The organism is Denitratisoma sp. agr-D3, from assembly GCF_054658675.1.
The window spans coordinates 112,863-223,101 of the sequence record NZ_BAAGIA010000003.1 but is presented as its reverse complement, the minus strand read 5'-3'; the positions used below and the strand labels follow the sequence as shown (position 1 = coordinate 223,101).

Annotated in this window: 108 protein-coding genes and 1 tRNA gene (2 of these 109 only partly in view); 55 read left to right on the top strand and 54 right to left on the bottom strand. The window is 64.3% G+C overall.

The genetic code is table 11. The features are described 5' to 3' along the window. Positions 1–2,440 carry the 5' portion of an EAL domain-containing protein gene (locus ACYQ2U_RS09625; protein WP_459950146.1) on the bottom strand. 890 nt of this gene lie to the left of the window's left edge, so 2,440 of the gene's 3,330 nt are visible here — the first part of the coding sequence; it begins with the start codon at positions 2,438–2,440; the stop codon falls past the left edge of the window. 249 nt (positions 2,441–2,689) lie between these two features. Beyond that, positions 2,690–5,395 (bottom strand): bifunctional acetate--CoA ligase family protein/GNAT family N-acetyltransferase, encoded by a 2,706-nt coding sequence (locus tag ACYQ2U_RS09620; RefSeq protein ID WP_459950145.1) that lies wholly within the window; start codon positions 5,393–5,395, stop codon positions 2,690–2,692. A 173-nt stretch (positions 5,396–5,568) separates the two neighbouring features. On the opposite strand from ACYQ2U_RS09620, the gene ACYQ2U_RS09615 reads away from it, so the two are divergent. The 4 genes from ACYQ2U_RS09615 to ACYQ2U_RS09600 all read left to right on the top strand — a co-directional run bounded on the left by ACYQ2U_RS09615 (position 5,569) and on the right by ACYQ2U_RS09600 (position 8,709). Then, entirely contained in the window at positions 5,569–6,114 is a 546-nt protein-coding gene (locus ACYQ2U_RS09615; protein WP_459950144.1) for a class I SAM-dependent methyltransferase, read from the top strand. Continuing rightward, complete coding sequence (locus ACYQ2U_RS09610) at positions 6,111–7,160, top strand: zinc-dependent alcohol dehydrogenase family protein (protein ID WP_459950143.1); 1,050 nt, start codon at positions 6,111–6,113, stop codon at positions 7,158–7,160. Before ACYQ2U_RS09615 ends, ACYQ2U_RS09610 begins: the two co-directional genes overlap by 4 nt. Positions 7,161–7,232: 72 nt before the next feature. Continuing rightward, entirely contained in the window at positions 7,233–7,805 is a 573-nt protein-coding gene (locus ACYQ2U_RS09605; RefSeq protein ID WP_459950142.1) for a LemA family protein, read from the top strand. Between the two features lie 10 nt (positions 7,806–7,815). After that, positions 7,816–8,709, top strand: coding sequence for a hypothetical protein (locus ACYQ2U_RS09600; protein WP_459950141.1), 894 nt, complete (start codon positions 7,816–7,818; stop codon positions 8,707–8,709). On the opposite strand, the gene ACYQ2U_RS09595 is transcribed toward ACYQ2U_RS09600, so the two are convergent. After that, on the bottom strand, positions 8,693–9,292 hold the full coding sequence (locus tag ACYQ2U_RS09595; protein WP_459950140.1) for an arylesterase: 600 nt from the start codon (positions 9,290–9,292) through the stop codon (positions 8,693–8,695). The two genes, ACYQ2U_RS09600 and ACYQ2U_RS09595, sit on opposite strands and share 17 nt — an antisense overlap. Here ACYQ2U_RS09595 and ACYQ2U_RS09590 point away from each other — a divergent pair. Then, entirely contained in the window at positions 9,291–9,974 is a 684-nt protein-coding gene (locus ACYQ2U_RS09590) for an ABC transporter ATP-binding protein (RefSeq protein WP_459950139.1), read from the top strand. The two genes, ACYQ2U_RS09595 and ACYQ2U_RS09590, sit on opposite strands and share 2 nt — an antisense overlap. A gap of 15 nt (positions 9,975–9,989) precedes the next feature. On the opposite strand, the gene ACYQ2U_RS09585 is transcribed toward ACYQ2U_RS09590, so the two are convergent. From ACYQ2U_RS09585 to hpnC, 4 genes are all read right to left on the bottom strand, one after another. Continuing rightward, positions 9,990–10,415: a glycine zipper 2TM domain-containing protein gene (locus tag ACYQ2U_RS09585; RefSeq protein ID WP_459950138.1), complete on the bottom strand. Its 426-nt coding sequence runs from the start codon at positions 10,413–10,415 to the stop codon at positions 9,990–9,992. Between the two features lie 132 nt (positions 10,416–10,547). Then, positions 10,548–11,867: a hydroxysqualene dehydroxylase HpnE gene (hpnE, locus tag ACYQ2U_RS09580; RefSeq protein ID WP_459950137.1), complete on the bottom strand. Its 1,320-nt coding sequence runs from the start codon at positions 11,865–11,867 to the stop codon at positions 10,548–10,550. After that, positions 11,852–12,706: a presqualene diphosphate synthase HpnD gene (gene hpnD, locus ACYQ2U_RS09575; RefSeq protein ID WP_459950136.1), complete on the bottom strand. Its 855-nt coding sequence runs from the start codon at positions 12,704–12,706 to the stop codon at positions 11,852–11,854. The genes hpnE and hpnD overlap by 16 nt, the downstream gene beginning before the upstream one ends. Next, entirely contained in the window at positions 12,703–13,527 is an 825-nt protein-coding gene (hpnC, locus tag ACYQ2U_RS09570) for a squalene synthase HpnC (protein ID WP_459950135.1), read from the bottom strand. The genes hpnD and hpnC overlap by 4 nt, the downstream gene beginning before the upstream one ends. A 56-nt stretch (positions 13,528–13,583) precedes the next feature. Here hpnC and ACYQ2U_RS09565 point away from each other — a divergent pair. The 10 genes from ACYQ2U_RS09565 (at position 13,584) to ACYQ2U_RS09520 (ending at position 24,459) form a co-directional block, all read left to right on the top strand. Next, positions 13,584–13,668 (top strand) — tRNA-Leu (locus tag ACYQ2U_RS09565). Between the two features lie 188 nt (positions 13,669–13,856). Further along, positions 13,857–16,814 carry a response regulator gene (locus ACYQ2U_RS09560; protein WP_459950134.1) on the top strand — a complete coding sequence of 986 codons (2,958 nt, stop codon included), beginning with the start codon at positions 13,857–13,859 and terminating at the stop codon, positions 16,812–16,814. Positions 16,815–16,818: 4 nt separating this feature from the next. After that, entirely contained in the window at positions 16,819–18,099 is a 1,281-nt protein-coding gene (locus ACYQ2U_RS09555; RefSeq protein WP_459950133.1) for a hypothetical protein, read from the top strand. A gap of 11 nt (positions 18,100–18,110) precedes the next feature. Then, on the top strand, positions 18,111–18,521 hold the full coding sequence (locus ACYQ2U_RS09550) for a hypothetical protein (protein ID WP_459950132.1): 411 nt from the start codon (positions 18,111–18,113) through the stop codon (positions 18,519–18,521). Between the two features lie 165 nt (positions 18,522–18,686). Further along, positions 18,687–19,283, top strand: coding sequence for a cytochrome c oxidase subunit 3 family protein (locus ACYQ2U_RS09545; RefSeq protein ID WP_459950131.1), 597 nt, complete (start codon positions 18,687–18,689; stop codon positions 19,281–19,283). Beyond that, entirely contained in the window at positions 19,280–19,573 is a 294-nt protein-coding gene (locus ACYQ2U_RS09540) for a cytochrome C oxidase subunit IV family protein (RefSeq protein WP_459950130.1), read from the top strand. Before ACYQ2U_RS09545 ends, ACYQ2U_RS09540 begins: the two co-directional genes overlap by 4 nt. Then, positions 19,573–20,373: an AAA family ATPase gene (locus ACYQ2U_RS09535; RefSeq protein ID WP_459950129.1), complete on the top strand. Its 801-nt coding sequence runs from the start codon at positions 19,573–19,575 to the stop codon at positions 20,371–20,373. Before ACYQ2U_RS09540 ends, ACYQ2U_RS09535 begins: the two co-directional genes overlap by 1 nt. 34 nt (positions 20,374–20,407) lie before the next feature. Continuing rightward, the gene (locus ACYQ2U_RS09530) at positions 20,408–21,325 is read left to right on the top strand and encodes a 4Fe-4S binding protein (RefSeq protein WP_459950128.1); all 918 of its coding nucleotides are present in this window, start codon (positions 20,408–20,410) and stop codon (positions 21,323–21,325) included. 1 nt (position 21,326) lies between these two features. Further along, on the top strand, positions 21,327–23,162 hold the full coding sequence (locus ACYQ2U_RS09525) for a VWA domain-containing protein (RefSeq protein ID WP_459950127.1): 1,836 nt from the start codon (positions 21,327–21,329) through the stop codon (positions 23,160–23,162). 205 nt (positions 23,163–23,367) lie between these two features. Further along, positions 23,368–24,459, top strand: a complete 1,092-nt coding sequence (locus tag ACYQ2U_RS09520) for an SDR family oxidoreductase (RefSeq protein WP_459950126.1) — start codon at positions 23,368–23,370, stop codon at positions 24,457–24,459. 70 nt (positions 24,460–24,529) lie between these two features. Here the strand turns inward: ACYQ2U_RS09520 and ACYQ2U_RS09515 are convergent, their stop codons facing one another. The 10 genes from ACYQ2U_RS09515 to ACYQ2U_RS09470 are packed head-to-tail and all read right to left on the bottom strand — an operon-like array spanning position 24,530 to position 33,219. Next, positions 24,530–24,739, bottom strand: coding sequence for a DUF3079 domain-containing protein (locus ACYQ2U_RS09515; protein WP_459950125.1), 210 nt, complete (start codon positions 24,737–24,739; stop codon positions 24,530–24,532). 32 nt (positions 24,740–24,771) lie between these two features. Next, positions 24,772–26,373, bottom strand: coding sequence for a cytochrome D1 domain-containing protein (locus tag ACYQ2U_RS09510; RefSeq protein ID WP_459950124.1), 1,602 nt, complete (start codon positions 26,371–26,373; stop codon positions 24,772–24,774). 17 nt (positions 26,374–26,390) lie between these two features. Continuing rightward, the gene (nirJ, locus tag ACYQ2U_RS09505; protein WP_459950123.1) at positions 26,391–27,530 is read right to left on the bottom strand and encodes a heme d1 biosynthesis radical SAM protein NirJ; all 1,140 of its coding nucleotides are present in this window, start codon (positions 27,528–27,530) and stop codon (positions 26,391–26,393) included. A 36-nt stretch (positions 27,531–27,566) separates the two neighbouring features. Further along, positions 27,567–28,073 (bottom strand): siroheme decarboxylase subunit beta, encoded by a 507-nt coding sequence (ahbB, locus tag ACYQ2U_RS09500; protein WP_459950122.1) that lies wholly within the window; start codon positions 28,071–28,073, stop codon positions 27,567–27,569. Next, positions 28,070–28,537: an Lrp/AsnC family transcriptional regulator gene (locus ACYQ2U_RS09495; RefSeq protein ID WP_459950121.1), complete on the bottom strand. Its 468-nt coding sequence runs from the start codon at positions 28,535–28,537 to the stop codon at positions 28,070–28,072. Before ACYQ2U_RS09495 ends, ahbB (ACYQ2U_RS09500) begins: the two co-directional genes overlap by 4 nt. After that, positions 28,530–29,591 carry a siroheme decarboxylase subunit beta gene (gene ahbB, locus ACYQ2U_RS09490; protein ID WP_459950120.1) on the bottom strand — a complete coding sequence of 354 codons (1,062 nt, stop codon included), beginning with the start codon at positions 29,589–29,591 and terminating at the stop codon, positions 28,530–28,532. Before ahbB (ACYQ2U_RS09490) ends, ACYQ2U_RS09495 begins: the two co-directional genes overlap by 8 nt. A gap of 1 nt (position 29,592) precedes the next feature. Then, positions 29,593–30,792 (bottom strand): cytochrome D1 domain-containing protein, encoded by a 1,200-nt coding sequence (locus ACYQ2U_RS09485; protein WP_459950119.1) that lies wholly within the window; start codon positions 30,790–30,792, stop codon positions 29,593–29,595. A 1-nt stretch (position 30,793) separates the two neighbouring features. After that, complete coding sequence (locus ACYQ2U_RS09480) at positions 30,794–31,117, bottom strand: c-type cytochrome (RefSeq protein ID WP_459950118.1); 324 nt, start codon at positions 31,115–31,117, stop codon at positions 30,794–30,796. Further along, complete coding sequence (locus ACYQ2U_RS09475; RefSeq protein WP_459950117.1) at positions 31,117–31,434, bottom strand: c-type cytochrome; 318 nt, start codon at positions 31,432–31,434, stop codon at positions 31,117–31,119. The genes ACYQ2U_RS09480 and ACYQ2U_RS09475 overlap by 1 nt, the downstream gene beginning before the upstream one ends. Positions 31,435–31,491: 57 nt before the next feature. Next, positions 31,492–33,219: a cytochrome D1 domain-containing protein gene (locus ACYQ2U_RS09470; protein WP_459950116.1), complete on the bottom strand. Its 1,728-nt coding sequence runs from the start codon at positions 33,217–33,219 to the stop codon at positions 31,492–31,494. A gap of 191 nt (positions 33,220–33,410) precedes the next feature. Between ACYQ2U_RS09470 and cobA the strand changes: the two genes are divergently transcribed. The 5 genes from cobA to ACYQ2U_RS09445 all read left to right on the top strand — a co-directional run bounded on the left by cobA (position 33,411) and on the right by ACYQ2U_RS09445 (position 37,564). Next, positions 33,411–34,214: a uroporphyrinogen-III C-methyltransferase gene (cobA, locus tag ACYQ2U_RS09465; protein ID WP_459950115.1), complete on the top strand. Its 804-nt coding sequence runs from the start codon at positions 33,411–33,413 to the stop codon at positions 34,212–34,214. 89 nt (positions 34,215–34,303) lie between these two features. After that, entirely contained in the window at positions 34,304–34,732 is a 429-nt protein-coding gene (locus ACYQ2U_RS09460) for a c-type cytochrome (protein WP_459950114.1), read from the top strand. A gap of 13 nt (positions 34,733–34,745) precedes the next feature. After that, on the top strand, positions 34,746–36,116 hold the full coding sequence (locus ACYQ2U_RS09455; RefSeq protein WP_459950113.1) for a cbb3-type cytochrome c oxidase subunit I: 1,371 nt from the start codon (positions 34,746–34,748) through the stop codon (positions 36,114–36,116). 150 nt (positions 36,117–36,266) lie between these two features. Next, positions 36,267–36,950, top strand: a complete 684-nt coding sequence (locus tag ACYQ2U_RS09450; RefSeq protein WP_459950112.1) for a Crp/Fnr family transcriptional regulator — start codon at positions 36,267–36,269, stop codon at positions 36,948–36,950. A 173-nt stretch (positions 36,951–37,123) separates the two neighbouring features. Continuing rightward, positions 37,124–37,564 (top strand): low molecular weight protein-tyrosine-phosphatase, encoded by a 441-nt coding sequence (locus tag ACYQ2U_RS09445; protein ID WP_459950563.1) that lies wholly within the window; start codon positions 37,124–37,126, stop codon positions 37,562–37,564. Between the two features lie 169 nt (positions 37,565–37,733). Here ACYQ2U_RS09445 and ACYQ2U_RS09440 read toward each other — a convergent pair whose 3' ends face one another. Then, a complete protein-coding gene (locus ACYQ2U_RS09440; protein WP_459950111.1) occupies positions 37,734–40,478 on the bottom strand; it encodes an Rne/Rng family ribonuclease in 2,745 nt (914 codons plus the stop codon). Between the two features lie 447 nt (positions 40,479–40,925). Here ACYQ2U_RS09440 and ACYQ2U_RS09435 point away from each other — a divergent pair, with 447 nt between their 5' ends. Genes ACYQ2U_RS09435 through ACYQ2U_RS09420 form a run of 4 tightly spaced genes read left to right on the top strand, consistent with a single transcriptional unit; the run spans position 40,926 to position 43,840 of the window. Further along, positions 40,926–41,891 carry an RluA family pseudouridine synthase gene (locus ACYQ2U_RS09435; protein WP_459950110.1) on the top strand — a complete coding sequence of 322 codons (966 nt, stop codon included), beginning with the start codon at positions 40,926–40,928 and terminating at the stop codon, positions 41,889–41,891. Next, positions 41,875–42,531, top strand: a complete 657-nt coding sequence (locus ACYQ2U_RS09430) for an HAD-IA family hydrolase (RefSeq protein ID WP_459950109.1) — start codon at positions 41,875–41,877, stop codon at positions 42,529–42,531. The genes ACYQ2U_RS09435 and ACYQ2U_RS09430 overlap by 17 nt, the downstream gene beginning before the upstream one ends. Then, positions 42,510–42,863, top strand: coding sequence for a Rieske (2Fe-2S) protein (locus ACYQ2U_RS09425; protein WP_459950108.1), 354 nt, complete (start codon positions 42,510–42,512; stop codon positions 42,861–42,863). The genes ACYQ2U_RS09430 and ACYQ2U_RS09425 overlap by 22 nt, the downstream gene beginning before the upstream one ends. A gap of 2 nt (positions 42,864–42,865) precedes the next feature. Next, on the top strand, positions 42,866–43,840 hold the full coding sequence (locus ACYQ2U_RS09420; RefSeq protein ID WP_459950562.1) for a S49 family peptidase: 975 nt from the start codon (positions 42,866–42,868) through the stop codon (positions 43,838–43,840). Between the two features lie 4 nt (positions 43,841–43,844). Here ACYQ2U_RS09420 and ACYQ2U_RS09415 read toward each other — a convergent pair whose 3' ends face one another. Together ACYQ2U_RS09415 and ACYQ2U_RS09410 are read right to left on the bottom strand one after the other, a co-directional pair. After that, a complete protein-coding gene (locus ACYQ2U_RS09415) occupies positions 43,845–44,558 on the bottom strand; it encodes an SAM-dependent methyltransferase (RefSeq protein ID WP_459950107.1) in 714 nt (237 codons plus the stop codon). 12 nt (positions 44,559–44,570) lie between these two features. Further along, positions 44,571–45,176: a Maf family protein gene (locus ACYQ2U_RS09410; RefSeq protein ID WP_459950106.1), complete on the bottom strand. Its 606-nt coding sequence runs from the start codon at positions 45,174–45,176 to the stop codon at positions 44,571–44,573. 78 nt (positions 45,177–45,254) lie between these two features. Between ACYQ2U_RS09410 and ACYQ2U_RS09405 the strand changes: the two genes are divergently transcribed. The 9 genes from ACYQ2U_RS09405 to ACYQ2U_RS09365 all read left to right on the top strand — a co-directional run bounded on the left by ACYQ2U_RS09405 (position 45,255) and on the right by ACYQ2U_RS09365 (position 51,867). Continuing rightward, on the top strand, positions 45,255–45,764 hold the full coding sequence (locus tag ACYQ2U_RS09405) for a YceD family protein (protein WP_459950105.1): 510 nt from the start codon (positions 45,255–45,257) through the stop codon (positions 45,762–45,764). A gap of 16 nt (positions 45,765–45,780) precedes the next feature. Then, positions 45,781–45,960 (top strand): 50S ribosomal protein L32, encoded by a 180-nt coding sequence (gene rpmF, locus ACYQ2U_RS09400; RefSeq protein ID WP_459950104.1) that lies wholly within the window; start codon positions 45,781–45,783, stop codon positions 45,958–45,960. A gap of 69 nt (positions 45,961–46,029) precedes the next feature. Next, on the top strand, positions 46,030–47,061 hold the full coding sequence (gene plsX / locus ACYQ2U_RS09395; RefSeq protein ID WP_459950103.1) for a phosphate acyltransferase PlsX: 1,032 nt from the start codon (positions 46,030–46,032) through the stop codon (positions 47,059–47,061). After that, a complete protein-coding gene (locus tag ACYQ2U_RS09390; RefSeq protein ID WP_459950102.1) occupies positions 47,058–48,026 on the top strand; it encodes a beta-ketoacyl-ACP synthase III in 969 nt (322 codons plus the stop codon). Before plsX ends, ACYQ2U_RS09390 begins: the two co-directional genes overlap by 4 nt. A gap of 22 nt (positions 48,027–48,048) precedes the next feature. Next, positions 48,049–48,981 carry an ACP S-malonyltransferase gene (gene fabD / locus ACYQ2U_RS09385; RefSeq protein ID WP_459950101.1) on the top strand — a complete coding sequence of 311 codons (933 nt, stop codon included), beginning with the start codon at positions 48,049–48,051 and terminating at the stop codon, positions 48,979–48,981. 9 nt (positions 48,982–48,990) lie between these two features. Then, positions 48,991–49,740, top strand: a complete 750-nt coding sequence (gene fabG / locus ACYQ2U_RS09380) for a 3-oxoacyl-ACP reductase FabG (RefSeq protein ID WP_459950100.1) — start codon at positions 48,991–48,993, stop codon at positions 49,738–49,740. Between the two features lie 95 nt (positions 49,741–49,835). After that, the gene (acpP, locus tag ACYQ2U_RS09375; protein WP_459950099.1) at positions 49,836–50,072 is read left to right on the top strand and encodes an acyl carrier protein; all 237 of its coding nucleotides are present in this window, start codon (positions 49,836–49,838) and stop codon (positions 50,070–50,072) included. Between the two features lie 92 nt (positions 50,073–50,164). Continuing rightward, positions 50,165–51,397 (top strand): beta-ketoacyl-ACP synthase II, encoded by a 1,233-nt coding sequence (gene fabF / locus ACYQ2U_RS09370; RefSeq protein WP_459950098.1) that lies wholly within the window; start codon positions 50,165–50,167, stop codon positions 51,395–51,397. Positions 51,398–51,411: 14 nt separating this feature from the next. After that, positions 51,412–51,867: a protein YgfX gene (locus ACYQ2U_RS09365; RefSeq protein ID WP_459950097.1), complete on the top strand. Its 456-nt coding sequence runs from the start codon at positions 51,412–51,414 to the stop codon at positions 51,865–51,867. A 10-nt stretch (positions 51,868–51,877) separates the two neighbouring features. On the opposite strand, the gene nadB is transcribed toward ACYQ2U_RS09365, so the two are convergent. Beyond that, complete coding sequence (gene nadB / locus ACYQ2U_RS09360) at positions 51,878–53,464, bottom strand: L-aspartate oxidase (RefSeq protein WP_459950096.1); 1,587 nt, start codon at positions 53,462–53,464, stop codon at positions 51,878–51,880. Between the two features lie 228 nt (positions 53,465–53,692). On the opposite strand from nadB, the gene rpoE reads away from it, so the two are divergent. Genes rpoE through ylqF form a run of 9 tightly spaced genes read left to right on the top strand, consistent with a single transcriptional unit; the run spans position 53,693 to position 60,092 of the window. Continuing rightward, positions 53,693–54,292, top strand: coding sequence for an RNA polymerase sigma factor RpoE (gene rpoE, locus ACYQ2U_RS09355; RefSeq protein ID WP_459950095.1), 600 nt, complete (start codon positions 53,693–53,695; stop codon positions 54,290–54,292). Positions 54,293–54,344: 52 nt separating this feature from the next. Next, positions 54,345–54,869, top strand: a complete 525-nt coding sequence (locus ACYQ2U_RS09350; protein ID WP_459950094.1) for a sigma-E factor negative regulatory protein — start codon at positions 54,345–54,347, stop codon at positions 54,867–54,869. Continuing rightward, positions 54,866–55,912, top strand: a complete 1,047-nt coding sequence (locus tag ACYQ2U_RS09345) for a MucB/RseB C-terminal domain-containing protein (RefSeq protein WP_459950093.1) — start codon at positions 54,866–54,868, stop codon at positions 55,910–55,912. The genes ACYQ2U_RS09350 and ACYQ2U_RS09345 overlap by 4 nt, the downstream gene beginning before the upstream one ends. Next, positions 55,912–56,340 (top strand): SoxR reducing system RseC family protein, encoded by a 429-nt coding sequence (locus ACYQ2U_RS09340; RefSeq protein ID WP_459950092.1) that lies wholly within the window; start codon positions 55,912–55,914, stop codon positions 56,338–56,340. Before ACYQ2U_RS09345 ends, ACYQ2U_RS09340 begins: the two co-directional genes overlap by 1 nt. 31 nt (positions 56,341–56,371) lie before the next feature. Then, positions 56,372–57,793, top strand: coding sequence for a DegQ family serine endoprotease (locus tag ACYQ2U_RS09335; protein WP_459950091.1), 1,422 nt, complete (start codon positions 56,372–56,374; stop codon positions 57,791–57,793). Between the two features lie 24 nt (positions 57,794–57,817). Beyond that, positions 57,818–58,072, top strand: a complete 255-nt coding sequence (locus tag ACYQ2U_RS09330; RefSeq protein WP_459950090.1) for a glutaredoxin family protein — start codon at positions 57,818–57,820, stop codon at positions 58,070–58,072. A gap of 28 nt (positions 58,073–58,100) precedes the next feature. Further along, the gene (locus tag ACYQ2U_RS09325; protein ID WP_459950089.1) at positions 58,101–58,949 is read left to right on the top strand and encodes a class I SAM-dependent methyltransferase; all 849 of its coding nucleotides are present in this window, start codon (positions 58,101–58,103) and stop codon (positions 58,947–58,949) included. Continuing rightward, positions 58,936–59,172: an RNA-binding S4 domain-containing protein gene (locus tag ACYQ2U_RS09320; protein WP_459950088.1), complete on the top strand. Its 237-nt coding sequence runs from the start codon at positions 58,936–58,938 to the stop codon at positions 59,170–59,172. Before ACYQ2U_RS09325 ends, ACYQ2U_RS09320 begins: the two co-directional genes overlap by 14 nt. Then, a complete protein-coding gene (gene ylqF / locus ACYQ2U_RS09315) occupies positions 59,172–60,092 on the top strand; it encodes a ribosome biogenesis GTPase YlqF (protein WP_459950087.1) in 921 nt (306 codons plus the stop codon). The genes ACYQ2U_RS09320 and ylqF overlap by 1 nt, the downstream gene beginning before the upstream one ends. A gap of 3 nt (positions 60,093–60,095) precedes the next feature. Here ylqF and ACYQ2U_RS09310 read toward each other — a convergent pair whose 3' ends face one another. Then, positions 60,096–60,242: a hypothetical protein gene (locus ACYQ2U_RS09310; RefSeq protein WP_459950086.1), complete on the bottom strand. Its 147-nt coding sequence runs from the start codon at positions 60,240–60,242 to the stop codon at positions 60,096–60,098. 53 nt (positions 60,243–60,295) lie between these two features. Continuing rightward, complete coding sequence (locus ACYQ2U_RS09305; protein WP_459950085.1) at positions 60,296–60,781, bottom strand: ribonuclease HI family protein; 486 nt, start codon at positions 60,779–60,781, stop codon at positions 60,296–60,298. 43 nt (positions 60,782–60,824) lie between these two features. Here ACYQ2U_RS09305 and greB point away from each other — a divergent pair, with 43 nt between their 5' ends. Beyond that, positions 60,825–61,373 carry a transcription elongation factor GreB gene (gene greB / locus ACYQ2U_RS09300; protein ID WP_459950084.1) on the top strand — a complete coding sequence of 183 codons (549 nt, stop codon included), beginning with the start codon at positions 60,825–60,827 and terminating at the stop codon, positions 61,371–61,373. 46 nt (positions 61,374–61,419) lie between these two features. On the opposite strand, the gene ACYQ2U_RS09295 is transcribed toward greB, so the two are convergent. Together ACYQ2U_RS09295 and ACYQ2U_RS09290 are read right to left on the bottom strand one after the other, a co-directional pair. Further along, entirely contained in the window at positions 61,420–61,857 is a 438-nt protein-coding gene (locus ACYQ2U_RS09295) for a DUF2846 domain-containing protein (protein WP_459950083.1), read from the bottom strand. A gap of 119 nt (positions 61,858–61,976) precedes the next feature. Next, on the bottom strand, positions 61,977–62,216 hold the full coding sequence (locus ACYQ2U_RS09290) for a hypothetical protein (protein ID WP_459950082.1): 240 nt from the start codon (positions 62,214–62,216) through the stop codon (positions 61,977–61,979). 107 nt (positions 62,217–62,323) lie between these two features. On the opposite strand from ACYQ2U_RS09290, the gene htpG reads away from it, so the two are divergent. Together htpG and ACYQ2U_RS09280 are read left to right on the top strand one after the other, a co-directional pair. Continuing rightward, a complete protein-coding gene (htpG, locus tag ACYQ2U_RS09285; RefSeq protein ID WP_459950081.1) occupies positions 62,324–64,243 on the top strand; it encodes a molecular chaperone HtpG in 1,920 nt (639 codons plus the stop codon). Positions 64,244–64,253: 10 nt separating this feature from the next. Continuing rightward, entirely contained in the window at positions 64,254–64,754 is a 501-nt protein-coding gene (locus ACYQ2U_RS09280) for a DNA-deoxyinosine glycosylase (RefSeq protein WP_459950080.1), read from the top strand. A 7-nt stretch (positions 64,755–64,761) separates the two neighbouring features. Here the strand turns inward: ACYQ2U_RS09280 and ACYQ2U_RS09275 are convergent, their stop codons facing one another. Beyond that, positions 64,762–65,142: a hypothetical protein gene (locus ACYQ2U_RS09275; RefSeq protein WP_459950079.1), complete on the bottom strand. Its 381-nt coding sequence runs from the start codon at positions 65,140–65,142 to the stop codon at positions 64,762–64,764. A 153-nt stretch (positions 65,143–65,295) separates the two neighbouring features. On the opposite strand from ACYQ2U_RS09275, the gene ACYQ2U_RS09270 reads away from it, so the two are divergent. Both ACYQ2U_RS09270 and ACYQ2U_RS09265 read left to right on the top strand, forming a co-directional pair. After that, positions 65,296–67,083 carry a GspE/PulE family protein gene (locus ACYQ2U_RS09270; RefSeq protein WP_459950078.1) on the top strand — a complete coding sequence of 596 codons (1,788 nt, stop codon included), beginning with the start codon at positions 65,296–65,298 and terminating at the stop codon, positions 67,081–67,083. Positions 67,084–67,264: 181 nt separating this feature from the next. Then, complete coding sequence (locus tag ACYQ2U_RS09265; protein ID WP_459950077.1) at positions 67,265–70,978, top strand: PAS domain S-box protein; 3,714 nt, start codon at positions 67,265–67,267, stop codon at positions 70,976–70,978. A 13-nt stretch (positions 70,979–70,991) separates the two neighbouring features. Here the strand turns inward: ACYQ2U_RS09265 and ACYQ2U_RS09260 are convergent, their stop codons facing one another. Together ACYQ2U_RS09260 and mutS are read right to left on the bottom strand one after the other, a co-directional pair. Then, a complete protein-coding gene (locus tag ACYQ2U_RS09260) occupies positions 70,992–71,930 on the bottom strand; it encodes a hypothetical protein (RefSeq protein WP_459950076.1) in 939 nt (312 codons plus the stop codon). Between the two features lie 8 nt (positions 71,931–71,938). Then, positions 71,939–74,524, bottom strand: a complete 2,586-nt coding sequence (gene mutS / locus ACYQ2U_RS09255; RefSeq protein ID WP_459950075.1) for a DNA mismatch repair protein MutS — start codon at positions 74,522–74,524, stop codon at positions 71,939–71,941. Positions 74,525–74,737: 213 nt separating this feature from the next. On the opposite strand from mutS, the gene ACYQ2U_RS09250 reads away from it, so the two are divergent. Both ACYQ2U_RS09250 and ACYQ2U_RS09245 read left to right on the top strand, forming a co-directional pair. After that, complete coding sequence (locus ACYQ2U_RS09250; protein ID WP_459950074.1) at positions 74,738–75,562, top strand: PstS family phosphate ABC transporter substrate-binding protein; 825 nt, start codon at positions 74,738–74,740, stop codon at positions 75,560–75,562. Beyond that, positions 75,559–78,507 (top strand): hybrid sensor histidine kinase/response regulator, encoded by a 2,949-nt coding sequence (locus ACYQ2U_RS09245; protein ID WP_459950073.1) that lies wholly within the window; start codon positions 75,559–75,561, stop codon positions 78,505–78,507. Before ACYQ2U_RS09250 ends, ACYQ2U_RS09245 begins: the two co-directional genes overlap by 4 nt. 163 nt (positions 78,508–78,670) lie before the next feature. Here ACYQ2U_RS09245 and ACYQ2U_RS09240 read toward each other — a convergent pair whose 3' ends face one another. From ACYQ2U_RS09240 to ACYQ2U_RS09215, 6 genes are all read right to left on the bottom strand, one after another. Further along, a complete protein-coding gene (locus tag ACYQ2U_RS09240; RefSeq protein ID WP_459950072.1) occupies positions 78,671–80,125 on the bottom strand; it encodes an efflux transporter outer membrane subunit in 1,455 nt (484 codons plus the stop codon). A 4-nt stretch (positions 80,126–80,129) separates the two neighbouring features. Further along, the gene (locus tag ACYQ2U_RS09235; protein ID WP_459950071.1) at positions 80,130–83,330 is read right to left on the bottom strand and encodes an efflux RND transporter permease subunit; all 3,201 of its coding nucleotides are present in this window, start codon (positions 83,328–83,330) and stop codon (positions 80,130–80,132) included. Positions 83,331–83,373: 43 nt separating this feature from the next. Beyond that, positions 83,374–84,534 (bottom strand): efflux RND transporter periplasmic adaptor subunit, encoded by a 1,161-nt coding sequence (locus ACYQ2U_RS09230; protein ID WP_459950070.1) that lies wholly within the window; start codon positions 84,532–84,534, stop codon positions 83,374–83,376. Between the two features lie 152 nt (positions 84,535–84,686). After that, complete coding sequence (locus tag ACYQ2U_RS09225) at positions 84,687–85,535, bottom strand: alpha/beta hydrolase (protein WP_459950069.1); 849 nt, start codon at positions 85,533–85,535, stop codon at positions 84,687–84,689. Positions 85,536–85,871: 336 nt separating this feature from the next. Then, positions 85,872–87,044, bottom strand: coding sequence for a metallophosphoesterase (locus ACYQ2U_RS09220; protein WP_459950068.1), 1,173 nt, complete (start codon positions 87,042–87,044; stop codon positions 85,872–85,874). A gap of 282 nt (positions 87,045–87,326) precedes the next feature. Beyond that, complete coding sequence (locus tag ACYQ2U_RS09215) at positions 87,327–87,734, bottom strand: RidA family protein (protein WP_459950067.1); 408 nt, start codon at positions 87,732–87,734, stop codon at positions 87,327–87,329. 148 nt (positions 87,735–87,882) lie between these two features. Here ACYQ2U_RS09215 and ACYQ2U_RS09210 point away from each other — a divergent pair, with 148 nt between their 5' ends. Then, entirely contained in the window at positions 87,883–88,899 is a 1,017-nt protein-coding gene (locus ACYQ2U_RS09210) for a LysR family transcriptional regulator (protein WP_459950066.1), read from the top strand. Positions 88,900–89,040: 141 nt separating this feature from the next. Then, positions 89,041–89,640, top strand: coding sequence for an MltR family transcriptional regulator (locus ACYQ2U_RS09205; protein ID WP_459950065.1), 600 nt, complete (start codon positions 89,041–89,043; stop codon positions 89,638–89,640). A gap of 123 nt (positions 89,641–89,763) precedes the next feature. Here the strand turns inward: ACYQ2U_RS09205 and ACYQ2U_RS09200 are convergent, their stop codons facing one another. The 5 genes from ACYQ2U_RS09200 to ACYQ2U_RS09180 form a co-directional block, all read right to left on the bottom strand. Then, positions 89,764–90,432, bottom strand: coding sequence for an alpha/beta hydrolase (locus ACYQ2U_RS09200; RefSeq protein ID WP_459950064.1), 669 nt, complete (start codon positions 90,430–90,432; stop codon positions 89,764–89,766). Positions 90,433–90,525: 93 nt separating this feature from the next. Then, positions 90,526–91,113, bottom strand: coding sequence for a YceI family protein (locus ACYQ2U_RS09195; protein WP_459950063.1), 588 nt, complete (start codon positions 91,111–91,113; stop codon positions 90,526–90,528). Positions 91,114–91,194: 81 nt separating this feature from the next. Next, positions 91,195–91,764, bottom strand: a complete 570-nt coding sequence (locus tag ACYQ2U_RS09190; RefSeq protein ID WP_459950062.1) for a YceI family protein — start codon at positions 91,762–91,764, stop codon at positions 91,195–91,197. Positions 91,765–91,784: 20 nt separating this feature from the next. Further along, positions 91,785–92,333 (bottom strand): cytochrome b, encoded by a 549-nt coding sequence (locus ACYQ2U_RS09185; protein WP_459950061.1) that lies wholly within the window; start codon positions 92,331–92,333, stop codon positions 91,785–91,787. 36 nt (positions 92,334–92,369) lie between these two features. Continuing rightward, positions 92,370–93,176, bottom strand: a complete 807-nt coding sequence (locus ACYQ2U_RS09180) for a DODA-type extradiol aromatic ring-opening family dioxygenase (RefSeq protein ID WP_459950060.1) — start codon at positions 93,174–93,176, stop codon at positions 92,370–92,372. 118 nt (positions 93,177–93,294) lie between these two features. On the opposite strand from ACYQ2U_RS09180, the gene ACYQ2U_RS09175 reads away from it, so the two are divergent. Beyond that, a complete protein-coding gene (locus ACYQ2U_RS09175) occupies positions 93,295–94,209 on the top strand; it encodes a LysR family transcriptional regulator (RefSeq protein WP_459950059.1) in 915 nt (304 codons plus the stop codon). 23 nt (positions 94,210–94,232) lie between these two features. Here the strand turns inward: ACYQ2U_RS09175 and ACYQ2U_RS09170 are convergent, their stop codons facing one another. Further along, entirely contained in the window at positions 94,233–95,039 is an 807-nt protein-coding gene (locus ACYQ2U_RS09170; protein WP_459950058.1) for an inositol monophosphatase family protein, read from the bottom strand. Positions 95,040–95,133: 94 nt separating this feature from the next. Between ACYQ2U_RS09170 and ACYQ2U_RS09165 the strand changes: the two genes are divergently transcribed. Beyond that, a complete protein-coding gene (locus ACYQ2U_RS09165; RefSeq protein WP_459950057.1) occupies positions 95,134–95,901 on the top strand; it encodes an RNA methyltransferase in 768 nt (255 codons plus the stop codon). Positions 95,902–96,002: 101 nt separating this feature from the next. On the opposite strand, the gene panD is transcribed toward ACYQ2U_RS09165, so the two are convergent. The 6 genes from panD to pcnB form a co-directional block, all read right to left on the bottom strand. Further along, entirely contained in the window at positions 96,003–96,386 is a 384-nt protein-coding gene (gene panD, locus ACYQ2U_RS09160) for an aspartate 1-decarboxylase (RefSeq protein WP_459950056.1), read from the bottom strand. Between the two features lie 121 nt (positions 96,387–96,507). Continuing rightward, positions 96,508–97,335, bottom strand: a complete 828-nt coding sequence (gene panC / locus ACYQ2U_RS09155) for a pantoate--beta-alanine ligase (RefSeq protein WP_459950055.1) — start codon at positions 97,333–97,335, stop codon at positions 96,508–96,510. Between the two features lie 38 nt (positions 97,336–97,373). Next, positions 97,374–98,180, bottom strand: a complete 807-nt coding sequence (gene panB, locus ACYQ2U_RS09150) for a 3-methyl-2-oxobutanoate hydroxymethyltransferase (protein ID WP_459950561.1) — start codon at positions 98,178–98,180, stop codon at positions 97,374–97,376. Positions 98,181–98,217: 37 nt separating this feature from the next. Continuing rightward, a complete protein-coding gene (locus ACYQ2U_RS09145; protein WP_459950054.1) occupies positions 98,218–98,574 on the bottom strand; it encodes a DMT family protein in 357 nt (118 codons plus the stop codon). A 5-nt stretch (positions 98,575–98,579) separates the two neighbouring features. Then, positions 98,580–99,062, bottom strand: a complete 483-nt coding sequence (gene folK / locus ACYQ2U_RS09140; protein ID WP_459950053.1) for a 2-amino-4-hydroxy-6-hydroxymethyldihydropteridine diphosphokinase — start codon at positions 99,060–99,062, stop codon at positions 98,580–98,582. Continuing rightward, positions 99,059–100,396, bottom strand: a complete 1,338-nt coding sequence (pcnB, locus tag ACYQ2U_RS09135) for a polynucleotide adenylyltransferase PcnB (protein ID WP_459950052.1) — start codon at positions 100,394–100,396, stop codon at positions 99,059–99,061. The genes folK and pcnB overlap by 4 nt, the downstream gene beginning before the upstream one ends. A 357-nt stretch (positions 100,397–100,753) precedes the next feature. Here pcnB and ACYQ2U_RS09130 point away from each other — a divergent pair, with 357 nt between their 5' ends. Beyond that, positions 100,754–101,038 carry a hypothetical protein gene (locus ACYQ2U_RS09130; protein WP_459950051.1) on the top strand — a complete coding sequence of 95 codons (285 nt, stop codon included), beginning with the start codon at positions 100,754–100,756 and terminating at the stop codon, positions 101,036–101,038. Between the two features lie 50 nt (positions 101,039–101,088). Here the strand turns inward: ACYQ2U_RS09130 and ACYQ2U_RS09125 are convergent, their stop codons facing one another. The 4 genes from ACYQ2U_RS09125 to ACYQ2U_RS09110 form a co-directional block, all read right to left on the bottom strand. Then, positions 101,089–101,733 (bottom strand): hypothetical protein, encoded by a 645-nt coding sequence (locus tag ACYQ2U_RS09125; RefSeq protein WP_459950050.1) that lies wholly within the window; start codon positions 101,731–101,733, stop codon positions 101,089–101,091. Positions 101,734–102,119: 386 nt separating this feature from the next. Continuing rightward, on the bottom strand, positions 102,120–102,782 hold the full coding sequence (locus ACYQ2U_RS09120; protein ID WP_459950049.1) for a histidinol-phosphatase: 663 nt from the start codon (positions 102,780–102,782) through the stop codon (positions 102,120–102,122). 63 nt (positions 102,783–102,845) lie between these two features. Then, positions 102,846–103,547 carry a DnaA regulatory inactivator Hda gene (gene hda, locus ACYQ2U_RS09115; RefSeq protein WP_459950048.1) on the bottom strand — a complete coding sequence of 234 codons (702 nt, stop codon included), beginning with the start codon at positions 103,545–103,547 and terminating at the stop codon, positions 102,846–102,848. After that, complete coding sequence (locus tag ACYQ2U_RS09110; RefSeq protein WP_459950047.1) at positions 103,547–104,635, bottom strand: AI-2E family transporter; 1,089 nt, start codon at positions 104,633–104,635, stop codon at positions 103,547–103,549. The genes hda and ACYQ2U_RS09110 overlap by 1 nt, the downstream gene beginning before the upstream one ends. 101 nt (positions 104,636–104,736) lie before the next feature. Here ACYQ2U_RS09110 and purM point away from each other — a divergent pair, with 101 nt between their 5' ends. After that, a complete protein-coding gene (purM, locus tag ACYQ2U_RS09105; protein ID WP_459950046.1) occupies positions 104,737–105,780 on the top strand; it encodes a phosphoribosylformylglycinamidine cyclo-ligase in 1,044 nt (347 codons plus the stop codon). A gap of 69 nt (positions 105,781–105,849) precedes the next feature. Here the strand turns inward: purM and ACYQ2U_RS09100 are convergent, their stop codons facing one another. From ACYQ2U_RS09100 to ACYQ2U_RS09085, 4 genes are all read right to left on the bottom strand, one after another. Beyond that, on the bottom strand, positions 105,850–106,629 hold the full coding sequence (locus ACYQ2U_RS09100) for a hypothetical protein (protein WP_459950045.1): 780 nt from the start codon (positions 106,627–106,629) through the stop codon (positions 105,850–105,852). A gap of 100 nt (positions 106,630–106,729) precedes the next feature. Beyond that, positions 106,730–107,167 (bottom strand): cupin domain-containing protein, encoded by a 438-nt coding sequence (locus ACYQ2U_RS09095; RefSeq protein ID WP_459950044.1) that lies wholly within the window; start codon positions 107,165–107,167, stop codon positions 106,730–106,732. A 25-nt stretch (positions 107,168–107,192) separates the two neighbouring features. Continuing rightward, positions 107,193–107,948, bottom strand: a complete 756-nt coding sequence (locus tag ACYQ2U_RS09090) for a DUF1353 domain-containing protein (RefSeq protein WP_459950043.1) — start codon at positions 107,946–107,948, stop codon at positions 107,193–107,195. Between the two features lie 67 nt (positions 107,949–108,015). Next, on the bottom strand, positions 108,016–110,239 hold the 3' portion of the coding sequence (locus ACYQ2U_RS09085) for a DUF748 domain-containing protein (protein WP_459950042.1). 731 nt of this gene lie beyond the right edge of the window; 2,224 of the gene's 2,955 nt are visible here — the last part of the coding sequence; the start codon falls outside the window, past its right edge; its stop codon occupies positions 108,016–108,018.

Below are 110,239 nucleotides of genomic sequence, written 5' to 3'. Positions count from 1 at the left end.
ACATGGCCACGTCGGCCTGGAGCAGCAGGGTGTCGATGTTCTGCCCGTCCTGGGGATAGAGGGCGATGCCGATGCTGAAGGTGAGGGTCAGTTCATGCTCGTCCACCTTCACCGGTTCGGCCAGCACGTTCAGCATCTTGCGGGCCACGGCGCCGGCGTCCTCGGCGTTCTCCACCCGCTCCAGCAGCACCACGAACTCGTCGCCGCCGAGACGGGCGAGCAGGTCTTCGTCCCGCAGGCAGGTGCTCAGACGCTGGCTGACGGTGGCCAGCAGGCGGTCACCGATGGGGTGGCCGAGGGAATCGTTGATGTGCTTGAAACGGTCCAGATCGAGGAACAGCACCGCCAGTTTTTCGCCATGGCGCTGGGCGGCGGAAAGAGCGGTGCGGGCCCGGCTCAACCAGTGGCTGCGGTTGGGCAGGCCGGTCAGGATGTCGTAGTGGCCCAGGTAGTGGGCGTTGGCTTCCGCCGTGCGCAGGGCGGTGACGTCCTGTAGCGTGCCGCGCAGGCGCAGTAGCTTGTCGTCCTGCCAGAGGCTTTCGATCTGGAGGTGCAGCACCTCGATGCCGGCCGCCGGGAACTTGGGCTTGGCGTCCAGGATGCGGTTGTCGGGACTCTTCAGGGCGGCGACGATGGCGTCGTTGACCGCTTCCTGGTCGGCCTCCAGGAACAGATTGGGGAAGTCGCGCAGGGCCAGCTTGGGCAGGGCGCCGCCGAGCAGTTGGTGCATTTCGTCCGAACAACGCAGCAGGGCCTCGCCCGGCGCCCATTCCCAGCTGCCGAGGCGGGCGATGTGCTGGGCGTCCTTGAGGGCGTTTTGCTGTTCTTCCAGTTTTTGCGTGGCCCGGGTCAGTTGCAGGGTGCGTTCTTCCACTAGCCGGCTGATGCGTCGGCTGCTGCCGCTGGACACCAGGAGGAAGGCGCCGAGCAGGCCGATGGAGGCGAGGCCGACGGTAATGGTGGCTTCCACCGCGAGACTGCGCTGTTGGGCCGCGTAGTCCGCGGTGCCGCGCTGGCGGATTTCCCATTGGCGCCCGGCAAAGTTGATCAGGGTGGTCTTGTGCAGGGGCACGTTGAGCCAGCCGTCCTGGTCGCAGCCGCGGGGGCCGTAGAGCTGGCGCTTGTCCGCGGCGCCGTTGCGGTCCACCAGGCACAGTTCCAGGCCTGGCAAGGGCTTGTCGCCGAGGGTGGTGGCGATGATCTGTTCGGGGCGGAACACGCCGGAGAGGATGCCGCGCAGGGGATGCAGCCCCTCGTCGTTGGTTTTTTCCCGGTCGCTGTAGAGGGCCTGGTAGATCGCCACGGCCAATTCCCCCTGGCGCCCCTGGACCAGGAGGAAGGGTTCGCTGGCCTCCGGCTGGCCGGATTGCCAGGTCCGACGCACGGTGGTGGCGGTGCTGGGCAGGGCCAGGATGTTGAGGCCGAGGGCACGCCAGTTGGTGTCCAGGGGTTCGAGCAGGGTCAGCGGCAGGTAGTACGGGGCATCCGCCGCCGGACTCAGGTTGCCTTTGCGGTCCCGGTCCTGGATCAGGAAGTCGGGGTGTTCCTGGCGCCGCACGCTTTGTTCGAAGGCGTTGCGTTGCTTGTGGGACACCAGGGGCGACCAGCCGAAGTTCTGGGTGCCCGGATAGCGGTTGAGCCAGGCGCTGGTATAGCCGCGGAAGCTGGTGCCGCTGGGGTCGGGACCGATGTCCAGCCAGCGCTCGATGGCCAGCATCATGTCCAGCTGGGCTTCGAGCCGCGTCTTGACCAGGCCGGCCTTGTGGTCCGCTTCCCGCAGGAAGTGGGCCTCGATGCGGCTTTGATCCCAGCTCGACATGAGCAGGTAGACCACCGTGGTGAGGGCGCAGGCCACCAGCAGGGGCAGGGCCACGGTGCGCCGGCGGGGATGCCAGTCCTCCGCCGGACGGCCGAAAAACACCAGGAACAGGGGCACGGCGACGAGGATGCCCAGGGTGTCCCCGATCCACCAGTTCCAGCCGTTGTAGAGGGCATCCTTGAGCGGGACGATGCCGAGCAGGGTCAGGGTCGGGGCGGCGATGCCGGCGGAAATCAGGCAGCCGACGGGGGCGACGACGAAAAGGAAGCGGACGATGCTTTCCTGGCGATCCAGGGGGGTGGGCAGGCCGATCAGGCGCTCGCTCAACCAGCGGCCCGCCAGGGCTTGCAAGGTGGCGCCAATGGGAATCACCAGGACGCTGAGCCAGGCCGCGCCGGTGAGGTGGGCGTTCAGCCCGGCGCCCAGTTGCATCAGCAGGGAGCCGACGAACACCGCCGGCCAGTAGCCGCGACCGAAGGTCATCAGGGCGGCCAGGGCGATGCCGGCGGGCAGGAAGATGGGGGCCGTGTAGCCCGGTGGCACCGCCAGCAGCAGGGAGGCCCAGCCGACCACGGCATAGGCCAGGGCGATTGCGCTCAGGCGGGAAAGGGTGGGCGTCATGGCCTAGCGTGCTCCCGGGCGTCGACCAGCGGTGGCGGCGGGGCGGTCCGCGGCGATGGTCCAATGACGGGGGGCGTGGCTGACGGCGAGCGGCATGGGAACCCGGCGGGGAAGGATAACGGGCTTAGGGTAATGGTCCCCGCCGTCGCCGGTTTTGACGAAGAGGCGGGAAATGCCGCCTTTATTGTTTTTCCCCTCGGCCCCGGGCATTCGGTGCAGACCTCCCTATCCGGGGCCGAGGGGGATGCGTCAGGCGGCCGGCGTTTCGTTCAGGGTCAGCACGCCGTGGCGCAGCCCCGGGTCGTCCGGGTGGGGCTGGAGCTTGAAGCCGAGGTCGGCGACAAAGCGCAACATGCGGGCGTTCTCGGTCAGGAAGTCGCCGGTCATGTAGCGGAAGCCTTGCTGCCGTGCGGTGTCGATGATGCGTAGCATCAGCTTCTTGGCCAGGCCCGTGCCCTGCCAGCCGTCGGCCACGACGATGGCGAATTCGCAGGATTCCCCGTCCGGGTTGCTGGCGTAGCGCACCACGCCCACTTCCTGTTGCTCCCCTTCCACCTCGCTGAGGGCGATCAGGGCCATTTCCCGGTCGTAGTCGATCTGGGTCAGTCGCACCAACTGCACCGGCGAGAGCTCGCGGATGGTGTTCATGAAGCGGAAATAACGGGATTCCTGGGACAGGTGCTGGACGAAGTACTGGGACAGGTGGGCATCCTCCGGCTGGATCGGGCGGATATGCACCTGGCGGCCATCCTTGGCGACGAAATCCTCCTGGAGATAGGACGGATAGGGGTGGATCGCCATGTGGTCGTAAGGACCGGCGCGGCGCGGCAGGGGGGCGATGGTGATGCGGGCGTCCACCGCCACCGCGCCCTGGTCGTCCACGATCAGGGGGTTGATGTCCAGTTCCTGGATCCAGGGCAGTTCGCAGACCATTTCCGAAATGCGCAGCAGGATGCTTTCCAGGGCGGCTTCGTTCACCGGCGGCAGGTTGCGGAACTCGTTGAGGCGACGGCGCAGCTTTTCCGAGCGCAGCATGTCGGTGACCAGGAAGCTGTTGAGGGGCGGCAGGGCCACCACCCGTTCGCTGCGCTGTTCGATCACCGAGCCGCCCAGGGCGAGGGTGATGGCCGGGCCGAAGATGGGGTCGTGGATGATGCCCACCCGCAACTCGCGGCCCCGGGGCTTTTGCACCATGGGCTCGATGCTGACGCCCTGGATCAGGACGTTGGGGCTGTGGTCCTTGACCTCTTCCAGGATCTGTTCGTAGGCCAGGCGCACGGCGCTGAGGGAGTGCAGGTTGAGGCGCACGCCGCCGACGTCGGTCTTGTTCTCGATTTCCGGCGAGACCACCTTCATGGCCACCGGCAAGCCCAATTCCTCGGCGAGGAGCATGGCCTCGGTGGAGGAGCGGGCGATCACCGCCTGGGCGATGGGAATGTGGAAGGCCGCCAGCAGGGCCTTGGATTCCATTTCGTTAAGGTGGGTGCGGCCCTCCATCAGGGCGGTTTCGATCACCAGCCGGGCGCTGGGCCATTGCGGTTCCACATGGTCGGCCGTGGTGGCGCCGGGCACTTGCATCAGCAGCTGCTGGTTGCGGTAGTAGCTGGAAATGTTGGAGAACATGTCCACCGCCGGCTCCGGGGTGTTGAAGGTGGGAATGCCGGCGTTCTGGAACAGGTGGCGCGCTTCCCGCACCTGCTCTTCGCCCATCCAACAGGCCAGCAGTGGTTTTTTCGACTGGCGGGCCACGTCGGCCACGACCCGCGCCGCCTGGGTTGGGTCGGACATGGCCTGGGGCGTGAGGATGACCATCGCGCCGTCCACGCCCGGGTCGGCCAGGCAGGCCTCCACGGCGGCCTTGTAACGGCTGGGGCCGGCGTCGCCAATGATGTCCACCGGGTTATCGTGGGACCAGTTGAAGGGCAGTTCGGCGTCCAGCTTGGCCAGGGTGGCGTCGGACAGCTCCGCCAGGCCGACGCCGATGTCGTCGGCCCGGTCCGCTGCCATGGCGCCGGGGCCGCCGCCGTTGGTGATGATGGCGAGGCGGTTGCCGTGGGGATGGAAGTGCAGGAACAGGGCCGTGGCCGTGGCGTACATCTGGGCTACGGTGTGCAGCCGCACCACGCCGGACCGGCGCAGGGCGGCGTCGAATACGTCGTCGAAACCGGCGATGGCGCCGGTATGGGAAAAGGCCGCCTTGCCGCCGGCGGGGTTCTTGCCCACCTTGATCAGGAACACCGGCTTGACCCGGGCGGCAGCCCGCAGGGCGCTCATGAAGCGACGGGATTTGCGGATACCCTCGATGTACAAAAAGATGTGCTCGGTGCGGTGGTCCGACACCAGGAAGTCCAGGGCCTCGCCGAAGTCCACGTCGCTTTCGGTGCCGAGGGAAATGACCGTGGAAAAGCCCACGTGGTTGGGCAGCGCCCAGTCGAGGATGGCGGTGCACAGGGCGCCGGACTGGGACACCAGGCCGATGCTGCCGGGGATGGCGTTGCCCTTGGCGAAGGTCAGGTTGAGGCCGCTGAAGGGACGCATCACCCCCAGGCAATTGGGGCCCAGCAGGCGCACCTTGTAGCGGCGGGCGATCTCCAGGGTGCGGCGTTCCAGGTCGGCACCCACCGGGCCGATTTCGGCGAAGCCGGCACTGATCACCACCACCGCCTTGACCCCGGCCTTGCCGCAGCTTTCCACGATGTCCGGCACATGAACCGCACGGGTGCAGATGGCGGCCACGTCCACTTTCTGCGGCACCTTGTCGATGGTGGCGAAACAGGGCTGGCCGAACAGGGTCTTGTGGCGCGGATTGACGCAGAACACCTTGCCCTTGAAGTCGCCGTCCAGCATGTTGCGGGCGAGGGTGGCGCCAATGGAGTCGGCTTTTTCGGAAGCGCCGATGATGGCGACGGAACGGGGCTCGAAAAGGGCAGTGAGGTAGTGCTGTTCGCTATGCATGGTGGTTCTACCTTATTGTTGTGGCCGGTCACGAAATCCGTCCGCATTATCTCTTCCCTCGGCCCGGCGCGGTTGAGGGATATCAAGCCGGATTTCCGTTCAAGGACGGATTAAGCCCCATAATCCTGGCAGGTTTTGCCACCGTTCCCGTTACAGCGTGATTTACGGATGCCATGTCGATGAATTCCCCCTTCGCCCTTTCCCCTTCCCCCTGGATCGTGCGCTTCGCGCCGCTGATTCCCGCCGGTGGCCGGGTCCTCGACCTGGCCTGCGGCCGCGGCCGTCATGCTCGCTATCTGGCCGGTCGCGGCCACCAGGTGGAGGCGGTGGACTGGGACGAGGAAGCCCTGGCCTCCCTGGCCGGTATTGCCGGCATCACCCCGCGCCAGGTGGATCTGGAAGGGGGCGGTTGGCCCTACCTGAGCCAGGTTTTCGACGCCGTGGTGGTGACCAACTACCTGTACCGACCTTTGTTGCCCCAGTTGCAGGCCCTGTTGGGCGAAAACGGCGTGTTGCTCTATGAGACTTTCATGGTGGGCAACGAGCAGCTGGGCAAGCCGGAGAATCCGGCGTTTTTGTTGCGCCGGGGCGAGTTGCTGGAGGCCTTCAAGGGCCGTCTCAACGTCGTGGCCTTCGAGCAGGGGCGGGTGGAGCAGCCGAAGCCGGCCGTGATCCAGCGGCTGTGCGCCATGCGCGGCGGCCAGGGGCGGCTCGATTGAACGGGGCCGCCGTCCATCCGGGTGGGGTGGCGCCGGATGCCACTATGGCCGCCATGGTGCTGCGCCAGATCGGTCAGCCCCTGGTCGCCGAGCGTCTGCCCGTGCCCCAGGCCGCGCCCGGCACGCTGCTGATCCGGGTGGAGGCCTGCGGCATCTGTCGCACCGACCTGCACCTGGTGGACGGCGAATTGCCCGATCCCCGCCTGCCCATCGTGCCCGGCCATGAAATCGTCGGCCGCGTCAGCGCCCTCGGCGCCGGGGTGACGGGTTTCGTCATCGGCCAACGGGTGGGTGTGCCCTGGCTGGGCTGGACCTGCGGCCAATGTGCGTTCTGCCGGTCGGGCCGGGAAAACCTGTGCGATGCCGCCCGTTTTACCGGCTATCAACTGCACGGCGGCTACGCCGAATACACGGTGGCCGACGCCCGTTACTGTTTTCCCTTGCCCGAGGGGCCGTCGGCGGCGAGCCTGGCCCCTTTGCTCTGCGCCGGCCTGATCGGCTACCGGGCCCTGCGCCTGGCCGAGGAAAGCGCAGGAACAACGCTGCCCCTGGGCTTGTACGGCTTCGGCGCGGCCGCCCACATCGTCGCCCAGGTGTTGAAGCAGCGGGGGCGCCCTTTCTATGCCTTCACCCGTCCCGGCGACGTCGACAGCCAGGCCTTCGCCCGCCAGTTGGGCGCGGCCTGGGCCGGGGGCACCGACGCAACCCCGCCGGGGCAACTGGCGGCGGCGTTGATCTTTGCCCCCGCCGGCAACCTGGTGCCCCATGCCCTGGGCTTGCTGGAAAAGGGCGGCTGCGTGGTTTGCGCCGGCATCCACATGAGCGACATTCCTTCCTTTCCCTACGCCCAGTTGTGGGGTGAGCGCATGATCCGTTCCGTGGCCAACCTGACCCGCCGCGACGGAGAGGAATTCCTCGCCCTGGCGGCGACCTTTCCGTTGCACACCGAGGTCACGCCCTTTCCCCTGATCGAGGCCAACACCGCCCTGGCACGCTTGCGCAGCGGCGCCCTGCAAGGGGCCGCGGTGCTGACAATGGCTGGTTGAGGGGGAACTAAGCCACAGGCGTTGCGGGCGTTTTCGGGTAATGTCCCGGCCTTGTCCTTGAAGGGAGTCGCCATGAATCCGGCTGCGCTGATTTTTCCCGCCCTGCTGCTGTTGCTGCTGATCTACGGGTTGTTCACCTACAACCGCCTGGTGGCCTTGAAGCATGGCGTGGCCAAGGCCTGGGCCAATATCGACGTGCTGCTCAAGCAGCGCCACGACGAGCTGCCCAAGCTGGTGGAGGTGTGCAAGCAATACAAGCAGTTCGAGCAGGCCACCCTGCAACAAGTGATCGAGGCCCGCAACCGGGTGCAAAGCGCCCGGGAGAGCCAGGATGTGGCAGCCCTGGGCCGGGCGGAAGGCGCCCTGCGCGGCGGTCTGGACCGGATTTTCGCGGTGGCCGAGGCCTATCCGGAACTGCGCGCCAACGAGAGCTTCATGCAGTTGCAGGGGCGCATCAGCCAGTTGGAGGACGCCATCGCCGACCGCCGCGAGTTCTACAACGAGGCGGTGAACATCAACAACGTGCGGGTGGAGCAATTCCCCGATGCCCTGGTGGCCGGCTTGTTCCGTTTCGGCAGTCATCCCCTGCTGGAGTTTTCCGCCGCGGAAAAGGCCGACGTGGACGTGAAGTCGCTGTTCGGCTGAGCGTCTCCCCATGCTCGCCCGCCTGCGCCGGGGCTACGGCCAGTGGATCATGTCCGGCGGTCAGTTGCTGTTGGTGATGCTGGGTGTCCAGCTCGACACGCCCCAGGGCTGGCGTGCCTGCGCCCTGTTGATCGCTGCCCTGAGCCTGTTGGCCTGGGTCTCCCTGCTGCGCCGGTTGCGGGCGGTGGCCGATACGCCCACCGCGCGGATCGCCTCTGCCGCCCAGGGCTACGCCGAATTGCGCGGCCGCGGCGTGGCCCTGGCCGGCACGCCGCTGTTCTCGCCGCTACGCAGCCAGCCTTGTCTCTGGTATCGCTACGAGGTGGAGCGGCGCCAGGACGACAAGTGGGTGAACGAATCCGGCGGCGAGTCCGACGCTTCCTTCCTGGTGGACGACGGCAGCGGGCTCTGTCTGGTGGACCCCGCCGGCGCGGAAATCCTCACTGCCCAGGCCGACCGTTGGCAGGAGGGCGACCACCGCTATCGCCAGTGGCTGATTCTGCCCGGCGAGACGGTCACGGTGCTGGGCGAGTTCCGCACCTGGAGCGGCGCTACCCTGGACCTGGACGCGGCGGAGGACGTCAAGCACCTGCTGGCGGAATGGAAGAACGACATGCCGGCCCTGTTGCGCCGCTACGACCTGGACGGCGACGGTGAGTTGGGCCTGGACGAGTGGGAACTGGTCCGCGCCCAGGCCCGGCGCGAGGTGGAACGCAACCATCGCGAGCTACGCGCCACTCCCGATAGTCACGGCATGGCGGCCCCGGCCGACGGCCGTCTCTACCTGATCTCGACCCTGGCCGAGTCCCAGCTCCTGGGGCGCTATCGGCGCTGGGCGCTGTTCCAGTTGCTGATGTTCGGCGCTGCCCTTTATGCCCTGATCCGCATCAAAGCAGGGGCTTGAGCACCGGCCAGAGGTGGTCCAGCAGGCGCGGCTGGGCAGCCGCCACCGGGTGCATGCCGTCCGCCTGGAAGGACTCGGGCTCCCGCGCCACGGGTTCCAGCAGGAAAGGCAGCAGGGCGGTTTTCTCCTTTTTTGCCAGGGTCGGGAACGTTGCCTCGAAACGGCTGACATAATCGGGTCCGTAATTGGGCGGCAGGCGCATGCCCACCAGCAGCACCTTGGCGCCGGCGGCGCGGCCCATGCGGGCCATGGCCGTCAGGTTGTCCGCCATGGCGTCGAGGGACAAGCCGCGCAGGCCGTCGTTGGCGCCCAGTTCCAGGATCAACACGGCGGGGCGATGCTGTTTCAGCGCCGCCGCCAGTCGGGCCCGGCCACCGGCGGTGGTTTCGCCGCTGATGCTGGCGTTCACCACGGTATAGGGCCGTCCCTCCCGTTGCAGGCGCTGGTCGAGCAGTACCGGCCAGCTTTGTTCGCGGGGAATGCCGTAGCCGGCCGACAGGCTGTCGCCGAAAACCAGCAGGGTGGCGGCCTGGGACAGGCCGGACAGCAACAACAATGCAAGCAAGGACAGGGTTTTGAACATGGATCGCAAGCGAGAAGTGGAAACGGTGTTGGCCGTGACGGACCTGGGCAAGGACGTGCCCAGCGGCGAGGGCCGGCTCACGATTCTGCACGACATTTCCTTCAGCGTGGCTCCCGGCGAGTCGGTGGCCATCGTCGGTGCCTCGGGCTCGGGCAAATCCACCCTGCTCGGGCTGATGGCCGGCCTGGACGTGCCGAGCCGGGGCGAGGTGCGGCTGGACGGCGCGGCCTTCTCCGCCCTGGACGAGGATGCCCGGGCCGCCGTGCGCGGCCAGGTGCTGGGTTTCGTTTTCCAGTCCTTCCAACTGCTACCGGCTTTGACCGCCCTGGAGAACGTCATGTTGCCCCTGGAATTGGCGGGCCGCTCCCAGGCCAGGGAGGCCGCCGTGGCGCTACTGGAACGGGTGGGGCTGGGTCATCGGTTGCACCACTATCCCAAGCATTTGTCCGGCGGCGAGCAGCAGCGGGTGGCCCTGGCCCGGGCCTTCGCGCCCAAGCCCCGGCTGCTGCTGGCCGACGAACCCACCGGCAATCTCGACGCCGCGACGGGCGCCGACATCATCGATCTGATGTTCCGCATGAACGCGGAAGAGGGCACCACCCTGGTCCTGGTCACCCACGACGAGGCCCTGGCCGGGCGCTGCCGCCGGTCGATACGCCTGGCGGCGGGCCGGCTGGTCTAGCCGGCCCCGGCGGGATCAGCGATAGCCGCTCAGGTCGCCGCCGACGACGCTGCCCAGGGCGGCGCCGATGGCGGTGGCGGCAATGCGGCCGTTGCCCTGGCCGATGTTGCTGCCGATGACGCCGCCGGCGATGGCACCCATGGCTTGGCCGATGAAGCGGTTGCCGTCAGAACGGGGCGGCGGGGCGTAATAGCCGGTCGGTTGCGGATAGGGTTGGGCGTAATACACCGGCCGTTCCCGGTATTCGATCCGTTCCCGGACCAGGACGGGCGGAGCGGAGTAAACCACCACCGGCGGGTTGTAATAAGTCTCGTAGCGCACCACTTCCCGGTGATGATGACGGACGTAGGGACGATAACCGTCGTCCCATTCGGGGTGGGCGAGGGCGCTGCCGCTGAAGGCGGCGGCAGCGAGCAAGAGGGGTATCCAGATCTTTTTCATGGTTGTCTCCTTTGGCAGGCCTGGCGAGGTGATGGCCTGGAGCGAATAACGTCCGGACCCCCGCTGGAGAAGACGTGGGCTGTGTAAAAAATTGTGAGGTACCGACGTGGTCGGCCCTCTGGTCCGGCGGGCTTACTGGCCCAGGATCAGTCGTGCGGCGGCAATGCCGCTGCGGACCGCCCCTTCCAGGGTGGCCGGATAGTCGCTGGCGACGTGGTCGCCGGCGAGGAACAGGCCGGGCAGGGGCGTGACGGCGCCGAGGCGGGGCAGCTTGGGCACACAGGCAAAGGTGGCGCGTTTTTCGGTGATGGCCTGTTGCCACAGGGGCGGTGGCAGGCCCGGCAGCAGGCGGGCGGTTTCGGCGTGGATCGCGGCGGCCAACTGTGCCGGTGTCAGGGCATCCTGGGGGCCGCTGGCGCTGATGACGGCGGCCAGGAGACCGGGGGGGCCGAGCAGTTGCCCCCGGTCGAACAGCCATTGGCACAGGCCGTCCCCTTCGGCGAAGCCGCCGATCATGGGCTGGGGCAGGGCAACGTGGGCCGGATACTGGGAATAGACCGTGGCGATGGGCTCGTAGCGCAGGCCGCCAAGGCCCTTCAGCAGCTCGTCCAGGGCCGGGGTCTGCTGTTGCAATGGCGCCAGCAAGACGGACAGGTGGTGGGGGGCGGTGGCGAGGATGATCTGGCGGTAATCCACGGCAATGTCGTCCAGTCGCCAGCCAGTGCCGTTGCGGCTCAGGCGGGCGACACGGTGGCCGCGCAGCACCCGTCCGCCCCGGGCTTCGATGTGGCGGGCGGCCGGCTCGGGGAATAGCGTCGAGAGGTCGGTCCGGGGTAGCAGCAGCTGTGAGGCGGCTTTGTCGGCGCCCAGGGTGTCCCGCAGCACATGGGCGAACACCTGCGCGGACGCCGCGCTGGCCGGCGTGTTGAGGGTGGCGAGACAGAGGGGCTCCCACAGGTAGCGGCGCAGCTTGGCCGGTTGCCGCGCCTGGTCCAGCAGGGTGGTGACGGTGGTGTCCTCGGCCAGGCGGAAGCCCTGGGCCTTCAAGGTCTGCATGAAGCGGATCGCCGCCCATTTCTCCCGCCAGTTCAAGCCCTTGGCGCCGAGCAGGGCGGCGGCCAGATGGAGAGGGGCGGGCCAGTCGGGGGCGTGGATGCGCAGGGCGCCCGGGTATTCGAGATGGAGGTCGAGGCGCCGTAGGCAATGCTCGGGGTCGGCGCCGACCAGGGCCATGAGGCGCAGGGTTTCCCGATAGGCGCCCACCAGGATGTGTTGGCCGTTGTCGAGGTCGGCGGTTTTGACGTCCGCCCGCCGGGCCCGGCCGCCCAGGGTTCGGGAGGCTTCGTAGAGATGGACGGGGACGCCGGCCGCCGCCAGTTCGACACCGGCGGCAAAACCGGCATAGCCGCCGCCAACGATGGCGACGGGGGCTGCGTTCAGTGTTTGAGCCACGTCCTGGTGGCGATCCACAGCTTGCGCACCGGCGTCAGGGACAGGCGTTGGTCGAGCACCCGGTAGCCGTCGCGGACGATTTCATCCAACGTGGTGCGATAGATGGCGGCCATGATCAGGCCCGCCTTCTGGCTTTTCCGGTCGCCGGCGGGGAGTTGGGCCAGGGCCTTGTCGTAATACTCCTGGGCGCGCTGGACCTGAAAGGCCATCAGGGCGCGGAAGTTGTCGCTATAGCGGGCTTCCATCAGGTCGGCGGCGGGAACGTTGAACTGCTGCAACTCCGCCACCGGCAGGTAGATGCGGCCGCGGCGGGCGTCCTCGCCCACGTCGCGGATGATGTTGGTGAGCTGGAAGGCGAGGCCCAGGTCATGGGCGTACTTGAGGGTCTGGCGGTCCTGGTAGCCGAAAATCTCGGCCGCCAGCAGGCCCACCACGCTGGCCACCCGGTAGCAATAGAGGTGCAACTCCTTGAAGGTGGCGTAGCGGGCGACGTCCAGGTCCATTTCCATGCCGTCGATGATTTCCATCAACAGCTCCTGGTCGATGGCAAAGCGCTGAATGGCGGTGCCCAGGGCCTGGGTGACGGGGTGGCTGGCTTTGCCCGCAAACAGCCCGGCGATCTCGGTGCGCCACCAGGCCAGCTTGGCCCGGGCCAGGGTGGGGTCGCTGCATTCGTCCACCACGTCATCCACTTCCCGGCAAAAGGCGTAGAGGGCCATGATGGCCTGGCGCCGTTCCGGCGGCAGGAACAAAAAGCTGTAGTAAAAGCTGGAGCCGCTGGCTGCCGCCTTTTGCTGGCAGTAATCGTCGGCGGTACCGGCCTGGGTATTGTCGGTCATGGGGCGGTGAACAGGGCGTTGAACAGGATCAGCGGCCAGTCGAGGGCCTGGAGGGTGGGGCGGCGACGGAAGACGTCGTACTCCACCTTCTCGATTTTATCGAGAATGCGCAGGCCGCCGGCGACGATGGCGCGGATTTCCAGTCCAATCCGGCCCGGCAGCCGCCGCCCCAAGGGGGCGCCGCTGAGCATGAGGGCCCGGGCCCGGTCCACCTGGAATTTCATCAGGGCGCGAAAGCGCTCGTCGCAACGGCCCGCGCGCAGTTGGGCGATGTCCACGCCGAAGCGGGCCAGTTCGTCCTGGGGCAAGTAAATGCGGCCATCCCGGTTTTTGTCCAGGTCGATGGCCAGGTCCTGCCAGTGATTGATCAATTGCAGGGCGGTGCACACGGCGTCCGATTGGGCGAGATTGTCTTCCGTCGCCGCGTCGAACAGGTGCAACATCAGCCGGCCTACGGGGTTGGCGGAGCGGCGGCAGTAGTTCAGTAGTTCTACGTAGTCGGCGTAGCGGTCTTTGTCCACGTCCTGGATGAAGGCGTCGAGCAGGTCGCGGAAAAGTTGCAGCGGCAGCCCATATCGCCGGATCACCGGTGCCAGGCGTTGGAAGATGGGGTTGTCGCTGGGCACGTCCCGCTCGATGCGGTCCAGCTCCTCCTGGTAGCCGCGCAGCAGGGCAATCCGTTGCTCGGCCGGCAGCGCGCCTTCGTCGGAAAAGTCGTCCGCCGTGCGGGCAAAGCCGTAGATGGCCGCCACGGGCTCGCGCAGGGCCGCAGGCAGCAGGATCGAGGCGACGGGGAAGTTTTCGTAGTGTTCGACACTCATGGGGCGCGAAGGATAACCGTTGCCCGGTGGGAGCGGTTAAAATCCGCGCCTCACCTGCCCAGGTGGCGAAATTGGTAGACGCACCAGATTTAGGTTCTGGCGCAGCAATGCGTGGGGGTTCGAGTCCCTTCCTGGGCACCAAAGGGTTTTTGGGTTTTTCCCTGCGGTTTTTCCCTCTTGGGTCTTCCCGCCCAGGGAGTTCCCAACAGTCGCAACCGCCCGATGGCGACGGGCTTTGCCCTGCCTCGCCGGGTTTGTTATCCTGCCCCGGTTATCACGATCGTTAGATTTGCTGGCGTTGCCTTGGGCGCGACCGGCTGCGCGTCCCCATGAAACTAAGAACGGCATCAGCGACCCTTTCCATCGTCTTTCTATTGGTGTTGAGCGCCAATGCCCTGGTCATGATGCGGGTCAAGGGGGCCTACGATAGCGTGGTGGCGGCCCATGAGCACCGCCGCCAGGCCACCACCCTGACCGATGCCTTGCGCCAGGAGACCGAACAGTTGGCACGCCTGGTGCGCGCCTATACCGTCACCGGCGAACCGCGCTACCTGCTCTATTACTACGACATCTTGGCCATCCGCAACGGTGAGAAGCCGGTGCCGGCCAATTTCAACCCAGCCACCTATTGGGATGCGGCGATTGCCGGGCGGATCCAGCACGCGTTGCCCAGCGACGGGCCGCGCCATTCCTTGATGGAGCAGATGCGGGCATTGGGCTTCCATCAGCAGGAGTTGGTCGGCTTGAGTCGGGTCCTCGCTGCAACGGCGGCCATGAACAAGGTGGAGCAGGTGGCTTTCGCGGCCACCCAAGGGCTCTACGACCCGGTCCGGAAGGAGTTCGTCTCCGACGGCAAGCCCCACCTCGACTTTGCCAGCAAGCTCGTCCACGGCAACGAGTACAACCTGCTCAAGGCGGATCTGTCCGCCGCGGTCGAGAACTTGTCCACCATGGTGGACCAGCGCACCAGCGATGACGTTTCCCAGGCCACGGAACAGTTGCAGCGGCTGATCATCGAGTCCCTGGCCTTCATGGGCGGGACCCTGCTGCTGGTGCTGATCACCTACCAGGTGACCCATCACCAGGTCCTCAAGCCCATCCGCCGCCTCAGCGTGGCGGCCGATCATTTGGCGGTCGGTCAATACGACACCCGGGCCGACGTTCGCACCGGGGTCGAGGAACTGCTCGTCCTTGGCCGGACGCTGGACAGCATGGCCCAGTCCATCGAGGACGACATCCGGGCCCGGGCCACCGTGCAGAAGGAACTGGAAGCGGCCTGGCAGCAGGCGGAGAACGCCACCCGGGCCAAGTCCATGTTCCTGGCCAACATGAGCCATGAAATCCGCACGCCCATGAATGCCATCATCGGCATGGCCTATCTGGCCCTGAAGACCGAACTGACGCCGCGCCAGCAGGACTATGTGACCAACATCCACAACGCGGCCAAGTCCCTGCTGGGCATCATCAACGACATCCTCGACTTTTCCAAGGTCGAGGCGGGCAAGCTGGAACTGGAAAAGATCCGTTTCCGCGTTGAGGACGTGGTCGCCAACTCCCTTTCCCTGCTGCGGCAACGGGCCCAGGAAAAGGAGATCGAGCTGCTGCTGGACATTCCCGATCCCTTGTTGCTGGGGGATACCGGCGCCCTGCTGGGGGATCCCCTGCGCCTGGGCCAGGTGCTCAACAACCTGCTGTCGAACTCGGTCAAATTCACCCATCACGGCTATGTGCGCCTGGCGGTGGCCTTCGAGCAGCACGACGACGACAACGTGACCTTGCTGTTCACCGTGCAGGACACGGGGATCGGCATGAACGCCGGACAGATCGACTCCCTGTTCCAGGAGTTCACCCAGGCCGATGGTTCCACCACCCGTCAATACGGCGGTACCGGCCTCGGTTTGAGCATCTCCAAGCGACTCATCGACTTGATGGGAGGGCGCATCTGGGTGGAAAGCGAAGTCGACGTGGGGTCGCGCTTCATGTTTACTGCCCACTTCCCCATCGCCAAGCCCCTGCCTCCCGTCGCCGTGTTGCCTGGGGCGGACAGCCTGCGGGTGCTGGTGGTGGACGACCAGGCTGAGGCCCGCCAAGTACTGGCCGGCATGCTGAGCGCCCTGGGCGTGGGCACCCGGATCGGGACCGGGATCGAGGTGGCCGCCAGCGCCCTTGAGGCTCTGGTGATGGTGGATCGTGCCGTCGGCGACGGTCGTCCCTACGATTTGCTTCTCTTGGACTGGGTTATGCCGGACATGGATGGCGGCACCCTGCTCAAGGTGATCATGGGGCGCGGCAGCAGTCAGACCCAATTGGTGGTGGTCTCTGCTTACGATTCCGAGGTGATGCACGAGATCGCCAAGCGCTTTGGGGTCAATCACTTCCTGGCCAAGCCGGTGTTGCCCGATGCCTTGCGCCATCTGGTCAGTACCTTGACCGGCCATCCCATGGTCGAGGTCCCGGCCGATATCCAAACCTCGGCGGACAGCAATCTCCAGGGCATGCGGGTGCTGTTGGTGGAGGACAACCAGATCAACCAGCAGTTGGCGGTGGAGTTGATGAAAAACCGGGGCATTACCGTGGATGTGGTCAATCACGGTCAGGAGGCCCTGGACCGTCTGGCCGCGATGCCCGTCGATTACTACCACGTGGTTTTGATGGATCTGCAAATGCCGGTGATGGACGGCTACGAGGCCACCCGCCACCTGCGTTCGGATCCTCGTTATTACTCCCTGCCCATCGTCGCCATGACCGCCCATGCCATGGCCGACGAACGCGCCCGCTGTCTGGCCATTGGCATGAACGGCCACATCAGCAAGCCCATCGAGCCCGATTACCTGTATGCCACCCTGTCCCGCTTTTTCCGTGAGCCGGGGGGCAGCGTGGTCGACGGAGAGGCCGTCACCGTTGCCGAAACGACGGTCGGCACCCTGCCGGTGATCGATGGCCTGGATACCGCCGAGGGCCTGCGTCGCGCGGCCGGGATGCCGGATCTGTATTTGCAGGTGTTGTCCTATTTCGCCCAGGACTATGCCGGTTTCGGCGAGCGCATCTCCACCATGTTGGCCCAGGAGCGATGGACCGACTTGCAGCGGGACGTGCATACCCTGAAAGGCTTGGCGGGCACCATCGGCGCCCCCCGTCTCCAGGCCGAGGCGGTGGCCTTGGAGGCCGCCTGCGTCAAGCAGGACACCGCGGCGGTCACCGCCGCCCTACCGCAATTGCTCGGGCAGCTGCTGCCCTTGATCGAGGCCCTGCGGCAGCAGGAATTGCCCGAGGTGAAATTTACCTAAGACAATGAAGAAGAAAAGCTACCTCCCCTTGCTGCCGGCCCTGGCGGCGCTGACGCTGACGTCCCCCGTCCTGGCGGCGGACTTCTCCCTGTCGGGTTACGGCACCGTCGGCTACGCCCGCTCCAATCAGTCTTACTCCTACCAGCGGTTCATTGATGACAAGGGCACTTTCGACCGCGACAGTCTTTTTGCCGTGCAGGGGGATGTCCGCTTCGACCCCCGCTGGAGCGCGACCCTCCAGGTGAAGATGGCGCCCGCGCCCGCCAACGACAACCGCTGGCAGGCCACGACCACCTGGGCTTTCGTTTCCTGGCGGCCTGACAACGACTGGTTGCTGCGCTTCGGCAAGCTGCGGATTCCCGGCTATCTCAACGCGGAAAACATGGAGGTGGGGGCTACCTTCGATTTCGCGCGGGTACCCGCCGAGATTTCCTCCGTGTTGAAAACGGTGGACTTCACCGGTGCCTCCTTCAATCGGACCTGGGGAACGGATGATGGCGAGTGGAACCTGGACGGCTATTGGGGCAAGGCCACCACCGAGTGGCGCAATTATTACCGTGACAGCTTTCCCGGAGTGTCCTCCACGGGCCCGTTTGCCCGGGAAGTCGATGTGGTGGCCAAGGGCCTGGCCCTGACGTTCCGCGCCAATGACAACACCTACATCGCCAGTTTCCACGATGCCGAGGCGAAGCGTACCGATGGTCTGCCCTGGCCAATGGCACCAGTCAGGGTCAATCCCGGCGGCAATTACTATTACTCGGCCCAGGCCAGTGCCGGTGCCGCCACGACGGACATCGTGGGGATCCAGGTGGCCTATCTCGGCGCGGATATCGCCCTCGGCAACGATTTCCGGCTGATGGGCGAATACGCCCGGCGCAAGACCCACGGCGCGCAAAGCGGCATGAACAGCACGGGCAGCTACATTTCCCTGCTCAAGCGCGTGGAACGGTGGACGCCCTATGTCTACTACGCCAAATTGCGCTCCGACGATGACATGCTGGCCCTTTACCAGGACATCAACGGAAGGACCGTGCCGGCGGCGGTTCCCCAGTCGGCGCGTATCAATGCCAGCCAGCGCGCATTGGCGGACAGTTTTTCCGCCTTCGACCAATACACCTTCGCCCTGGGAACCTCCTACGTCCTTACCCCCACCAGCAAGGTCAAGGCGGAGTGGGCGCGTACCCATGTCGGCGTCGCGTCCAGCCTGGTCGATGCCCCCGCGGGCGGGAATGTCAGTCATCAGAGCATCGATGTGCTGTCTTTGTCCTACAGCTTCGTGTTCTAGGGAGCGTGATCATGGACAAAGTCATGTACAAGCTGCTCCCTTTCCTGTTCTTGCTGACGGCTGGCCTTGCTCGGGCCGAGGTGGTGGTGATCGGCAATCCCGCCTTGCCCAAGCTGGATCCGGCCACGATCCAGAAGGTGTTTACGGGACGACTCGTCGAAGTCGGCGATGTCGCCATCACGCCGGTCAACGCGGCGCCGGGCGGATTGCGCCGCCATTTCCTGGCGGCCTACCTGAACCAGGATGAGGAGCAATACCGCGCCTATTGGACGGTACGGCGCTTCATCGGCAAGGGCGCCCCGCCCCGAGACCTGGCAAGTCCGGGGGACATCATCGAGTACGTGCAATTGACCCCGGGTGCCGTGGGGTATATCGACTCCGCGGATCTGAAGCCGGGCCTGAACGTCCTGAGCCGCCGCTGATCCCTCTGGCGGCGGGGCGGCCTCGCAAGGAGGCCGCTTCCCGTCGCAGCCTTTCTTGTCCTGACGGCCGGGCCGATACGCGGTGCCCGCGTCTGTCCGGCATCCTTGGCATTTTCCTTTCCCAAATCAAGGAGCGGCCTGCCGGCTCAAGGCACCATGGCGGCCATGAACGCTGTCGCCGATACCCTTGCCGTGCCCGCCGACCATTCCCGTCATCCGCCGGGAGATTTGGCCATGTGGGTGTTCATCCTGGCCGAGTTGTCCGCTTTCGGTCTGTTGTTCATCCTCTACGGTGTCGCCCGCATGAAGCACCGGGAATTGTTCGATGCCATGCAACTCACCCTGGATCGCGGCGCCGGTGCCCTCAATACGGCCCTGTTGATCACCGCCAGTTGGTGCGTGGCCCGGGCAGTGGCCGCAATCAAGGCCGGCGGGCAGGCTGCCAGCGCGCGCTGGCTGGCGGCCGGCATCCTGGCGGGTGGTGGCTTCCTGGTGGTGAAGGTGGGGGAGTACGCCACCAAGTTCGCCGCCGGGGTCGGGCTGGGGACCAATCTGTTCTACATGTTCTATCTGTCCCTCACTTTTTTCCATTTCATGCACGTCATCCTCGGCCTGGTCATTCTGGTCTTCGTCTGGCACAAGACGCGGCAGGGGGGCTATGACGCCGCCGACCACCGGGGCATGGAAACCGGCGCCAGTTACTGGCACATGGTGGATCTGGTGTGGATCGTGCTGTTCCCCCTGGTGTATGTGATGCGATGAAAACCGACGGCAACACGGGCGCAACGAAAACGGCAGGTCCCCGTGCCCTGGATGGGATCTATCTGCTGCTCTTGCTGGGGACGGGATTGACCTGGTGGCTTGGCGAGGAGGGGCGGGCCGGGAGCGGTTTCGTCGCGGTGCTGCTGCTGATCGCCGCCGCCAAGGGGGGCTGGGTCATCGAGATCTTCATGGCCCTGCGCGGCGTCAAGGCCCTGTGGCAGGTGGCGGTGCTGGGTTGGCTGGCGATGGTGCTACTGGTGAACCTGGCCTGTTATTGGAAAGGAAGTTGATGGACGCGAAAACCGTTATCGCGGCGGCCCCCTATTACGAGGCTGCCGGCGACGAAGTGGCCCTGGTCGAGCATGCCTGGCGCAACCGCCTGCCGGTGTTGATCAAGGGCCCCACCGGCGTGGGCAAGACCCGTTTCGTCGCCCACATGGCGGCCCGGCTGGGCCTGCCCTTGTTCACCGTGGCTTGCCACGACGATCTGACCGCCGCCGACCTAGTGGGGCGCCATTTGATCCAGGACGGCCAGACCGTCTGGAGCGATGGCCCCCTGACCCGGGCCGTGCGCCAGGGGGGCATCTGCTACCTGGACGAGGTGGTGGAGGCGCGCAAGGACACCACGGTGGTGATCCATCCCCTGGCGGACCACCGCCGCAGCCTGCCCATCGACCGTACCGGCGAGGTGCTGACGGCGCCGGACAGCTTCATGCTGGTGGTGTCCTACAACCCCGGCTACCAGAACTTCCTCAAGGGCATGAAGCCCTCCACCCGCCAGCGTTTCGTCTCCCTGCGCTTCGATTTCCCCGCTGCGGAGCGGGAAGAGGCCATCCTCATCGGCGAAACCGGCTGCGATCCGCTCCTGGCGCGGCGCCTGGTGGCGCTGGGCAACAGCATCCGCGCCCTCAAGCATGTGGACCTGGAGGAAGTGGCCAGCACCCGCTTGCTGGTCTATGCCGCCATCCTCATCCGCGACGGCCTGGACCCGGTGGCCGCCTGTCGCGCCGCCCTGGCGGAAAGTCTCAGCGACGACGAAGAGGTCACCGCCGGGCTGATGGAGATCATCCTTGCCAGCTTCGGCCGTTGACGATCGGCGGCAGGTCCAGCGGCGGATCTGGCAGGTGGGATTTTTCCTGCTCTTCGCCCTGGCGCCGGTGCTCGACGTTTTTCGTTTCGACCTGTCGGCAGGTCATGCCTGGCTGATGGGCATGCCCTGGCGCCTGGGCATCGACGACTTTCTTGCCGGGCGCATCGGTCCATTGGAAGCGGGGCTCAATATCTTGCTGCGGCTCTTCCTGCCGCTGCTGGCCGGAGCGGGAGCCTTTCTCTATTGCGCCTGGCGCTGGGGGCGGCTCTACTGCGGCTGGTTGTGTCCCCACTTCTCGGCGGTGGAAACCATCAACCGGCTGATGCGCCGCGCCTCGGGACGGCAAAGTTTGTGGGACCGGCAGCCGATCCCGCCGCGTAATCCCGACGGCTCGCCCCAGCCTGCCCATGCCGCCTGGTGGCTGCCCACGGTGGCGTTCGCCTTGCTGTTCGCCGTACTCTGGGCCGTGGTGCTGCTGACCTATCTGCTGCCGCCCGCCGAGGTCTATGGTCGCTTGTGGCACTTGAATCCGACGCGCAACCAGAGGCTGTTTCTTGCCGCCGCCAGTACGGTGCTGACCTTGGAATTCCTCTTCGCCCGCCACCTGTTCTGCCGCTTCGGCTGCGCCGTGGGCTTGTTCCAGAGCCTGGCCTGGATGAGTAATCGTGACGCCCTGGTGGTGGGCTTCGAACGGGAACGGGCCGCCGATTGCGCAGCTTGCTATGACGCCGGCGGTCCCGGCCATGCCGCCTGCGAGGGGGTGTGCCCCATGCGCTTGCGGCCGCGCACGCCCAAGCACAAGATGTTCGCCTGTACCCAATGCACCCAATGCATCGAGGCCTGTGCCACGGTGCAGCAGGGACGGGGCCAGGTTCAATTGCTACGCTGGGTGGACAAGGATGCCGCCCGGCGCAACGAGGCGCAGGTCAGCCTGACCGGAAACCGGGACTGACATGGAAGAATGGGTCGGCGGTCTCTGGGACCGCTTCATTACCAAGGCCGCCAGTCAGGAGCACGAGGCGGCGGCAGTCTATTTGAAGGACATGGAAAAGACCCTGGGCATGATGTTCCGCGCCCTCGGTGGCGATCCCGGCTTGCGGGTGCAACAGGCTGTCGCCGCGCGCCACGGCGCCCGGCGCGGCTTCTTGCAACGCTTGGCCGGCACCGGGCAGCGCAGCGTCCAGGCGGGTCTCGATGGTGAGCGCCTCTGCTTGCCGGAGCGCATCGCCCTGTTTCCCGAGCGATCCCTCAACCGGGACCTGTATTGCTGGTTGGCAGCCCTGGCGGCCCATGACGTGCCCAGCGACGAGGAATGGATCGTGCGTAATCAGCGGGCAACGGTGGTGGCCTTGGCCCGTTTCCCCGGCCTACAGCCCCGCTATGAGCGGCTGGTCGCCGCGGTGCTGGCCCGGCGTCGCCGCCCTGACCAGATGCCGCCGGACGAGGCTGCCCAGGAACGGGCGGTCAGGGAGGCCTTGTGTAATCCCGGCCTGGTGGATGCCTTGCCCGCGTTAGAACGTGAGGGCAGCAAGTCCCTGCAACCGGTCCCCCTCTGGCTCTCTCCTCTGGTGGTCGTGCCCGGTGCGCCGCAGCGCCTCGAGCACCAGGATGCGGAGGAGGGCGCTCGTGCCCAGGACGCCGCAAGTCGCCATCGGGCGGAGCGGGTCGAAATGCCTACGGAAAAGAACGGCATCCTGCTCATGTTCCGCGCCGAAAGCCTGCTGTCCTGGGCCGAGTACGTGAAGGTGAACCGCAGCCAGGACGACGACCCCGAGGACGATGCCGCCAAGGCGGCGGCTGACATGGAGCAATTGAGCCTGGCCCAGGATGGTGAACGGGTGGCCTCCCGGGTCCGCTTCGACCTGGATTTGCCGGCCGCCGCCGAGGACGATCTGCCCCTGGGGCCGGGTATTCCCTTGCCGGAATGGGATTTCCGTCGGCAGGTTCTCCGGCCGGACTATTGCCGGCTGCAACCCATGGTGTCGCGTCAGGCGGCGGCCACGGAATTGCCGGAACGCCTGCGCGCCCACGCCCGCCGCCTGCGCAGCCAATTTGCCGCCCTGGCGCCGACCCGCCGGTGGCTCAAGGCCCAGCCCGAGGGCGTGGCGCCCGATATCGACGCCTGGGTGCGCCGCCAGGCGGATGCCCTGGCCGGCACAGTCAGTGGCGATGACGGTCTTTATCTGGCCCAGGTGCAGCAGGAGCGCGACCTGGCTTGCCTGGTACTGGCGGATCTGTCCTTGTCTACCGATGCCTGGGCCTCGGACGAGCAGAAGGTGATCGACGTGATCCGCGACAGCCTGATGCTGTTCGCCGAGGCCCTCAGCGCCACGGGTGACCGGTTTTCCCTGTGCGGTTTTTCTTCCCTCAAGCGCGGACAGGTGCGCTTCCATGAACTCAAGGCCTTCGACCGGCCCTACGACGCCGATGCCCGCGGCCGGGTCCAGGCCATCAAGCCCGGCTATTACACCCGGCTGGGGGCGGCCATTCGCCACGGCACGCAACAGCTGGTCCGCCAACCCAATCGCCAGCGGCTATTGCTGATCCTTTCCGACGGCAAGCCCCATGACCTGGACCTCTACGAGGGGCGCTACGGCATCGAGGACACCCGCATGAGCATTCTCGAAGCCCGGGAGCAGGGCGTCCGCGCCTTCTGCGTGACCATCGACAAGGAAGGGGCCAGCTACCTGCCCCACGTCTTTGGTGCTAGCGGTTACACCCTGCTGCGCCGGCCGGAGGAATTGACGACCCGTTTGCCCATGCTCTATGCCCAATTGACGCGGGAATAAGTTGGCTTTTTTCTTGCTAATGGCATATGACGTTTGTCAGGGTTTTGACAGGTTGTAAAAATTACAATTATTTACAAATAGATAGATAAATGGATCACGATTCATAGCAAAGGGCGCTTGCGCCCTTTTTTGTTGGGGTTTTCCCGGCGACGCGTGATCCATCCACCCAGATGGGAGTGTTGTGCGTTTTTTACCGACTTTGCTGGTGACCGGAGCCAGCGGCTTCATTGGCGGCGCCCTCGCCGCGCGACTGATTCATACCGACCGCTGGGACGAATGTCTGTTCCTCATCCGGGCCGAGCACCGCGAGGACGGCCTGGCCCGTATCGCCCATGTCCTGCGCCGCCATGGCGTGGATGAAGTGCATTTGGAACGTCTGCACCTGGAGCAGATCCTCTGCGGCGACTTGAACACGGTGGCGGACTGGCAGGACGATCCCCGTCTGCCGTCCATCCAGGATGTGGTCAGTTCCGCCGCTGTGGCTTCCTTCGGCAACCATCCCTCGATCTGGCCCACCAACGTGGACGGCGTGCTGGCCATGGCCCACGCCCTGTACCAGCGTTGCAAGTTGCGCCGTTTCTTGCACATCGGCACCGCCATGGCCTGCGGTCATCAGGCACCGATTCCCGTTCCCGAGGGCTACGACGCCGGGGAGGAAACCGACCACTTCCTCCAATACACCCATAGCAAGCACGAGGCTGAACGGCGGCTGCGGGAGGAATTGCCGGATCTTCCCCTGGTCGTGGCGCGGCCCTCCATCGTGGTCGGCCACAGCAAGCTGGGTTGTGAGCCCTCGGGCAGCATTTTCTGGGTGTTCCGCATGGCGCGGGCGCTGCGGGCCTTCCCCTGCGAACTGACGCAGCAGATCGACGTGATCCCGGTGGACTATTGTGCCGAGGCGCTGCACCTACTGCTGGACAAGCCCGATCTCCAGTTCGACCGCTACCACATCACGGCTGGTGCCAGTCGCGCCTGCACTTTCGGCGAGATCGACAGCGCCATTGCCCGCGACACGGGGCAAGCGCCCATGGACGATTACCAGGTCAAGGAATTTGCCGAGCTGGCCCAGATGCAGGACTCTTTCAAGGACCGGCTGGGGCACTGCAACAAGCGCATCGTGTTGCGGGCCATTCGCGCCTATGGCAATTTTGCCGCCCTGGGCATGGTGTTCGACAACACCCGCTTGTTGGCGGAGGGCATGCCCTTGCCGACGCCCCTGGCGGCTTACGCGGGACGCTGCGAGGTGACCAGCGCGGGGATTTCCATCGCCGAACAGATGCGTTTCGACTACAAGTAGGCGCGGCATGCCCCGATGAGGTCCGTCAGGGATCGGGGCATTCCCATGGGGCGCCCCGCACGGCTGGCGGCTAGTCGGGTGTTTTTTTGTCCGGCGGCGGGGTTTCCGGGACGAAGTCCCAATCACCGAAGGTGTACCAGTCCTCGCCGAGCATTTCCGCCGGGTGCATGGTTCGTCCCGAGCCGTTGCCGCAGCCTAGGGCATCCGCCGGACAGTATTTGTCGCATCCCCAGCAAATGCGCTCGGGATGCTTGGGGTTGAGGGGAAACTTCTTGGCCATGGCGCTGGGAGCGGACCGAGGTGGCGAGCAGCTTAGTGGCTGGTGCCCTCGGAGCGGCTGATCTTGTTCCAGACGTTGTATTTGCCCACCGGCTTGTTCATGGGAATGCGCTTCACTTCCTCCAGGGTACGGGCGTCGAAGACGATCAGGGCGCCGTCGTTTTCCCATAGGCTGGCCAGGGCGTAGCGGCCGTCTTTGGTGAATTCCACGTGGGCCAGGGTCTTTCCCGGCACGGGACGCAGTTCCTTCACCACGTCGAGGCTGTCCTTGTCGATCACCTGCAAGGTGTCCTTGAAGTCCTTGCTCATCATGGAATCGACGAAGGCGTAGCGGCTATTCTCGTGGCTACGCAGGAAGAAGCCGGGGCCGCGGGTGGGAATAGTCTTCACCGTCTGCCATGTGGCAAGATCCACCACCGTCACCGCAGCCGCCTTGAGGTCGGTGGTGGCCATGACGGTGTGTCCTTGTCGTTGCCAGGTGATACCGGAACCCAAGTGGGGCATGCCGGGCAGGTCCAGATCGGCGATCTTGCGCCGGGCGTCCAGGTTCACCACCTGGCCCTTGCCTTCCCGGGAGGTGCCCATCACGTTGCGATAGGACTGGTCGAAGAAAAAGTCATCCAGTACATCCTCCAGGGGCGTGCGGCGGGCATTGAGGAAGCCGGGCTTGGCGATGGCTTCGCCCATCTTGTAGTCATGCACGTAGCCGTCGTGAATGGGGGCCGCCTTTTCGTCGTAGCTGATCTCCCACAGTTCGGGCATGTCCTTCATGGCGGCGACGAAGCTGTGGCGCGGCTCGGCGGTGTAGACGGCAGATACCCGCGACAGCGTCTTGCCGTCCAGGCTGCGGGCTTCCAGGGTCTTGACCAGTTTCAGGTCGCTGTCCAGCAGCACCAGGTTGCGGGGTAGGTAGTTGGCGGCGATGACATAACGGCCGTCACCGGACACGGCGGCGTTGCGGGTGTTGATGCCCACCCGCACCTCGGCGATGATCTTGAGGTTCCACAGGTCGAACTTGGTGACCCAGCCGTCGCGGGAAGCGAAGTACACGTAATGGCCGTCCGGGGAAAACTTGGGTCCGCCATGGAGGGCGTAGTGGGAGGCGAAGCGGTAAATGGGTTCCAGCTTGTCGCCGTCCACGATGGAGACGTGGTGGTCGCCCCCTTCCACCACGACGAAGAGGTTGAGCGGGTCGGCCTTGAATACCGGTCGCTGGGACAGGGTCTTGGGATCGCTGACTTGGACGCGGGAGGCGACGATGTCGGCATCGGTCCAGCGGGGCGGTGGCCTCACCGGGCTATAGATCCAATCCACCAGGGCCGCGATTTCAGCGGGCTTCAGCGTGTCCTTGAAGGACGGCATCTGAGTGGCGACGCGGCCCTCGCTGACGGTGCGGATGGCCTCGGCCTTGCGCAGCCGTTCCAGGTTTTCCGGGAACAGGGCCGGACCCATGGCGCCCATTCTGTCGGCACCGTGGCATTGGGCGCAGTGGGCGGCGAACAGGGCCGGTGCCGCGGGCGCGGCATCGCTGCTGGCGGCTTGGGTTGAAACAGGGGGGACGGTAGTGGGGGCTGTGCTCTGGGCCTGGGCCGTCAGGGCCATGGCCGCAACGAGGACCAGCAAAATTTTCGGCATGGAAGTTCGGGTCGATGTCATTGGACGATTTCCTCGTCTGTCAGGTAGCAGGCCGGATCTTCACCCCAGACATCGCCCCCGGCCTGTTCCGCCCGTACCCGCGAGCTGCCGTTGCAGATGGAGAGGTAGCGGCAGTCGCCGCAACGGCCGCCCACGGCGCGCGGATGCTGGCGCAAGCCCGCCAGCAGCGGGTTGGACAGGTCGCTCCAGATGGCGGAGAAGGGCCGTTCCCGTACATTGCCCAGGGGCACGTGCCACCACATGGTGTCCGGGTGTACGGTGCCCAGATTGTCGATGTTGGCCACGTTCACGCCGCTGGCATTGCCGCCCCATTGTTGCAACTTGGCGGCGATGTGTGCGGCCCGGTCGGGGAAGCGGCGCTGGACCCAGTGGAGGAAATAGGGACCATCGGCATCCTGGTTGCCCGTGGTGAAGTCTCGCTCCAGGCCAGCCTGGTGGTCTTGCCAGCAGTGCTCGAACAGGCGGTCCATGGCGTTGCGGGTGGTCAGGTGAGCCGCATCGGTCTTGCGGTTCTTGTTGCCCCGGCCGGCGTAGTTGAGGTGGGAGAAATAGAAGCGCTGGATGCCTTCCCTGCGGACCAGTCGCAACAGCGGGTCCAGGTCCTGGGCATTCTCCCCAGTCATGGTGTAGCGCACGCCCACCTTCAGGCCTCGTTCCTGGCACAGCCGCAGGCCGATCATGGAAGCGGCGAAGGCGCCTTCCTTGCGGCGGAAGCGGTCATGGGTGGCTTCGATACCGTCCAGGCTGATGCCCACGTAGTCGAAGCCGATGTCGGCGATGGCGTCGATGTTGTGCTCGTCGATCAGGGTGCCGTTGGAGGACAGGGCCGTGTAGAAGCCCATTGCCTTGGCGCGGCGGGCGATGTCGAAGATGTCCGGCCGCAGCAAGGGTTCGCCACCGGAGAGAATGAGCACCGGCACGCGAAAGGACTTGAGATCATCCATCACCGTGTAGACCTCGTCGGTGGATAGCTCGCCCTTGAAGTCGGTATCTGCGGAAATGGAATAGCAGTGGCGGCAGGTCAGGTTGCAGCGACGGATCAGGTTCCAGATCACCACCGGGCCAGGGGCATTGCGACGGGGGGCGACCGGGGTGGGGTCGGTGATTTCTCGGATGAATTGGGAGATGCGGAACATGGCGGGGAAACGAATGGGAATGGGGGAGAGGGATTTTTATCCGGCAATGCGCAGGCCGGTTTTTTTCAGGATACGGGTGGAATAGAGAATGTCCCGGGCACGGCAGGCGCCGGGGAAAAGACTTTCCAGCTGAGTGGCAATGGCGTCCACTTGCGCACTGACTTCGTTGCGATCATGGCCGTGCACCATGGCGAACAGGTTGTAGGGCCAGTGGGGCAGGTGGCGTGGCCGGCGGTAGCAATGGGTGATGGCTTCCAGGCGTCCCAGGGCTTCGCCCACCGCATCGGCCACGCTGTTGTCGATGTCCCACACGCTCATGCCGTTGGCGACGTAGCCGATGGCGTAGTGGTTGGGCACGGCGCCGATACGCCGGATGGCACCCCGAGCCAGCATGGCCTTGAGCCGTTGCAATACTTCCTCGACGGGGATGCTCAGTTGTTCGGCAATCTGGTGGTAGGGCCGGGGCACCAGGGGCAGGCCGGCCTGGGTTGCAACGATCAAGGCCCGGTCGATATCCTCAGTGGGGGGCAATGGGGCGTTCATGCCTTGAGCCTCATGTCCACGAAGAACTCTTTCTCCTTGGGAAACAGATAAACCGGTAAACCTGTCACCGCTTCGATTGCTTGTGCGGCAGCCTCGATGCCTTCGGGGCTTTCGGTGGCAAGGACGAACCACATATTGAGTTCGTGCTCGCGCCGGTAGTTGTGTGCTACCTGGGGCAGGGCATTCACGGCAGCCGCGACTTCCTCGTAGCGGGATTCGGGCACCGCCATGGCGGACAGACAAAACTTTCCACCCAGGCGCTCGATCTGGAACATGGGGCCGAAGCGGGTCAGCACGCCATCGGCCAGCAGGCTTTCCAGTCGGGCCAGCAAGGTGTTCTCGTCCAGACCCAGGGGTTCGGCGGCGGCGGCGTAGGGCCGCTCACAGAGAGGGAACCCGCCCTGTAGGGCATTGATGATGGCCCGGTCCATGTCGTCGATGGAGCGAGATTTGGTTTCACGCATCCCGGCCTCCGATGGGCGTGGTCGCGTAGCGGGCGCCGCACTGCTTGAAGCAGCGGCGGCTGAACAGGACCTGGTGAGGATAGGCGTCCAGTCCCAACTGCTGGGCGGCCTGGTCGCGCAGGGCCTGAACGGTGTCGCGGTCCTTGCCGTGGATCATGCAGTAGAGGTTGTAGGGCCAGTGGGGTAGGGAGCGTTCGCGCCGGTAACAGAGGGTGACGCCGGGCACGGCGGCCAGTTGCCGGCCAAGGATGCTGACCTGATCGTCGGGAATGTTCCAGACGCACATGGCGTTGGCGGTGTAACCCAGGGCCCGGTGCCGCACCACGACGCCGAAGCGCTTGAGCAGGCCATCCCGCAGCCAGCCTTCCAGCATTTCCAGGGTCATGGCTTCGCTGAGGCCGGCCTTGGCGCCCAACTCGGCGTAGGGATGGGCGCTCAGGGGCAGGCCGTCTTGCAGGGTCGCCAGCAGCGCCTGTTCCAGGGAGGGGAGGGCACAGGGGGCGCGGCTGTCCACATTGTGCGAGGGAACTGCCGGCCTGCGGATCGTCTCAGCCGTGGCGGCGCAGGATGCAGTCGTGGCGGCATCGTGGCGGGCGTCGTAGCCCCGCAGGTCGAAGCCCAGGTCGATGTGATATTCCTCGCTCAGGGGCAGGGACAGCACTGACAATCCGGTGTCGGCGGCGATGGCTTGCAGGGTTTGGCTGCGCTCTGCTTCGCTAGGGGCGGTGACCACGAACCACAGGTTCCAGTCACCTTCCCGTTCGTAGTTGTGGTTCACGGCGGCGTGGCGATTCACCTGGGCGGCGACGGCCTCGAGTCGCTCCTTGGGCACGGCCAGGGCGGCCAAGGTGCTGGCACCCAGGCGACGCGGGGCCACCACGGCGCCGATGCGGCTGACAGCGCCGCTGGTCAGACCTTCCTCATAGGCGGCCATGACCGTGGCTTCGTCCAGGCCCAGTTGCTCGGCGATGGCGAGGAAGGGCCGGGGCACCAGGGGAAAGTCCCGCTGGTAGTCATTGAGTAGGCGCAGGCCGATGTGGTGGCGGTCGTTCATGTCAGAACCCCGTCCGGGCGGCGCGGGAGGAGAACAGGATGCCGCTCGGGCTGTCGCTTTCCAGGGTGCGCAGTACCTTGTGGCTGGCGGTGTCGTAGATGTTGACCTTGTTGTCGTCCCGGGCGGAAATCCACACCGCTTCGCCCCGGGGGGTGAATTCCATGTGCAGCACGGCCTTGCCCGGTTCCAGGGTGTCGCTGACGGTATTGCGCAGGGTGTCGATGACCTGCACCCAGCCGTTGTCGGGGAAGGCGAAATTGACCCAGACCTCGCGGCCGTCGGGGCGGGCCATGACGAACACGGGCTGGCTCTTGACCGGGATGCGGCCGACTTCTTGCCAGGTGCGGGCGTCCACCACCAGCACTTCGTGGCGGCCGATGGCGGGCAGATAGGCGCGGCCATTGGCCACGGACCAGCCGCGCAGATGGGGCATCTTGTACACCGGCAGCGGCGCCTCGCCCTTGCCGTAGCCGGCCATCACCTTGCGCACGCCCTGTTCCGGCTGCCAGGTGTCGAGCAGGGCCAAGCCGTCCTCGCCGAACAGACCGGCCACGTAGTAGCGACCGTCGGGGGTGGCGAGGCCATCGTAGGGCTGCTTGCCGGCCGGGTAGGTGACGGTTTTCGGATGGGTAGGGTCGGACAGGTCGGTGATGCGGATTTCACCGGCATCGAACAGGGCATAGGCGAAGCGCTGGCCGGGCAGGTCGCTGAGGCCCACGACCTTGGAGCGCTTGCCCTCGTTGCCGTAGGTGGCGGGTACGTCGGCCACCAGGGTCAGGGTATTGGCGTCGAAGGCCTTGATGCCGCCTGGCTCATAGTTCTGGGCCACCACCAGCTTGCCGTCCTGGGAGATGGCGCCGCCGATGGCGTTGCCGGCCTGGACGATGCGCTTGACCAGGGTGGCGGTGAGCAGGTCCACCTTGGAGATGCCGCCATCGCGGCCGAAGACGTAGGCGTAGCGCTGATCCCGGGAGAACACGGCGGAGGCGTGGGACAGGTCGCCCAAGCCATCCACTTGGCCGATGACTTTTTGCTGCGTGGTATCCACGATCTGCACGCGGCCGCTGGCCCGTTCGATGACGATACCCAGGTCGCCGGTACCGCGCAGGGTTTCCGCCAAGGCGGGCGAGGTTGTCGTGCAGAGAACGGCGAGGGACAGGGTCGCCAAGATCGATGCGATCCGCGCGAGATAAGGTTTCATGTCAGTGTCCCGGGGGGAATCCGGCCAGTAACTGGCGGGCGATCCAGCGGGCTTCGTCGTCGTCCAGAATGCCCTTGAAGGGCGGCATGGGCGTACCGGGGCGGCCGTGGATGATGGTGGCAATCAGGGTTTCTTCACTGCGGCCAGCGAGGGCTGCCGGCGTCAGGGCCGGACCGAGGCCGCCCTTGAGGGTCAGGCCGTGGCAGGAGCCGCAGTCCTGGCGCACCAGGTGCACCAGGGCTTGTTGGCGCGGGACGGCGGGTTCCGTCGCCCCGACTTGGAAGGAGGCCCCAGCGAGCAGCGCCAGGACCAGCCGATATGGCATCAGGCGGCGCCCTTCAGAATCCAGGCGATGACCGTCTTCAGGTCGCCGTCGGAAATCTTGTCGGGACCGTTGGGCGACATGGGAATGGCGCCCCAATTGCCGGCACCGCCCTTGCGTACCTTGTCGATCAGCTTGGCTTCGGCATCCTTCTGGTCCTTGTACTTGGCCGCCACGTCCTTGAAGGCGGGACCCACCAGTTTCTTGTCCTTGGCGTGACAGGCCATGCAGCCGGCCTTGCCGGCCAGGGCTTCGTTGGCCTGGGCCGCCGGGGCGAGGCTGATGGCGAGCAGGGCGGAGATCAGCAGTGCGATTTTCATGATGTTCCTTTCGATGGGGGCCGGGCCGGCGCATGGTGCGCCGCCCCGGTGGTGGCATCAATAGATGTCGTTCTGAGTGTTGTAGACGTTGAACTTGCCGGTAGGCGTGACCAGACGGGAATCCTTGATCACGGTCTTCAGCTTGCGGGTCTTGTCATCCACCACGACGATGGCGGACTGCTGGTTCTTGGCGGACCAGACGGAGAACCACACCTCGTCGCCAGCCTTGTTGTACTCGGGCTGAACCACGCGCTTGGCACCTTCGCCCAAGCCGGACCACTCGGCGATGGGCAGTACTTCATAGCCCTTGTCCAGGTTGTTGATGTCGTATACCGCGATGGACTGGCTGATCTTGGCGTCCGGATTGAGGGCGGTGTCCACCCACAGGTTCTTGGACTTGGGATGGGTCTTGATGAACAAGGATCCGCCGCCCTGGCCCTTGAGGGTATCCACCACCTTCCAGGCCTGGGCCTTGTGCTTGACCGGGTCGGTGCCGATCAGGCTGATGGTTTCGTCGCCCAGGTGGCCGGTGGCCCAGACGGGACCGAACTTGGGATGGACGAAGTTGGCACCGCGACCGGGGTGAGGAATCTTGCCCACGTCGATGATGGCGGCCATCTTGTCGTCCTTGGTGTCCACCACGGCGATCTTGTTGGAGGCGTTGGCGGCCACCATGAAGTAACGGCCGGTGGAGTCGAAGCCGCCGTCGTGGAGGAACTTGGCCGCATCCAGGGTGGTGATCTTCAGGTTGCTCAGATCCTTGTAGTTCACCATCATGATCTTGCCGGTTTCCTTGGCGTTGATCACGAACTCGGGGTGGTAATGGGAGGCGACGATGGAGGCCACGCGGGGTTCCGGATGGTATTCGTTATCCACAGTCATGCCACGGGTGGACACGATCTTCAACGGCTTCAGGGTGTCGCCGTCCATGATCACGAATTGGGGCGGCCAATAGGTGCCGGCCACGGCGATCTTGTCCTCGAAGCCCTTGAACTTGGAGGTTTCGACGGAACGGGCTTCCAGGCCGACCTTGATCTCGGCGACGTTGTCCGGTTTTTCCATCCACAGGTCGATCAGGTTGATGCGGGCATCGCGGCCGATCACGTACAGATAGCGGCCGGAGGCGGACAGGCGGGAGATGTGCACCGCGTAGCCGGTCTTGATGATGTTGATGATCTTCTTGGTGTCGCCGTCGATCAGGGCCACTTCGCCCGCGTCACGCAGAGTGGTGGAGAAGATATTGGCGATGTTGTAGCTGTTCATCTTCTTCGTCGGCCGTTGGGCGACGGGGATGATGTCCTTCCAGGTCGCTTCCATGTCCTTCAGGCTGAACTCGGGCGGCTGGGGCGGGGTTTGCTGCACGTAGCGGGCCATCAGGTCCACTTCGGCATCGGTGAGTTCACCGGAGGTACCCCAGTTGGGCATGCCGGCGGGGGAACCGTATTTGATGAAGACCTTGAGGTATTCGGTGCCGTTGGCCAGGGTTTTGTCCGGTGTCAGGGGTTTGCCGGTGGCGCCCTTGCGCAGCACGCCGTGACAGCCGGCACAACGTTCAAAGTAGATCTGGCGGGCCTTGTCGAACTCGGCCTTGCTCATGGCCGGTGCCTTGGGGTTGATGTCCTGGTACATCTCAACCCCGGCCAGCGGAGAGCCACCCGCGCCCTGGTAGGCGGTTTCGGCGGCGGGCATGTTCTTGTGCTGCGTTTTCGCATCATCCGCAAAGGCGTTGCTGACTGCCAGCGGCATCAATGCGAATGCACTGATGATGACTCCGGTCTTTCTCATGAGAATCTCCCCTCAAGTAGTGAATGCGCTCCCCGGATAGAGAGCGCCTGCAACAAGCACAGCGCAGTCTCCTGATCTACAGAAGACAATTCATTGATTGGGGTCAAGCAAATCCGAGCCGGCGCACAGTGTTCCACTTTTCTTGAAATGGATCAATTTTTTGTCATAAACCATTACGGCAGAATGTCTCCATGGACATCCAACGAAACTGCGTTTATCTGGTGGGCGCCGGTCCCGGCGATCCCGATCTGCTGACGGTCAAGGCCGCGCGCGTATTAGCCTCTGCCGATGTGGTGGTGTATGACCACTTGGTGGGCAGGGGTGTTCTTGATCTGATGCCCGCCCGAGCGGAAAAAATTTATGTGGGCAAAGAAGCGGGCAACCACACCTTGCCCCAGGAGCAAATCAGCCAGCTATTGGTGGACCTGGGGCGCAAGGGTGGCGTGGTGGTGCGACTCAAGGGCGGCGATCCCTACATCTTCGGTCGTGGCGGCGAGGAAATCGCCGCGCTGGCGAGCGAAGGACTGGCCTTCCAGGTGGTGCCCGGCGTGACGGCGGCATCGGGCATGGCGGCTTATGCCGGCATCCCGTTGACCCATCGCGATCATGCCCAGTCCTGCCTATTCGTCACGGGCCATCTCAAGGACGGCAGCATCGACCTGGATTGGCCCGCATTGGCACGTCCCCACCAAACGGTGGTGATCTACATGGGGGTCGGCGGCTTGGGGGAAATCTGTCGTCAGCTCGTCGCGCACGGATTGCCATCCTCGACGCCGGCTGCCGTGGTTGCCAAGGCGACCCTGCCCGAACAGCATGTGGTCAGCGGCAACTTGGCCACCTTGGAGCAACGCTGTAATGACGTTGGTATCCGTCCGCCCGCCTTGATCGTGATCGGTTCCGTTGCCGCGTTGACGGACCAGTTGAACTGGTTCTCCGCTCTACAGAATCGTTCCATGAAATATGCATTGAAGGTCGTTGCGTCTGGAAATCCTTGACCGCTGTCAAGGTGCCAGGGTGGTGCTTTCCCTTAACTTTCGCGGCTACTGCGGGACTTCGCCGGCAGTGATTTTCGAAAGGGGGAACCATGAGTGCCTTATTCTCAACCTCGGCGGCGAGGAACATCTTTTTCGGGGGGACGGTGTTCTTTCTCCTGATGTTCCTGGCCTTGACCTACGACACCGAGCAGCAACTACCGCAGCGTGACCAACGGGCGCAATTGGCCAATCCGGCCGTCGCCGCCGGCAAGCGCATCTGGGAAAACAACAATTGCATCGGCTGCCACACGCTGCTGGGTGAAGGTGCTTATTTCGCGCCGGAACTGGGCAACGTCTACAAGCGTCGCGGGCCCGAGTTCATCAAGGCCTGGATCAAGTCCCAGCCCAGCGGTGCGCCCGGTCGTCGGCAGATGCCCGATTTCCATCTCAGCGACAAGGAGTTGGACGATCTCGTGGCTTTCCTGAAGTACGCGTCCGAGATCAATACCGCCAACTGGCCGCCCAACATCGAAGGCTGAGGAGAAGACCATCATGCAATACAAATCCCAAGCGGTGGCCAAGCCCTATTTCATCGGTGCCCTGGTCCTGTTCGTCGCCCAGATCCTGTTCGGTCTGATCATGGGGCTGCAATACGTGGTGGGGGATTTCCTGTTTCCCCACATTCCCTTCAACGTTGCCCGCATGGTGCACACCAACGCCCTGATCGTCTGGCTGTTGATGGGTTTCATGGGCTCCGCCTACTACCTGGTGCCGGAAGAGTCCGAGCGTGAGCTGTACAGTCCGAAGTTGGCACTGGTCATGTTCTGGATTTTCCTCGTGGCTGCCGCCCTCACTGTCATCGGCTATCTGTCCGTGCCCTATGCCACCCTGGCGAAGATCACCGGCAACGATCTGTTGCCCACCATGGGCCGGGAATTCCTTGAGCAACCCACGATCACCAAGATAGGCATCGTGGTGGTGGCCCTGGCCTTCCTGTTCAACATCTCCATGACCTTCCTCAAGGGCCGCAAGACCGCCATCACCACGGTGATGCTGCTGGGCCTGTGGGGGCTGGCGATCATGTTCCTGTTCTCCTTCGTCAATCCCGACAACCTGGTACGCGACAAGTTCTACTGGTGGTGGGTGGTTCATCTCTGGGTGGAAGGCGTTTGGGAACTGATCCTCGGTGCGATCCTTGCCTTCGTGCTGATCAAGATCACCGGCGTGGACCGGGAAGTGATCGAGAAATGGTTGTACGTGATCATCACCCTGACCCTGGTCACGGGCATCATCGGCACCGGTCACCACTACTTCTGGATCGGTACGCCCGAGTACTGGCAATGGTTCGGTTCCGTGTTCTCCGCCCTGGAGCCCATCCCTTTCTTTGCCATGACCCTGTTCGCCTTCAACATGGTGAACCGTCGTCGTCGCGAGCATCCCAACCGGGCGGCGACCCTGTGGGCACTGGGCACTGGTGTGATGGCCTTCCTCGGCGCAGGCGTGTGGGGCTTCCTGCATACCCTGGCCCCGGTGAACTACTACACCCACGGTACCCAGATCACGGCGGCTCACGGCCACATGGCTTTCTACGGCGCCTACGTGATGGTGGTGATCACCATGATCTCCTACGCCATGCCCCTGATGCGCGGCCGCATTGCCAACAGCAATGCCGCCCAGGTCATCGAAATGTGGGGCTTCTGGCTGATGACCATTGCCATGGTGTTCATCACCCTGTTCCTTACCGCCGCCGGCATCTTGCAGGTGTGGCTGCAACGGGTGAGCCCGACGCCCATGGGCTTCATGGCGGCGCAGGATCAGGTCGCCCTGTTCTACTGGCTGCGGGAAGGTACCGGTGTGGTGTTCCTGATCGGTCTGCTGCTCTACCTGTTCAGTTTCTTCAAGAGTGACAAGGCAACAGCGTGATTCCTTCGGCAAGGATCACGGTTTCGGCTCCCGCTTCGCGGGAGCCGTTTTTTCTTGTACGAGGCCCGTATCCTTGGGCGTCGGACTGTCCTCGCTGGCGAGGGTGCCAGGGCCAACTGCCTTGCCGGGTGCCGGGAATGGAGGTTCGTTATGGAAAACGCTCATGTTCCTTTAATCCTCGCCCGTCATCCGCTTTTCCGTGAATTGACGGAGGCGCAGCAGGACCAGGTACTGGCCGAGGTCAGCGAACAGCGGTTTGACAAGGGCGAGCCGATTTTCGCCAAGGGCGATGCCGTCGAGGGTTTCCATGTAGTGGTCTACGGGCAGGTCAAACTGTTTCTGCCGGTGTCCCTGGGCCACGAAAAAGTGGTGGAGATCATCGGTCCCCAGCAGAGCTTCGGTGAGGCGGTGATGTTCCTCGGCCGTCCTTATCCGGTATCGGCCCAGGCCCTGGCCGACTGCCTGCTCCTGCACGTGTCCCGCAAGGGCGTTCTGGAGTTGGTGGAGTCCGACCCCAACTTTGCCCGCCGGCTATTGGCCGGCCTTTCCCTACGGCTCCATTCCCTGTTGTTGGATGTGGAGTCCTATTCCCTGCGGTCCAGTACCCAGCGGGTCATCGGCTATCTTTTGCAACATTGCGAAAAGGGCGCTGCCGGTGGCGGCGAGGGAGTCGTGCTGCCTACCTCCAAGCAGGTGATTGCCTCCCGGCTCAACTTGACTCCTGAAACCCTGTCGAGGATATTGGGCGAACTGAGCGCCAAGGGCTTGATCGCGATGCGCGGGCGGGTCATCCGCATCCCGGACGTCCAGCGTCTCTGCAACTTCGAACCCTAGGTTTTCCGGAAGCGCTGAAGCAGGCAGGTGTCGCGCCCGGCGCGACCATCCTCGCTACGGTCCCGCGAGGGAATCGATTAGGATAAGAACATCAACCAAGCGCCGCCTGTGCCAGACGGACGCAGGGGAGGAGAATCAATGTGAGCGTGACACAAAAAATCTTGTTCGTTTGCATGGGCAACATCTGCCGATCGCCTACGGCGGAAGGCGTCATGCGGGCCGTGGTGAAACAGGCGGGGCTGGGCGATGCCTTTTATCTGGACTCCGCCGGCACCCATGATTACCACATCGGGGCACCGCCTGATTTGCGTGCCCAGCAAGCGGCGGCTCGGCGCGGTTACGACTTGTCCGACTTGCGGGCACGACAGGTATGTGTCGAGGATTTCCACGTATTCGACCGCATCCTCGCCATGGACCTGCGCAACCTGGCGGATTTGCGTCGGCAATGCCCCAGGGAACTGCGCTTCAAGCTGGCCTTGCTGCTGGACTATGCGGCCGGCAGGGAGGGGCAGGAAGTACCGGATCCCTATTACGGCGGTGCCATGGGCTTTGAACAGGTGCTGGACATGGCGGAGGCGGCTGCATCGGGCCTGATGCGTGCCTATCCCTTCTGAATTCAGATCGACGATGTCCTGGTCGCTGCATGTGCCACGATTCCCCATGGATGCCAGGAATGGAGCAGGGGGACTGGGCTGAGGCAAGCCGGGCGTGACGGCGTTCATTACGTCATGTCCAACAAAAAGGGCACCCTCGGGTGCCCTTTTTGCTGATCGCCGTTGCGTCTTATTCCCGGCGTGTCTCCACGATTTGCAGGGGCTCGTCGATGAGCACCGGCGCGGGCTTAGGCTTGCGGCCCAGGGGCTGGCTGGGGACAACGATCTGAGGCGCCGACTGTGCCTTGTCCGGGGCGGTTTCGATCAGCACCAGACCGGCCTGTTCCAGGTTTTGGCTCAGGTCCACAACAGGGGCTGCGAAGACCGGGGTTTCCACGGGGGCTACGGCTGCCGGAGCAGGTGTCACTTCCACAGCGGCTTCGACCACGGGCGGCGTTGCCACGTCAGCGACCACCATCACCGGGGCCGGCTCGATCGCCGCAGCGATGGGTTGAGCCATGGGTTGCTCAGTGGGTTGCTCAATGGCCTGGACGATGGGGGCAACGACAGGTGCGACATCCACCGCGACCGTTTCCTGGGCGGGGACAAGTTCGGGTGCAACTGAAGCGGCTTCCTGCGTAGTCACTGTGGTGCTATCCGTGGCGATGGTTTCACCTTCGTTCACGGCCTGGATTTCACGCCGTTCGCCACGTTCGCCGCGACCACGACCGCCGCGACGACCACGGCGGCGCTCCTGGCCACCTTCGCCTTCAACAGCGGCGACGGCGGCGTCCTGGGGCAGCAGGGTGACATCAGTCTCGGATTCGCGGGGGGCTTCCTGGCGGGGCTGACGGGGTTCGCGCGGCTCCCGGGCTTCCTTCGGTTCCCGGGGTTCCCGCGGCTGGCGCGGTTCCCGTTCGGCTCCCTCACGGGCTTGGCGGTCGCCGCGTTCATTGCGGGGACGGCGTTCGCGGTTTTCGCGGGCCTCCCCGTTTTGTTCCTGGCGCGGCTGACGGGGCTCGCGGGCCTCTTTTTCCTTGCCTTCGCGGGGCTCACGGCCTTCCTTGCGCTCGTTGCCTTCCCGGTTGCCGTCGCGGCCATCGCGGCGGTTGCGATTGCGGCCATTGCGGTCGCCCCGCTCATTGCGGTCATTCCGGTCGCGGCCATCGCGGCGGCCTGGCTTGCTACCGCGCGCGCTGGCGGCGGGCTGGGCCTCGGGCTTGTCGCCGCTGAACCAGGCCAGGATCTTGCCGAAGAAACCAGGTTCGCTCTTGACCTTGGTCTTGCTTGCGACCGCCTTGGGTTCCACCACCGGTGCGGGCTGGTCGGGGGTGATGCCCTTGACGGCGGCTTCGGCCTTGGCGGGCTTGGCTTCGTTCTGGGCGGAAGGGGGCTGGTAGCTGGCGGCCTCGGCGGGCTGTTCGGCCATCTGGTAGCTGGCCAGGGCAATGCCTTCGGCGTTCAATTGGTCGTGGCGCAGGCGCACGATTTCGTGGGCCGGGGTTTCCAGGTGACGGTTGGGCACGATCACCAGGTTGACGCGGTGGCGCACTTCGATGCGGGCGATATCCACGCGCTTTTCGTTGAGCAGGAAGGTGCCCACATCCACGGGGACCTGCACGTGCAGGGCGCCGGTGTTTTCCTTCATGGCTTCCTCTTCGAGGATGCGCAGGATGTGCAGGGCGGCGGACTCGGTAGAACGGATGTGGCCGGTGCCGGTACAGCGCGGGCAGGTGATGTAGCTGGTCTCGGCCAGGGCGGGGCGCAGGCGCTGGCGGGACAGTTCCAACAGGCCGAAGCGGGAGATCTTGCCGGTCTGGACGCGGGCGCGGTCATGGTGCAGGGCATCGCGCAGGCGGTTTTCCACTTCGCGCTGGTTCTTGCTGGACTCCATGTCGATGAAGTCGATGACGATCAGGCCGCCCAAGTCGCGCAGGCGCAGTTGGCGGGCGATTTCGTCGGCCGCTTCGCAGTTGGTGCGGAAAGCGGTTTCCTCGATGTCGCTACCCTTGGTGGCGCGGCCGGAGTTCACGTCCACGGACACCAGGGCTTCGGTGTGGTCGATGACGATGGCGCCGCCGGAAGGCAGGTTCACCTGGCGGGAGTAGGCCGACTCGATCTGGTGCTCGATCTGGAAGCGGGAGAACAGGGGCACGTCGTCGTGATAACGCTTCACCCGGTTCACGTTGTTCGGCATCACGTGGGCCATGAACTGCTGGGCCTGTTCGAAGATGTCGTCGGTGTCGATCAGGATCTCACCGATGTCGGGCTGGAAGTAGTCGCGGATGGCGCGGATGACCAGGCTGGATTCCTGGTAGATCAGGAAGGCGCCGGTCTGGCCCTGGGCGGCACCGGAAATGGCGCCCCACAGTTGCAGCAGATAGTTCAAGTCCCATTGCAGTTCTTCGGCGTTGCGGCCGATGCCGGCGGTACGGGCGATCAGGCTCATGCCGTTGGGCACTTCGAGCTGATCCATGACTTCGCGCAGTTCCTGGCGTTCCTCGCCCTCGACGCGACGGGATACGCCGCCACCACGGGGGTTGTTGGGCATCAGCACCAGATAACGGCCGGCCAGGGAGACGAAGGTGGTGAGGGCAGCGCCCTTGTTGCCGCGCTCGTCCTTTTCCACCTGGACGATCAGTTCCTGGCCGACCTTGAGGGCGTCCTGGATCTTGGCGCGACCGGGTTCGAGGTCGGGTTGGAAGTAGGTGCGGGCGACTTCCTTGAAGGGCAGGAAGCCGTGGCGCTCGGCGCCGTAATCGACGAAGGCGGCTTCGAGGCTGGGCTCGATGCGGGTGATGACAGCCTTGTAGATGTTGCTCTTGCGTTGTTCCTTGGCGGCTGATTCGATGTCGAGGTCGATGAGTTTCTGACCATCCACAATCGCGACGCGGAGTTCCTCAGCCTGCGTCGCATTGAAAAGCATGCGTTTCATTTTGTGCTCCCGCACGCGGGCAGGGCACGACGCACCCCCTGGGAATCAGGAGGTGAGCGACTTGGTTTGCAGTGATAGGGTTTGAATCATTGAAGGTTGGTTGAGCAAACGGTCGGTTTTTCTTGTGTGGCTCAGGTTTTCATCCCACTTGATGGGCAGAAGAACCGGAGCTTCGCAATCGTCGGTGCCTGTTAAGCGTGCAAATTAAAGTAGACTCGCTGCTTCGGGTGAGCGAGATACCCCGTGGTTGCGGGTGCCGGGTGTGTTGCAACCGTAATGTCATGCAACGAAACCGCGGCGCCCATGCCTGCCTCAACCTTTGATCCGTATGACTGAACGGTCAATCAGGGATGCAGGCAACACCCCGGGAGCAGTGCCACCGATGCCGCTTCGGGCCATCGGGCACACCGTCGCGGGACGGCAAACCGAGGCGCATTGTATTTCAAAATGAACGATTTAAGCAAAGCATCCGTGACCCTGCTTGAGGTGGGGGATGAGGCCGAAGGGCAGCGCATCGACAATTTCCTGCTCAAGATCGCCAAAGGGGTGCCTAAAAGCCATGTTTACCGCATCCTGCGCAGCGGCGAGGTGCGGGTTAACAAGGGGCGGGTAGGGGCCGACTACCGATTGCAGCGGGGGGATGTGGTGCGGATTCCGCCGGTGCGGATTGCGGCCCGCGCCGAATCCGCCGCCCCGGTCCCCGCCCGGGAATTCGCCGTCGTCTACGAGGACGATGCCCTGATCGTGCTGGACAAGCCCGCCGGGACCGCGGTGCACGGGGGCAGTGGCGTCAGTTTCGGTGTGATCGAACAATTGCGCCAGGCACGCCCCCAGGCCAAGTTCCTCGAATTGGCCCATCGCCTCGACCGGGAAACCTCCGGGCTGCTGCTGGTGGGGAAAAAGCGCTCGGCCCTGACCAAGCTGCACGACATGTTCCGCGATGGGGGGATTGCCAAGCGCTATTACGCCCTGGTGAAGGGGCGCTGGATGAATCCGACCCAACACGTGCGCCTGGCCCTGCACAAATACCTGACCCCGGAAGGGGAGCGCCGGGTCAGCGTGTCCCCGGAAGGGAAAGAGGCCCATTCCATCGTTCGCTTGGTGGCCCGCTGGCAGAATTTCAGCCTGGTGGAAGTGGAATTGAAGACGGGGCGCACCCATCAGATTCGCGTTCACTTGGCCCATTTGGGTTTCCCCCTGGCCGGCGACGACAAATACGGCGATTTTTCCCTGAACAAGGACTTGCAAAAGGCCGGTTTGAAACGCATGTTCCTTCATGCGGCGAAACTGGCGTTCAAGCATCCTCTGAGCGGGGAGGCCATCGCCCTGGAAGCACCGTTGCCACCGGAATTGGCGGCCTTCGTGGCGAAATTGGACCAGAACGAAAAGAGGGATTATGGCCAGGCAGTATGAGTTGATCGTCTTCGATTGGGACGGCACCTTGATGGATTCGGCGGCGACCATCGCCGGTTCGGTCCAGGCGGCCGCCCGCGACCTGGGGCTGGAGCCGCCCTCCGACGCCCGGGCGCGGCACATCATCGGCCTCGGCCTGGACGACGCGCTGCGCTACGCCTTGCCCGACCTGCCCGGCGAGCGCTACGGCGAGTTGGCCAACCGTTATCGTCACCATTACCTGTCCCAGGACCATGAGTTGAGTCTGTTCGCGGGGGTTGATGGATTGTTGGAACAATTGCTCGCCGCCGGCCATCTGCTGGCGGTGGCCACCGGCAAGAGCCGCGTCGGCCTGGACCGGGCCCTTGACGTCAGCGGTTTGGGGCCACGGTTTCATGCCACCCGCTGTGCCGACGAGTGTTTTTCCAAGCCTCATCCGCAAATGCTGGAGGAACTGATGGCCGAGTTTGGCGTTGCGCCGGAGGCCACCTTGATGATCGGCGACACCAGTCACGACGTGCAAATGGCCCATAACGCCAGGGTTCCCGCCATTGCCGTCAGCTACGGCGCCCATCCCCGCAGCGGCTTGGAGGCCTTGGCCCCCCTCCACTGTGTGGACTCGGTGGAGGAGTTGGCCGCGTGGCTGAAGGCGAACGGCTGATCTGCGCCGCCGCCGATCTGGTGGATGCCGGGCCCGGTGTCCGGTTTCGGCTGCTGCGGCAAGGCGAGGAGGCGCCGGCCTTCGCCATCCGTTTCCGGGGGCGGGTTTACGGCTACCTGAATCGCTGTAGCCACGTTCCCATCGAGATCGACTGGCAGGAAGGCAAGTTCTTCGATTACAGCGGTTTATACTTGGTTTGCGCCACCCACGGCGCCCTCTACGACCCGGAAACCGGGGCTTGTCTTGGCGGGCGTTGCAACGGCAGGGGCCTGACCCCCTTGTCCCTGGCGGAGCGCGATGGTCAGGTGTTTTGCCTAGAACAAGAAAGTTGATGATGTCCGACCCCAACTCCGCTTCCGGCGACCAGCCCAACTGGGAACGCCAGGTCCTCGAAAAAATCGCCCTGGATGGCTTGATTGAGCAGCGCCGTCGTCGTCGCTGGGGCATATTTTTCAAATTGCTCGGGTTTGCCTATCTGGCCATCGTCCTCGGCGCCGCCTTTGAATGGGGCGGCGGTTCCGACAAACTGGCCGATGGTCATCGCCATACCGCCCTGGTGCAGTTGGAGGGGGTGATCGGGCCGAAATCCGACGCCAGTGCCGAGAACATCCTCGGCGCCCTGCAATCGGCCTTCGAGGACAAGGGCACGGTGGGCGTGGTGCTGCGCATCAACAGCCCCGGCGGCAGTCCGGTCCAATCGGGCATGATCAACGACGAAATCCGCCGCTTGCGCAAGAAGCATCCCGATATTCCGCTCTATGCCGTGGTGGAGGATATCTGTGCCTCCGGCGGCTACTACGTGGCGGCGGCGGCCGACAACATCTATGTGGACAAGGCCAGCATCGTCGGATCCATCGGTGTGCTGATGGATGGTTTTGGTTTCACCGGCACCATGGACAAGCTGGGGGTTGAACGACGCCTAGTGACTGCCGGCGAGAACAAGGCCTTCCTCGACCCGTTCTCCCCCCAGAGCGCCGCCCAGAAGAAGTACGCCCAGTCCATGTTGGACGAGGTGCACCAGCAGTTCATCGCTGTGGTCAAGCAGGGACGCGGCAAGCGCTTGAAGGAAAGTCCAGACCTGTTCTCCGGCCTGGTCTGGTCCGGTGCCAAGAGCGTGGAACTGGGGCTGGCGGACGGCTATGGCACGGTGGAGTCCGTGGCCCGGGACGTGCTCAAGGCCGAGGACATCCGCGATTACACGGTGAAGCCCAATTTTGCTGAGAAGTTTGCCCAGAAATTCGGCGCCAACATGGGCACCAGTTTTTCCAAGGGCTTGGTCGACACCTTCTCCCGGTTCAGCCTGAACTAATTACCTAGGCCAGCAATAGGAATACGGTGGGCCGCTTGTCCAATGGTGGGACGGCGGCCTTTTTCCATTGGGCCACGGTCTTGGTGGTGATGGTTTCCCCGGGCAGGGTCAGGTCGGTGGCGACGCAAAGCCGGGTTCCCCCTTGGCAGGCGGCCAGCAGGGCCTGGAATAGGGCGGTGTTGCGGTAGGGCGTCTCGATGAACAACTGGGTTTGGCCCAGGCGGCGGGATTCTTTTTCCAAGGCGACGATGCGCTGGCTGCGCTCCGGCTCCCGTGCCGGCAGATAGCCGTGAAAGGCGAACTGCTGGCCATCCAGGCCGGAGGCCATCAGGGATAGCAGCAAGGAAGAGGGGCCCACCAGGGGCTTGACCCGGATGCCGAGCTCGTGGGCGCGGCGCACCAGCAGGGCGCCCGGGTCGGCGACGCCGGGGCAACCCGCCTCGGACATGATCCCCAGGTCGTGGCCCGCCAGCAGCGGGGCCAGCAGGCGATCGGCGTCGGCGCCGTTGAGTTTTTCCGGGAGTTGCTCGATGGCCAGTTCCCGCAAGGGCGTTGGATGTTCAAGGCGTTTCAGCTCGGCCCGGGCGGTCTTGGCGTTTTCCACGACGAAGTACCCCAGTCGGCAAGCCGCTTCCCGGGTGGCCGCGGGCAGGAACAGGGACCAGGGTACGTCGCCCAGGGCCACTGGTATCAGGTAAAGCGTGCCGTTCACGGTCATGGCGGTATCGCCCTAGGGCAGGGCAAGTCCCTCGGCCCGCAGCATGTCGCACAGTGCGATCAGGGGCAGGCCCACCAGTGCATTGGGGTCGTCGCCCCGCAGGTATTCGAGCAGGGAAATGCCGAGACCCTCGGATTTGGCGCTGCCGGCACAGTTGAGGGCGTCTTCCTTGTCCAGATAGCGCTGGATTTCCCCGTCGGAAAGCTCCCGGAAGCGGACTTCGGTGGGAATGCCGCGCAGGTGGCTGCGGCCGGTTGCCGTGTTGTGGAGACACAAGCCCGTATGGAAAATCACCGTTTTTCCACTCATTGCCCGCAATTGTTCGATGGCATTCTCCCGGGTTCCCGGTTTGCCGAAGCGGCGCTGTTCATGGTCGGCCAGGTAGGCCACCTGATCGGAGCCAATGATCAGGGCATTGGGAAAACGGTCGGCGACGGCCTTGGCCTTGGCTTCCGCCAGTCGTTCGGCGGTGCTGGCCGGGGATTCTCCGGCGATGGGCGATTCGTCCGTGTCCGGGGCGGCGGTTTCGAAGGGGATTTGCAGCCGGGAGAGCAGTTCCCGGCGAAAAGTCGAGGTCGAGGCCAGAATTAGGCGGGGAGCGGCGGCTTCAGTCGGCATGTTTTTGTTTTGACTGGATAGTTTCGTTGAAATCGGCTTTGACGGCAGCGGGGCGGCATGATAGCATTCGCGCCCTTTATGTCTGACCAACCCCTACAAGACTTGGCCGGCGTCGTGATCGATCCGCTGGATTTCGCCCGGGATGGCCGCCGCAAGGCGGGTGCCATTGCCCTGGCGGCCCTGGAACGATTGGCCGACAGCCTGCTGACGCGGGACGGTCAGTTGCAGTATGAACTGGTGGGGGAGCGCGATCCGCAAGGCGCGCGGTTCTTGCGTTTTGGCGTGAGCGGCGTGTTGACCTTGCGTTGCCAGCGCTGCCTGGAGCCGATGCAGTACGAGTTGCGGGTGGACAACCGCCTGCGCTTGGTCCCTCCGGGGGCCGAGTGGCCGGAAGATGAGCTGGAGGACGATAGTGCTGACGCCATCGAGGCCCAACAGGAGTTAGCCCTGTTGCCGTTGATCGAGGAAGAAGTGCTGTTGGCGTTGCCCATCGCGCCCACTCACGAGTCCTGCGAGTTGCCGGTGACGGATAAGAATCAGGAGCCTTCGCCCTTTGCGGTTTTGGCGAAGTTGAAAAACAGAGTTTGAAGCAAGGAGTCTCATCATGGCCGTTCAACAGAACAAGAAATCCCCGTCCAAGCGTGGCATGCATCGTTCCCACGACTTTCTGACCAACCCGCCCACCGCCGTGGAACCCACCACCGGCGAAGTGCATCTGCGTCACCACATCTCCCCCTCCGGCGTGTATCGCGGCAAGAAGGTCCTGAAGGCCAAGGGCGAGTAATTCGTCAGGAATCCACGGCCGGATGCGTTTGGCGCATCCGGCCTTTTTCTTGATCAGTTCCAGCATCTGATGGCGATCACCCTGGCGGTAGATTGCATGGGCGGCGACCACGGTCCGTCGGTCACGCTGCCCGCCACCTTCGAATTCCTGCGTCGGGATCCCGATTGCGCCGCCATTCTGGTGGGCCGGGAGGAGGCCTTGCAGCCTTTGCTCGGCGGTGCCCAGGCGGAGTTCGGGGATCGCTTGCGCATTCAGCACGCCAGCGAGGTGGTGGCCATGGACGACCCCGTCGCTGTGGCCCTGCGCAACAAGAAGGACTCGTCGATGCGGGTCATGGCCGATCTGGTCAAGGAAGGCGCCGCCGACGCGGCCGTCTCCGCCGGCAATACCGGCGCCCTGATGGCGGTTTCCCGTTTCGTGCTGAAGACCCTGCCTGGCATCGACCGTCCCGCCATTGCCTCCATCCTGCCCACGGTCAAGGGTCGCACCTACGTCCTGGACCTCGGCGCCAATGTGGATTGCCAGCCAGAGCACCTGTTGCAGTTTGGTATCATGGGCGCCATGCTGGTTTCCGCCCTGGATCACATCGATCGACCCACCGTCGGCCTGCTCAATATTGGCGAGGAAGACATCAAGGGTAACGACATCGTCAAGCGTGCCGCCGACCTGCTCAGGGATTCCGGCCTCAATTTCTACGGCAACGTGGAAGGCAACGACATCTACAAGGGCACCACCGACGTGGTGGTCTGCGACGGTTTCGTCGGCAATGTCGTGCTCAAGGCCTCCGAGGGCCTGGCGACCATGATCGCCGGTGGTTTGCGCGAGGAGTTTTCCCGCAACTGGCTGACCAAGTTGTGCGCCTTGCTGTCCCTGCCCGTGCTCAAAGCCTTCAAGGCCCGTTTCGACCATCGTGCCTACAACGGCGCCAGCCTGTTGGGGCTCAGGGGCATCGTCTTCAAGAGTCACGGCGCCGCGGACGCCTTTGCTTTCCGTAATGCCTTGGAGCGGGCGGCGGAAGCAGCCCGCAACCGCCTGCCAGAAAAGATCGCCACCCGCATGGCGGCCATGGCCCCCGCAGAAACTTCTCCCCAAGCCGCATGACCTACGCCAAGATCACCGGGACCGGCAGCTACCTGCCCGGGGCTCCCGTCACCAATGCCGAACTGATCGCCCAGCATCAGCTCGAGTCCAACGACGAGTGGATCATCGAGCGTACCGGCATCCGTTCCCGCCACATCGCCCCGGCCAGCGTCACCTCCAGCGACCTCGCCTTCGAGGCCTGCAAGAAGGCCCTGGAGGCTGCCGGACGGAGCAAGGACGACGTAGATCTGATCATCGTCGCCACTTCCACGCCCGATTACGTTTTCCCCAGCACCGCCGCCCTGTTGCAGGCCAAGCTGGGCATTGGCAACGGTTCCCCGGCCTTCGATCTTCAGGCCGTCTGTAGCGGCTTCGCCTACGCCCTGACCGTGGCGGATAAATTCATCCGCAGCGGCGCCAGCAAGTGCGCCTTGGTGGTGGGGGCCGAAGTCTTCTCCCGCATCATGGACTGGTCCGATCGCGGCACCTGCGTCCTGTTCGGCGACGGCGCCGGGGCGGTGGTGCTGGAAGCTTCCGAGCAGCCCGGCATCCTGGCCTCCGCCATCCACGCTGACGGTTCCCATAGCGGCATCCTGTCCGTGCCTGGCCAGGTCTGCGGCGGCCAGGTGATCGGCGACCCCTTCCTGCGCATGGATGGCCAGGCCGTGTTCAAGTTCGCCGTGCGCGTCCTCAGCGAAGTGGCCCAGGAGGTGCTCGCCGCCGCCGGGCTCGGCGTGGATGCTGTCGACTTCCTGATTCCGCACCAGGCCAACGTCCGCATCATGCAGGCCACCGGCAAGAAGCTGGGCCTGCCCATGGACAAGTGCATCGTCACCGTGGACCACCACGGCAACACCTCCGCCGCCTCCATTCCCCTGGCCCTGGACGAATCCATCCGCGCCGGCAAGATCAAGGCCGGTGACACCCTGCTGATGGAAGGGGTTGGTGGCGGCTTCACCTGGGGCGCGGCCCTGCTTACCCTCTGATTTTCGACTCTAAAGCCATTCCATGACTTTTGCTCTCGTGTTTCCCGGCCAGGGTTCCCAATCCCTGGGCATGATGAACGCCTACGGCGACAGCGCCGTGGTGCGCAAGACCTTTGACGAGGCCTCCGCCGCCCTCGGTCGCGATCTGTGGCAACTGGTGGCCGAAGGCCCCGCCGAGGCCCTGAACCAGACCGTGAACACCCAGCCCCTGATGCTGACGGCTGGCATCGCCGTCTATCGTCTGTGGCAGGAAAAGGGCGGCCCCGTGCCGGCCATGGTGGCGGGCCACAGCCTGGGTGAGTATTCCGCCCTGGTGGCCGCCGAGGTGCTGTCCCTGGCCGACGCCGTGCCCCTGGTGGAACTGCGCGCCAAGGCCATGCAGGAAGCCGTGCCGGCGGGCGAGGGCGCCATGGCCGCCATCCTCGGCCTGGATCCCGAGGTCATCAAGGCCGTCTGTGCCGAGTCGGCCCAGGGCCAGGTGGTGGAGGCCGTGAATTTCAACGCCCCCGAGCAGACCGTGATCGCTGGCCACGCCGCCGCTGTGCAGCGCGCCGCCGATGGTTGCAAGGCCAAGGGCGCCAAGCGGGCCGTGATGCTGCCCGTGTCCGCCCCCTTCCACTGTGCCCTGATGCAGCCGGCCGCCGAGAAGCTCAAGGCCCGCCTGGCGGAGCTGACTTTCAATGCGCCCAAGATCGCCGTGGTGAACAACATCGACGTGGCCGTGGAAAACGATCCCGCCCGGATCAAGGATGCCCTGGCCCGCCAGGCGGCCGGACCGGTGCGTTGGGTGGAAATCATGCGTCACATGCAGGCCGCGGGCATTACCCAAGTGCTGGAATGTGGCCCCGGCAAGGTGCTGTCCGGCGTCGCCAAGCGTTGCGCCGACGGCATCGTCGGCCTGGCCATGGCTGACCTGGCCGGTCTGGAGGCGGGTATTGCCGCCGTCAAGGGATAAGGACAAGAAATGAGCAATGAACTGAACGGGCAAGTCGCCCTGGTCACCGGCGCCTCCCGCGGCATCGGTCGTGCCATCGCCCTGGCCCTGGCGGCGCAGGGCGCCACCGTGGTCGGCACGGCAACCTCCGAGGGCGGTGCCGCCGACATCCAGAAATACCTGGACGAGGCCGGTGCCAAGGGTTGGGGCGCCGTGCTCAACGTGACCGATGCGGCTTCCAGCGAAGCCCTGATCGGCGAGATCGAGAAGAAATTCGGTGCCGTGGCGATCCTGGTGAACAATGCCGGCATCACCAAGGACAACCTGGCCATGCGCATGAAGGACGAGGAATGGGATTCCGTGCTGGATACCAACCTCAAGTCCATCTACCGCATGAGCAAGCTGGTCATGCGCGGCATGATGAAGGCCCGTGGTGGCCGCATCATCAACATCACCTCAGTGGTGGGCGCCGCCGGCAATCCTGGCCAAGCCAATTACGCCGCCGCCAAGGCAGGCGTTGCCGGCCTGAGCCGCGCCCTGGCCCAGGAACTGGGCAGCCGCAATATCACCGTCAACTGCGTGGCCCCCGGTTTCATCGACACCGACATGACCAAGGCCCTGCCGGATGCCCAAAAAGAAGCCCTGTTGGGGAAAATTCCCCTCGGCCGCCTGGGCCAAGCCGACGAAATCGCCGCTGCCGTGGCCTTTCTGGCCGGTCCCAAGGCCGGTTACATCACCGGCACGGAACTCCATGTCAACGGCGGTATGTACATGATTTAACCCCTCTTAACTGTCATTCGGCAGTCAAGGGGATTTTGCTAAACTAAGGAAGTTTTTTACACCCACACCCGATAATCAGGGAAGGAGATTGAGAAATGGAAAACGTTGAACAGCGCGTTAAGAAGATCGTTGCCGAACAGCTTGGCGTGAACGAGGCCGACATCAAGAACGAGTCCTCTTTCGTGGACGATCTGGGCGCTGATTCCCTGGACACCGTTGAACTGGTGATGGCCCTCGAAGAAGAATTCGAGTGCGAAATCCCCGATGAGGAAGCTGAAAAGATCACCACCGTTCAGCAAGCCATCGACTACGTCAACAAGAACGTCAAGTAATTCTTGACGTTGCCCCTCGCAGTTTCGCCGGTGCGATTTCCCTGATCGCCCGTTGAAACTGCGGCCATCCCCCGATATTCAGGAGTCTGCCCTTGTCGCGTCGTAGAGTCGTCGTGACCGGCCTTGGCATCATTTCGCCGGTTGGTAACACCGTATCCGAAACCTGGGACAACATCGTTGCCGGCAAAAGCGGCATCGGTGCCATTACCCGTTTCGATGCTTCCGCCTTTTCCGCCCGCATTGCCGGGGAGGTGAAGGGCTTCGATGTTTCCGCCTACTTGTCGCCCAAGGAAGCCCGCCGCATGGATGTCTTCATCCACTACGGCATGGCGGCCGGCATCCAGGCCATCAAGGATTCGGGCATCGAGGTGACGGAGGCCAACGCCGACCGTATCGGCGTGAATATCGGCTCCGGCATCGGCGGCCTGCCCATGATCGAGGAAACCCACAACGATTTCCTCGGCGGCGGTGCCCGCAAGATTTCGCCCTTCTTCATTCCGGGCACCATCATCAACATGATCTCGGGCAACCTGTCCATCATGTTCGGTCTGAAGGGGCCTAACTTGGCCGTCGTCACGGCTTGCACCACCGGCTTGCACGCCATCGGCACCAGTTTCCGCATGATCGAGTACGGTGATGCCGACGTGATGGTCTGCGGCGGCGCCGAGTCCACCGTGACGCCCCTGGCCATCGGCGGCTTCGCTTCGGCCAAGGCCCTGTCCACCCGCAACGACGATCCGGCCACGGCCAGCCGTCCCTGGGACAAGGACCGGGATGGTTTCGTCCTGGGCGAGGGTGCCGGGGTGTTGGTGCTGGAAGAGTATGAACACGCCAAGAAGCGCGGCGCCAAGATCTACGCCGAGTTGGCCGGTTTCGGCATGAGCGGCGACGCCTACCACATGACCGCGCCCGATACGGACGGTCCCCGCCGCAGCATGGTCAATGCCCTGCGCAATGCCGGCGTCAATGCCGACCAGGTGCAGTATCTCAACGCCCATGGCACCTCGACCCCCCTCGGCGACAAGAACGAGACCGAGGCGGTGAAGCTGGCCTTTGGCGATGCGGCGAAGAAACTGGTGGTCAATTCCACCAAGTCCATGACCGGTCACCTGCTGGGTGGCGCTGGCGGTCTGGAATCCGCCCTGACGGTGCTGGCGGTGCACAACCAGGTTTCCCCGCCCACCATCAACATCTTCGAGCAGGATTCGGAGTGCGATCTCGACTACTGTGCCAATACGGCACGGCCCATGGCCATCGACGTGGCGGTCAAGAACAACTTCGGCTTCGGCGGTACCAACGGTACCCTGGTGTTCAAGAAGGTCTAAGCCGGCACGACGCCATGGGCCCCGTTGCCCCATTCCGTTTTGCCATCAGGCCGTCAGCATCGCTGACGGCCTTTTTGTTTTTCGGTCACGCGCTTGCCTTGGCGGTGGCGGTGCTATTGCCCCTCTCCGCCCTTTCCCACGCCGGGCTGGCCGCCGCGGTGCTGGTCTCCTTGGGCTGGCAGGTACGGCAGGGGCGGCGGCCGGTCGTGATCGGCCTGGAGATCGGTCCGGGGGCGGCCTTGTCCTGGCAAGGCGTGGATGGTGCATGGCAGACGGGCAGTTTGCGGGGGCAAAGCCTCGTGCTGCCCTATCTGGTCCTGCTGCGGGTGGGGGCGCCGGAGGGTGGCCGCACCGTGAGCCTAGTCCTGCCGCCGGATGCCGTCGGGGAGGATGCCCATCGGCAATTGCGGCGCTGGCTGCTATGGGCCGGCAGCCGCTTGCCGCAGCAACGAACGCCGGCGTCGGACTAAGAGCCCCGGACTAAGGCTGGAGGACGGTGTCCTTGGCCTTGGGTAGCAGGTCGGGGTAATCCCGGCTGTAGTGCAGGCCCCGGCTTTCCTTGCGCTGTTGGGCACAGCGGATGATCAGGTGGGCGGACAACACCAGGTTGCGCAGTTCGATCAAGTCGTTGCTGACGCGGAAATTGGCGTAGTACTCGTCGATTTCCCGCTCCAGCAGGTGAATCCGGTGCAGGGCCCGTTCCAGGCGCTTGTTGGTGCGGACGATGCCCACGTAGTCCCACATGAAGCGGCGCAACTCGTCCCAGTTGTGGGAGATCACCACTTCCTCGTCGGCGTCGGTGACCCGGCTGTCGTCCCAGGGGCGCAGGGCCGGGCGTTCCTGCACCGGGTCGGCCGCGATGTGCCGAGCCGCTGCCTCGGAAAACACCAGGCATTCCAGCAGGGAATTGCTGGCCAGCCGGTTGGCGCCATGGAGACCGGTACAGGCCGTTTCGCCGACCGCGTAGAGGCCGTCCAGGTCGGTGCGGGCATTCAGGTCGGTGACCACGCCACCACAGGTGAAGTGGGCGGCGGGCACCACGGGAATCCAGTCCTTGCTGATGTCGATGCCCAGTTCCAGGCAATGGGCGTGGATGTTGGGGAAGTGCTCCTTGAGGAAGCTTTCCGGCTTGTGGGTGATGTCCAGATAGACGCAATCGACGCCGTGGCGCTTCATTTCGAAGTCGATGGCCCGGGCCACGATGTCCCGGGTCGCCAGTTCGGCCCGGGGGTCGTGGGCGGGCATGAAGCGGGTGCCGTCGGGCAGGCGCAGCAGCGCACCCTCGCCGCGTACGGCCTCGGAAATCAGGAAGGATTTGGCCTTCGGGTGGTACAGGCAGGTGGGGTGGAACTGGACGAATTCCAGGTTCGCCACCCGGCAGCCGGCGCGCCAGGCCATGGCGATGCCGTCGCCGGTGGAGGTGTCCGGGTTGGTGGTGTACAGGTAGGCCTTGCCCGCGCCGCCGGTGGCCAGCACCGTGTGGCGGGCGCCGATGGTCATCACCGCGTCCTTTTCGATATCCAGGACGTAGGCGCCCCAGCAGCGGTTCTGGGCCAGACCCAGCTTGGCGCCGGTGATCAGGTCCACCGTGATGTGCTGTTCCAGCACGGTGATGTTGGGGTGCTTGCGTACTTTTTCCGTCAGGGTGGCCTGCACGGCGGCGCCAGTGGCGTCGGCGGCGTGGATGATGCGACGCTGGCTGTGGCCGCCTTCCCGGGTCAGGTGGAAGCCGAAGGGAGTCTCGTCCCGGGTGAAGGGGACGCCCTGTTCGATCAGCCATTGCACGGCGCGGCTGCTGTTTTCGACCACGAAGCGGGTGGCGGCCGGATCGCACAGCCCGGCACCGGCGGTGTAGGTGTCGGCGATGTGGGTTTCCACCGAATCCGCCGTTTCATCGAGGACGGCGGCGATGCCGCCCTGGGCCCAGGCCGAGGCGGAAACCTCTAGGCCGCGTTTGGTGACCAGGACGACCCGGTGATTGTCCGCCAGGCGCAAGGCCAGGGACTGGCCGGCCAGGCCGCTGCCGAGGATCAGGACGTCCGTGGTAAGACTGGATTGAGAACTCATGGTGGCTCGGGACTATACCACCCGTGGCGGAGGCCTCCTTGTAGGAATCGGAACTAATCCGTACTGGGTCGGTCCATCAAGCAGGAATAAAGGCGCTATGCCCCGCTGCCAGGGAAGGACTGGCAAAGGGGGGGCGGAGGCTTCCGTTATACTCGCGCCCCGTCCGATCGGGCTTGACTGCCCGGTGCATGATGGGTGCCGCATCAACAACAACAGGGATAAAAGCCCATGGGAGAACGCGACGCGGACCAGTTGCTGGTCGAGCGCGTGCAATCAGGTGATCGGCAGGCTTTTGGCCTGCTGGTGGAGAAGTATCAGCGCAAGTTGCTGAGGCTGGTGTCACGTCTGGTGCGGGACCCGGCGGAGGCGGAAGACGTGGTGCAGGAGTCCTTCATCAAGGCCTACCGCGCGTTGCCCAATTTCCGTGGGGACAGCGCGTTCTACACCTGGCTTTACCGCATCGGGGTGAATACGGCCAAGAATTGGCTGTCGTCCCGGGGGCGGCGGGCCACGGCCTTGGCGTCGGCGGACAATGAGGAAGCGGAAGGTTTTGATGAAGCCGACCTGCTGAGGGACGCGGACACCCCGGAACGGGTGCTGATGTCCAAGCAGATCGCGGAAACGGTGAACCGGGCCATGGAAGCCCTGCCGGAGGAACTGAGGACGGCCATCACCCTGCGGGAAATCGAGGGTTTGTCCTATGAGGAAATTTCCGGCGTGATGGGCTGTCCCATCGGTACGGTGCGGTCGCGGATTTTCCGCGCCCGTGAGGCGGTGGCGAAGGAATTGCGTCCCTTGTTGGACACGGCGCCGGACAAGCGTTGGTAGCGGGTCCAGGGATGAAACAGGCAACAATGATGGTTAAGCAGAGGTGGCTGGCATGAACTCGAAACTCTCCGCATTGCTCGACGGCGAATTGGAACAGGACGAAGTCGCGACCCTGTGCGACGCTTTGCGCCGGAACCGCGAGCTGGCCCGGGAAGCCCGGGCCTATGCCGTGATCGGTGCCAGTCTGCGCGGCGAGCCCGCCGCCGGCGATTTGACCGACCGCATCATGGCGGCCATCGCCGACGAGCCGACGGTGCTGGCTCCGCGTCGTCCCCTGCTGGGCCGCTGGCAGCGCCCCCTATTGGCCATGGCGGCTTCCGTGGCGGGGGTTCTGGTGGTCAGCGCCGTGGTGCTGGCGCCCCAGGAGAACAAGGTGGGCGAGGTGATTCCGAGCCTGGCCCAACGCGGCGTGCCCGCCAATGCCAAGACAGACAAGGCGCCGCCGCGCCAGTTGGCCGCGGCCGACATGCAGGAATACCTGATCGCCCACCAGGCCCACAGCCTGGGAGCAACCCTGGGTGCCGGTTCCCAGCAAATCCGGACCGTTTCCCTGGTGGATGAGGGCGCGGCACGATGAGCGGACGCTGGCCTCGCATGATCGGCAAGGGCTGCTGGGGCCGTGCCCTACTGGCTTCCTTCTGTTCTTCTTTGCTGCCCGCGACCGTCGAGGCCGAGCCTGCGGTCCCGCCTGCGGCGGTCAGCGGCATGCCGGCGACCGCCGATGCCCTGCAATGGCTGCAACGGGTCAATGGCTCCGCCAGCAAGCTCAACTACAGCGGCGTTTTCGTCTATCGCAGCGGCAACAATACCGAAACCTCGCGCATCGCCCATGCCGCCGACGGCAACCGGGAATTGGAGCGTATCGAAGTGCTCGACGGCAGCCCCCGGGAAGTGATCCGGGAAAACGACGAAACCAAGTGCTATCTCTCGGAAAGCCGGCTGGTGGTGGTGGAAAAGCGCAGCAACCGGCGCAGCTTCCCCGCCTTGCTGCCCGAGGGCCTGGGCGGCCTGACCGACTATTACCAGTTCCGCAAGGGCACGCCGGCCCGGGTGGCCGGTTACGAGGCCCAGTTGATCGTGGTGGAACCCCGGGACGATTTGCGCTACTCCCGCCAATATTGGATAGAGAACAACACGGGGCTGCTACTGAAGGCAGTCCTGCTTAACGACAAGGGTGAAACCCGGGAAAGCTTTGCCTTTACCGAGTTGAAGATCGGCGGTCCAGTCGACAAGGAGGCCCTGCGGGGACACTTGAAGGCCACCGGTGCCGATTGGCGGGTGCATACCGTCAAGACCACCGAAACCGGTGCCGAGGGGATCGCCTGGGGGCTGCGGGCACCCGTGCCCGGTTTCCGTCTGGTGTCGGGCATGAAGCGGCAAAACCGGGCCGATGGCCCTGAAACCAGCCATCTAGTGTTTACCGACGGCCTGGCGGCGATTTCCGTGTTCATCGAGCCGGCATCCCCGGTCAAGCGGAGCGAGGTGACGTCCTTCTCCATGGGGGCCGTCAATGTCTATCGCCGCGCGCTGGGGGATTACCAATTGATGGCCATGGGCGACGTGCCCCTGAATACCCTCAAACGCCTGGTGGACGCCATCGAGCCGAAGGGAACGAAATAATGACCAAGGTGCAAGGGACTGTCCTCCGCGTGGAGGACGGACAGGCGATCGTCGAAGTGATCCGCAGCAGCGGTTGCGGGCGTTGCCATGAACCCGGGGGATGCGGTGGCACCACCCTGGCCACCGGCGGCGCGGCCTGCCCGCGCAGTTATTCCCTGGCCAACGACATCGACGCCCGCCCCGGCGACAAGGTCTGGGTGGCCGTGCGCGAGGGGTCCGTGCTGCGGGCCGCGGCCTGGGCCTACGGCCTGCCCGGTGCGTTGATGGTGGCTTCGGCGGCCCTGGCGGCATCCCTGACCGGTTCCGACCTGGCGGCCTTTGGCGGTGCCCTGGCGGGCTTGGCGATCGGCTACGGGTTGTTGCGCGTCAGCGGCGTCGACCGGGCCGGCGGCGGTGAGCATGCCCTGTCGATCCATCCCTACCACTGATTTTTTTCTGTTTGCATAAGGAAATTCGCCCATGATCCAGCGACTCTTTGTGTTGGTTTTTTCCCTGTTGATGACGCTTCAGACGGCCACCGTGTCTGCCCAGGGCAAGGATCTGCCCGACTTTGCCGACTTGGTGGAAAAACAGGGCGCCGCGGTGGTCAACATCAGCACCACCCAGATCGTCAAAGCCGGACGGGGCAACGTGCAGTTGCCCTTCGACGAAGACGATCCCATGTACGAGTTCTTCAAGCGTTTCGGTCAGCGTGCGTTGCCCAACATGCCCCGGGAATACGAAAACAAGGGGCTCGGTTCCGGTTTCATCGTCAGCGCCGACGGCTACATCCTGACCAATGCCCACGTGGTGGCCGATGCCGACGAGGTGGTGGTCCGCCTCACCGACAAGCGGGAATTCAAGGCCCGGGTGCTGGGCGCCGACCGGCGTACCGACGTGGCCCTGATCAAGATTGAGGCCAACGGCCTGCCCACGGTCAAGCTGGGTGACCCGTCCAAGCTGCGGGTGGGGGAATGGGTGCTCGCCATCGGTTCGCCCTTCGGCCTGGAAAACACCGTCACCGCCGGCATCGTCAGCGCCAAGGGCCGTTCCCTGCCCCAGGAGAATTACGTCCCCTTCATCCAGACCGATGCTGCGGTGAATCCGGGCAATTCCGGCGGCCCCCTGTTCAACATGAAGGGGGAAGTGGTCGGCATCAATTCCCAGATCTATTCCCGTTCCGGCGGCTACATGGGGCTCTCCTTTGCCATTCCCATCGACATCGCCATGGAAGTGCGAGCCCAGCTCCAGGCCAGCGGCAAGGTCAGCCGGGGCCGGATCGGCGTGGTGATTCAGGAAGTGAGCAAGGAACTGGCCGACAGCTTCGGCCTGGCCAAGGCCCAGGGCGCCCTGGTGGCCAAGGTGGAAAAGGGCGGACCCGCCGACAAGGCCGGCGTGGAGGAGGGCGACATCATCCTCAAGTTCGACGGGAAGCCCATCGCTCAGTCCAGCGACCTGCCGCGCATCGTGGCCATGACCAAGCCTGGCAGCCGCTCTGCCCTTCAAGTCTGGCGCAAGGGCGGCCTGCGCGACCTGGCCGTGACCGTGGCTGAACTGAGCGAAGACGACAGGGGGGCTGGCAAGGCCCGGTCGTCCGCCAAGAAGGCCGAGCCCACGGTGAATCGCCTGGGATTGCTGTTGTCCGACCTGACGCCCGAACAGCGCAAGCAGTTGGGCAGCAACGGTGTGCTGGTGGAGGAGGTGCGCAATGGCCGCGTGGATCTGCGGCCCGGCGACGTGATCCTGGCCCTGATCGATCGGGGCATCCAGACCGAGATCAAGTCGGTGGATCAGTTCAGTGCCCTGGTGGCCAAGCTGGACAAGTCCGCCAGCGTTACCCTGCTGGTCCGTCGCGGCGACAACCAGACCTTCATTACCCTCAAGGGCCAGGGAGATAAATAGGCCGCGGGGACGTAAAATGCGGCCGTGAGCGAAAACAAGCAACTGATCCTCTACGGCCGCAGCTACTGCCACCTTTGCGAAGACATGCTCGCTGCGCTGGAATCCCTGCGCGGCGAGTTTGTTTTTGACGTGACCGTGGTGGACGTGGACAGCGACGCGGAACTCGAAGCCCGCTACGACGAACTGGTGCCCGTCCTCGTCGCCGAGGGGCGGGAACTCTGCCATTACCATCTGGATGCCACGGCGGTGCGGGATTACCTCGCCGCCCCTGTCCGCTAATGCCTTCCCCGTCCGGCGGGGAGACTTCATGACCGAAAAGTACGACATCCGCCCCGAGCAGTCGGTGGAACTGCTCAAGGAGCTGCATATCCTGACCCGGGACGGCAAGCTCAACCAGGACAGCCGGCGCAAGCTGAAGCAGGTCTATCACCTGTTCCAGTTCATCGAGCCACTGCTGGCCGACGTGCAGCAACAGGGCGGCGGCATCACCCTGGCCGACCACGGCGCGGGCAAGTCCTATCTGGGCTTCATCCTCTACGACCTGTTCTTCAAACAGCAAAAGGGGCTGGATTTCCGCCTCTACGGCATCGAGACCCGGGACGAACTGGTCTCCCGTTCCCAGGCCCTGGCGTCCCGTCTGGGCTTCACGGGCATGACCTTCCTCAATTTGTCGGTGGCCGATTCCATCGTCTCGGACCGCTTGCCGCCCAAGGTGGACGTGGTCACCGCCCTGCACGCCTGCGACACCGCCACCGACGACGCCATCCGCTTCGCCCTGGCCAAGGGGGCGCGGCACATCGTCCTGGTGCCCTGTTGCCAGGCCGAGGTGGCCGCCGTGCTGCGCAAGCACAAGGGCCAGGCCCTGGTCGAGCCCTTGGCCGAAGTCTGGCGTCACCCGATCCATACCCGGGAGTTCGGCAGCCACCTGACCAACGTGTTGCGCTGCCTGCAACTGGAAGCCCATGGCTACCAGCTCAACGTCACCGAGCTGGTGGGCTGGGAGCATTCCATGAAAAACGAACTGATCATCGCCAGCGACAAAAAGCTCCCCGGACGCAAGGCTGCCGAGCGGCTGCAAACCTTGTTGCACACCTTCGGCCTGGAGGATCTGGCCGAGCGTTTCTTCGTGCCGGAGAGCCGCGATGGAAGACATTGAATTTCCCTTGGTGGGGGAATACATCGAGGTGAACAACCTGCTCAAGCTGGTGGGCCTCGCCGGTAGCGGCGGCCAGGGCAAGCACTTGGTGGCCTGCGGCGAAGTGAGGGTGGACGGCGAGCCGGAAAGCCGTAAAACGGCGAAAATCCGTGCCGGCCAAGTGGTCGAGTGTTTCGATACCCGCATCCGCGTGACGGCTGCACCGGACAACGAAAGCGAATAATGGCAATCCAGTGGTTCCCCGGACACATGACCTCGGCGCGCAAAAAGGCCGCCGAAACCATGGCCCGCATCGACGTGGTGATCGAGGTGGTGGATGCCCGCCTGCCCGAGGCAAGCAGCAATCCCATGATCAAGGAGTTGCGCCTGCACCGCCAGCGGCCCTGTCTCAAGGTGCTGAACAAGGCCGACCTGGCCGACCCGGCCGTGACCCAGGCCTGGCTGGAGTATTACAACCGCCAGCCGGGCATGAAGGCCATCGCCATCGCCAGCAAGAAGCCCGGCGAGGCGAACAAGATCATCGCCCAATGCCAGACCCTGGCGCCCCACCGCAATGACAACCTGAAGCCCTTGCGCATGATGATCATGGGCATTCCCAACGTGGGCAAGTCCACGATCATGAACGCCCTACTCAAGCGCAAGGTGGCCGCCGTCGGTGACGAGCCGGCGGTGACCAAGACCCAGCAAAGCCTGGATATTTCCCCTGGCAAGCAGATCACCGACACGCCCGGCATGCTCTGGCCCAAGATCGAGCACGACAGCGACGGCTACATGCTGGCCGCCAGCCATGCCGTGGGGGTGAACGCGGTGATCGAGGACGAGGTGGCGATTTTCCTGGCGGACATCCTGCTGGGCCGTTATCCCCAACTGCTGGCGGCCCGCTACGGCTTCGCCACCGAGGGCATGGACGGCATTGCCGTGGTGGAGGCGGTGGCCCGCAAGCGGGGCTGTTTCCTCAAGGGCAAGCATGCCGGCGAACTGGACATGGAAAAGGCCTCCATCATCCTGCTCACGGACTACCGGGGGGGCATCCTCGGCCGTATCAGCCTGGAGACGCCATCCAGCCGCGAGGCCATGCTGGCGGCGGCAAAGGAAGCCGCCTTGGCCCGGGCCCAGGCAAAGGCGCCGACCGCCGCCGAGTAGGACTTACTTGTTCTTGTCGCTGTCCAGGCCGAGAAAACTCAGCATCAACTTGATCTGGAAACCGAAGGCGTAATTGAAGCCCGAGGTCCAGGCCGCCATGGGGGACGGCAATGGGGTTTCCTCGTTGGGGGTGGGCGATGGGGATTGCATGATGGACTCCTCTGTCGGGTGGACGGGTCCGGTGCCCGTTCCTTGATAACTGGTTAACGGCGGCGGCGATGGGATTCTTTACCGACCTTGGCGGTTTTGGGGGCCAGACCGAAAATGCTTCGGGCCAGAGCGTCGGCCCGGGGGTTGCGGTGACGGGGAATCCAATCTAGCTCGACGGCAGCAAAGACGGCCAGGGCCTGCCGGGCCTGGGTCAGCAGGGGGGTCAGGCGCGGCACCGTGCTGCGGGTCGCGTCCCGGACGTGGCTCACCACGAAATCGCTGTCGCTGCGTATGTGCAGGTACTGGGCGCCGGCTTCCCGGGCCAGTTCCAGGCCGGCAATCAGGGCCCGCAGTTCCGCTTCGTTGTTGCAGCCGTTGCGGTTCAGGGCCTGGGCCAGTTCCCGATCGGCCCCCTGGGGCGGGGCGAGCACCAGGCCGATGCTCATCCGCCCGGGGTTGGGTAACGCGGTGCCGTCCACCCACAATTGCCACCAGGGACTGGGCAGACCGGCGCCGGCTTGATTATCATCGCCGCCCATGTTGGTGGATTTCGTTGCGGATTTCGAATCGTTTGATTTTCATATGAACAAGGCTTTTACCAAAGAAACCGACCAGGAAGAAGACGATCTGGAGATCGGCGCCCCGGCCCTGCCGGCGGGCACCCGCAACTACATGACGCGCAACGGCCACCGCCAGATGCGGGAGGAGTTCGAGCGTCTGGTCAAGGTGGAGCGTCCCGAACTGGTGAAGGTGGTGTCCTGGGCCGCCGGCAACGGCGACCGCTCCGAGAACGGCGACTACATCTACGGCAAGAAGAAACTGCGGGAAATGGACAAGCGCATCCGTTTCCTCACCAAGCGCCTGGAGAACGCCGTGGTGGTGGATCCCGCCGAGCAGGAAAACGTGGAGCAGGTGTTCTTTGGCGCCACCGTCTGCATTTGCGACGGTGACGGCACGGAGGCCACCTACCAGATCGTCGGTATCGACGAAGCCAACGCTTCCGTCGGTCGCATCAGCTGGATATCGCCCCTGGCCAAGGCCCTGATGAAGGCCCGCGAGGGGGATCTGGTGCGCTTCCAGAGTCCGGCCGGACTGCGGGAAATCGAGATCGTCGAGATCCGCTACGAGTAATGTTGTCCAAGGCCGATCAGCATTTTTACGCTGATCGGCCTGTCAGTTAGTTTCCAGCGATAAGCTTGGTTTCGTTTACGCCTTTTTTGCCTTCCTCGTCATCGACTAGATGCAATTTGGTCCGTGCGTAAAGGATGCCCATTTTGACTTCTTGCCAAATGTAGTAGAGCTTGCCCGGCAGCGTGTTGATTTCCAAAGAGTCATCGTTTTCAGATTTAGAAACGATCATGTGTTTCCCTGGTGGGAGTTCTTTGTACACGTAAGATTTGGCAACCGTTTGGCCGACGGGTTTACCATCAATTTCGACATCCATTTTGACGGCTGCACCAAGTGACTCATTACGGTAGATATAAACACCAGATACCCCGGCTTGCGGTGTGAAATTTTTCAAGGCCGCATCTTTTGCAGGGTCCCCCATGGGGACGGATGCGCAGCCGGCAATGGTCAGGCAGATGGAGGAAATCAATAAATATTTATTAATCAATTTGTTACTCCCTTTGGTTGTTTATTTGTTTGGCATTTGTGAATGCCGGATGGGAGCATAAGCGAGTTTTCGGACGTCGGCGGCTAATGTTGGTATTTATAGGGTGCTACTGAGATAGATCAATTATTGCGTTCAGCTGCCTCAGATTGCTCCATCCGCATGAGCCTAGAAATCACCAGGGGAAACAGGCCCGAGCCGATCAGGGCGACGGCGGAAACCAGGAGGGCAATGCCGGTGCCGGTATCCGCCAGGAGCGGATGCAGGCGGGCGCCGACACCGGTCAGGGCGGCCAGGCCGGGTAGGGCGGTGAGCAGGCCCAGGGCGGTCAGAATGAGGAAACTCAGGGGATAGCGGCGCATGGCGGGGCGGGGATGGCAAAACCCCATTTTAGGGGCTTGAAATTCCGCCGGGTGCCCCCATAACCGCGCTTATCGTTCAACCCCTTTCATCTTCAGGAAGCATCGTCATGACCACCGCTACCGCCAACAAGGAAACCCTGGGCTTTCAGACCGAAGTGAAGCAACTGCTTCACCTGATGATCCACTCCCTCTATTCCAACCGCGAAATCTTCCTGCGGGAACTGGTTTCCAACGCTTCCGATGCCTGCGACAAGCTGCGCTTCGAGGCCCTGCACAACGGCGCCCTGTTTGAGAACGATCCCGATCTGAAGATTCGCATCAGCTTCGACAAGGATGCCCGTACCCTCACCGTCAGCGACAACGGCATCGGCATGAGCCGGGACGAGGTGATTGCCAACCTGGGCACCATCGCCAAGTCCGGCACCAAGGAATTCTTCGGCAAGCTCACCGGCGACCAACAGAAGGATGCCCATCTGATCGGTCAATTCGGCGTCGGTTTCTACTCTTCCTTCATCGTCGCCGACCGGGTCACGGTGATTACCCGCCGCGCCGGCGAACAAGCGGGCCAGGGCGTGCGCTGGGAGTCCGAAGGGGCTGGCGAATTCAGCATCGAGATGGTGGAAAAGGCCGCCCGCGGCACGGACATCATCCTGCATCTGCGGGAAGACCAGGACGACCTGCTGTCCGCCTGGAAGCTCCGTTCCATCGTGCGCAAGTACTCCGACCATATCGTCCAGCCCATCGTGATGAAAAAGGAGGAATGGAACGAGGAGAAGAAGGAACAGGTCCTGACCGACGAGGACGAGACCGTGAACAAGGCCTCTGCCCTGTGGACCCGCGCCAAGAGCGACATCACGGAAGACGAGTACAAGGAGTTCTACAAGCACGTCGGCCATGACTACGACGATCCCCTGGCCTGGAGCCATGCCCGCGTGGAGGGCCGCCAGGAATACACCCAGCTGCTCTACATCCCCAAGCATGCCCCCTTCGATTTGTGGGACCGCAACGCTCGCCACGGCGTGAAGCTCTATGTGCGTCGCGTGTTCATCATGGACGACGCCGAGCAGTTGCTGCCCGCCTATCTGCGCTTCGTGCGCGGCGTGGTGGACTCCAGCGACCTGCCGCTGAACGTTTCCCGCGAAATCCTGCAAGAGTCCAAGGACATCGAGGCCATCCGCAAGGGCTGCACCAGCAAGGTCCTGGCCCTGCTGGCCGACCTGGCCAACAGCGAGGATCAGGCCGACAAGGACAAGTACGCCGACTTCTGGAAGGAATTCGGCAAGCTGCTCAAGGAAGGCGTCGGTGAGGATTTTGCCAACAAGGACAAGATCGCCGGCTTGCTGCGCTTCGCCTCCACCCAGGCCGACAGCAGCGATGAAACCGTGTCCCTGGCCGACTACATCGCCCGCATGAAGGAGGGCCAGGACAAGATCTACTACGTCACCGCCGATACCTTCAATGCCGCCAAGAACAGCCCCCACCTGGAAATCTTCCGCAAGAAGGGCATCGAGGTGCTGTTGCTCTCCGATCGCGTGGACGAGTGGGTGGTCAGCCATCTGACCGAGTTCGAGGGCAAGCAACTGGTGTCCGTGGCCAAGGGCGGCCTGGACCTGGGCAAGCTGGAGGACGAGGCCGAGAAGAAGGAGCAGGAATCCGCCGCCGGCGAGTTCAAGGACCTCACCGACAAGATCAAGAAGGCCCTGGACGAGCGGGTCAAGGAAGTGCGCGTCACCCACCGTCTCACCGACAGCCCCGCCTGCCTGGTGGCCGATGAGCACGATATGAGCGGCAACCTGGCCCGCATCCTCAAGGCCGCCGGCCAGCAGGCGCCCATCAGCAAGCCCATCCTGGAAATCAATCCCAAGCATCCGGTGGTGCTGCGCCTCAAGTACGAAGCGGACAAGTTTGACGACTGGGCCGCCGTGTTGTTCGACCAGGCCTTGTTGGCGGAAGGCGGCCAATTGGACGATCCCGCCACCTTCGTCAAACGCATCAATGACCTGATGCTGGCCATGTCCGGCAAGTGAGCATCGGGCCATGGCAAGGCTGAGCTGTCTTGCCCCCATCGTCGATGAAAGAGCCCAGGTGTTGATCCTGGGCTCTTTTCCTTCGGCGGCTTCCCTGGCCGCCCAGCGCTATTACGCCCACAAGCAGAACCAGTTCTGGTCCATCCTGGCGGCGCTGTTGGCAAAGCCTTTGCCCGACCTGGACTATGCCGACCGGCAGACCGCCCTCAAGGCGGCCGGGATTGCCGTGTGGGATGTGTTCTCCGCCTGTGAGCGGCAAGGTAGCCTGGACTCGGCCATCCGCCGCGGCGAAGCCAACGACTTCGCCAGCTTGCTGGCCCGGGCACCCCTGATTCGTCGGGCTTGCTTCAACGGCCGGGCGGCGGGCAAGTTCGCCCCCATCCTGGCGGGGTTCGGGTTGGAAACCGTGGTCCTGCCTTCCACCAGTCCGGCCAACGCGGGGCAGTCCTTCGACGCCAAGCTCGCCCAGTGGCGGCAGGCCTTGGGGCCCTTGCTGCGGCCCGTGTCCTAGGCCCGGGTCAGCGGGGTTTGCGCTTGGGCTGGACCGCCTTGGGCGGCGTTCTCAGGGGTTTGGCCAGATAGCGGCGCTGGCAGTTGCGATAGTCCTTGCCCACTTTTCCCTGGCAGTTCTGACGGACCTTGAGCAGGGCCTGACAGCGTTTGGGGTCCTTGGTCTTGTTGCAATTGGGGGGCGGCAGCAACTGCTGCATGCATTGCCGCCGCTCGCTGGGGATCTTGCCTTGGCAGGCTTCCCGGGCCTTGCGCGCGGCCATGCAGCGTTCCGGGTTGGCGGTTTGCCGGCAGTCGATGGGATTGCTCTCGGCAACGGGCTGGGCGACGGCGAAGAGGGGGAAGTATAGGCTGGCCGTCAGGACCAGCAGGTGTAGGGGTTGGCGCATGAAGGTCTCCAGTGTTCCGGGGCGTTCGCGGCCCGCCATCTTAGTGTATGGATCGGGACGCCACCATGACGTAATGCCCGAATCGGCCACCATCCGCCATTGAGCGGCCTCGGCGCCTCGGCTATAGTCGGCCCCGTCATCCAGGGAGTCGCCATGAACCAAGCCCTTGCCGTAGAAAACAAAGAACACCGCCTGACCCTGGCGGAGGTGGTGGATGCCCTGATCCAGGACGGCCTGTTGGACCGGGAGGAAGGGGAGCGGTTCAAGCAGGAGCGGCGCTATTTCATGGGGGACGTCCATCCCCTGACCCTGATTGCCGGCCAGCGCTGGAAGTCGGCGAAGACCGGGGCGCTGTTGGACCTGGCGGCCTTGACCCAGTGGCTGGCGACTTGGTCGGGCCTGGATTATTTCCACATCGACCCCCTCAAGATCAATTTTTCCGTGGTGACGGAGGTGATGAGCAACGCCTACGCCACGCGCTTTCGCATCCTGCCCGTGGCGGTGCGGGCCGATGAGGTGATCGTGGCCACCGCCGAGCCCTTCGAGCGGGCCTGGGAAGCCGAGTTGAAGCCCATCCTGCGCAAGGAAATCCGCCGCGTGGTGGCCAATCCCGAGGATATTGCCCGTTTCCAGGTGGAGTTCTACAACCTGGCCAAGTCGGTGAAGGGGGCCATGGCCAAGGGCGGCAATGGCGGCGCGTCCAATTTCGAGCAGCTGGTGGAATTGGGCCAGAAGAACAAGCAACTGGATGCCAACGACCAACACGTGGTGCTGATCGTAGACTGGCTCTGGCAGTACGCCTTCGAGCAGCGCGCCTCGGACATCCACGTGGAGCCCCGGCGCGACTTCGGCGTGGTGCGCTTCCGCATCGATGGGGTGATGCATCAGGTGTACCAGATCCCCATGGCCGTGCTCAACGCCATGACCAGCCGCATCAAGATCCTGGGACGCATGGACGTGGTGGAAAAGCGCCGTCCCCAGGATGGCCGCATCAAGACCCGCACCCCGGATGGGCAGGAAGTGGAACTGCGGCTATCCACCCTGCCGACGGCCTTCGGCGAAAAACTGGTGATGCGGATTTTCGATCCCGACGTGCTGGTGCGGGACTTCGCCGAGTTGGGCTTTTCCAGCGAGGATTCCGTCCGCTGGAACGCCATGACCAGCCAACCCGGGGGCATCATCCTGGTCACCGGCCCCACGGGCTCGGGCAAGACCACGACCCTCTATTCCACCCTCAAGCAATTGGCCACCCCCGAGGTGAACCTGTGCACCCTGGAGGACCCGATCGAAATGATCGAGCCCGCCTTCAACCAGGTCCAGGTGCAGACCGAAATCGGCATGGGCTTCGCCGAAGGGGTCCGGGCCCTGATGCGGCAGGATCCGGACATCATCATGGTCGGCGAAATCCGCGATCTGGCCACCGCCGACATGGCCATCCAGGCCGCCCTGACCGGCCACCTGGTGCTGTCCACCCTGCACACCAATGACGCCCCCACCGCGGTCACCCGCCTGCTGGACCTGGGCGTGCCTTCCTACCTGATCCAGTCCACCCTGCTTGGCGTCATGGCCCAGCGCCTGGTGCGCACCCTGTGCCCCCATTGCAAGCGGGCCGAGCCCCTCCGGCCCGAGGACGAGGCGGCCTGGCGCAACCTGGTCCGTCCCTGGAAGACCACGGCGCCGACCACCCTCTACCATCCCCAGGGTTGCCTTGAGTGCCGCCGTACCGGCTACCAGGGGCGGGTGGGCCTGTATGAAGTAATGTTGGTTAGCGAGGGCGTCAAGGGATTGATCGGCGACCGGACCGATATTTCCCGCCTGAGGGAGCAGTCCCTGCGGGAAGGCATGCAGCCGTTGCGGATCTCCGGGGCGAGAAAGATCGCCGCCGGAATCACCACCCTCGAGGAAGTCTTGAAAGTGGCACCGCCGCCACCGCTTGATTGATTACGCATAAAACATATTGCTTTAGTCATACTTTAAGCTTTATACTTGCACTAACTATTCGATATCGGTAATTAGTACTAAGGTCATATCGATAGGAGGTGCATCAATATCGCCGTATCCCTTTGCACACAGGGCAATGGCGAAGATGCCCAGGTTTGATTGGTTTCGACGGTAGTCGCCAGTGGGCAAGAATCCTTTTTCCGTTTTGCACGATGCGCAGCGCGTCCCGGCCTGGGGCGTCGCCGCCTTGGCCGTGGTCTATGTCGTGACCGGATGGCTGGGCTTGCGACTGCCCTATGTAGGGGTCAACATCACCCTGGTCTGGCTGCCGACCGGAGTAGCGGTGGCCGCCCTGCTGCGGGGGGGCAGCCGCTTTATTCCCGGCATCTATCTCGGCGCCTTTGCCGTCAATCTCGTCATTGGTTCCTCACCATGGCTGGCGCTCGCCATTGCCGTGGGCAATACCCTGGCCCCGCTGCTGACGGTCCATTGGCTGTTGCGTTGGGGTTTCCATCCCACCTTTGATCGGCAGCGGGATGTCTTCCTGTTCTGTTTGGCCGCCGCCGCTGGCATGGCCTTGTCAGCCAGCGGCGGTGTGTTGAGTTTGCATCTGGCGGGGGTGTTGGCTGGCGCAGATACCCTGGCCGCGTGGTGGACCTGGTGGTTGGGCGACACCGTGGGTGTGTTGCTGGGGGCCCCTCTGTTGCTCTCTTTCAGCCGGGCCAATCTGCAACGGGTCAGACGTCTGGGGCCGGAATTCCTGGTCTGGCTATGGGTCACCTGCATCGTCGTTTGGGGCGTATTCCTGCGGGATTTCCATAACGACGGCAAGACGCTATCCCTGGCTTTCCTCACCTTGCCCCTGTTCGTTTGGCCGGCCATGCGCTTCGGCGTGGCCGGAGCCTCCTTCGCCTCCCTGGGCATTTCGGTCGTGGCCGCCTGGGGCACGGCCACGGGCCATGGCACTTTCGCCCAGGCGGATCGCCACCTCGGCTTGCTGCTGCTGTGGGCCTACATGGTCATCGCCGTTCTGACCGGCCTGTTGATCACGGCCTTGACCGCCGAACGGGAGCGTTTCCTGGCCCGCTTGCAAAGGGAGCGGGACGAAAAGCAGGAGTATTTCGAAATTGCCAGTTCCATCATCGTCGTCATCGATGGGGATGAGCGGGTGAAGGACATCAATCGGGCCGGGTGCGAATTGCTGGGCCGGGAAAAGGCCGACATCCTCGGCGGCAACTGGTTCGATACCTTCCTCCCGACCGCCGCCAGAGAGGAAGTGCGCGGAATTTTCGCCCAACTGATGGCAGGACGGCTTGAGGGGGCCAGACGGATTGAGGGCCCAGTGCTGAACAGCCGAGGGGAGGTACGAACCATCGTCTGGCATAACGCCCTGCTGCGGGACGATCAGGGGCGGGTTATCGGCACCCTTTCCTCGGGGCAGGACATCACCGAGCGCAAACGCTACGAAGCCAATCTGGAGCGTAGCCGCCAGGAGTTGCGGGCCATCCTTGACGGCGCCACGGACAGCATCGTCCTGGCCGACAAGCATGGCATCATCCAGTCGATCAATGATGCGGCCGCACAGCGTCTGGGGCAGACCGCGGCAACCATGATCGGCAAGGACGTCTTTTCCTTTTTCCCCGCCGACGTGGCCGCGCGGCGCCGGGCGGTGGCCGATGAAGTGCTGCGCACCGGCCAGGCCCAAACCCTGGAGGATGAACGCGCTGGCCTATCCTTCCTATCCAGTTATTGCCCAGTATTTAATGGCACCGAGCTCTCCGGCATCGTGGCCTTCGGTGTCGATATCACGGCGCGCAAGCAGGCCGAACTGCGTACCCAGGCATTGCTGCAACGTAGTCAGCTGCTGATGGAAACCGCCACCGACGGCATCCACATCCTGAATCGACAGGGCCGGCTGGTGGAAGCCAATGACGCCTTTTGCGCCATGCTCGGCTACGACAAGCATGAAGCGTCGGGTCTGCATTTCTCCGACTGGGATGCGCGTGAGCCGAAGGAAATGGTGCAGGCCGCTTTCGACGAGTTGATGGCATCGGAAAAGCCCTTCCAATTCGAAACCACTCATCGGCGCAAGGACGGCACGATCATCGAGGTCGAGGTCAATGCGCGCAGCGTGATGCTGCAAGGGGAGCTCTTGCTTTATGCCTCCAGTCGCGACATCACGGCGCGCAAGGCCACCGAGCGGCGTTTGGCGGAAAGCGAGCGACGCTATCGCCTGACCCTGGATGCCATCAATGAAGGCATGTGGGCATGGGACTTGGCTTCCGGCGTCATGAGTTTCGATGCCCGCTGGCATGAGATCCTGGGGCTGGATGGGAGCGAGGTGGGCATGAGTCGCGAGGACTTTCTCTGGCGGGTCCATCCTGACGACGAGGCTCTGGTCGTGAAGAAATTGGAAGAGGTGAGCGCCTGCCGGGATACGGTGGTGTTCGAGTTCCGCTTCCGTGATAGTTTGGACGCTTGGCGCTGGCTGCAATGCCGGGCCAAGGTGGTTTCCTGGGATGAAGAAGGGAAGGCACGCCAGATCGTGGGCACCCATGCCGATATCTCCCGCAGAAAGTCGGCGGAGTTGGAACTGCAAGCCAACAAGGATCGCTTGCAGCTGCTGCTGAGCTCCATGCAGGACCGGGTGCTGGTGTTCGATACCGTCGGCTACGTCACCGAATCCTTTGACACGGGGGATGAACGTAGTCCCTTCCTGCCGCCGGAATTGTTCATGGGCCGTTGTTACGAGGAAGTGTTTCCCGCCGACGTGTCCGCTAGTTTCAGCGAAGCCATTGCCGGCATCCTCACGGACGGCAAGCCGCGCACCTTCCAATATTCCTTGTTGATGGAGGATGGCGCTGAACAGGTGTCCATGGCGACCCTGAGTCCCTTGATGGGGGATTCCCCTTATCCCCTGGGCTACATCGCGGTCATCCGGGACATCACCGCCATGTATCGCGTGCAGGAAGAGGTGCAGCACCTGGCGGAAACGAATGCGCGCCTGCTGGAAAGTCTCGGGGAAGGGGTGTACGGGGTTGATCCCCGGGGTAACACCACCTTCTTCAACAGTACTGCCACCGCCATGCTGGGCATGACGGCCGAGGAAGTAGTGGGCAAGTCCTCCCATGGCCTTTTCCACCACCATCGCCAGGATGGTTCCCCCTATCCCCTGGAGGAGTGCCCGATTGCCCAGACCCTGCGCGACGGACGTGCCCGCCACAGCGAGAACGAGTGGTATTGGCACAAGAACGGTCATGGCTTTCCCGTTTCCATGACCGTGACGCCCCTCATGGAGGATGGCCGCAGCATGGGGGCCGTGGTGGCTTTCCAGGACATTTCGGAGCGCAAGAAGAGCGAAGAGGAAATCTACCAACTGGCCTTCTTCGATCCGCTGACCCGGCTGCCCAACCGACGCCTGTTGATGGACCGTTTTGCCCAGGCTTTTTCCGCCAGCGAGCGCCATGGACATTGTGGCGCGGTGTTGTTCATCGATTTGGACAGATTCAAGGAACTCAACGACAGCGTGGGCCACGAGGCCGGCGATCAGATGCTGCAACTGGTGGCGCAGCGCCTGTTGAATAGCGTGCGTAGCGAGGACACCGTGGCCCGCCTTGGAGGGGATGAATTCGTGGTCCTGTTAAGGAATTTGGACGATGACCCCACCGCTGCCGCCGAGCAGGCGGGGCTGGTTGCCGAAAAGATCCGTGGCGAGTTGGATCAACCCTATGCCTTGAATGCCGGCTCTCATCTGAGCACGCCCAGCATCGGCGTTATGCTGTTCAAGGGCCGCGATGTTGCCGCCGACGAATTGCTGAAGCGTGCCGACGCGGCCATGTACCAAGCCAAGGCGGCGGGGCGCAACGTGGTGCGTTTCTGGTCGGCGCAGTCCTGACCGGCGTTTCCGGCTAGCGTCCGTCCGCCGGCGGCCAGGGATGGGCCTGGAAACGGAATAGCTGAGGATCCGTGGCATCCACGCTGCCCTCAATCCAGCCCATGAAGGGCGCACCGTAGGTTTCCACCCGGACGAAATTGGCGACGGTCCGTCCCGTCGCCTTGTCCCGCAGCGGTCGATTGATCTGCATATTGTGGGTGTCGCCATGGACCAGGGCCACCTGGCCGGGGAAGGCCTCGGTTTCCGCCCGCAGCAGGTCGAGAAAATCCTTGAACCCGGCATGGGTGGCGCCGGCGTTGTCATCCTCGATGAAGGGATTGGCCTGGGTCACCAGCAGCAAGCCCGGCAGGCCGGCCGCCTTGGCCTGGGCAAAGCTCTCCCGCAGCCAGGCCAGATTGGTCCGGTTGCGGGCCGCGTATTCCTTGGTCCGGCTGACGTTGTTGTCGTGGCCGGGCATGTTGAGGCTGACGAACAGGACCGGACCGGCGCGCCAGCGCAGGTTTTCCGGTGTACCCGGCTGCTGTTCAAGGGCGATGGTGGTTTTGCCCAGGCTGCGGCCCCCGGCAAAAAAGACGCGACGCAAAAAATCCAAACGTTCCAGCGGATCGAAACCGCCGCAGGCCGCGCGCGAGCAGTCGGACCATTCGTTGTCGCCGGGGACGTATACCAGGGGCAGGGCCGAGTCGTCGAACACGCCGCGAATGTCCCGGTAGACCGCATCGTCGCAGCGGCTGCCGCCGCTCTTGATGTCGCCGTCGTGGACGATGAAGGCCAATCCGGCCTGGGCCATGTCCGCCAGTAGCAAGGGCAGTTGGCGGCGTTCGTAGGCGGAGTAGGGCGTGTCGCCGAACAGGCCGAAACGTAGCACGGGTAGCACTGGCTCGGCATGGGCGAGGCAGGTCAGCAGGGCCAGGCCGAACAAGGTCGCCAGGCGACCGGGTGCGGACTTCATCCGGGTCATCACAACAGGCTTTTCAGGGCGTAGAGCCGTTCCAGGGCTTCCCGGGGCGTCAGGCTGTCCGGGTCCAGGTCGGCCAGGGCGTCCACCACCGGATGGGGCTCGGGCTCCACCTGGGTTTCCGGCGGGGGCGGGGCGAACAGGTCGGGCTGCTGGGTGGTGGAAACCTGGGCGTTTTCCAGTTGCACCAGGCGGCGCTTGGCTTCCCGCACCACGGCGGCGGGAATGCCGGCCAGGGCGGCCACCTGGATACCGTAGCTCTGGGAGGCAGGGCCTTCTTCCACGGCATGCATGAAGACGATGCGCTGGCCGTGCTCCACGGCGTCGAGGTGCACATTGGCGCAGTCGGCGTAGTCGAGGGAAAGCCGGGTCAGCTCAAAGTAGTGGGTGGCGAACAGGGTCAGGGCCCGGTTCTTTTCGATCAGGTGGCGGGCGATGGCGAAGGCCAAAGCCAGGCCGTCGAAGGTGGAGGTGCCGCGGCCGATTTCGTCCATCAGCACCAGGGACTTGTCCGTGGCGCCGTTGAGGATGGCGGCGGCTTCGGTCATTTCCACCATGAAGGTGGAACGGCCCGAGGCCAGGTCGTCCGAGGCGCCAATGCGGGTGTAGATGGCGTCCAGCGGCCCCAGCACGCAACGCCGGGCGGGGACGAAGGCGCCGCAGTGGGCGAGCAGGGCGATCAGCGCCGTCTGCCGCATGTAGGTGGACTTACCGCCCATGTTGGGGCCGGTGATCAGTAACAGGCGACGACCGTTCTGCAATTGACTGTCGTTGGCGATGAAGCTTTCGCCGTTGGCCTGGACCTGGGCTTCCACCACCGGATGGCGGCCCCCTTCGATCAGGACGCCGTGTTCGCTCCGAAACTCGGGGCGGCAGTAGTCATGGCGTCGCGCGGCTTGGGCAAAGGCACAGAGGCCGTCCAACTGGGCCAGGGCGCGGGCGATGATCTGCAATGGGGGAATCCACTGGGCGAGGTCCGCCAGCAACGTGTCGTACAGCTGCTTTTCCAGGGCCAGGGCACGGTCGTTGGCGGACAGGGCCTTGTCCTCGAAAGCTTTCAACTCCGGCGTGATGTAGCGCTCGGCATTCTTCAGGGTCTGGCGGCGGCGGTAGTCGTCGGGGATTTTTTCGCTGTGGGCGTGGGTGACCTCGATGTAGAAACCGTGTACCCGGTTGTATTCCACCTTGAGGGTGGGAATGCCGGTGCGTTCCTTTTCCCGCGCTTCCAGATCCAGCAGGAACTGGCCGCAATTGGCCTGGATGCCCCGCAGTTCGTCCAGGTCCGCATGGAAACCGGTGGCGATGACGCCGCCTTCCCGCAACACGGTGGACGGTTCCTCCATCACGGCGCGGCGCAGCAGATCCAGGCAGTCCTCCGGCGTGGCCAGGTCGGCCAGGGTCTGGTGCAGCAGGGGGGACATGCTGCCCGTCAGGGTGTCCCGTAGTTCCCCCAGCTTGGCGAGGGAGTCCCGCAGGGAGGACAAGTCCCGGGGCCGGGCGCTCTTCAGGGCGATACGGGCGGTAATGCGCTCCACGTCGGCAATGCCGCGTAATGCCGTGCGCAGATTGCTTGCCCGGTCCAGCAGTTCCCCCACCGCCTCGTGGCGTGCTGCTGCCTGGCGGTTGTCGGCCAGGGGGTGGTGCAGACAGTGGCGCAGCCAGCGCGAGCCCATGCTGGTGGCGCAGTCGTCCAGCAGGGAAAGCAGGGTGGGGGCGGGTTCGCCGCGCAGGGTTTCGGTGAGTTCCAGATTGCGCCGGGTGGCGGCGTCCAGGCGCAGGTACTCGCTTTCCCGCTCCAGGGCCAAGCCGGTGATGTGGGCCAGGCTCTGCATCTGGGTCGCCCGGGCATACTGGAACAACGCGCCGGCGGCGGCCAGGGCCAGGCGCCCGTCCTCGTCGTTGCCCAGGCCGAAACCCGCCAGGTCGCGGGTGGCGAAGTGTTCGCAGAGTTGGCGTTGGGCCGATTCCACGTCGAAGTGCCAATCCGGCAGGCGTTTCAGGCTGGCACGATGGTCCGGCAGCGCCAGGCCCAGGCTATCCGGCACCAGCAGTTCGGCCGGGCGCAGGCGCTCGAACTGGCCGGGCAGGGCGAGGGCCTGGGTTTCCAGCAGGCGGAAGTCGCCGTTGGCCAGGTTGAGCCAGGCCAGTCCGATCCGTTGTTTGTCGGCGCAAAGGGCCAGCAGCAGGTTGTCGGTCTTGTCGTTGAGCAGGGCCGCATCGGTCAGGGTGCCGGGGGTGACGATGCGCGCCACCGCCCGTTCCACGGGGCCCTTGCTGGTGGCCGGGTCGCCGATCTGCTCGCAGATGGCGACGGATTCGCCCAGCTTGACCAGCTTGGCCAGATAGCCTTCCACCGCGTGGTAGGGAATGCCGGCCATGGGAATGGGCTTACCGGCGGACTGGCCCCGGGCGGTCAGGGTGATGTCCAGCAGCCGGGCGGCTTTTTCCGCATCCTCGTAGAACAGCTCGTAAAAGTCCCCCATCCGGTAGAAGAGCAGCATGTCCTGATGCTGGGCCTTGAGGCGCAGGTACTGCTGCATCATGGGGGTATGGCCTTCAGCCGCTTTGTTCTTCGGGGTGTTTTCCATGGGTCCGCTGGGGTCGTTGAAACATGGCCGCGCCTGGCGACGGCGAAGGCGCGATTATCTTTCAGGACGGCGACCCAGGCGAGTGCAATTTGGTCCCCGGCGTCATTGGCCGGGGAGGGTATGCGAAAATGCATAGCTGGTCGGCATGGCGACGGGGTGGGATGACCGTTCCTGCGGATGGAATACTGATTGGCACCAGGGTGGGAGGCCTTGATGAGCAAAAAAACAAAGTCGGCATCGCTGTGGTTGGGACTGTTGTTGGCATTCGGCCTGAGTCTGGCCGCCAGGGCGGACACCTTGACCATCGGCGGCACGGGCTCCTCCGAGCCCCTGGTGCGCCTGTTGTACGAGGAATTCCGCAAGCAGGCCAAGGATGTCAGCCTGAATCTGGTGACGCCCCCCCTGGGGACTGGCGGCGGGCTCAAGGCCCTGGCGGAAGGCCGGCTCGACCTGGCCATCGCCGGTCGGCCCCTGAAGCCCGAGGAGGCTGCCCGCTTCGGGCGCAGCTTCGAACTGGCCGATACGCCCTTCGTGCTGGCCTCTTCCGGTGGACAGCGCCGTAACGGCTTTTCCCTCGACGAACTGGCCGCCGTCTATGACGGCAGCCTGCGGAAATGGGACGGCGGCAGTCCAATCCGCCTGATCCTGCGCGCGACCTTCGAATCCGATACCCTGTTGCTGAAATCCATGTCGCCGGCCATGGCCAAGGCCCTGGACCAGGCAGCCCAGCGCCCGGGCATGGTCACCGGCAAGGACGACATGGAAACCCTGGCCCTGATCACCCAGACCCCGGGTTCCTTCGGTCCCACCACCCTGGGGCTGATCACCACGGCCAAGGAAAAGCTCACCATTTTCCCCATCAACGGCGTTACCCCCTCGGTCACCACCTTGAAGAACGGCAGCTATCCCTGGAGCAAGTCCCTGATCGTGGTGCTGCCCCCGTCGCCGTCCCCCGCGGCCGAGCGTTTTGCCCAGTTCCTGCGTAGCGGCAAGGTGCGGGCCTTGTTGCAGCGCTACGACTACCGACCTGCCGAATGAGCAATCGCGCCTACGCCCGGCTATCCCGCCTGCTGGCCTGGCTGACGGCCAGCCTGGCGCTGGGGGTGGCCCTGGTGCCCGTGACCTTTTACGGCACCTATACCTATCTCGACAAAAAACGCTTCCTCGACGAAAACCTGCGGGTTCAGGCCATCGCCATCGAACGCTTCGTCGGTGCCCATCCCGACTTTTGGGAAAGCAACGGCGATCGGCTACAGGTGGTGTTGGAGCCCTATCTGTTGCCAGAGCAACACTACCGGGTGGCTGGCAAGGAAGATCGCACCGTGCTTGAAGGGGGCGCAGCGCCCGCCTGGCACTTCGTCAGCCGTGGCCGCATTCTCTACGCCTTCGGCGATGCCGTCGGCAGCGTCGAGGCCGGTATTTCCCTGTTGTGGAACTACCTGATCGGGGTGGCCATCCTCGCCGTCGGTCTGGTTGCCGCCTGGGTGATCTGGGGGCCCCTGCGCCGCCTGCCCCTGGCGGCGCTCTACAACGCCGAAAGCCAACTGGCGGAACGGGAACATTACCAACGGGCCCTGCTCGACAATTTCCCCTTCATGGTTTGGCTGGCCGACCATGAAAACCGCTTGTTGGCGGTGAACCAACGCTTCGCCCAGTACTACGGCAGCAATGACGTTTCCTCCTTCGTCGGCAAGTCCCTGGCCAATTTGTTCACCGAGGAAGAGCGGGAGATCTACGAGCGGAACAAGCAGAACATGCTCGCCAACGGCCAACCCTTGCAGACCGAGGAGCAGATCGAGGCCTTGGACATGTGGGTGGAAATCGGCCTGGCGCCGGTGCGCTTCGATGATGAAGCCGCCCAGCGCGGCATGGTGGGCTACATCCGCAACATCACCGCGCGCAAGGTGGTGGAGCAGGAACTGGCCCACTATCGCCTGCACCTGGAGGAGCTGGTGCAGGAGCGCACCGACGAGTTGACCAAGGCCAAGCAGGTGGCCGAGGCGGCCACCCATGCCAAGGGCGAGTTCCTGGCCAACATGAGCCACGAAATTCGTACCCCCATGAACGGCATCATCGGCATGACCGATCTGCTGCTCGATACCCCCCTCAACGCTGAACAGCGGGACTTCACCCATACCGTGCGGGATTCGGCGGCGGCGCTGCTGACCATCATCAACGACATCCTCGACTTCTCCAAGATCGAGGCCGGCAAACTGGAAATCGAGGTCACCGATTTTTCCCTGGTGCGGGTGGTGGAAGGGGTGACCGAACTCCTCGCCGCCAAGGCCCACGAGAAAAAGATTTCCATGATGAGCTACATCGCCCCGGCCCTGCCCAGCCGGATGCGGGGCGACCCGACTCGGTTGCGCCAGGTGCTGGTGAACCTGATCGGCAACGCCGTCAAATTCACCGAGTGCGGCGACATCGAAATCAACGTGTTGCAGGAACAGCATGCCATCCAGTTCCGGGTGCGGTTTGAAGTCCGGGATACCGGCGTCGGCATGACGCCCGAGGTCCAGGCCCGGCTGTTCCAGTCCTTCAGCCAGGCCGATGCGTCCACCACCCGCAAATACGGTGGCACCGGCCTCGGCCTGGCCATCTGCAAGCGCCTGGTGGAATTGATGGGGGGCGAGATCGGCGCCATCAGCGAGCCCGGCGCGGGTTCCACCTTCTGGTTCTCCATTCCCCTGGCGCCCGCCGGCGTGCCGGGGCCGGAAACGGTGGAACTGGCCCAACTGCTGCCTAACCTCAAGGGCTTGAAGGTGCTGGTGGTGGACGACAAAATGTCCGACCGCAACATCCTGCGTCGCTACCTGGGGTCCTGGGGCATGCAAAGCGAAAACGCCTGCAACGGCGCCGAGGCCCTGAAGCTCCTGACCGAGGCCGCCGACGCGGGCAAGCCCTATGCCGTTGCCCTGGTGGACTACGCCATGCCGGGCATGGACGGCATCGAATTGGCGCGTATTATCCGAACCGATCGCCGTTTCGACGGCCTGCGCCTGGTCCTGCTGACTGCCTACGATCAGCGCGACCTGTTCGAGCAGGCCCGGGCGGCGGGATTCTCCCGATGCTTGACCAAGCCGGTGCGGCAGTCCCAACTGCTCGATTGCATCGGCAACAGCATGGCGGATGCGAACAATGGTGTTCCCCTTGAAGACACGGTACCGACTATGCAAGTAACCGCGCCTGAACTGCACGACGCCCTGGAAAAAGGCCGCCTGATCCTGCTGGCGGAGGACAACCCCATCAACCAGAAGGTCGCCCAGTTGATGATCAACAAGATGGGTTACGCCGTGCATGTGGTCAACAACGGCCAGGAGGCCGTCGAGGCGGCCCTGGCGCTGCCCTTCGCCGCCATCCTGATGGACTGTCAGATGCCGGTGATGGACGGTTTCGAGGCTACCGCCGCGATCCGCAAGGCGGAGCGGGCCGGCGCCCGGCGCACGCCCATCATCGCCATGACCGCCAACACCATGCAGGGCGACCGGGAACACTGCCTGGCCGCCGGCATGGACGATTACGTCGGCAAGCCGGTGGACCGGGACCAGTTGGAACACGCCCTCAACCGCTGGATCCGCGTGCGGGACAGTTCCGCCATGGACATGATCAATGCCGTTTCCGGTGACGAAGCCCGGGCCAGCCTGATCGATTTCGCCCGACTCAAGGAAATCCTGGGGGACGATCCCCAATTGCTCGCCGACCTGCTCGAGGCGTTCAATACCTCCACCACTGCCTTGCTCGGTCGACTGGAAACCGCGGTGGAGCAGCGCAAGGGCGAGGTGGTCAAGGCCATCGCCCACGAAGCCAAGGGCGTGTTCGGCAACCTGTCGATCCTGCCCCTGGTGCGCACGGTGGCCAATATGGAAGGCGCCGCCGTGGAAGCCAACTGGTCCCGGGTTGCCGAACTCCACCAGGAACTCAAGGACGGTTTCGGCCAGGTCCAGCAGGACGTGGCCGTTTTCATCAAGTCCGCCAAGGCCTGAGGTTGATCGTCGTCCCGTCCGGGACGACCCCTTTCCTATCGTAAAAAAACGGAGTCCCCGCGTAAGCGAGGACTCCGTTCACCCACAGGCTTATGCCCGAAGACGCTGGATTCCCGCTTGCGCGGGAATGCCGGTGCCGTGGTTTCAGTAGCGTCGTTCCGCCTTAGGGCGCCATGTTCCCTTCCCAGCCGCCGCCCAGGGCGCGTACCAAACCCACCACCGAGCGGGCGCGCTCGCCGTCCAGTTGCACCGCCACGCGCTGCTGCTGGAGGGCGCTGCGTTCCGCGTCGAGCACGTTCAGGTAGGCCAGGGCGCCTTCCCGGTACTGGATGCGGGCCAGTTGCGCGGCCCGGTTCGCGGCGCCGACGGCGGTGTCCTGCTGGGTGTTCTGCTGGTCCAGCAGGCGCAGGTTGACCAGGTTGTCCTCCACTTCCTTGAAGGCCCGCAGCACGGTCTGGCGGTAGTTGGCCACGTCCTCGTCGTAGGCCGCATTGGCCCGGTTCACGCCGGCCTCCCGAGCGCCACCATCGAACACCGGCAGCGTCAGCAGAGTGCCCACCAGGGGGCCGAACACCGCCGCCCGGCTGGCGTGCTTGAACAGGTCTCCCAGTTCGTTGGACTCGTAGCCGAGGGCGCCGGTGAGGGACAGACGCGGGAAGTAGGCCGCCTTGGCCGAGCCGATGCGGGCATTGGCTGCCGCCATGGCCCGTTCGGCGGCGGCGATGTCGGGACGCCGCTCCAGCAGGGCCGACGGCAGGCCCACCGGCACCTTGGCCTCCAGGCGCCCCAGGGGCGCGGCGGCCAGGCTGAAGTCCGCCGGCGCCTTGCCCAGCAGGATGGCCAGGGCGTGCTCGGCCACGGCCCGTTGGCGGCTGATGCCGAGGGATTCGGATTCCGCCGAGGCCAGCTCGGTGCGGACCCGGGCCAGTTCGAACTCGCCGATGTCACCGGCATCGTAACGACGCTGGAACAGTTGCAGGGTTTCCTTGCGGCTGCGTACCGTGTCGGCGTAGAGGGCCAGGGAGGCGTCCAGCTCCCGCACCAGGAAATAGGCCTGGGCCACGTCGGCCTGAAGGGCCAGCAGGGTGGACTGGAACAGGGCCGCGTTCCTTTCCGCGTCGAAGCGGGCGGCGTCGGCCACGCTGCTCACCCGGCCGAACAGGTCGGCCTCGTAGGACACCGTGGCCTGGGCCCGCCACAGGGTGACGGGCTTGGTGTCGGCATCCGGCGCCAGGCCCTGGGCGGCAGCGGACTGCAACTGCCGGGTGGGGCCGAAGCCTATGCCCACCTGGGGAAACAGGGCGGCGCGGGCGTTCTGCTCCAGTGCCCGGGCCTGGCCGAGGCGGGCTGCGGCGGCCCGCAGGTCCTGGTTGGCGGCCAGAGCCTGGTTTTCCAGCTCGTCCAAGGTAGCGTCGCGGAAAATCTTCCACCACTCGCCACGGGGAATCTCCTCGGCGGGTTGGGCGGTTTTCCAGGCGCCGTCCGTCGTCGTCGGCGCTTCCTTGAAGCTCTCGGGTACGGCCGCGTCGGGCCGCTGGTAGGTGGGGGCCACCGAGCAGCCGGCCAGGATCAGCAGCGAGGCGAGCAGGGTGAGGGATGTGCTTGTCTGGGTTCGCATGGGATTACTCCGTTTCCGTGTGGGCGCCGGGACCGGCCACCAGGGGGGCGTCGTGGTGGGCGGCGGAATGCAGCTGGCGACCATGGGCCAGCTTGCGCAGCAGGACGTAGAACACCGGCGTGAGGAAGAGGCCGAACAGGGTCACGCCGAGCATGCCGAAGAACACGGCAATGCCCATGGCGTGGCGCATTTCCGAACCGGCGCCGCTGGAGGTGACGAGGGGAATGACGCCCATGATGAAGGCGATGGAGGTCATCAGGATGGGCCGCAGCCGCAGGCGGCTGGCGTTGATGGCGGCTTCCACCGGCGTGGCGCCCTGCATCTCCAGTTCCCGGGCGAACTCGACGATGAGGATGGCGTTTTTGCACGCCAGCCCCACCAGCACCATGAGGCCGATCTGGGTGAAGATGTTGTTGTCGCCGCCGGTGAGAAAGACGCCGGTCAAGGCGGCCAGGATGCTCATGGGCACGATCAGGATCACCGCCAGGGGCAGGGTCAGGCTCTCGTACTGGGCGGCCAGCACCAGGAACACCAGCAGCACGCTGATGGGGAAGACCCAGATGCCCGCGTTGCCGGCGAGAATCTTCTGGTAGGTAAGGTCGGTCCATTCGAACTTCACGCCGCGAGGCAGGGTTTCCGCCGCCACCCGTTCCGCCGCCGCTTCGGCTTGGGCGGAAGAGTAGCCGGGGGCCGGGCCGCCGTTGATGTCGGCGGCGGTGTAGCCGTTGTAGCGCACCACCATCTCGGGGCCGAAGCTTTCCTTCACCTTGACCAGGGACGACAGGGGCACCATCTCGCCGCTGACGCTGCGGGTCTTCAACTGGCCGATGTCTTCCGGGTGGGCGCGGTAGGGCGCGTCCGCCTGGGCCCGCACCTGATAGACCCGACCGAAACGGTTGAAGTCATTCACGTAGAGGGAGCCCAGGTAGATCTGCATGGTGTCGAACACGTCGGTCACCGACACGCCCTGTTGCTTGGCCTTGGTGCGGTCCAGGTCCACGTCCAGTTGGGGCACGTTGATCTGGTAGCTGGAGAACATCGGGCCCAGTTCCGGCGTCTTGCTGGCAGCACCCATGAAGGCTTTGGCGGCGGCATCCAGTTCGGCGTAGCCCAGGGCACCCCGGTCCTCGATCTGCATCTTGAAACCGCCCACGGTGCCCAGGCCCATCACCGGCGGTGGCGGGAACACCGCGATGAAGGCATCCTGAATGGCCGCGTACTGCTGGTTCAAGGCCCCGGCAATGGCGCCGGCGGACAGTTCCTTGCTCTTGCGCTCGTCAAAGGGCTTGAGGGTGACGAAGACGATGCCGGCGCTGGAACTGTTGGTGAAGCCGTTGATGGACAGGCCGGGGAAGGCCACGGCGCTTTCCACCCCAGGTTGCTTGAGGGCAATGTCGCCCATGCGGCGAATCACCGCCTCGGTACGGTCGAGGGAAGCGCCGTTGGGCAACTGGGTGAAGCTGATCAGGTACTGCTTGTCTTGGGCCGGCACGAAGCCGCCGGGCACCAGATAGGACACACCCAGGGTGAGGCCTAGCAGCACCGCATAGACGCCCATGGAGGAAGCCTTGCGGGCGATCACGCCGCTGACGCCGCTGCCGTAACGTTCCGCCGAGCGGTGGAAGAAACGGTTGAAGGCAGCGAAGAAACCGCCCAGGTAGCGGTTCATCTGCCGCGTCAGCCAGTCGGGCTTGGCGTCGTGGCTCCGCAGCAGTAGGGCGGACAGGGCCGGTGACAGGGTCAGGGAGTTGAAGGCCGAGATCACCGTGGAGATGGCGATGGTCATGGCGAACTGCTTGTAGAACTGGCCGGTGAGGCCGGTCATGAAGGCCAGGGGCACGAACACCGCCACCAGCGTCAAGGCGATGGCGATGATGGGGCCCGACACTTCGCGCATGGCCCGGTAGGTGGCCTCTCGCGGCGAGAGCCCGGCTTCGATGTTGCGCTCCACGTTCTCCACCACCACGATGGCGTCATCCACCACGATGCCGATGGCGAGCACCATGCCGAACAGCGACAGGGCGTTGATGGAGTAGCCGAAGCCCAGCATCAGGGAGAAGGTGCCGACGATGGACACGGGCACCGCCAGCAGGGGAATGATGGACGCGCGCCAGGTCTGGAGGAAGACGATCACCACCAGCACCACCAGGGCAATGGCTTCGAGCAGGGTATGTACTACCGCCTTGATGCTGGCCCGGACGAACTGGGTGGGGTCATAGACGATGCTGTAGCTCACCGAGGAGGGAAAGTCCTTGGACAACTCGGCCATGGTTTCGCGCACCTTGGCCGATACGTCGAGGGCGTTGGCGCCAGGGGCCTGGAAGATGGGAATGGCGACGGCGGGCTTGTTGTCGAGCAGAGAGCGCAGACCGTATTCCGACGCGGCCAGTTCAATGCGCGCCACGTCGCCGAGGCGGGTGACGGCGCCGTCGCCGGCGGTCTTGACGATGATGTCGGCGAACTCGCCCTCGGTCTTCAAACGGCCCTGGGCGTTGACGTTGAGTTGCAGGGGCACGTCGGGCCCGGCGGGGGTGGCGCCGATGACACCGGCGGCCACTTGCACGTTCTGTTCGCGGATGGCGCGCACCACTTCACTGGCGGTGAGGTTGCGCTGGGCCACCTTCTGCGGATCAAGCCAGACCCGCATGGCGTAGTTGCCGGAACCGAACAGGCCCACTTCGCCCACGCCCTGAATCCGGGCCAGCCGGTCCTTGACGTTGAGCACCGCGTAGTTGCGCAGGTAGGTCATGTCGTAGCGGTTGTCGGGCGAGGTGAGGTGCACCACCATGGTCAGGGTGGGGGAGCTTTTTAGGGTGGTCACCCCCAGGCGCTGCACGTCCTCGGGCAGGCGCGGCAGGGCCTGGGAGACGCGGTTCTGCACCAGTTGCTGGGCTTTGTCCGGGTCCACACCCAACTGGAAGTTCACCGTCACCGTGAGGTTGCCGTCGCTGTTGGCCTGCGACTGCATGTAGAGCATGTTCTCCACACCGTTGATGGATTCCTCCAGGGGCGAGGCCACCGTCTCGGCGATCACCTTGGGGTTGGCGCCCGGGTACTGGGCCCGCACCACCACGGAGGGCGGCACCACCTCGGGATATTCCGAGATGGGCAGCTTGAACAGGGAGAGCACGCCTCCCAGCAAGAGCAGGATCGACAGCACCCCGGCGAAGATGGGGCGGTCGATGAAGAATTTTGAAATGTTCATGTCGGGGTGTCCTGAAGTCGGCGCGAGAATTGACGCTTAGGGGTCACTTGGTGGCTGCGCCATCTTTTGCGTTGGCGTCGGCGGACGTGGCGGCGTTCTTGTTACCGGCCATGGCCACGGTTTGCGGCACGATGGTGTCGCCGGGGTGAACCCGTTGCAGGCCGTTCACCACGATGCGCTCGCCAGCCTTGAGGCCGCTGTCCACGATCTGCAAACCGTCCTGGCTGGCGCCGAGGTGGATTTCCCGGTAGGCGGTCTTGTTGTCGGCGCCGACGACGAGGACGAAGCGCTTGTCCTGGTCGGTGCCCACGGCCTTGCCGTCGATCAGGATGGTGTTTCTTTCCTGGCTGCCGCCAAGGCGGATGCGGGCGTAGAGGCCGGGGACCAGTTGTCCGTCGGGGTTGTCGAACACGGCGCGGACGCGAATGGTGCCGGAGCGGTTGTCGAGGTGGTTATCCACCGACTGGATGCCGCCCTGGCGGGAATAGCCGTCCTCGTTGGCCAGGCCCAGATGCACCGGCAGGCTGACGCCCTTGGCGCTACGGGCCGGATTGACGTACTTGAGGAAGGTCTGCTCGTCCACGTCGAAGCCGGCATAGATGCGGCCCGAGGACACCAGGGTGGTCAGGGCCGGGCCGCTGTTGGCGGTGATCAGGTTGCCCACGGTGATTTCGGCACGGGAGACGCGGCCGTCGAAGGGCGCGGTAATGCGGGTGTATTCGAGGTTGAGCTTGGCGATGCGCAGGGCGGCCTGGGCCACCTGGGCGGCGTTTTTCTTTTCCTCGAAGTCGCGCTTGGCGATGGCGTTTTCCGCCAGCAGGCGCTCGGCCCGGGCGAACTCGGACGCGGCATAGTCAGCCCGGGCCTCGGCGGCGGACACCTCCGCCGCGTAGGGACGCGGGTCGATGGTGAACAGGGGATCGCCCTTCTTCACCAGGGCGCCGTCCTTGAAGTGCACGGCGGTCAGCACGCCCGACACCTGGGCGCGGATGTCCGCCCGGTCCGGGGTTTCCAGGCGACCGGAAAATTCCTTCCAATCGACGATGGCGCGATTGATCACCTCGGCCACCTCCACCGTGGGGCCCGACGGGGCAGGGGCGACCGGGGCATTGTTGGCCCGGGCCTGGATCACGGCGATGCCGCCCCAGGCCAGCAACAGGCCGGCGAGGGTGGTAACGACGAGGCGTTTTTGACGTGGGTTCATGACTATTCCTCTCGAAGGGTGGCAATGGGGAAGGGCTGGTTTTTTTCTGGACGCAGCGCGCCGCCGCGCGCGATGCGGGGGAAGGGCGGTAATCCTAGGAAATGGGTGGCCGGGGGCGAATACCTATTCATCTGAGCTTCTTGCCTATTTCTCTAAAACTGCGCTTCCAGGGCCGGGGCGGCCGGCACCAGACGGCGGCGCAGGAACTCGGCCACCTCGTTCAACAGCGGCGGGTAGGTGGGCAGCTCGCCGTGCTTGACCGGAAAACGCGTGACCTGGGTCGGCACGCCGGCGGCGATCAGGGCGGCGGCGTACTGCTCGGATTCCCGGTGCAGCACGTCGCATTCGGCCGTGGCGATCAGGGCCGGCGGCAAGCCGCGCAGGCGGCTCGACTCCAGGGGCGCGGCGTAGGGGTGCAGGCGCTGCATGGGCTTGGGCAGGTATTGGGCGTAGCACTGGTTGCAGGTTTCGGCGCTGAGGTCGGAACCGAGTTGGCGGGCGTCCCCCTGGCGGGTCATGCTTGGGTCCAGCATCGCGCCGACCAGCACCTGGGCCAGGGCCGGCGGGGCATTGCGGTCCTTGAGCATCAGACCGAGGGCGGCGGCCAGATTGCCGCCGGCATCGTCGCCAGCCAGGGCCAGGCGCTGACCGTCGATGCCGTGCTCCCGGCCCTGGCGACGCAACCAGTCGGCGGCGGCGAAGCCATCCTCCGGCGCGGCGGGGAAGGGATGTGCCGGCGCCAGGGAATAGGCCACGGCAACCACGGCCAGGGCGGCGTAGCGGGCGATGAACAGGGCCGGCAGATGGGCATCGTCGAGGCTGCCGCCGACGAAGCCGCCGCCGTGGAAATACAGCACCACCGGCATCGGCCCGGCTATCCCGACCGGCCGGTAAAGGCGCGCGGCCAGCGGGGCAGCGAAGCCGGGAATGGCGAGTTTCTCCACGGCCACACGGCGCACGTTGTCCTGCATGGTGTCGAGAAGGGAGGTGAGGGCATCCATCGCGGTGTTTTTTTCTCGGGCGAAAAAATGAAGAAGACGGATGGATTCTGGGTGTTACGTTGATCTAAATAAATACATAAATCAAAACAACACTATTCGGAATTAATTAACAATTAAGTCTGTGCGAGCTGGAGGATTGGCGCCGAGACCCAATGCCAAGAGATTGAATAAGAAGGGGAATAGAGCGATTTCAAGCCATGCGGAGGCATGGCCGTGGTGGACGCCTACCGCCATTGCAAAGGCTGCTTGCCGCCGGCATCTGGCAAGCCAGGGTATTGCTTGGGACGGCGGTACTAGCGGTCGAGCGGCTCGTCACCGCCGCCGGCTTCGGTTCAGCTAGGCAGGGACAAGCCGCAACAGGGTGATTTCGGAGGGCGCGCCGAAGCGTTTGGGCGGTCCCCAATAACCGGTGCCGCGGCTGGTATAGACCCAGAGCCGGTCTTGTCGATGCAGCCCGGCGGTGTAGGGCTGTTGCAGGCCGACGAACAGGTTCCAGGGCCAGAACTGTCCGCCGTGGGTGTGGCCGGACAGTTGCAGGTCGAAGCCCGCTGCGGCGGCGGCTGGCGCAGTGCGCGGTTGATGGGCGAGCAATATCCTGGGGATGCCCTGCGGACTGCCGGCCAGGGCGGCAAGGGGATCGCTGCGTTGCGTAGGGTCGAAGGCTGCGGCGCTGTAATCGGTGACGCCGGCCAGGAGCAGGCGTTCGCCGCCATGTTCGATGACGACATGTTCGTTCATCAGGCCGCGCAGGCCCAGACGTTGGAACTCCGCCCTCCATTCCGCGACGCCCGAGTAGTACTCGTGATTGCCGGTAACCCAATAGGCGCCATGCCGTGCCCGGAGTTTCGCCAAGGGGGCGGTATGGCTTGAAAGCTGCGAAACGCTGCCGTCCACCACGTCGCCGGTGATGGCGATAAGGTCGGCGCCGAGGCCGTTAACGCGGTGGACGATGGCGCTGACGTAGTCGCCTTTGATGGTCGGCCCGACATGGATGTCGCTGATCTGGGCGATGGTGAAGCCGTTCAATTCTGGCGGAAGCCCCGCCAAGGGAATGTCGACACGAACCACCTGCGCCACCCGCCGTGCATTGACGAAGCCGATGGCCGTTGCCACCACCGCCGCCAGGAGCACGGCCTGCGCCGTGATGCCGGCCAGGGCCGGCGTTCCTGCCGCCAGTAGCACCAGATCGCGCAACAGCGTCAGCACCAGCACCGAAGAGAACAGTCCCATGATCAGGGAGCCGATCCAGACGATGCGGTCGGCCAGGACCTGGGGAGAGACGATGAAACGGGCCAGCATGCCGAGGGGGATCAACAGTGTGGACAGGACCAGCAGGGTTCCGCCGATGGCCGTGCCGGGAACGCCGATAGGGAGCGCCGGCAGCAGGCGCCAGCCGATGTAGGCGTGAAGCCCGGTCAGGATGGGCATGACCGTCAGGGTAAAACCCCGGAGTTGTCTTCGCAGCTTGGCCGGCGTCGGCGCGGGCGGCGTGGTGTGTTCATTCGTCATGGGAGCTCGAACCGTTTGTAGATTTTTTACGTTTGCGGGATGGGCACCCGTTGCCCCGGCAGGGGGGCTCATATTCCTTGTAGACGGCGCATCGATCTGAATATTGTGGGGGGTGGCCATTTTTCCTTGAGTCCCATGCCCGGAAGTTCACCGTTCCGGGAATGGGGAGGCGTGTCCCAGCGAGGCCGTGACGCGCTCACGCAACCATTGATGATGCGCGGCGCTGGACCGGGTTGTTCGGCTTTGCCACCCATCGGGCTGCCCAAGCAGGAGTGGTCAGAGTTAATCCGGCAGGCGGACGGTCAATTCGAGTTCGACTTGCAGGTCGGGCGCGGCCAAGGCCGCGACGCCGACGCCGGTAATGCAGGGCTGCGCACCGTCGAACATTGTCAGCAACGGGGGAAATATTTGGTTCAGCCTCTCGGGGGTCAGATCGATCACGAAGCAACGCGCGATCACGATGTCCCCGGGCGTCGCGCCAAGGGCGTGCAGAGCGGCTTTGGCGTTGTCCGCCACGATCTTCATTTGCTCCCCCAGATCGGCGGGCACGGGTTCTCCGTTGGGGCGCCAGGCCACTTGCCCGGATACATAAGCCATGCGACCCGGTTCAACGACGGATATTTGCGAATACCCCATTGCGCCGGCGTTCGGCAAAGAGGGCGGGTTCATGCGGGTGATGTTCTTTGTCATGGGTTTTCCTGTTGTGTTGACTTGAGGGAGGGCGAAGGTTTTTGTAGGAGGGAGATTCTTGGTGTTATTTATTGGCGGATAAAGGTGTATGTTCTGACAATACTGTTCAGTAAATATCAACAATGGCATCCGCCAAGAAGGGATAACAATGGATAGGTTTCAAGCCATGAAGGTGTTCATGGCCGTGGTGGATGCCAACAGCTTCACCCGGGCGGCGGACAACCTGAGCCTGCCCCGGGCCACGGTGACAACCACGGTGCAGGGCCTGGAAAACCTGCTCAAGGTGCGCCTGCTCAACCGCACCACCCGCAGCGTCAGCCTGACGCCGGACGGCGCGGCCTACTACGAGCGTTGCGCCCGCATCCTGGCCGACCTGGAGGAGACCGAGGCGGCCTTCCGCGACGTGGCCAAGCGGCCCCAGGGGCGGCTACGCATCGACGTGCCGTCCACCATCGGCCGCCTGATTCTGATTCCCAAGCTTTGCGAGTTCCATAGCCGCTACCCCGACATAGAACTCATGATCGGCATGAGCGACCGGTTGGTGAACCTGGTGCAGGAGGGCGTGGATTGCGTGATCCGCGCCGGCGAGTTGGTGGACTCGACCCTGGTGGCGCGCCGCATCGGCAGCTTCAGCTTCATGACCTGCGCCGCCCCGGCGTACCTGGAGCGGTACGGCGAGCCCAAGACCGTGGAAGACCTGGCCCAGCACAAGGCCGTGCAATATTTTTCCAGCCGCACCGGTCGCAACATCGACTGGGAGTTCATCGTGGACGGCACCAGCCGGGAATTCGAGATGCAGGGCAGCATCTCGGTGAACGACGCCGACGCCTACATGGCCTGCGGCCTGCAAGGCTTCGGCATGATCCAGGCCCCCCGCTTCATGGCCTTGCCCCACCTGGAAAGCGGCGCCCTGGTGGAAGTGCTCAAACACCTCAAGCCCTCGCCCCTCGCCATCTCCGTGCTCTACCCGCAAAACCGCCACCTGTCGCCCAAGGTGCGCGCCTTCGCCGATTGGGTGGCGGAGTTGTTCGGCGGCTGCCCGCTCCTCAACGGGCGCGACAGCGAGGCGGACTACGACGGGGCTTGTACGCTGGGTAGCAAGACCAGCGGTAATACGCTACGGGAGGTGCTGGAGCAGAATAATTTGGCGGAGAGTACGTTTTGAAAATATGCGTCTATTAAACAAATTATTTAGGTGAAAATTAGCTGAATGTGCTTTGCTTCAGTCTAGAGCTACGTAGTTTTCTATTAAATTGCGCTGTGAGAAATTTCTATAGCTGATATTCAGTGCTTTGGGAGCATGTTTGTGAATGAAAAAATAGCTAATGATGATCGTTATGAGTCATTGTTTAACGAAATGCATTCGGAGTCAGATCGTGGATGCATTTTGGTCGGCGCAAGCGTGATGGATGATCTTTTACTTGCATTGATTAGAAAATTTTTATCACGAGATTCACATGTAAAAAAACATGCAGTCGAACCTCTTTTTGTCGGAATGGGGCCGCTTTCAACATTTTCAGCCAGAATAAGAATTGCGTACTGCCTGGGACTTATTGAGAAGTGGGAGTTTGAAGATTTGCAGCGAATTAGGAAAATCAGAAATATGGCTGCTCATGAGTATTCCTCAAAGTCGTTTGAGGATCCTGAGATCATAAAGGAAAGTAGCTTATTGAAAGCAGCAGATCAGGCTGTGCTTTGGATGAAGGCCCCAGTGTTACCAACTGTTACTCTTAATAGTGGCACTGGAGAAGAACAATCTAAGCGGCGTTCAAAGGAAAGATTGCGGTTTAGTTGTTCCGTAGCATTTATTGCTGGTCGGATTGATACTACTTTGATTGAAATGAATGCTATTCCTAAATGGTCTCTTTTTTTCGAAAAGGTATTGCCGAGGGGCGGGGTAAGTTGAGATTATTTATTTGCGTAAATTGGTAAATCAGTGTTGTGTATGGGGTGTTGAGTTAAAATATCATTTTCATTGGTGAGTTTCTGTCTTATTTTTAATTTTTCAAAGATACTTTGGCGGTTTTATTCACAGTTTTACCCACTTCACAAAAGCCTCAACCATCTCCTCCGTCATCTCATGCCGCGCCTGAAACTTGTGCAGGCTGAACGGCACCTGATGGGCTTTCAATAGTTCAGCGCTGCGGTCGGCCCAGGTAATGGGTAGGGTGCCGTCGGCTTCGCCGTGGAGGATTAGGGCTTTCAAGTGGCGGAGTTTTTCCTGCGCGGGAATGAGGGGTTCGATTTCCGGGAGGATGCGACCAGAGAGGATGGCGAAGCCGGCAACCAATTCGGGTTGGGTCAGGGCCAGGCCGGCGGACATGATGCCGCCTTGGCTGAAGCCGGCAATCAGGGTGTGTTCGGGGGCGACGCCGACGCGTTGCTGCAATTCGCCGACGAAGCGAATCAGCGCCAGTCGGCTGGCCTCGGCTTCGGTCTTGTCGATGATGGGCCCCTGGGGCGTGAAGTTCACGGCAAAGGCGCTGAAGGCGTTGGGACCCATGGTGTAGGCGGAGCGGACCAGGGCGATGCTGTGGTCCTTGGGCAGGTGAGGCCCTAGCCCGGCTAGTGAAGTTTCATTGTTGCCGATGCCATGGAGTAGCAGGATCAACCCTTGGGGCGTGCCGTTGGCCGGGTAAAGGCGATAGGGCAGGCTCAGGTCGGTGACGAGGTCGGGCAGGGGCAGGGGGCGTGTCATGGTGGCATTCACGGGAAGGAAAAAAGCGCCGCCCCGGCACGGGCCGGGGCGGTAGGCTGGAATGACAAGCCCGGCGTGGGCTTGCTGCGCGCCTTACTGCTTGATGGCTTCGACGGCGATGTCGATGGTCACGTCGTCGCCCACGTAGGGGACGTACTTGCTCATGTTGAAGTCGCTACGCTTGACCTTGACGCTGGCGTTGGCGCCGATGGCGTCCTTCTTCATCATGGGGTGGGGCATCAGTTGGAAGGAGCTGACGGTGAGGGTCACGGGCTTGGTGACGCCCTTGATGGTCAGGTTGCCTTCCACGGTGCTGGGCTTGTCGCCGTCGAAGTTCACCTTGGTGGACTTGAAGGTGGCGGTGGGGTACTTCTCGGTGTTGAAGAAGTCTTCGCCCTGGATGTGGCCGTTGAACACGTCGAAGCCGGTGTCCACGGACTTGGTGTCGATGGTTACATCAACGGAGCCGGTCTTGGCTTCCTTGTCGAGCACGATCTTGCCGGTGGTCTTGTTGAAGCGGGAGAGCTGGGTGGAGTAGCCGAAGTGGCTGTAGGAGAAACGGGGGAAGCTGTGGGTGCTGTCCAGCACGAAGGTTTCGGGGGCGGCCAGGGCGGCGCTGCCGAAGGCGGCGAGGGAAGCGAAGGCGGCGGCTGCCAGGGAGAGACGGGTCGTTTTTTTCATGGTGTTGCTCCTTGTTGAGATGGGGTGAAACGTTGGAAAAGGAAAGGGTGTGACTAGGGTGAGGCGGGGGCGTCCTTGCCTTTACTTACCGTTGGCGAGGACGTGGAACTTGATCTGGATTTCGTTGGCCACGGTGCCGAAGTCGGCCCAGGGGCCTTCGCCGATGGCGAAGTCGGCCCGTTTGAGGGTGAAGGTGCCGTCGAAGCTGGCGGCCTTGCCCTGTACGGTGACAGTGGTGGGGGCGGTCACGGTTTGTGTGCGGCCCTTGATGGTGAGCTGGCCGGCCACTTCGTAGCGGTTGCCGCCCAGGGCCTTGACGCTGCTGGAGGCGAAGTGGGCGGTGGGATAGGCCTTGGTGTTGAACCATTGCTTGCCGGCGACTTCGTCGTTGGCTTCGGCGGAGCCGGTGTCGATGCTGGCGAGATCCACGTCCAGCACGGCCTTGGCGGCGGTGGGCTTGGCCGGGTCGAAAGCCAGTTGGGCGCTGAATTTCTTGAAGTGGCCTTCCATGCCGACGCCCATTTGCTTGTAGGCGAAGGTGATGGCGCTCTTGTCGGCTTGCACGGCGTTGAATTCGACGGCGTGGCCGAGGGCGGGCAGGGTCAGCGCGCCGGCAAGGGCGAGGGTGGCGAGCAGGCGTTGTTTGTTCATGGTGGTTTCTCCTTGGGGGGTCAGGATTGCTTGCCGTGGTGGGGCAGCATGCGGGTGAGGACGTCGTCCTTGTCGAGGAAGTGGTGCTTGAGGGCGGCGGCGGCATGGCCGACGACCACGGCGGCGAGCAGCAGGTTGAGACCCCAGTGCAGGGTGGCGAGTTGTTCGCCCAGTTCCTTGTTTTTTTCCAGCAGGTCGGGGATGGGCAGCACGCCGAACAGCACGGTCTGGAAACCCTTGGCGGAACTCATGAGCCAGCCGGAGAGGGGAATGCCGAACATCAGCAGGTAGAGCAGGCCGTGGCCGGCGTGGGCGACGAATTGCTCGGTCTTCTTCATGTGGGCGGGCAGGGCCGGGGGGCGGTGGGCAATGCGCCAGGCAAGACGCACGGCGGCCAGGGCAAAGATCGTGACGCCGGCCCATTTGTGCCAGGAGTAGAGCTTGAGCTTCTGGGGCGACAGGGGCAGGTCGTGCATGTAAAAGCCCAGGGCGAACAGGCTGATGATGCCCAGGGCCATGAGCCAGTGCAGGGCCTTGGCGGTGACGGTGTATTCCTTGTTGTTGTGCATGGCAAACCTCTCTGGGGTTGGGAGTGCTGCGTTGGTTTAGTGGGTGGATTGGAAGGCGAAGGCGTCCATGGCAATGACGTATTCGTCGATGCCGGCGTGCAGGCGGTGGGGCTCGGCGTTGTCACCCCCTGCCCCGAGGGCCACGTAAAGGGGCAGCAGATGCTCGTCGCGGGGGTGGGCGCGGACGGCTTCCGGGGCTTGCCGGCGGTAGTCGAGCAGGGCCGGCAGGTCGTGGGCCTGGAGCTTTTCCCAGAACCAATCGGAGAAGGCGCGCACGTAGGCCGGAGTCTGTCCGCCGTTGCGGTGCGCCATCTGGAAGTCCGACAGGTTGTGGGTCAGGTTGCCCGAGGCGACCACGAGGAAGCCCTGATGGGTCAGGGGCGCCAGGGCCTGGCCGACCCGGTAATGGTGCTCGGGACCCAGGTGGCTTTGGATGGACAGGGGCAGCACCGGCACGTCGGCATCGGGGTACATGAAGCGCAGGGGCAGCCAGGCGCCATGGTCGAGGCCTTGGCGGGTGTCGGCCTGGGCGGGGAAACCGGCGGCGGCGAGGGCGTTCTGCACTTCCTGGCTGGCTTCGCGGCAGCCGGTGGCGGGGTAGCGCAGGGTGTAGAGCACGTCGGGGAAGCCCCAGAAGTCGTGGATGGTTTCCGGCCGCTCGGCAAAGCCGACGGTGGGCTGGGCGGTGGTCCAGTGGGCGCTGACGATGATGATGGCCCGGGGCTGGGGCAGGGCACGGGCTGCTGCCGTCAGGGCGGCCCCGGCGGCGCCGGGGCGCAGGGCGAAGGTGGGCGAGCCGTGGGGGACGAAGAGGCTGGGCAGGGCGGTGGTTTCGGTCGGCATGGCAGCGGTTCCTGATGACATGGCCGCACTTTAGTTCTTTCCTTTGAGGCTAAATAGGCCACAATGTGGAAATGATTGTTACCATTTGTGCAACAAATGCCGATGGAGGAGTGGGACCGTGGATAGACTCGACGCCATGCGTTTGTTCGTGCGGGTGGCCGAACTGGGCAGCTTTTCCGCCGTGGCCCAGCAGATGGACGTGGCCCGTTCGGTGGTGACCCGCCAGGTGGCGGCCCTGGAGGCCCATTTGGGGGTGAAGCTGCTGGCCCGTAGCACCCGGCGCCTGTCATTGAGCTCGGGCGGGGCGGCCTACCTGGAAAAGTGCCGGGTGATCCTGAACCTGGTGGAAATGGCGGAAACGGGGCTGGCGGAAGAGCGCCAGACGCCCCGGGGGCTGATCCGCCTGAGCCTGCCCTTGGTGTACAGCCTGCGCCATCTGGCGCCGCTGCTATTGGAGTTTGCCAACCGCTACCCGGAGGTGGAGCTGGACATGGATTTTTCCGACCGGCGCTCCAACCTGATCCAGGAAGGCATCGATTTGGCGGTGCGGATCACCACCCGGCTGGAACCGGGGGACGTGGCGCGGCGTCTGGGCAGCGGCCGCATCGTGCCGGTGGCGTCGCCGGACTACCTGGCCCGCCATGGCGAGCCGCGCCACCCCTCGGAGTTGATCCACCACCAGTGCCTGGGCTACACGGCCTCGGCCAACAGCCATCGTTGGGGCTTCATGGTGGACGGCAAGTTGGAGCTGTTTCCGATCCGTTCGCGCTTGCAGGCCAACAACGGCGACGTGCTGCTGAAGGCGGCGGCGGCGGGGCTAGGCATTGCCTGTGAGCCGATATTCAGTGCCGGGGAGGCGTTGGCGAGCGGGGCCCTGGTGGAAATCCTCAAGGACTTTCCCATGCCCGAGCTGGGCATTTACGCGGTGCTACCCGGCAACCGGCACGTGCCGCACCGTTTGCGGGTGTTGATGGACTTTCTGGTGGAACGGCTGGGGAGCGGCGCGGTGCCGGCACCCCAGCCGGGCGGCTAATGGACGGCTGAGGGGCCTGGTGCTCAGGCCTTCAGTTGGGGCGTGAGGTGGGGCGCGACGACTTGCAGCAACTGGGCGAACACCTTGGGGTTGCCGCCGATGATGTTGCCGTGGTTCATGTAGGTGGGCTCGCCGCTCAGGTCGCCGCAAAGGCCGCCCGCTTCGGTGATGAGCAGGGTACCGGCGGCCATGTCCCAGGGGGCGAGGCCCAGCTCGAAGAAGCCGTCGAGGCGGCCACAGGCCACATAGGCCAGGTCGAGGGAGGCGGCGCCGGGACGGCGCAGACCGGCGGTCTTTTGCATCATGTCGCGGAACATGCCGAGATAGGCGTCGGCATGGTCGAACACGCGGTAGGGGAAACCGGTGCCGATCAGGGCTTCGGCCAGCTTGGCGCGGGGGGAGACGCGGATGCGCTTTTCGTTGAGGAAGGCGCCGCCGCCCTTGCTGGCGGTGAACAGTTCATTGCGGTTGGGGTCGTACACCACGGCGTGCTGCATCACGCCCTTCTGGGCGATGCCGATGGACACGGCGTACTGGGGGAAGCCGTGGATGAAGTTGGTGGTGCCGTCCAGGGGGTCGATGATCCACTGGAAGTCCTCGCCCTCGGCGGGGTCGAGGATGCCGGACTCTTCTGCTAGTATCCCGTGCCCCGGATAGGCGTCGCGCACGATGTCGATGATGGCGGCCTCGGCGACCTTGTCCACTTCGGTGACGAAATCGCTCTGTTGCTTGGTGCTGACCTTGAGCTGGGTCAGGTCGAGGCTGGCGCGGTTGATGAGCGAACCCGCCCGGCGGGCGGCCTTAACGGCGATGTTGAGTATGGGATGCATGGAATCCGGGTGACGCAAAAATGAGGGCGGATTCTAGCAGGCCCGTCCCCGCCCCGGTTCCTTCCTCCTTTCTGATTCCTTTTCCCCCTTTCCGATGACGCCAGCCGATTCTTCCGTTCCCGCGCCCGACTTGCTGGGTCGCATCCGCATCGTCCTTTCCCATACCAGCCACCCGGGCAATATCGGCTCCGTCGCCCGGGCCATGAAAACCATGGGCCTGAGCCAGTTGGTGCTGGTCAATCCCAAGAGCTTCCCCGATCCCCAGGCCGATGTGATGGCGGTATCCGCCACCGACGTGCTGGAAAACGCCCGGGTCTGCGCCTCCCTGCCCGAGGCTCTGGCCGGCACCGTGTTCGCCACTGCGGTCACCGGCCGCCGCCGGGAACTGGCGGTGGAGCCGGTCTGGGCCCGGGACGGCGCCCGGGAACTGGTGGCCAAGGCCGCCCAGGGCGTCGGCGACGTGGCCCTGGTGTTCGGCCACGAGACTTCCGGCCTGTCCAACGAGGAAGTGGCCCAGTGCCAGCGCTGGACCATGATTCCCACCAACCCGGACTTCCGTTCCCTCAACCTGGCCCAGGCCGTGCAGGTGCTTTGCTACGAGCTGCGCCTGGCGGCCCTGGACCCCGGGGCACTGCCCGCCATTGCCGACGCCGGCCTGCCGGCCACCCACGACGAGATCGAGGGCTTTCTCAACCACTTGGAGCGAGCCGCCGTGGTATCGGGCTTTCTCGACCCCGAGCAGCCCAAGCGCCTGATGCTGCGCATGCGCCGTCTGTTCAGCCGGGCCGGGATGGAAAAGGAAGAAGTCGCCATCCTGCGCGGCATGCTGGCGGCCCTGGAAAAAGGACCCCATCGGCCCTGAGCGTGCCAGGGGCAAGGCGCCACTGTTTGGTGACCGCTGTCATCGCACGGAAAACAAAAAGGCCCGCAGCAGCGGGCCTTTTTGTTTGGAGCGGGCAGTCCTCAGGCGGCGGCCTGGGAAGGAATCTTCTTTTTCTGGTTGGTGATGCGGTTCTTGGCATCCACATAGACCAGTTCGGGCTCGAACTTTTGCAGTTCGATTTCGTTGTAGCTGGCGAAGGTGGCGATGATCAGCAGGTCACCGGGGGCGGCTTGGCGGGCGGCGGCGCCGTTCACGGAAATGGTGCCGCTACCGCGTTCGGCCTTGATGGCGTAGGTGGTGAAACGTGCGCCATTGTTCACATTCCAAATGTCGATCTGCTGGTACTCTTTGATGTCTGCGGCATCGAGCAGGTCTTCGTCGATGGCACAGGAACCCTCGTAATGCAGTTCGGACTGGGTAACGGTAACGCGATGCAGCTTGGACTTCAGCATGGTTCGTTGCATTTCTGCTCCTTCTCAGGCAAAGGATAGTCGTCGAGCGTGGGGTTGGGGCGCGGGGTGAGCCGCATTACCCTATCGTTCTCCGCTTCTGGATTCACCGCCGGCCTGAGCGCATCGCGGTGTCCTAAACTTCCAAATTGTCGATCAAGCGTGTACTGCCGAGACGGGCAGCCGCGAGAACAACCAACTCGAAATCGTGAGCGGACGCGGATTGTAAATCACTTTTTTTGCATATCGCAACATAATCGGGTGACCAATTGTTGCAACGGAGCATTTCGCTGGCATCCCGCTCCAGTGCTGGGAAATCGCGGGATCCTTGGCGGATTTTCTCTACTACTTTTGTTAAAACCTCAAACAAGCGAGGGGCTTCTTTTCGTTCAATATCACTGAGATAGCCGTTACGAGAAGAAAGTGCGAGTCCGTCCTCGGCCCGAACGGTGTCGCCGCCGACGATGGCGATGGGCAGATTGAGATCCTGCACCATGTTGCGGATCACCATCAGTTGCTGATAGTCCTTTTTTCCGAACAGGGCGGTCTGGGGTTGGACGATCTGGAACAGCTTCATCACCACGGTGGCCACGCCGGTGAAAAAACCCGGGCGGAACTGGCCTTCGAGGATGTCGGCAAGGGCCGGATCGGGCACCACGCGGAAGGTCTGGGGGCGGGGATAGATTTCCGTTTCGTTCGGCGCGAACAGGTGGTCCACGCCGGCCGCCGCCAGTTTTTCGCAATCGGCCTCGAAGGTGCGCGGGTAGCTGTCGAAATCCTCGCCGGGGCGGAATTGCAGGCGGTTGACGAAAATGCTGGTGGCCACGACGTCGCCGTGGTCCCGGGCCTGACGCATCAGGGAAATGTGGCCGTCGTGGAGATTGCCCATGGTGGGGGCGAAGGCGACCTTGCCGGCCTTGGCCAATGCGGCGCGCAGGCTGGCGATGGTGGTATGGATGTGCATGGGGAGTCTTTCGCAGGGGCCCGGCGTCGGGCGGAAAGTCAGTAGCAGTGGTCCTGGGTGGGGAAGCTGCCGTTCTTGACGGCGGCCACGTAGGCGGCCACGGCGGCATCGATGGAGTCGGCCCCGGCCATGAAGTTGCGGACGAAGCGGGCGGTCTTGCCCGGATAGATGCCCAGCATGTCGTGCAGCACCAGGACCTGGCCCGAACACTCGGGACCGGCGCCGATGCCGATGGTGGGGATGGATAGCAGCCGGGTCAGTTCGGCGCCGAGAATGGCGGGAATCATCTCGATCAGCAGCATGGCCGCGCCGGCCTGTTGCAGGGCCAGGGCGTCGTCCTTCATGCGCTGGGCGGCGGCTTCGTCCTTGCCCTGGACGCGGTAGCCGCCTAGGGCGTGCACCGATTGGGGCGTGAGGCCGATGTGGGCCCAGACCGGGATGCCGCGCTCCACCAGGAAATGCACGGTCTCGGCCATGACGGCGCCGCCTTCGAGCTTGACCATCTGGGCGCCGGCGGCCATCAGGCGGGAGGCGTTGCGCAGGGCCTGTTCGGGGCTTTCCTGGTAGCTGCCCCAGGGCATGTCGGCGGCGACGAAGGCACGCTTGCTGCCGCGCACCACGCATTCGGTGTGATAGATCATGTGTTCCATGGTCACCGGCAGGGTGGAGCTTTGGCCTTGCAGCACGTTGCCCAGGGAGTCGCCGACGAGGATGACCTCGACGCCGTTGCGGTCGAGCAGGGCGGCGAAGCTGGCGTCGTAGCCGGTCAGGGTGGCGATCTTCTCGCCAGCGCTGTAAAGGCGGCGCAGCTCGTGCAGGGTGATGGGTTTGCTGCTGTTTTCCAGATAGCTCACGGCGATCCTCGGAAACGGAAGGGAGTGGTCAGCGGAAGATGAAATATACCGCCCCGAGCAGGCAAAGTCCGGCCCAGAGGTAGTCCAATTTCAGGGGCTGCTGCATGTAGAAGACGGCGAAGGGGACGAACACCGAGAGGGTGATGACCTCCTGCAAGACCTTGAGCTGACCCAGGTTGAGTTCGGTGCTGCCGATGCGGTTGGCCGGCACCTGGATCAGGTATTCGAACAGGGCGATGCCCCAGGACACCAGGGCGGCGATCCACCAGGGCCGCTCGCTCAGGTTCTTCAGGTGGGCGTACCAGGCGAAGGTCATGAAGATGTTGGAAGCCGCCAGCAGCAGGGCGGTTTGCAGCATGACCGGCAGGGTGCTGAAAAAGCCCATGGCGGTCAGTGGGACAGGGCCTCGATGCCCTGGTCGGCGCAATGGGCCAGCAGCTCGGCGACCGGGCCGAGGCCGGGAATGGTGAGGTCCGGGACGATTTCCGCCAGGGGGGCGAGGACAAAGGCCCGCTCGTGCATGCGCGGATGGGGCAGGGTCACCGCGGGGTGGTCGGAACGCAGGTCGCCGTGGAGCAGGAGGTCCAGATCCAGGGTACGGGGCGCGTTGCGTACCGTGCGGCGACGACCGAAACGGGCCTCGATGGCGAACAGTTCGTCGAGCAGGGCGGCGGGGCCCAGTTCCGTGTCCAGGACGGCGACGGCGTTAATGAAGTCGGGTTGATCCTTGAGCCCCACCGGTTTGGTCCGGTACAGCGACGAGGCCGCCCGCAGCCTGCTCCGGGGCAGGGTTCTCAGGGCTTCCAGCGCGGCTTCGACGGTGGCAATCGGGTCCCCCAGGTTGGCGCCGAGGGCGACGTAGGCCAGGGTCAAGACGTTTCCCCTCCGCCCTCGCTGCCTCCGCCGGTTTTTTTGCGGGGGCTGCGGCGGCGGCGCTTTTTCGGGCCGGTGTCGGGCATCAGCATCTCCTCCCGGCGGTCCAGGTCGGCATCCTGGAACTCGGTCCACCAGTCGGCCAGTTCCTGGGGCACTTCGCCGCTGGCGGCACGCAGCAGCAGGAAGTCGTAGCCGGCGCGGAAGCGCTGCTGTTCCAGCAGGCGTTGGGGCGATTTGCCGGAACGCTTGTCGAAGCGGGGTTGCAGGGCCCAGATGTCCTTGATGTCGCCGGCGATGCGGCGAGTGATGGCCAGTTTTTCGGCCTGCACCTGGAGCACCTCGTCCATGGCGTCGTAGAGGGCGGGGATGGCCAGTTGCTTGGCCTTCTTGCGGACTTCCCAGTTGGCCAGTACTTCGTGCCAGAGCAGGGTGGCGAAGAGGAAGCCGGGGGAGGTGGGCTTGCCGGCGCGAATGCGCTCGTCGGTGTTGGCCAGGGCCAGCAGGACGAACTTCTCGCCCAGGGGCTGTTCCAGAATCACGTCCAGCAAGGGCAGCAGGCCGTGATGCAAGCCGGCGCCACGCAGGCGTTTCAGGCATTCCACGGCGTGGCCGGAGAACAGCAGCTTGAGCATTTCGTCGAACAGCCGCGCCGCGGGCACGTTTTCGATCAGCTCGGCCATGGACTTGATGGGGGCGCTGACGGCGGGGTCCAGGGTCAGGCCCAGCTTGGCGGACAGGCGGATGGCGCGCAGCATGCGCACCGGATCTTCGCGGTAGCGGGCCTTGGGCTCGCCGATCATGCGCAGCGTCTTCTGCTTCAGGTCGGCCACGCCGTTGTGATAGTCCAGCACCGTTTCGGTGTGGGGATCGTAGTAGAGGGCATTCACCGTGAAGTCGCGGCGGGCGGCGTCCTCCTCGATGGTGCCCCAGTCGTTGTCGCGCAGCACGCGGCCGTGTTCGTCCTTGAGGGTGTCCTCGTTGTGGGCGGCGCGGAAGGTGGAGACTTCGATGGTCTCGGCACCGAACATGACGTGCACGATCTGGAAGCGGCGGCCGATGATGCGGGAGCGGCGGAACACGTTGCGCACCTGCTCCGGCGTGGCATTGGTGGCCACGTCGTAGTCCTTGGGCTTGATGCCGGCGATCAGGTCGCGCACCGCGCCGCCCACCACGTAGGCCTTGAAACCGGCGTGCTGCAAGCCGTCACAGGTGCGGCGGGCCGCGACGGAGACGTGCTCGCGGCGGATGCCGTGGCGGGAAACCGGAATGGCGGAATGTTTGGAGGATGGGGGTTCGCGGCGGAAGACGCGGCGCAACAGCTTGCGAATCATGCAGTTAGGGTGTGCATCCAGTGGCGGCAAAAGGCCGGAAAGGGGGCGTCATCATACCGGAAATCCTCGCTCGTCCGGCCTTGGGACGTGCGCCGCCAGCCGTGTCGGGCGCTTCTTGCCGTTTTTCGGGGCGGTTTTACCCCGGGTGATTCGCTGCGCTGCGGCATCGGCCCGGGAGAAAAAAGCCCGAGTGCTGGCGTGGGGTTTCTCCATCACCGCTAGGCATGACGTCTGCGGGGCGATTCTGCCGGACTTTGGTCATATGGCCTTTGTCCAATTGTCGAAAAAACTGGTTCTTCTAGAATGAATCCCGTGCGTTTTGCAGCACCGCAGCAGACACCACAGGGAGCTTTCCACATGACAACAAAACAAGAACTCCTCGGCAAGATTGCCCAAGTCAGCCGCAGCTACGCGGAGGATGAAGGGACCACAAAGCCGCGCCAGGTGGTGTTCCGCGCGATTCACGACATCGTCAGCGACATGGAAAAAAATCGGCAGACCCATCGTTTCGATTACACGGGTGCCGTGGAAAGCATGTTCCGCTCGGCCTGTAGGCAGACGTTGGGATTGGCCTGCGACTGTCATAGCCGCGGCGTCGTCAATTGCCAGTTGTTGAGCCTGGAGCCCCAGCCGGACGCTTGATGGTTTGGCAGGGCCGGCATCCAGCACAGCCCCGTCCCGCTCCGCGTGATCTACCCCGCCACGCTGCCCAAAACCCGGTACATCATCATGCCCAGGCCTGCCAGGGCCAGGGAAACGGCGGGGTTGATGGTGGACGGACGCAACCATTGCCCCAGGGGGAACAGCACGGGGGCGGGTTGCCAGGTTTCCAGGCTGCTATCGATATGTTCCGGCAGGGCCAGCCAGAGCGCCCGGGCCATCGCCGGAGAAGCGCAATTGAGCACGGCATGCCAGTGCCGACGCGAAGAGAGGGGAACGGTGAAATACACGGTTTTCCCTTTCATCCGCGCATTGCAGACCGAGGCCAGGGGAAAAAACTCACGTCCAGGGCGCAGTCGGCGATAGCGTTGACCATGAACGACAAGAATGCCCTGGGCGGGATGCACCGCGATCTCTCCCTTGCCCCGGTAGCGGTCGTCCTGGTGTTCCGTCGTGGCGAAGGTGGCCGATAGTTTCAAGGACTCGCCGCGAACCTCTTCCTGTAGCACCAGGAAGGCCGACCGTAAATCCTGCAAGCGTTGGCGCAGGGCCTCGGCTCCTTCCTGGCCCAGGCGCTGGCGCAAGCGGGCGAGGCGGTCCCGATAGGCGGGTTCCAGTTGGTCACGACAACAATCGGGCGCTAGGCCGAGCAGGGCAAGGGCTTGGGCTCTTTCCATGGGCGGCGCAACCATGGTCAGCCGTTCCCCGCTGACAGGTTTCGGTGTTCCCCCTGGGGCAGGCGGCTGGATTGGGGGGATGTCGCTAGGGCGTGATGGAAAGGTTTTCCGCGGGTGTCGCAGCGGATCAGGCGGAAGCAGAGGCTGTCGGCAAGGGGGCGCATCGTCCATGCGTCTGGCGCAGCCAGGTGGCTATTCGGATTCCCCCACGTTGCGACCGTCGGCATTCTGTGAGCACGTCCCCGCTGTTTGGCGATTTGCCGTCCACCGCTGTTCCATGGCTTGGAACAGGCAGTCCACGGAGCCGCAGCTTAACAACTTTGGACCCGGTTGTGCATCCGTCATGATGCCTTTGTCCTCATTTCACGCCAGGGGCGTGAAATGGTTCAACGGACGCTGATCATCGGCCAGGCATGTTGGGTGGCGTGGGCGCGCAGGGTGTCGTCCGGGTCCACCGCCACGGGGTTGCTCACTTTTTGCAGCAGGGGCAGGTCGTTGTGGGAGTCGCTGTAGAAGTAGCTGTTGTCGAAGCTGCTCCACCACAGGCCCAGGGATTCGAGCCAGGCTTCCACCCGGGCTATCTTGCCTTCCTTGAAGGAGGGCGTGCCCCGGGGCTTGCCGGTGAAGCGGCCATTTTCGCAGGCGGGCACGGTGCCGATCAGGTGCTCGACGCCGAATTCCCGGGCGATGGGGCCGGTGACGAAGCTGTTGGTGGCGGTGACGATGGCGGTCAGGGCGCCTTCGGCCAGGTGCTTTTGCACCAGGGCCCGGGCCGGGGCCTGGATCATGGGCAGGACGTGGCGGGCCATGTATTCCTTGTGCCAGGCATCCAGCTCCTCCCGGCTGTGGCGGGCCAGGGGGGCAAGCTGGAAGTCGAGGAAGGCGTGGATGTCCAGGGTGCCGGCCTTGTAGTGCTCGTAGAACTCCTGGTTCTTGGCTTCCTGGACTTCCTTGTCCACTACGCCCTTGCTGATCAGGAACTGGGCCCATTCAAAGTCGGAATCGCCGATGAGCAGGGTGTTGTCGAGGTCGAAAAGGGCGAGGTTCATGGCGTGACGGGAGGCAGGGGTGAAAAGGAAAGGGGCAGTGTAGCGGCCATGGCGGTACCTGGTTCAGGGCGCGGTCCGGGCATCGGCCATGATCTCCCGCAGCAGGGGCAGGGTGGCAGGGCGTTTCAGTTCCAGGGAGGCCCGGTCCAGGGCGTCCACCGTCGCCAGCAGGCTGGGCAGGTCGCGGCGGCCGTGGCGCAGCAGGTACTGGACGATGGCGTCCTCCAGCTTCATGCCCTTGCCGCTGGCGTGCTGTTGCAGGGCGGCGGCCTTCTCCTCGTCGCTGAGGGGCTTGATCTCGTAGATCAGGCACTGGCCGACCCGGGTGCGCAGGTCTTCCCGTTCTTTCGCCAGGGCCAGCGTCAGGGGCGGCGTGGTGCCCGACAGCAGCAGGGCCAGCCGGTCCGGGCGGGCGGCGATGAAGGCGCGGAAAAGGGCCACCTGGGCCTCGGCGGAAAGCTGTTCCAGGTCGTCCACGATCAGCAGGGTGTCCGGCGGCACGTCGAGGCGTTCGCCTACCGTGGCGGCTTGGGTGATGTACACCGGGCGCTTTTCAGCGGCGGCGGTAGCCACGGCCCGCAGCAGATGGCTCTTGCCGCAGCCCTGGGGGCCCCACAGATAGAGGGTTTCGGTGCAGTCCACGGCGGCGAGGCCATGCAGGTGCTGCATCAGTTCCTGGTTGCCGCCGGCGACGAAGTTGTCCAGGGTGGGCGTTTGCGGGCGATGGATGTCCAGCAGTAGCTGGCGGTAGTTCGGGGAAGACATCAAGTTCCTGTGTAGAAGCGGCTTTCCAGGTAGGTGGCGCGCAGGCGGCGCAGGCCCACCAGCAGGGCGGCGGAGGCGGGCAGGGCCAGCAGCACGCCGAAAAAGCCGAAAAGCTGGCCAAAGGCCAGCAAGGCGAAGATCACGGCCAAGGGATGCAGGCCGATGCGGTCCCCCACCAGGTAGGGCGTGAGGACAAAACCTTCCAGCAGTTGGCCGACGCCGTACACCGCCAGCATGGCGACAATGGGCGTCCAGCCCTCGAACTGGAGCAGGGCCACCAACAGGGCCAGCAGGAAGCCGGTGGCAAACCCCAGATAGGGGATGAAGATCAATACCCCCGTCAGCAGGCCCAGGGGCAGGGCGAAGTCCACGCCGGCCAGGGCCAGGACGGTACTGTAGTAAAGGGCCAGCAGCGCCATCACTAGCAATTGGCCGCGCAGGAACTGGGCCAGCACCGAATCCACGTCCCGGGCCAGGGCCACGGTGCGTGCGTGCCAGCGGCGCGGGATCAGGTGTTCGAGCCGGTCCAGCAGGCCTTGCCAGTCCCGTAGCAGGTAGAACAGGGCCACCGGCATCAGCAGCAGGGTGGACACCAGTTGCAGCAGGATCTGTCCACCGCTGGCGGCGGAGTCCAGCAGGTTGGCGAGCACGCCCTGGACGCTGTCCCAGTTGCTGCTGAGGAGTTGGCGCAGGGCCGTGGGGGTCAGGTAGAGCTTGAGGCGGAGACCGAATTTTTCCTTCAGCCACGGGGCTACCTGGTCGTTGATCAGGCCCAGCAGGTCCGGCAGGCGTTCCATCAACTGGCGGGTTTCCTCCCGCACCAGGGGCAGCAGGGTCAGGGCCAGCAGCACCGGCAGGGCCAGGGCCGCCGTCATCACCAGCAGGATCGCCGCCAGGGGGGGCAGGCCCCGCCGGCAAAGCCGGGTCACCAGGGGGTTGAGCATGTAGGCGAGGATGCCCGCCAGCAGGAAGGGCGCCAGCACCGGGCCGAGCAGGGACAACAGCCACAGCAGGCCCACGCCCAAGGCCGCCCAGAGGGCGGTTTGCGGCGTGAACTTCGGTAGCCCCTGGGGTCGGTCGGCAGTCATGTAAAATCGCGGCTCTTCAAATCAGCAGCCCGCAACTTTAGCCGACTTTTGCCGTGCCATGCCGGCCAAGGATCGCGCGGGTCCCAACTAGGAACGCCATCTTGACCAATCCGCAGAACACCTCCCTCACCTACCGCGATGCCGGTGTTGATATCGATGCCGGCGATGCCCTGGTGGACCGCATCAAGCCCTTCGCCAAGCGCACCATGCGTCCCGAGGTGATGGGCGGCATCGGCGGTTTCGGCGCCCTGTTCGAGATTTCCAAGAAGTACAAGGAACCCGTGCTGGTGTCCGGCACCGACGGCGTGGGCACCAAGCTCAAGCTGGCCTTCCATCTGAACAAGCACGACACCGTGGGCCAGGATCTGGTGGCCATGAGCGTGAACGACATTCTGGTGCAGGGCGCCGAGCCCCTGTTCTTCCTCGACTACTTCGCCTGCGGCAAGCTGGACGTGGATACCGCCGCCGATGTGATCAAGGGCATCGCCCAGGGTTGCGAACTGGCCGGCTGTGCCCTGATCGGCGGCGAAACCGCCGAAATGCCCAGCATGTACCCCGACGGTGAATACGACCTGGCCGGTTTCGCCGTGGGCGCCGTGGAAAAGTCCAAGATCATCGACGGCACCACCATCGTTCCCGGCGACGTGGTGCTGGGCCTGGCCTCCAGCGGTGCCCATTCCAACGGCTATTCCCTGGTGCGCAAGATCATCGAACGCGCCAATCCCGACATGGATGCCGATTTCCACGGCAAGCCCCTGCGCGACGTGCTGATGGCCCCCACCCGCATCTACGTGAAGCCCCTGCTCAAGCTGATGGACACCCTGGCGGTGAAGGGCATGGCCCACATTACCGGCGGCGGTCTGGTGGAAAACGTGCCCCGCGTGCTGCCCGAGAGCGTCACCGCCATCCTCGAACAAAAGGCCTGGCCCCTGCCGCCCCTGTTCCAGTGGCTGCAAAAGGAAGGCAATGTGGCTGACGGCGAAATGCACCGCGTCTTCAATTGCGGCATCGGTATGGTGGTGGTGGTTTCCGCTGCCGACGCCGACCAGGCCGAAGCCCTGCTCAAGGCCGAGGGCGAGACCGTTTATCGCGTCGGTCGCATCGAGGCCCGCCAGGAAGGCCAGGCCCAGACCATCGTGGTTTGAGCGGGACCGGTGGTCTGAAAAGCAGAAGGGGCGGATTTCCGCCCCTTTTTGTTTGCCTTCCCGCTTCCCTTAGAAGGGGATTTCAAAAATCGCCTTCACCGTGGTCTTGTCCGCCGCATGGGTGAGGCCCTTGCCGATGCCGAAGTTGAAGACCCAGGGCTTGCGGTCCACGTCGATCACGTAGAACAGCTTGTTGTCCTGCTCTTCCCAGGGCAGGGTGCGACCGATCTGGCCCTTGTCGCTGTAGTATTCCAGGCCCAGGGCCAATCCCTCCGCCACCCGTCGCGTGCCCTTGGCGGCGTAGCCGTAGCCAGGCTTGCCGACCGCCTGGTCGGACAGCTCCCAATTGACCACCGGGTTGAAGCCGAGCAGCCAGTCCTCGTCGTGCCATCCGCTCATCAGGCGCAGCTCGGCATTGCTGCGCACGGCGTTGAAGCGGCGCGCCACCCGGCCCACTTCCAGGTTGCCGCCCAGATACCAGCCGCCGTGATCCTCGCCGCGCAGGGGCAGCCACTTGATGCGCCCCTTCAGGCCGGCCAGGGAAATGTCGCCGTTGCTGCTGTCCCGGGCCATGGGCAGGTAGAGGCCCACATCCACCGTCTTGGTCAGGCCGTAGGAGGGCTCCAGGGTGACGAACAGGCTGTGGCCGGGCACCACCTCGCCGGGGTAGTCCCGGGTCTGGCGCCCGCGGGGAAAGGTGATGGTGTGAACCTCCAGGCCGACTTCGCCGGGTTCGTTGATTTCATCGGTATAGACCTGGATTTCATCCGCCAGCGCACCCTGGGCGGCGGGGGCGGACAACAGCCCCGAGAGGGGCAGCAATAATGGCAACAGGCGGGACAGGTGCATGGTGACAGGGACGACGTGTCCCCCGGAGTTTTCAGGTCCGCCAGCTTAGCCCGGGAAGGCTGTCATTACGGTAACAACAGGGCTTCCGGGCGGTCCTTGTTCAGGGGGCTGTCCCCTTCACCGTGTAAGGCTTGCCTTCCAGGCCCAGCCAGGTCACTAGCAGCACCACCGGTTCGCTGCCCAGGTTCCTGCCGTTGTGCAGGGTGTCCACCGTTTCGGTGAAGGCCTGGCCCGGCGTCAGTTCAAAGCGTCGACCGCCGTCCACCATCAGGGTCAGCTTGCCGCTGAGGATGTAGCCGGCGCCGGGTACGGGGTGGCGGTGCCAGCCGGTTTCCGCGCCGGGCGGGATGGTCACCTTGAGGAAGGTCAGTTGCGCCTGGCCGTCCTTGGGATATTGGATGGGCTGGCCGATGGTGGTGGTCGTGGTTTGCAGCAGCGGGTCCACCTTCACCGCGGCGGTGTAGACGTCGTTGTCATGGGCGTGGGCCGCCCAGGCGATCAGGGCCAGGAACAGCAGGGGCAGGGACTTCAGGTGCATGGGGCTTACCTCGTGGCGATGGGCGTTACTTGAAATTTTCAATTTGCTCCAGGGACAAGTCCTGGGTTTCGATGGACTGTTTCAGCCGGTCGAAGGCCGCTTCGGACAGCGTGCTTTTGCTCGGGACGAGGCGGACGGAAACGGTTGCATGGGTTGGCGGCAGGTCGACTTCACCGCCCTTGAGACAACTCACTCCCTTGGGACAGGCCGGGCCTTTTCTCGGAATGTCCTTCGTCACCACTTTGAGACTCTCGTCGAACTTGATGTCGATCATGGGCGTGATGGCCTTGGCGTAGGTGTCGACCTTGGCGATGGGCAGGGTGGTTGTGCTGACTTCCAGCGGCCAGCGCGGGCCGAAGTGATAGACCGCCGCATACATGATCTTCGCTTTTTTGCCGTCCACGTTCGAGGCCAGCATGGCGTCGTAGAACACCCGATGCACCGCTTGCCAGGGACGGTCTTTTTCGTCGCAGGCGACGTCGTGGATGACCGAGGCCTCGCGGTACTTGCCCTCGTAGGGGCCGCCGATGAGGGACCAGGCGACCTGGGGGATCGACGCGCCGTCCACCACCCAGCCGGCGGGGGCGTCCCAGCGCACGCCGGCAGGATCGATGAAGGCGAAGGGTTCCAGTAGTCGCATCTTGCGGCCTTCGGGATCGTCCTTGAGCCATTCCGTGACCACGCGGCCGATGAACTTGCCGGGCTCATCGGCGGACGCCGGTGTGGCGAGGCCGGCGCTGAGGGCGACAAACAGCAAACAGAAATAAAAAAGCCGTTTCATCCGGGGGCCTCCCTATGGCGGTGGACGTCATGCCGATGGTCTGGCTAACTTACCACCAGTCGCGGCCCTAGCGGAGGGAAAACACCACCCGGCCCTCGGGCTTTTCCTTGTTGTCTTCCAGCCGGGCCGAGCGCAGGAACATGCGGTCCTGGGGCACGTCGCCCTTTTCCACCAGCCAGGTTTGCACCCGCTGGCCCCGGTCCTCGGCCAAGGCGAGCAGGTCGGCGTCGCTGGCGGGCAGGTTGGCGAGGAGCAAGGCTTCCATGTCGGCCACGGGCAGGGTTTTTTGCAGCCCCACCAAGTTGCGCGGCTTGCCCTTGAAGTCCTCGGCCTTGTACACCCGCTCCAGGTAGGCGGGGTATTCGTCCTTGCCGATCTGCACTTCGGACAGCTTGCCGCCGGCCTTGCCCTTGGCGGCCTGGTCGGCCAGCTTGAGGCTGCGCATTTTGCGGTCGATCAGGGCACGGCGCAGGCCGTCCCGGTCCACGGCGGGATCGGCTCCGCCGGTGATCTCCAGCTTGAGGGCCGGGCGGTCGATCATGGCCTTGGCCAGGGACTGGAGCTTGGGCTCCATGTCGGGACCGATGCGGTCCAGGCCCGGGGCGAAAGTGAGCTGGGACAAGTCCTCGCCGCCGCCGAACAGTGAGCCGAGCAGGGCAAAGGGGGAAGTGACGGCCTTCACCAGCAGGTTGCCGATCACCTTGAGGATGATGCCGCCCACGCTGAACTGCGGATCGTTGAGGGAACCGCTGATGGGCAGGTTGATGTCGATTTCGCCCCGGCCGTTGCGCAGCAGGGCCACGGCTAGGTGTACCGGCACGCTCAGGGCGGATTTTTCCGTCACCTTGTTTTCGGTGAACGTGAGTTGGTCGAGGAAGACGTGGTTGTCGGCCGTGAGTTCCCCCTTGTTGACGCGGTAGTTCACGTCCATGGAAAGCTTGCCCTTTTCGATGCCGTAGCCCACGTAGCGGGCGGAGTAGGCGGTGAGGGGCGGCAGGTCCACGCCCCGGGCCGAGGCCCGCAGTTCCAGGCTCAGTTGGGGCGAAAGGGGATCGACCTTGCCGGCGATGTCCAGGGGGGCGGTGCGTTCCACCTTGCCGTGGAATTCCACGGGGCTCAGGGTGCCGGCCTTGAGGGCGCCGATGCTGCCGCTGAGGCCGGTGATGCGGGCCGAATAGTTGGGCTTGACGAAACGGTCGGTGAAGTTGGCGGCACCGCCGCTGACGGTGATCTTGCCGATGCGGATGTCCGGCGCCGGCGCGGCCTGGGTGGGGGCTGCCTGCGCCTGGGGCGGTGTGGCGCCTATCCCGTCCTTGCCTGGGGCCGGCGGTTCGCTGCGCTTGACGAGGTCCTTCAGGTTGAGCTGGCCCTGGGCGTTGATCAGCACCTTGGCAAAGACGTCCTTGAGGGCCACGTCGCCCACGTCCAGGGCGAGGGGGCGGCTGGCGTTGGGGGTCTTGATGTTGAGGCCGCTGAGCTTGAGGCTCTTCCAGCGCAACAGGTCTTCGGCGTTGAGCCGGTCAAGAACGTTGAAGTCGGCCAGGGTCAGGTCGCCGCCCACCTCGCCGCTGCCGTCCTGCCAATGGACCTTGCCCTTGAAGCTGACGTCGCCCTTGGTCAACACGGCGTTCAGGTGTTCCGCCGCCCAGCCTTGCAGGGCCACCAGTTCCAACTGCTGGATGTCCAGGTCGAGGTCGGCGTCGCCCTTGAGGCTGGCCTTGCCATCCACGGCGATGCTGCCGCGCTTGTTGATTTCCGCCTTCAGCTTGAGCGGGATCGGCTCGCCGACCTGGTCGGCGGCCACCGCGCCGATGTCTGCCGTCAGCTTGCCGATGGCGAGGGGTAGGGCCTTGGGCAGGGTGCTGTCCTCGAAACGGATGCTGCCGTCGGCGAGGACGATCTTGCCCACGGCCCATTGCCAGGGTAGGGCGGCGGTCTTGGTAGGGGCAGGGGCGGGCGGTTTGCTGGCTCCCTTCCCGCTGGCGGCGGGGGCGCTATTGCCCTTGCCCAGGCTGGCGAAGTCCAGGCTGCCGGGACCGCTACGCAACAGGGCGACGTCGGGCTGGCTGAGGACGATCTGGCCCACCTTGGCCTGGTGCTTGAAGACATCCACCGCGATGTCCTTCAGGGCCAGGCTGGCGAGTTTGGCCTTGGCGTGGTTGTCCAGCAGGGCGACGTCCAGGTTCTTGAGGGCCAGTTCGCCGGCCACTTTGAGAGCGGGCGCGCCTTCGCCGGGTTTTTCGAAATGTACTTGCAGGCGGGAGGAGAGCTTGAGGGAGGCCAGCTTGAGG

What these genes read in the sequence shown, in the direction of transcription:
- ACYQ2U_RS09620 (WP_459950145.1), bottom strand. Translation starts at nt 5,395, where the DNA reads ATGCATAGCGAACAGCACTACCTCACTGCCCTTTTCGAGCCCCGTTCC.
- ACYQ2U_RS09615 (WP_459950144.1), top strand. Translation starts at nt 5,569, where the DNA reads ATGTCGATGAATTCCCCCTTCGCCCTTTCCCCTTCCCCCTGGATCGTG.
- ACYQ2U_RS09605 (WP_459950142.1), top strand. Translation starts at nt 7,233, where the DNA reads ATGAATCCGGCTGCGCTGATTTTTCCCGCCCTGCTGCTGTTGCTGCTG.
- ACYQ2U_RS09600 (WP_459950141.1), top strand. Translation starts at nt 7,816, where the DNA reads ATGCTCGCCCGCCTGCGCCGGGGCTACGGCCAGTGGATCATGTCCGGC.
- ACYQ2U_RS09590 (WP_459950139.1), top strand. Translation starts at nt 9,291, where the DNA reads ATGGATCGCAAGCGAGAAGTGGAAACGGTGTTGGCCGTGACGGACCTG.
- ACYQ2U_RS09595 (WP_459950140.1), bottom strand. Translation starts at nt 9,292, where the DNA reads ATGTTCAAAACCCTGTCCTTGCTTGCATTGTTGTTGCTGTCCGGCCTG.
- ACYQ2U_RS09585 (WP_459950138.1), bottom strand. Translation starts at nt 10,415, where the DNA reads ATGAAAAAGATCTGGATACCCCTCTTGCTCGCTGCCGCCGCCTTCAGC.
- hpnD (WP_459950136.1), bottom strand. Translation starts at nt 12,706, where the DNA reads ATGACCGACAATACCCAGGCCGGTACCGCCGACGATTACTGCCAGCAA.
- hpnC (WP_459950135.1), bottom strand. Translation starts at nt 13,527, where the DNA reads ATGAGTGTCGAACACTACGAAAACTTCCCCGTCGCCTCGATCCTGCTG.
- ACYQ2U_RS09560 (WP_459950134.1), top strand. Translation starts at nt 13,857, where the DNA reads ATGAAACTAAGAACGGCATCAGCGACCCTTTCCATCGTCTTTCTATTG.
- ACYQ2U_RS09555 (WP_459950133.1), top strand. Translation starts at nt 16,819, where the DNA reads ATGAAGAAGAAAAGCTACCTCCCCTTGCTGCCGGCCCTGGCGGCGCTG.
- ACYQ2U_RS09550 (WP_459950132.1), top strand. Translation starts at nt 18,111, where the DNA reads ATGGACAAAGTCATGTACAAGCTGCTCCCTTTCCTGTTCTTGCTGACG.
- ACYQ2U_RS09545 (WP_459950131.1), top strand. Translation starts at nt 18,687, where the DNA reads ATGAACGCTGTCGCCGATACCCTTGCCGTGCCCGCCGACCATTCCCGT.
- ACYQ2U_RS09540 (WP_459950130.1), top strand. Translation starts at nt 19,280, where the DNA reads ATGAAAACCGACGGCAACACGGGCGCAACGAAAACGGCAGGTCCCCGT.
- ACYQ2U_RS09535 (WP_459950129.1), top strand. Translation starts at nt 19,573, where the DNA reads ATGGACGCGAAAACCGTTATCGCGGCGGCCCCCTATTACGAGGCTGCC.
- ACYQ2U_RS09525 (WP_459950127.1), top strand. Translation starts at nt 21,327, where the DNA reads ATGGAAGAATGGGTCGGCGGTCTCTGGGACCGCTTCATTACCAAGGCC.
- ACYQ2U_RS09515 (WP_459950125.1), bottom strand. Translation starts at nt 24,739, where the DNA reads ATGGCCAAGAAGTTTCCCCTCAACCCCAAGCATCCCGAGCGCATTTGC.
- ACYQ2U_RS09510 (WP_459950124.1), bottom strand. Translation starts at nt 26,373, where the DNA reads ATGCCGAAAATTTTGCTGGTCCTCGTTGCGGCCATGGCCCTGACGGCC.
- nirJ (WP_459950123.1), bottom strand. Translation starts at nt 27,530, where the DNA reads ATGTTCCGCATCTCCCAATTCATCCGAGAAATCACCGACCCCACCCCG.
- ahbB (WP_459950122.1), bottom strand. Translation starts at nt 28,073, where the DNA reads ATGAACGCCCCATTGCCCCCCACTGAGGATATCGACCGGGCCTTGATC.
- ACYQ2U_RS09495 (WP_459950121.1), bottom strand. Translation starts at nt 28,537, where the DNA reads ATGCGTGAAACCAAATCTCGCTCCATCGACGACATGGACCGGGCCATC.
- ahbB (WP_459950120.1), bottom strand. Translation starts at nt 29,591, where the DNA reads ATGAACGACCGCCACCACATCGGCCTGCGCCTACTCAATGACTACCAG.
- ACYQ2U_RS09485 (WP_459950119.1), bottom strand. Translation starts at nt 30,792, where the DNA reads ATGAAACCTTATCTCGCGCGGATCGCATCGATCTTGGCGACCCTGTCC.
- ACYQ2U_RS09480 (WP_459950118.1), bottom strand. Translation starts at nt 31,117, where the DNA reads ATGCCATATCGGCTGGTCCTGGCGCTGCTCGCTGGGGCCTCCTTCCAA.
- ACYQ2U_RS09475 (WP_459950117.1), bottom strand. Translation starts at nt 31,434, where the DNA reads ATGAAAATCGCACTGCTGATCTCCGCCCTGCTCGCCATCAGCCTCGCC.
- ACYQ2U_RS09470 (WP_459950116.1), bottom strand. Translation starts at nt 33,219, where the DNA reads ATGAGAAAGACCGGAGTCATCATCAGTGCATTCGCATTGATGCCGCTG.
- cobA (WP_459950115.1), top strand. Translation starts at nt 33,411, where the DNA reads ATGGACATCCAACGAAACTGCGTTTATCTGGTGGGCGCCGGTCCCGGC.
- ACYQ2U_RS09460 (WP_459950114.1), top strand. Translation starts at nt 34,304, where the DNA reads ATGAGTGCCTTATTCTCAACCTCGGCGGCGAGGAACATCTTTTTCGGG.
- ACYQ2U_RS09455 (WP_459950113.1), top strand. Translation starts at nt 34,746, where the DNA reads ATGCAATACAAATCCCAAGCGGTGGCCAAGCCCTATTTCATCGGTGCC.
- ACYQ2U_RS09450 (WP_459950112.1), top strand. Translation starts at nt 36,267, where the DNA reads ATGGAAAACGCTCATGTTCCTTTAATCCTCGCCCGTCATCCGCTTTTC.
- ACYQ2U_RS09445 (WP_459950563.1), top strand. Translation starts at nt 37,124, where the DNA reads ATGGGCAACATCTGCCGATCGCCTACGGCGGAAGGCGTCATGCGGGCC.
- ACYQ2U_RS09440 (WP_459950111.1), bottom strand. Translation starts at nt 40,478, where the DNA reads ATGAAACGCATGCTTTTCAATGCGACGCAGGCTGAGGAACTCCGCGTC.
- ACYQ2U_RS09435 (WP_459950110.1), top strand. Translation starts at nt 40,926, where the DNA reads ATGAACGATTTAAGCAAAGCATCCGTGACCCTGCTTGAGGTGGGGGAT.
- ACYQ2U_RS09430 (WP_459950109.1), top strand. Translation starts at nt 41,875, where the DNA reads ATGGCCAGGCAGTATGAGTTGATCGTCTTCGATTGGGACGGCACCTTG.
- ACYQ2U_RS09420 (WP_459950562.1), top strand. Translation starts at nt 42,866, where the DNA reads ATGTCCGACCCCAACTCCGCTTCCGGCGACCAGCCCAACTGGGAACGC.
- ACYQ2U_RS09415 (WP_459950107.1), bottom strand. Translation starts at nt 44,558, where the DNA reads ATGACCGTGAACGGCACGCTTTACCTGATACCAGTGGCCCTGGGCGAC.
- ACYQ2U_RS09410 (WP_459950106.1), bottom strand. Translation starts at nt 45,176, where the DNA reads ATGCCGACTGAAGCCGCCGCTCCCCGCCTAATTCTGGCCTCGACCTCG.
- ACYQ2U_RS09405 (WP_459950105.1), top strand. Translation starts at nt 45,255, where the DNA reads ATGTCTGACCAACCCCTACAAGACTTGGCCGGCGTCGTGATCGATCCG.
- rpmF (WP_459950104.1), top strand. Translation starts at nt 45,781, where the DNA reads ATGGCCGTTCAACAGAACAAGAAATCCCCGTCCAAGCGTGGCATGCAT.
- plsX (WP_459950103.1), top strand. Translation starts at nt 46,030, where the DNA reads ATGGCGATCACCCTGGCGGTAGATTGCATGGGCGGCGACCACGGTCCG.
- ACYQ2U_RS09390 (WP_459950102.1), top strand. Translation starts at nt 47,058, where the DNA reads ATGACCTACGCCAAGATCACCGGGACCGGCAGCTACCTGCCCGGGGCT.
- fabD (WP_459950101.1), top strand. Translation starts at nt 48,049, where the DNA reads ATGACTTTTGCTCTCGTGTTTCCCGGCCAGGGTTCCCAATCCCTGGGC.
- fabG (WP_459950100.1), top strand. Translation starts at nt 48,991, where the DNA reads ATGAGCAATGAACTGAACGGGCAAGTCGCCCTGGTCACCGGCGCCTCC.
- acpP (WP_459950099.1), top strand. Translation starts at nt 49,836, where the DNA reads ATGGAAAACGTTGAACAGCGCGTTAAGAAGATCGTTGCCGAACAGCTT.
- ACYQ2U_RS09365 (WP_459950097.1), top strand. Translation starts at nt 51,412, where the DNA reads ATGGGCCCCGTTGCCCCATTCCGTTTTGCCATCAGGCCGTCAGCATCG.
- nadB (WP_459950096.1), bottom strand. Translation starts at nt 53,464, where the DNA reads ATGAGTTCTCAATCCAGTCTTACCACGGACGTCCTGATCCTCGGCAGC.
- rpoE (WP_459950095.1), top strand. Translation starts at nt 53,693, where the DNA reads ATGGGAGAACGCGACGCGGACCAGTTGCTGGTCGAGCGCGTGCAATCA.
- ACYQ2U_RS09350 (WP_459950094.1), top strand. Translation starts at nt 54,345, where the DNA reads ATGAACTCGAAACTCTCCGCATTGCTCGACGGCGAATTGGAACAGGAC.
- ACYQ2U_RS09345 (WP_459950093.1), top strand. Translation starts at nt 54,866, where the DNA reads ATGAGCGGACGCTGGCCTCGCATGATCGGCAAGGGCTGCTGGGGCCGT.
- ACYQ2U_RS09340 (WP_459950092.1), top strand. Translation starts at nt 55,912, where the DNA reads ATGACCAAGGTGCAAGGGACTGTCCTCCGCGTGGAGGACGGACAGGCG.
- ACYQ2U_RS09335 (WP_459950091.1), top strand. Translation starts at nt 56,372, where the DNA reads ATGATCCAGCGACTCTTTGTGTTGGTTTTTTCCCTGTTGATGACGCTT.
- ACYQ2U_RS09325 (WP_459950089.1), top strand. Translation starts at nt 58,101, where the DNA reads ATGACCGAAAAGTACGACATCCGCCCCGAGCAGTCGGTGGAACTGCTC.
- ACYQ2U_RS09320 (WP_459950088.1), top strand. Translation starts at nt 58,936, where the DNA reads ATGGAAGACATTGAATTTCCCTTGGTGGGGGAATACATCGAGGTGAAC.
- ylqF (WP_459950087.1), top strand. Translation starts at nt 59,172, where the DNA reads ATGGCAATCCAGTGGTTCCCCGGACACATGACCTCGGCGCGCAAAAAG.
- ACYQ2U_RS09310 (WP_459950086.1), bottom strand. Translation starts at nt 60,242, where the DNA reads ATGCAATCCCCATCGCCCACCCCCAACGAGGAAACCCCATTGCCGTCC.
- ACYQ2U_RS09305 (WP_459950085.1), bottom strand. Translation starts at nt 60,781, where the DNA reads ATGGGCGGCGATGATAATCAAGCCGGCGCCGGTCTGCCCAGTCCCTGG.
- greB (WP_459950084.1), top strand. Translation starts at nt 60,825, where the DNA reads ATGAACAAGGCTTTTACCAAAGAAACCGACCAGGAAGAAGACGATCTG.
- ACYQ2U_RS09290 (WP_459950082.1), bottom strand. Translation starts at nt 62,216, where the DNA reads ATGCGCCGCTATCCCCTGAGTTTCCTCATTCTGACCGCCCTGGGCCTG.
- htpG (WP_459950081.1), top strand. Translation starts at nt 62,324, where the DNA reads ATGACCACCGCTACCGCCAACAAGGAAACCCTGGGCTTTCAGACCGAA.
- ACYQ2U_RS09280 (WP_459950080.1), top strand. Translation starts at nt 64,254, where the DNA reads ATGGCAAGGCTGAGCTGTCTTGCCCCCATCGTCGATGAAAGAGCCCAG.
- ACYQ2U_RS09275 (WP_459950079.1), bottom strand. Translation starts at nt 65,142, where the DNA reads ATGCGCCAACCCCTACACCTGCTGGTCCTGACGGCCAGCCTATACTTC.
- ACYQ2U_RS09270 (WP_459950078.1), top strand. Translation starts at nt 65,296, where the DNA reads ATGAACCAAGCCCTTGCCGTAGAAAACAAAGAACACCGCCTGACCCTG.
- ACYQ2U_RS09260 (WP_459950076.1), bottom strand. Translation starts at nt 71,930, where the DNA reads ATGAAGTCCGCACCCGGTCGCCTGGCGACCTTGTTCGGCCTGGCCCTG.
- mutS (WP_459950075.1), bottom strand. Translation starts at nt 74,524, where the DNA reads ATGGAAAACACCCCGAAGAACAAAGCGGCTGAAGGCCATACCCCCATG.
- ACYQ2U_RS09250 (WP_459950074.1), top strand. Translation starts at nt 74,738, where the DNA reads ATGAGCAAAAAAACAAAGTCGGCATCGCTGTGGTTGGGACTGTTGTTG.
- ACYQ2U_RS09245 (WP_459950073.1), top strand. Translation starts at nt 75,559, where the DNA reads ATGAGCAATCGCGCCTACGCCCGGCTATCCCGCCTGCTGGCCTGGCTG.
- ACYQ2U_RS09240 (WP_459950072.1), bottom strand. Translation starts at nt 80,125, where the DNA reads ATGCGAACCCAGACAAGCACATCCCTCACCCTGCTCGCCTCGCTGCTG.
- ACYQ2U_RS09235 (WP_459950071.1), bottom strand. Translation starts at nt 83,330, where the DNA reads ATGAACATTTCAAAATTCTTCATCGACCGCCCCATCTTCGCCGGGGTG.
- ACYQ2U_RS09230 (WP_459950070.1), bottom strand. Translation starts at nt 84,534, where the DNA reads ATGAACCCACGTCAAAAACGCCTCGTCGTTACCACCCTCGCCGGCCTG.
- ACYQ2U_RS09225 (WP_459950069.1), bottom strand. Translation starts at nt 85,535, where the DNA reads ATGGATGCCCTCACCTCCCTTCTCGACACCATGCAGGACAACGTGCGC.
- ACYQ2U_RS09220 (WP_459950068.1), bottom strand. Translation starts at nt 87,044, where the DNA reads ATGACGAATGAACACACCACGCCGCCCGCGCCGACGCCGGCCAAGCTG.
- ACYQ2U_RS09215 (WP_459950067.1), bottom strand. Translation starts at nt 87,734, where the DNA reads ATGACAAAGAACATCACCCGCATGAACCCGCCCTCTTTGCCGAACGCC.
- ACYQ2U_RS09210 (WP_459950066.1), top strand. Translation starts at nt 87,883, where the DNA reads ATGGATAGGTTTCAAGCCATGAAGGTGTTCATGGCCGTGGTGGATGCC.
- ACYQ2U_RS09200 (WP_459950064.1), bottom strand. Translation starts at nt 90,432, where the DNA reads ATGACACGCCCCCTGCCCCTGCCCGACCTCGTCACCGACCTGAGCCTG.
- ACYQ2U_RS09195 (WP_459950063.1), bottom strand. Translation starts at nt 91,113, where the DNA reads ATGAAAAAAACGACCCGTCTCTCCCTGGCAGCCGCCGCCTTCGCTTCC.
- ACYQ2U_RS09190 (WP_459950062.1), bottom strand. Translation starts at nt 91,764, where the DNA reads ATGAACAAACAACGCCTGCTCGCCACCCTCGCCCTTGCCGGCGCGCTG.
- ACYQ2U_RS09185 (WP_459950061.1), bottom strand. Translation starts at nt 92,333, where the DNA reads ATGCACAACAACAAGGAATACACCGTCACCGCCAAGGCCCTGCACTGG.
- ACYQ2U_RS09180 (WP_459950060.1), bottom strand. Translation starts at nt 93,176, where the DNA reads ATGCCGACCGAAACCACCGCCCTGCCCAGCCTCTTCGTCCCCCACGGC.
- ACYQ2U_RS09170 (WP_459950058.1), bottom strand. Translation starts at nt 95,039, where the DNA reads ATGCATCCCATACTCAACATCGCCGTTAAGGCCGCCCGCCGGGCGGGT.
- ACYQ2U_RS09165 (WP_459950057.1), top strand. Translation starts at nt 95,134, where the DNA reads ATGACGCCAGCCGATTCTTCCGTTCCCGCGCCCGACTTGCTGGGTCGC.
- panD (WP_459950056.1), bottom strand. Translation starts at nt 96,386, where the DNA reads ATGCAACGAACCATGCTGAAGTCCAAGCTGCATCGCGTTACCGTTACC.
- panC (WP_459950055.1), bottom strand. Translation starts at nt 97,335, where the DNA reads ATGCACATCCATACCACCATCGCCAGCCTGCGCGCCGCATTGGCCAAG.
- ACYQ2U_RS09145 (WP_459950054.1), bottom strand. Translation starts at nt 98,574, where the DNA reads ATGGGCTTTTTCAGCACCCTGCCGGTCATGCTGCAAACCGCCCTGCTG.
- pcnB (WP_459950052.1), bottom strand. Translation starts at nt 100,396, where the DNA reads ATGATTCGCAAGCTGTTGCGCCGCGTCTTCCGCCGCGAACCCCCATCC.
- ACYQ2U_RS09130 (WP_459950051.1), top strand. Translation starts at nt 100,754, where the DNA reads ATGACAACAAAACAAGAACTCCTCGGCAAGATTGCCCAAGTCAGCCGC.
- ACYQ2U_RS09125 (WP_459950050.1), bottom strand. Translation starts at nt 101,733, where the DNA reads ATGGAAAGAGCCCAAGCCCTTGCCCTGCTCGGCCTAGCGCCCGATTGT.
- ACYQ2U_RS09120 (WP_459950049.1), bottom strand. Translation starts at nt 102,782, where the DNA reads ATGAACCTCGCCCTTTTCGACCTCGACAACACCCTGCTCATCGGCGAT.
- hda (WP_459950048.1), bottom strand. Translation starts at nt 103,547, where the DNA reads ATGTCTTCCCCGAACTACCGCCAGCTACTGCTGGACATCCATCGCCCG.
- ACYQ2U_RS09110 (WP_459950047.1), bottom strand. Translation starts at nt 104,635, where the DNA reads ATGACTGCCGACCGACCCCAGGGGCTACCGAAGTTCACGCCGCAAACC.
- ACYQ2U_RS09100 (WP_459950045.1), bottom strand. Translation starts at nt 106,629, where the DNA reads ATGCACCTGTCCCGCCTGTTGCCATTATTGCTGCCCCTCTCGGGGCTG.
- ACYQ2U_RS09095 (WP_459950044.1), bottom strand. Translation starts at nt 107,167, where the DNA reads ATGCACCTGAAGTCCCTGCCCCTGCTGTTCCTGGCCCTGATCGCCTGG.
- ACYQ2U_RS09090 (WP_459950043.1), bottom strand. Translation starts at nt 107,948, where the DNA reads ATGAAACGGCTTTTTTATTTCTGTTTGCTGTTTGTCGCCCTCAGCGCC.